At 52.1% G+C, this 115,343-nt stretch carries 84 protein-coding genes (2 of these 84 running past the window's edge); 36 read left to right on the top strand and 48 right to left on the bottom strand.

Translation table 11 applies throughout. The annotated features are described in order from the left end of the window. A protein-coding gene (locus tag AC2YIT_RS20350) for a hypothetical protein (protein WP_430849371.1) crosses the window boundary here: on the bottom strand, window positions 1–788 show its 5' portion. It extends 40 nt beyond the left edge of the window; the window shows 788 of its 828 coding nt (coding positions 1–788); the start codon lies at window positions 786–788; the stop codon falls past the left edge of the window. Between the two features lie 406 nt (window positions 789–1,194). Further along, the gene (locus AC2YIT_RS20345; RefSeq protein ID WP_487280387.1) at window positions 1,195–3,552 is read right to left on the bottom strand and encodes a T9SS type A sorting domain-containing protein; all 2,358 of its coding nucleotides are present in this window, start codon (window positions 3,550–3,552) and stop codon (window positions 1,195–1,197) included. 431 nt (window positions 3,553–3,983) lie between these two features. On the opposite strand from AC2YIT_RS20345, the gene AC2YIT_RS20340 reads away from it, so the two are divergent. The 9 genes from AC2YIT_RS20340 (at window position 3,984) to AC2YIT_RS20300 (ending at window position 17,394) form a co-directional block, all read left to right on the top strand. Beyond that, on the top strand, window positions 3,984–4,616 hold the full coding sequence (locus tag AC2YIT_RS20340) for a response regulator (RefSeq protein WP_430849375.1): 633 nt from the start codon (window positions 3,984–3,986) through the stop codon (window positions 4,614–4,616). A gap of 58 nt (window positions 4,617–4,674) precedes the next feature. Next, window positions 4,675–7,695, top strand: a complete 3,021-nt coding sequence (locus tag AC2YIT_RS20335) for a sensor histidine kinase (protein WP_487280386.1) — start codon at window positions 4,675–4,677, stop codon at window positions 7,693–7,695. A gap of 133 nt (window positions 7,696–7,828) precedes the next feature. Beyond that, the gene (locus AC2YIT_RS20330; protein ID WP_430849379.1) at window positions 7,829–8,497 is read left to right on the top strand and encodes a response regulator transcription factor; all 669 of its coding nucleotides are present in this window, start codon (window positions 7,829–7,831) and stop codon (window positions 8,495–8,497) included. A gap of 11 nt (window positions 8,498–8,508) precedes the next feature. Next, window positions 8,509–9,900: a sensor histidine kinase gene (locus AC2YIT_RS20325; RefSeq protein ID WP_487280385.1), complete on the top strand. Its 1,392-nt coding sequence runs from the start codon at window positions 8,509–8,511 to the stop codon at window positions 9,898–9,900. A gap of 84 nt (window positions 9,901–9,984) precedes the next feature. Continuing rightward, window positions 9,985–10,425, top strand: coding sequence for a Rieske 2Fe-2S domain-containing protein (locus AC2YIT_RS20320; protein WP_487280384.1), 441 nt, complete (start codon window positions 9,985–9,987; stop codon window positions 10,423–10,425). 3 nt (window positions 10,426–10,428) lie between these two features. Beyond that, window positions 10,429–11,349, top strand: a complete 921-nt coding sequence (locus AC2YIT_RS20315) for a DUF5777 family beta-barrel protein (protein ID WP_487280383.1) — start codon at window positions 10,429–10,431, stop codon at window positions 11,347–11,349. After that, on the top strand, window positions 11,339–11,902 hold the full coding sequence (locus AC2YIT_RS20310) for a YceI family protein (RefSeq protein ID WP_487280382.1): 564 nt from the start codon (window positions 11,339–11,341) through the stop codon (window positions 11,900–11,902). Before AC2YIT_RS20315 ends, AC2YIT_RS20310 begins: the two co-directional genes overlap by 11 nt. Window positions 11,903–11,909: 7 nt before the next feature. Continuing rightward, window positions 11,910–16,253, top strand: a complete 4,344-nt coding sequence (locus AC2YIT_RS20305) for a CusA/CzcA family heavy metal efflux RND transporter (protein ID WP_487280381.1) — start codon at window positions 11,910–11,912, stop codon at window positions 16,251–16,253. 4 nt (window positions 16,254–16,257) lie between these two features. Then, window positions 16,258–17,394 (top strand): efflux RND transporter periplasmic adaptor subunit, encoded by a 1,137-nt coding sequence (locus tag AC2YIT_RS20300; RefSeq protein ID WP_487280380.1) that lies wholly within the window; start codon window positions 16,258–16,260, stop codon window positions 17,392–17,394. Window positions 17,395–17,470: 76 nt separating this feature from the next. On the opposite strand, the gene AC2YIT_RS20295 is transcribed toward AC2YIT_RS20300, so the two are convergent. The 3 genes from AC2YIT_RS20295 to AC2YIT_RS20285 all read right to left on the bottom strand — a co-directional run bounded on the left by AC2YIT_RS20295 (window position 17,471) and on the right by AC2YIT_RS20285 (window position 20,932). Further along, complete coding sequence (locus AC2YIT_RS20295; RefSeq protein ID WP_430849393.1) at window positions 17,471–19,072, bottom strand: Na+/H+ antiporter; 1,602 nt, start codon at window positions 19,070–19,072, stop codon at window positions 17,471–17,473. Window positions 19,073–19,174: 102 nt separating this feature from the next. Then, complete coding sequence (locus tag AC2YIT_RS20290; RefSeq protein WP_430849395.1) at window positions 19,175–20,164, bottom strand: AraC family transcriptional regulator; 990 nt, start codon at window positions 20,162–20,164, stop codon at window positions 19,175–19,177. 114 nt (window positions 20,165–20,278) lie between these two features. Next, complete coding sequence (locus AC2YIT_RS20285; RefSeq protein WP_430849397.1) at window positions 20,279–20,932, bottom strand: DUF5683 domain-containing protein; 654 nt, start codon at window positions 20,930–20,932, stop codon at window positions 20,279–20,281. Between the two features lie 155 nt (window positions 20,933–21,087). Between AC2YIT_RS20285 and AC2YIT_RS20280 the strand changes: the two genes are divergently transcribed. The 9 genes from AC2YIT_RS20280 to AC2YIT_RS20240 all read left to right on the top strand — a co-directional run bounded on the left by AC2YIT_RS20280 (window position 21,088) and on the right by AC2YIT_RS20240 (window position 31,514). Continuing rightward, entirely contained in the window at window positions 21,088–22,011 is a 924-nt protein-coding gene (locus AC2YIT_RS20280) for a DUF6454 family protein (protein WP_487280379.1), read from the top strand. Window positions 22,012–22,250: 239 nt separating this feature from the next. After that, a complete protein-coding gene (locus AC2YIT_RS20275; protein ID WP_487280378.1) occupies window positions 22,251–22,631 on the top strand; it encodes a DoxX family membrane protein in 381 nt (126 codons plus the stop codon). A gap of 48 nt (window positions 22,632–22,679) precedes the next feature. After that, window positions 22,680–23,003 (top strand): ArsR/SmtB family transcription factor, encoded by a 324-nt coding sequence (locus AC2YIT_RS20270; RefSeq protein WP_430849403.1) that lies wholly within the window; start codon window positions 22,680–22,682, stop codon window positions 23,001–23,003. Continuing rightward, window positions 23,000–23,509: an SRPBCC family protein gene (locus tag AC2YIT_RS20265; protein WP_430849405.1), complete on the top strand. Its 510-nt coding sequence runs from the start codon at window positions 23,000–23,002 to the stop codon at window positions 23,507–23,509. The genes AC2YIT_RS20270 and AC2YIT_RS20265 overlap by 4 nt, the downstream gene beginning before the upstream one ends. A gap of 93 nt (window positions 23,510–23,602) precedes the next feature. Then, on the top strand, window positions 23,603–24,169 hold the full coding sequence (locus AC2YIT_RS20260; protein WP_430849407.1) for a dihydrofolate reductase family protein: 567 nt from the start codon (window positions 23,603–23,605) through the stop codon (window positions 24,167–24,169). A 208-nt stretch (window positions 24,170–24,377) separates the two neighbouring features. After that, complete coding sequence (locus tag AC2YIT_RS20255; protein ID WP_430849409.1) at window positions 24,378–24,941, top strand: RNA polymerase sigma factor; 564 nt, start codon at window positions 24,378–24,380, stop codon at window positions 24,939–24,941. A gap of 75 nt (window positions 24,942–25,016) precedes the next feature. Beyond that, window positions 25,017–25,988: a FecR family protein gene (locus AC2YIT_RS20250; RefSeq protein WP_487280377.1), complete on the top strand. Its 972-nt coding sequence runs from the start codon at window positions 25,017–25,019 to the stop codon at window positions 25,986–25,988. A gap of 569 nt (window positions 25,989–26,557) precedes the next feature. Then, window positions 26,558–29,713, top strand: coding sequence for a SusC/RagA family TonB-linked outer membrane protein (locus tag AC2YIT_RS20245; protein ID WP_487280540.1), 3,156 nt, complete (start codon window positions 26,558–26,560; stop codon window positions 29,711–29,713). A 22-nt stretch (window positions 29,714–29,735) separates the two neighbouring features. Then, window positions 29,736–31,514 carry a RagB/SusD family nutrient uptake outer membrane protein gene (locus tag AC2YIT_RS20240; protein ID WP_487280376.1) on the top strand — a complete coding sequence of 593 codons (1,779 nt, stop codon included), beginning with the start codon at window positions 29,736–29,738 and terminating at the stop codon, window positions 31,512–31,514. Window positions 31,515–31,635: 121 nt separating this feature from the next. Here AC2YIT_RS20240 and AC2YIT_RS20235 read toward each other — a convergent pair whose 3' ends face one another. From AC2YIT_RS20235 to AC2YIT_RS20200, 8 genes are all read right to left on the bottom strand, one after another. Next, on the bottom strand, window positions 31,636–33,006 hold the full coding sequence (locus tag AC2YIT_RS20235; protein ID WP_487280375.1) for a RagB/SusD family nutrient uptake outer membrane protein: 1,371 nt from the start codon (window positions 33,004–33,006) through the stop codon (window positions 31,636–31,638). A 15-nt stretch (window positions 33,007–33,021) separates the two neighbouring features. Beyond that, window positions 33,022–36,126, bottom strand: coding sequence for a SusC/RagA family TonB-linked outer membrane protein (locus AC2YIT_RS20230; RefSeq protein ID WP_487280374.1), 3,105 nt, complete (start codon window positions 36,124–36,126; stop codon window positions 33,022–33,024). A gap of 146 nt (window positions 36,127–36,272) precedes the next feature. Then, window positions 36,273–36,911: an NAD(P)H-binding protein gene (locus tag AC2YIT_RS20225; RefSeq protein ID WP_430849420.1), complete on the bottom strand. Its 639-nt coding sequence runs from the start codon at window positions 36,909–36,911 to the stop codon at window positions 36,273–36,275. A gap of 38 nt (window positions 36,912–36,949) precedes the next feature. Next, window positions 36,950–37,453 carry a DUF6691 family protein gene (locus AC2YIT_RS20220; RefSeq protein WP_487280373.1) on the bottom strand — a complete coding sequence of 168 codons (504 nt, stop codon included), beginning with the start codon at window positions 37,451–37,453 and terminating at the stop codon, window positions 36,950–36,952. A 3-nt stretch (window positions 37,454–37,456) separates the two neighbouring features. Further along, entirely contained in the window at window positions 37,457–38,020 is a 564-nt protein-coding gene (locus tag AC2YIT_RS20215) for a YeeE/YedE family protein (RefSeq protein WP_487280372.1), read from the bottom strand. Window positions 38,021–38,022: 2 nt separating this feature from the next. Further along, on the bottom strand, window positions 38,023–39,486 hold the full coding sequence (locus tag AC2YIT_RS20210) for an MBL fold metallo-hydrolase (protein ID WP_487280371.1): 1,464 nt from the start codon (window positions 39,484–39,486) through the stop codon (window positions 38,023–38,025). 101 nt (window positions 39,487–39,587) lie between these two features. Then, window positions 39,588–40,385, bottom strand: coding sequence for a sulfite exporter TauE/SafE family protein (locus AC2YIT_RS20205; RefSeq protein WP_487280370.1), 798 nt, complete (start codon window positions 40,383–40,385; stop codon window positions 39,588–39,590). A gap of 83 nt (window positions 40,386–40,468) precedes the next feature. Continuing rightward, a complete protein-coding gene (locus AC2YIT_RS20200; protein ID WP_487280369.1) occupies window positions 40,469–41,122 on the bottom strand; it encodes a Crp/Fnr family transcriptional regulator in 654 nt (217 codons plus the stop codon). A gap of 258 nt (window positions 41,123–41,380) precedes the next feature. Between AC2YIT_RS20200 and scpC the strand changes: the two genes are divergently transcribed. Together scpC and AC2YIT_RS20190 are read left to right on the top strand one after the other, a co-directional pair. Then, window positions 41,381–42,895 carry a succinyl-CoA:acetate CoA-transferase ScpC gene (scpC, locus tag AC2YIT_RS20195; protein ID WP_430849432.1) on the top strand — a complete coding sequence of 505 codons (1,515 nt, stop codon included), beginning with the start codon at window positions 41,381–41,383 and terminating at the stop codon, window positions 42,893–42,895. 9 nt (window positions 42,896–42,904) lie between these two features. Continuing rightward, window positions 42,905–43,744 carry a universal stress protein gene (locus AC2YIT_RS20190; RefSeq protein WP_430849434.1) on the top strand — a complete coding sequence of 280 codons (840 nt, stop codon included), beginning with the start codon at window positions 42,905–42,907 and terminating at the stop codon, window positions 43,742–43,744. Window positions 43,745–43,765: 21 nt separating this feature from the next. Here the strand turns inward: AC2YIT_RS20190 and AC2YIT_RS20185 are convergent, their stop codons facing one another. Further along, window positions 43,766–46,921 carry a GH92 family glycosyl hydrolase gene (locus AC2YIT_RS20185; RefSeq protein WP_487280368.1) on the bottom strand — a complete coding sequence of 1,052 codons (3,156 nt, stop codon included), beginning with the start codon at window positions 46,919–46,921 and terminating at the stop codon, window positions 43,766–43,768. A gap of 242 nt (window positions 46,922–47,163) precedes the next feature. On the opposite strand from AC2YIT_RS20185, the gene AC2YIT_RS20180 reads away from it, so the two are divergent. Together AC2YIT_RS20180 and AC2YIT_RS20175 are read left to right on the top strand one after the other, a co-directional pair. Further along, complete coding sequence (locus tag AC2YIT_RS20180) at window positions 47,164–47,976, top strand: AraC family transcriptional regulator (RefSeq protein ID WP_487280367.1); 813 nt, start codon at window positions 47,164–47,166, stop codon at window positions 47,974–47,976. 78 nt (window positions 47,977–48,054) lie between these two features. After that, complete coding sequence (locus AC2YIT_RS20175; protein ID WP_487280366.1) at window positions 48,055–48,921, top strand: SDR family oxidoreductase; 867 nt, start codon at window positions 48,055–48,057, stop codon at window positions 48,919–48,921. Window positions 48,922–49,016: 95 nt separating this feature from the next. Here the strand turns inward: AC2YIT_RS20175 and AC2YIT_RS20170 are convergent, their stop codons facing one another. The 7 genes from AC2YIT_RS20170 to AC2YIT_RS20140 all read right to left on the bottom strand — a co-directional run bounded on the left by AC2YIT_RS20170 (window position 49,017) and on the right by AC2YIT_RS20140 (window position 61,489). Then, window positions 49,017–49,712, bottom strand: a complete 696-nt coding sequence (locus tag AC2YIT_RS20170; RefSeq protein ID WP_430849442.1) for a DUF4998 domain-containing protein — start codon at window positions 49,710–49,712, stop codon at window positions 49,017–49,019. A 17-nt stretch (window positions 49,713–49,729) separates the two neighbouring features. Then, on the bottom strand, window positions 49,730–50,920 hold the full coding sequence (locus tag AC2YIT_RS20165) for a DUF5000 domain-containing lipoprotein (RefSeq protein WP_430849444.1): 1,191 nt from the start codon (window positions 50,918–50,920) through the stop codon (window positions 49,730–49,732). A 12-nt stretch (window positions 50,921–50,932) separates the two neighbouring features. Next, window positions 50,933–52,849 carry a RagB/SusD family nutrient uptake outer membrane protein gene (locus AC2YIT_RS20160; RefSeq protein WP_430849446.1) on the bottom strand — a complete coding sequence of 639 codons (1,917 nt, stop codon included), beginning with the start codon at window positions 52,847–52,849 and terminating at the stop codon, window positions 50,933–50,935. A gap of 10 nt (window positions 52,850–52,859) precedes the next feature. After that, window positions 52,860–56,417: a SusC/RagA family TonB-linked outer membrane protein gene (locus AC2YIT_RS20155; protein ID WP_487280365.1), complete on the bottom strand. Its 3,558-nt coding sequence runs from the start codon at window positions 56,415–56,417 to the stop codon at window positions 52,860–52,862. Between the two features lie 337 nt (window positions 56,418–56,754). After that, complete coding sequence (locus AC2YIT_RS20150) at window positions 56,755–57,840, bottom strand: FecR family protein (protein ID WP_487280364.1); 1,086 nt, start codon at window positions 57,838–57,840, stop codon at window positions 56,755–56,757. A gap of 77 nt (window positions 57,841–57,917) precedes the next feature. Continuing rightward, window positions 57,918–58,556 carry an RNA polymerase sigma factor gene (locus AC2YIT_RS20145; RefSeq protein ID WP_487280363.1) on the bottom strand — a complete coding sequence of 213 codons (639 nt, stop codon included), beginning with the start codon at window positions 58,554–58,556 and terminating at the stop codon, window positions 57,918–57,920. A 212-nt stretch (window positions 58,557–58,768) separates the two neighbouring features. Next, the gene (locus AC2YIT_RS20140; protein ID WP_487280362.1) at window positions 58,769–61,489 is read right to left on the bottom strand and encodes a GH116 family glycosyl-hydrolase; all 2,721 of its coding nucleotides are present in this window, start codon (window positions 61,487–61,489) and stop codon (window positions 58,769–58,771) included. 304 nt (window positions 61,490–61,793) lie between these two features. Here AC2YIT_RS20140 and AC2YIT_RS20135 point away from each other — a divergent pair, with 304 nt between their 5' ends. From AC2YIT_RS20135 to AC2YIT_RS20120, 4 genes are all read left to right on the top strand, one after another. Continuing rightward, window positions 61,794–62,648: a hypothetical protein gene (locus tag AC2YIT_RS20135; RefSeq protein WP_487280361.1), complete on the top strand. Its 855-nt coding sequence runs from the start codon at window positions 61,794–61,796 to the stop codon at window positions 62,646–62,648. Between the two features lie 65 nt (window positions 62,649–62,713). Next, window positions 62,714–63,913 (top strand): winged helix-turn-helix domain-containing protein, encoded by a 1,200-nt coding sequence (locus AC2YIT_RS20130; protein WP_487280360.1) that lies wholly within the window; start codon window positions 62,714–62,716, stop codon window positions 63,911–63,913. Window positions 63,914–64,462: 549 nt separating this feature from the next. Beyond that, complete coding sequence (locus AC2YIT_RS20125; RefSeq protein ID WP_487280359.1) at window positions 64,463–67,291, top strand: T9SS type A sorting domain-containing protein; 2,829 nt, start codon at window positions 64,463–64,465, stop codon at window positions 67,289–67,291. A 106-nt stretch (window positions 67,292–67,397) separates the two neighbouring features. After that, complete coding sequence (locus AC2YIT_RS20120; RefSeq protein WP_430849462.1) at window positions 67,398–68,315, top strand: bestrophin family protein; 918 nt, start codon at window positions 67,398–67,400, stop codon at window positions 68,313–68,315. 86 nt (window positions 68,316–68,401) lie between these two features. On the opposite strand, the gene AC2YIT_RS20115 is transcribed toward AC2YIT_RS20120, so the two are convergent. The 5 genes from AC2YIT_RS20115 to AC2YIT_RS20095 form a co-directional block, all read right to left on the bottom strand. Continuing rightward, window positions 68,402–69,250, bottom strand: coding sequence for an NHL repeat-containing protein (locus AC2YIT_RS20115; protein ID WP_487280358.1), 849 nt, complete (start codon window positions 69,248–69,250; stop codon window positions 68,402–68,404). Window positions 69,251–69,369: 119 nt separating this feature from the next. Beyond that, the gene (locus tag AC2YIT_RS20110) at window positions 69,370–70,575 is read right to left on the bottom strand and encodes a GTP-binding protein (RefSeq protein ID WP_487280357.1); all 1,206 of its coding nucleotides are present in this window, start codon (window positions 70,573–70,575) and stop codon (window positions 69,370–69,372) included. 168 nt (window positions 70,576–70,743) lie between these two features. Then, on the bottom strand, window positions 70,744–71,550 hold the full coding sequence (locus tag AC2YIT_RS20105) for a polysaccharide deacetylase family protein (RefSeq protein ID WP_487280356.1): 807 nt from the start codon (window positions 71,548–71,550) through the stop codon (window positions 70,744–70,746). After that, on the bottom strand, window positions 71,532–72,269 hold the full coding sequence (locus AC2YIT_RS20100; RefSeq protein WP_487280355.1) for a glycosyltransferase family 2 protein: 738 nt from the start codon (window positions 72,267–72,269) through the stop codon (window positions 71,532–71,534). Before AC2YIT_RS20100 ends, AC2YIT_RS20105 begins: the two co-directional genes overlap by 19 nt. Next, window positions 72,259–73,407, bottom strand: coding sequence for a glycosyltransferase family 87 protein (locus AC2YIT_RS20095; RefSeq protein WP_487280354.1), 1,149 nt, complete (start codon window positions 73,405–73,407; stop codon window positions 72,259–72,261). The genes AC2YIT_RS20100 and AC2YIT_RS20095 overlap by 11 nt, the downstream gene beginning before the upstream one ends. Before the next feature lie 588 nt (window positions 73,408–73,995). Between AC2YIT_RS20095 and AC2YIT_RS20090 the strand changes: the two genes are divergently transcribed. Together AC2YIT_RS20090 and AC2YIT_RS20085 are read left to right on the top strand one after the other, a co-directional pair. Beyond that, the gene (locus tag AC2YIT_RS20090; protein WP_487280353.1) at window positions 73,996–74,562 is read left to right on the top strand and encodes a Crp/Fnr family transcriptional regulator; all 567 of its coding nucleotides are present in this window, start codon (window positions 73,996–73,998) and stop codon (window positions 74,560–74,562) included. Between the two features lie 62 nt (window positions 74,563–74,624). Beyond that, the gene (locus AC2YIT_RS20085; protein ID WP_430849476.1) at window positions 74,625–74,993 is read left to right on the top strand and encodes a VOC family protein; all 369 of its coding nucleotides are present in this window, start codon (window positions 74,625–74,627) and stop codon (window positions 74,991–74,993) included. Window positions 74,994–75,061: 68 nt separating this feature from the next. Here AC2YIT_RS20085 and AC2YIT_RS20080 read toward each other — a convergent pair whose 3' ends face one another. From AC2YIT_RS20080 to AC2YIT_RS19985, 20 genes are all read right to left on the bottom strand, one after another. Continuing rightward, entirely contained in the window at window positions 75,062–76,618 is a 1,557-nt protein-coding gene (locus AC2YIT_RS20080) for an alpha-amylase family glycosyl hydrolase (RefSeq protein WP_487280352.1), read from the bottom strand. A gap of 14 nt (window positions 76,619–76,632) precedes the next feature. Further along, window positions 76,633–77,679 (bottom strand): SusE domain-containing protein, encoded by a 1,047-nt coding sequence (locus AC2YIT_RS20075; protein ID WP_430849479.1) that lies wholly within the window; start codon window positions 77,677–77,679, stop codon window positions 76,633–76,635. Next, entirely contained in the window at window positions 77,676–79,256 is a 1,581-nt protein-coding gene (locus AC2YIT_RS20070; protein WP_487280351.1) for a RagB/SusD family nutrient uptake outer membrane protein, read from the bottom strand. Before AC2YIT_RS20070 ends, AC2YIT_RS20075 begins: the two co-directional genes overlap by 4 nt. Before the next feature lie 18 nt (window positions 79,257–79,274). Then, a complete protein-coding gene (locus AC2YIT_RS20065; protein WP_487280350.1) occupies window positions 79,275–82,244 on the bottom strand; it encodes a SusC/RagA family TonB-linked outer membrane protein in 2,970 nt (989 codons plus the stop codon). A gap of 267 nt (window positions 82,245–82,511) precedes the next feature. Continuing rightward, entirely contained in the window at window positions 82,512–84,302 is a 1,791-nt protein-coding gene (locus AC2YIT_RS20060; protein WP_487280349.1) for a helix-turn-helix domain-containing protein, read from the bottom strand. A gap of 556 nt (window positions 84,303–84,858) precedes the next feature. Then, a complete protein-coding gene (locus AC2YIT_RS20055; RefSeq protein ID WP_487280348.1) occupies window positions 84,859–86,295 on the bottom strand; it encodes an NADH-quinone oxidoreductase subunit N in 1,437 nt (478 codons plus the stop codon). Beyond that, a complete protein-coding gene (locus AC2YIT_RS20050; RefSeq protein ID WP_487280347.1) occupies window positions 86,285–87,796 on the bottom strand; it encodes a complex I subunit 4 family protein in 1,512 nt (503 codons plus the stop codon). Before AC2YIT_RS20050 ends, AC2YIT_RS20055 begins: the two co-directional genes overlap by 11 nt. Next, window positions 87,793–89,682: an NADH-quinone oxidoreductase subunit L gene (gene nuoL / locus AC2YIT_RS20045; RefSeq protein ID WP_487280346.1), complete on the bottom strand. Its 1,890-nt coding sequence runs from the start codon at window positions 89,680–89,682 to the stop codon at window positions 87,793–87,795. Before nuoL ends, AC2YIT_RS20050 begins: the two co-directional genes overlap by 4 nt. Before the next feature lie 22 nt (window positions 89,683–89,704). After that, a complete protein-coding gene (gene nuoK / locus AC2YIT_RS20040) occupies window positions 89,705–90,016 on the bottom strand; it encodes an NADH-quinone oxidoreductase subunit NuoK (protein ID WP_487280345.1) in 312 nt (103 codons plus the stop codon). After that, window positions 90,013–90,573: an NADH-quinone oxidoreductase subunit J gene (gene nuoJ / locus AC2YIT_RS20035; protein WP_487280344.1), complete on the bottom strand. Its 561-nt coding sequence runs from the start codon at window positions 90,571–90,573 to the stop codon at window positions 90,013–90,015. Before nuoJ ends, nuoK begins: the two co-directional genes overlap by 4 nt. Before the next feature lie 4 nt (window positions 90,574–90,577). After that, a complete protein-coding gene (gene nuoI / locus AC2YIT_RS20030) occupies window positions 90,578–91,093 on the bottom strand; it encodes an NADH-quinone oxidoreductase subunit NuoI (protein WP_090383672.1) in 516 nt (171 codons plus the stop codon). An 18-nt stretch (window positions 91,094–91,111) separates the two neighbouring features. Next, a complete protein-coding gene (gene nuoH, locus AC2YIT_RS20025) occupies window positions 91,112–92,065 on the bottom strand; it encodes an NADH-quinone oxidoreductase subunit NuoH (protein WP_430849497.1) in 954 nt (317 codons plus the stop codon). Further along, a complete protein-coding gene (gene nuoG, locus AC2YIT_RS20020; protein WP_487280343.1) occupies window positions 92,062–94,758 on the bottom strand; it encodes an NADH-quinone oxidoreductase subunit NuoG in 2,697 nt (898 codons plus the stop codon). The genes nuoH and nuoG overlap by 4 nt, the downstream gene beginning before the upstream one ends. Before the next feature lie 6 nt (window positions 94,759–94,764). Further along, window positions 94,765–96,033: an NADH-quinone oxidoreductase subunit NuoF gene (gene nuoF / locus AC2YIT_RS20015; protein ID WP_487280342.1), complete on the bottom strand. Its 1,269-nt coding sequence runs from the start codon at window positions 96,031–96,033 to the stop codon at window positions 94,765–94,767. Between the two features lie 4 nt (window positions 96,034–96,037). Continuing rightward, window positions 96,038–96,517 (bottom strand): NADH-quinone oxidoreductase subunit NuoE, encoded by a 480-nt coding sequence (nuoE, locus tag AC2YIT_RS20010; protein ID WP_487280341.1) that lies wholly within the window; start codon window positions 96,515–96,517, stop codon window positions 96,038–96,040. 18 nt (window positions 96,518–96,535) lie between these two features. After that, window positions 96,536–98,293: an NADH-quinone oxidoreductase subunit C/D gene (gene nuoC, locus AC2YIT_RS20005; protein WP_487280340.1), complete on the bottom strand. Its 1,758-nt coding sequence runs from the start codon at window positions 98,291–98,293 to the stop codon at window positions 96,536–96,538. Between the two features lies 1 nt (window position 98,294). Beyond that, window positions 98,295–98,933 carry an NADH-quinone oxidoreductase subunit B gene (locus AC2YIT_RS20000; RefSeq protein WP_487280339.1) on the bottom strand — a complete coding sequence of 213 codons (639 nt, stop codon included), beginning with the start codon at window positions 98,931–98,933 and terminating at the stop codon, window positions 98,295–98,297. Then, the gene (locus AC2YIT_RS19995) at window positions 98,914–99,363 is read right to left on the bottom strand and encodes an NADH-quinone oxidoreductase subunit A (protein ID WP_430849509.1); all 450 of its coding nucleotides are present in this window, start codon (window positions 99,361–99,363) and stop codon (window positions 98,914–98,916) included. The genes AC2YIT_RS20000 and AC2YIT_RS19995 overlap by 20 nt, the downstream gene beginning before the upstream one ends. Before the next feature lie 95 nt (window positions 99,364–99,458). Beyond that, the gene (locus tag AC2YIT_RS19990) at window positions 99,459–99,890 is read right to left on the bottom strand and encodes a CBS domain-containing protein (RefSeq protein ID WP_223407401.1); all 432 of its coding nucleotides are present in this window, start codon (window positions 99,888–99,890) and stop codon (window positions 99,459–99,461) included. 117 nt (window positions 99,891–100,007) lie between these two features. After that, window positions 100,008–100,349: a VOC family protein gene (locus AC2YIT_RS19985; RefSeq protein ID WP_487280338.1), complete on the bottom strand. Its 342-nt coding sequence runs from the start codon at window positions 100,347–100,349 to the stop codon at window positions 100,008–100,010. A 135-nt stretch (window positions 100,350–100,484) separates the two neighbouring features. On the opposite strand from AC2YIT_RS19985, the gene AC2YIT_RS19980 reads away from it, so the two are divergent. From AC2YIT_RS19980 to AC2YIT_RS19960, 5 genes are all read left to right on the top strand, one after another. Further along, entirely contained in the window at window positions 100,485–101,051 is a 567-nt protein-coding gene (locus AC2YIT_RS19980) for a GNAT family N-acetyltransferase (RefSeq protein WP_487280337.1), read from the top strand. Window positions 101,052–101,148: 97 nt separating this feature from the next. Then, window positions 101,149–102,465: a hypothetical protein gene (locus AC2YIT_RS19975; RefSeq protein ID WP_487280336.1), complete on the top strand. Its 1,317-nt coding sequence runs from the start codon at window positions 101,149–101,151 to the stop codon at window positions 102,463–102,465. Window positions 102,466–102,769: 304 nt separating this feature from the next. Next, entirely contained in the window at window positions 102,770–103,030 is a 261-nt protein-coding gene (locus tag AC2YIT_RS19970; RefSeq protein ID WP_106594710.1) for a hypothetical protein, read from the top strand. Continuing rightward, window positions 103,027–103,302 carry a Txe/YoeB family addiction module toxin gene (locus tag AC2YIT_RS19965; protein ID WP_211302207.1) on the top strand — a complete coding sequence of 92 codons (276 nt, stop codon included), beginning with the start codon at window positions 103,027–103,029 and terminating at the stop codon, window positions 103,300–103,302. Before AC2YIT_RS19970 ends, AC2YIT_RS19965 begins: the two co-directional genes overlap by 4 nt. 59 nt (window positions 103,303–103,361) lie before the next feature. After that, window positions 103,362–104,612 (top strand): dipeptidase, encoded by a 1,251-nt coding sequence (locus AC2YIT_RS19960; RefSeq protein WP_487280335.1) that lies wholly within the window; start codon window positions 103,362–103,364, stop codon window positions 104,610–104,612. Window positions 104,613–104,629: 17 nt separating this feature from the next. Here the strand turns inward: AC2YIT_RS19960 and AC2YIT_RS19955 are convergent, their stop codons facing one another. Then, window positions 104,630–105,322 carry a DUF1345 domain-containing protein gene (locus AC2YIT_RS19955; RefSeq protein WP_487280334.1) on the bottom strand — a complete coding sequence of 231 codons (693 nt, stop codon included), beginning with the start codon at window positions 105,320–105,322 and terminating at the stop codon, window positions 104,630–104,632. A gap of 178 nt (window positions 105,323–105,500) precedes the next feature. On the opposite strand from AC2YIT_RS19955, the gene AC2YIT_RS19950 reads away from it, so the two are divergent. Continuing rightward, entirely contained in the window at window positions 105,501–107,333 is a 1,833-nt protein-coding gene (locus AC2YIT_RS19950; RefSeq protein ID WP_487280333.1) for a CHAT domain-containing protein, read from the top strand. 6 nt (window positions 107,334–107,339) lie between these two features. Further along, window positions 107,340–110,291 carry an nSTAND1 domain-containing NTPase gene (locus AC2YIT_RS19945; RefSeq protein ID WP_487280332.1) on the top strand — a complete coding sequence of 984 codons (2,952 nt, stop codon included), beginning with the start codon at window positions 107,340–107,342 and terminating at the stop codon, window positions 110,289–110,291. Here the strand turns inward: AC2YIT_RS19945 and AC2YIT_RS19940 are convergent. Beyond that, window positions 110,243–113,422: a DUF7379 domain-containing protein gene (locus AC2YIT_RS19940; protein WP_487280331.1), complete on the bottom strand. Its 3,180-nt coding sequence runs from the start codon at window positions 113,420–113,422 to the stop codon at window positions 110,243–110,245. The two genes, AC2YIT_RS19945 and AC2YIT_RS19940, sit on opposite strands and share 49 nt — an antisense overlap. 256 nt (window positions 113,423–113,678) lie before the next feature. Between AC2YIT_RS19940 and AC2YIT_RS19935 the strand changes: the two genes are divergently transcribed. Beyond that, window positions 113,679–115,343 carry the beginning of a caspase family protein gene (locus AC2YIT_RS19935; RefSeq protein ID WP_487280330.1) on the top strand. It continues 2,391 nt past the right edge of the window, so 1,665 of the gene's 4,056 nt are visible here — the first part of the coding sequence; its start codon is at window positions 113,679–113,681; the stop codon falls past the right edge of the window.

Raw genomic sequence — 115,343 nt, 5'->3', positions numbered from 1 at the left:
AAAAAGAAGAAATGCTGGCTCGCGCGATCTTGCGGGAAATTGGTCGTCAGGATGTCGGGCATATTGATATAGCCGCCTTTCATTTCGGCCTGGACAAAGAAATGTTTAAAAAACGTCACATTCAGTCCGCCCACCAGGTTCATACCGTACCCTGCTATATGCCACTGGTCATTCTCGTCGAAGTTCAGCAGCGTCACATCTGTTTTAGGATAAAGAATACCCACGCCCGCTCCTTCGAAGATATTGAGCTCAATATTTTTGACCCTCAGTTTTCTCTCATCCAGCAGGTTATGCATCCGGCGGAGCTCGATATTCAGGTAATTCAGGCCGTTGGTGTGCTCGAATTTCAGAAAATCGCCTGTCAGTTTGAGGGGCTCGTTCTGATAAATCCGGTCATATTCGGTGCCTGAACCCGAAATCCGGCCGGTAATGTCGACAGTCTGGTCCTGCTTCATCACGTATTTCATGTGATCGAAACCAAAGGAAAGGCTGAATTCGGGAGTGATAAAATAGCCGATCCGGAAGTTGTACTGTGGGATGGTCATTTTGGAAGGATTAAAATACCGCGGAGTGAAGCGGGTCGGCCGGTCTTTGGCGATCACGCTTTTTAAGGTAAAGTCATATTCCTGACCCTTGAAGTGAATGTTGGATTGCGTGTAAGAAGCTCGGTTCCAGCCCCAATAAACGAAAATCTTGCCTTTTTGATTGTGAGAACTCACGGGTGAATACTGCGCATACGCGACGCTACTACATGCAAGCAACGCGCTTGCAATAAAAAATCTGATCATCCGATAAAATCGGGTCTTTTAAAAAGCAGAGCAGCTTTTGATTTTCTTGCTGCAAGGCTCTAAAAAGGCAACTATGTAACTGTGTGAATAGTTCGCTGAGAGCGGCACGTTTTTTGCAAAATCATGCGACAGATGCCTCCTAAAAAACCTCGCCGATATCTTTCACCCCATTTTCGATCAGCCAGCGCCTGAACAATGCTACATCCGCAGGGCAAAAATGGACGACGCGCCCATTGGTTAGCATGCATGTGAACAGCTCCTTTGACTGAATAAACCGAACCACTTCGATTGCGCGGTGAGGGAAGTCTGGAAATATCTCATTGTTCACAGGCACTGTATCGATAGACGAATGATTGACGATAAGAAAACAAAAAGCTTCTCCCGGCGATGCCGGGAGAAGCTCAAATCAGCGTTTTACCACCTTGACTGTCTCGGCAGTCCCATCCTCATACAGGATTTTTAATATACTCACTCCTTTACCCAAAGCCGGGAGCCGGACAGTTTCCGATTTCGGGCGGCCCGTGTCGAACACTTTCCGCCCATTCATATCCACCGCGGTAATGTTTATGACCCGTTTCCAATCGGCAACCGTCAGCTGTACCGGCCCGTCGGCAGGATTCGGATATGCGACGACCAGCTCTTTGCCATCTATCCTGATACTTCTGAGGCTGCTGTATGCAAAAGTGCCGTCCCTATCCACCATTTTCAGGCGATAGACGTTGTTACCTGACCTGGGCTGCTGATCCAGGTAAGTGTAAACCTGTTTGATCGCACTTTCTCCTTTTGCATTAACCGATGCCAATGTTGCCCAGTTTTTCCCGTCGCCGCTGCGCTGGATTTCAAAACGGTCGCTATTGGTTTCCGCTGAGGTGTTCCAGTCCAGACGGACATTTTGTTCTTCGGCTGTCGCCGAAAAGGAGATCAGGATTACCGGCATCGGGTCTTCGATTGATATCGCAAAGTTGTTATCCAGGTAACTAACGTCTGCCGCAATACGTCCCGTTACGTACTGAATGCCAGCGCAGTCGGCGGTCAGGCCAATGACTCCATCCACAGTCCCATCACCCTCCCCGCTTCCCGTGCCAACGGCTCCGCCTTCACGGATCGCGAAATAACCCGCAGGCATCTGGCCTTCTGTCGAACCACCGGAAGTTGTACCCAACACCAGTTGGTGGCTACCAGCCGCAACGTTGCTGAACAAGAAAGTACCCGAAGCGCTGACCGGCACGACTGCTTGAGAAGGAGCGCCCGGCCCTGTCGTAATCAGGGTCACGTAAAGGCCTAATGCGGATCCGTTAGCCGGCGATCCGTTCACGCCATCGTTAATGCCCGTCGGATCGTCGAAAACGGTTCCGCCGATATCCATTAAACAACCTGTGACAGTGAGCGTCGCATCACGTTGCTCTGCGATACAGACATTATCAGGATGTGAAATCAATACGCGATAGGCATTACCATTTTTAGCCAGACCTACGCCGGTCAATGTGAGCGTAGCGGTAGTAGCCCCGCTGTAAATGCCGCCGTCAACAATATTGGTGAAACCGGAACCTGTGTTCTCCTGCCATTGATAATGGATCGTGGCAGACACATCGGTAGCACCGGGATCATTGTAATTTGGCGTCGATCCCGTATAGGCAGTGGTGGAAGTGGCATTGGCAGCAACTGTAAATGAGGTTGTACCACCGCTCTCCACTGACTGGTTTCCCGGACCCGTACTTACCTGCAAACGGGTCGCATTTTTTACATTCTGGAAGCTGCCCGTATACCCCCCTTGGCCGGTTACTCTCCCATTTTCATCCACCTGTACCGGTGAAATGCCCAGTACACCGTCTCCGTCAACATCTGTGCCGCCGGCTTCCACTGCATCGGGACAACCATCGTTATCACTGTCGGTGTCCAGGTTATTGGCAATTCCATCCCCGTCAAAATCTCCACAATTGGTATTTGTCAGCGAAATGTCATCTATCGAAAAGTCATTGCCCCCCGCCTGAACTGAGGTATTTACCAGGGTTGCCCTGAACGTTCCGCTATTCGGCGCAACGAAGTCGACGCCCAAGCTTCTCCACACAACGTCAGCGATAGGACCTGTTGCCGCGGATGCGACCAGGACATTGTCAGATATTCTTCTGATTTCAATTCTCAGATTGTATGCTCCTCCTGTTCCCTGATTCCAGGCACCCTTATGCCACATTTGGTAGCGATAGCCATTTCCACCTGTCAATTGAATGTCTTCTCTGAAAAAGGTCCCTACCGAAGTCGAGCCATTCACCAGAAGGTAACAGTCTGTATTTGACCCATCGGTGTGTCCCGGATACTCCCATATCGCCGCGGGATGGTTCACAATGGCACCTGCATAATTGGCTACCGTATATTTTCCTGCGGCATTATTACCGTTCACACCCGGACCGTATGAATATCCGGCACCGGGTGGGTTCTGTAAGTCCCGGAAAAACGCTGTCGCATCCGGTGAGGTTCCGAAAGTCCCCCGGAACTCGTTGGAGAACAGCGTTTCACAGCCTTCATCGCTGTCCAGGATGCCATCGTTATCATCATCGACGTCGCAATCATTTCCTACGCCATCCCCGTCGGTATCGACAAATGCAGGATCGCCGGGGTCGCAGGATGTCATGATGGCTATTGATTTCACCGTCGCACCGGGTGCGGCCGGTACCGCTGTGTCGTGCGCGGTTGGAACTGTAAACGCGGACGAAAATGCCACGAGTGCAGCCCAACTAAATGCTGAACAAAGTAGATTTCTGCTCATAAGAAAATGGTTTTGATAAACGATCAATTATCGAACACACGCAACAGCCACGTCAAGCGCTTTTGCGTGTCGAATTATAGCTACCGAGGAGGGCTATATTTTTAGAGTGAACGTAAGCTCAGCAGGCAAGTCGCTCAGAATCATTTCTGCCGGAATCGCCGGAAGAAGATCATATTACTCATTGTTGGAAAAATCACTCCGCATAATCCTTTACCATGGTCTGATATGCCTTCATCGACGTATCACTTCCTGCTAGGAGTCAGACAAAAGTATTACGTGTAACCAGTAGGGTCACTATCAAAAATTTAATCGTCTATTAAACAAATGCATGAATTATATTTAAAAAATTTAACAGCATGTCGAATAACTACTATCATTGATTTTCCCTATACTTGTCACAGGGTTCCGGCGACAGCTATTTCTTTTCACACATGAATATTCAGATCATCATTGCAGAAGATCATCCGTTGATTCTGGCGGGTATTCAATTTCTTTTGATGGCACATAAACCCGAGGCAGTAATTACTTGCACCAGCGATTTCAACAAGACCATCGCCATGCTCGAAAAACGAAAGTTTGATTTGCTGATCATGGACATCAATCTGCCCGGCGGTGATAAGGTTACCATGGTACATTCGGTCAGGCTCAGGCAGCCTGATCTCCCGATCCTGGTTTGTTCGAGTTACGATGAGCAGCTTTATGCAGTGCCGTTTTTAAAGGCAGGTGCAAATGGTTATATATCCAAAACGGCGATCAACGACGATTTTATCAAAGCCGTAGACCATGTGCTCAGCGGCCGGACTTACGCAAGTTCTGAAGTGATGCAACAGGCGTTTGCCAAATTGCTGGGTTCGAAAGCGACGCGCGAAAATGTAACCGAAAAACTGTCGGAACGGGAACTCGATGTTGCTCAACTTCTGGTAAAAGGACAGTCTACCAAAAATATCAGCGAGCAATTGAGCCTTTCTTCCTCTTCGATCAGTATTTATAAATCCAAGATTTTCGAAAAGCTTGGCGTAAACAATGTAATCGAGCTGACCAAGTATTTTCAGGTTAATGATTAAAATACGATTTAAGTGGTTATGTATTTCTAAAAATATACTGGCATTCACATTATCGGCAATGTGTTTGCTCGCGCCTCCGTATGTAAGCGCGCAGCAGGCGCCCGAGGGATACTCGTTGCAGCAATTTACTGACGAAAACGGCCTTCCTCAGAACAGTGTCAAAGCGATTGCCCAGGATCGTAATGGCTTTATCTGGCTGACTACCGAGGCTGGCCTGGTACGTTTCGACGGGCGCCGGTTTGTGACTTTCGAAAAATCCCTGATTCCTATTTCAAATAACCGGTTCAGAGGGTTTATTCCGTTTCCGGGCACCGTCACCGGTAGTGCTCCGGAATTTTATGCATTGTCTGATAAAAAAGAGTATGTGGGCATTCTGGCTAACGGACGAGTGTCAGTGGACAGCTCTTTTTACAAATACTACAAGAAGTTTAAGCCGCTAGCACAAAGCCCGCTCAGGTACAACAGCGCATTACCTAGTTTGCCCGCTCTACATGCTCTGTACCCTGATTCTGAACACTATTTTGTCACCTCCGGCAATGACACCTCATACATTTGGCGAAACCCAGCCATCACTTGTTACAAGGCTGGCAAGCGCGTTTTTGTATCGAACGGACCATTCACCCAGTTCCTGCTGATAGGTCCGGATCCCTACGCGATCGATTTAAAAGGAAATCTCAAAGCGATAGGCCTCAAGGCCCGTGAAGTTACCATCGAGGGAGAAATCCTGGATAACAACCTGTTTTCCAATAAAAAAAACAATTACCGGCTATTCTGGAACAACATCTCCCGCCAGGCATTTCTATACGTCGGCAATGTCCTGTACCTTGCAAAATCGACCGCGCCGGGAAGGCTCACCACGCACCTGGTCCTCCGGAATTTTGATCTGGAAAAATTCAAAATCCATTCGTTTTACTTCGACGAGGTCGCGGGCTCCCTGTTTCTCGGCAGCACCACAAACGGGTTATTTCAATTCAGAAAGCAGGACTTCTACGTCAATAAGCTACTGACCGACGATGCCGATAACGTATATTATGCACAGGTTGCCGGTACAGGACTTTCCGTGCTCACTTCCCAGGGGTATTCCTTCAAGGCGCAGCCGGGTACAATGAAAGCTCTCCCCGAACGACTGGCGCCTTTCCTCGAAAAGACCGGAAGCAGGTTCCACATGGCCCGCTGCAACGACGGCTCTTTCTGGATTCAGTATGAATTCGACATTTTCAAAATGGATCCGACCGGGCGGAAAATACTGGCCGATGTCAAGCTGCCCGAGAAAGCGAAATCGCTCAGTGTCGAGTCCGGCGGCAGGTTGTGGGTGGGTTGTGAAACCAATGCCGTATTTTCGGTGGAAGAAGTCCATGGCCAATATGTACCAAAGCTCAGGTTCAGGTTGAGCATTGACCACTACGAGATCATCGGCAGGGAAAGCGATGAAACAATGCTTCTGGCTACGGAAGGCGACACCTATCGGCTGAATACCCGAACAGGCGATTTTAAGGTGATCAAAGCGCTGAAAAACATGACCGCCCGAAGCTCCTGCACTACGCAGGAAGGCACCTGGCTCGCGACTTACGGCAATGGCTTTCTTCTTTTGAAAGGCGAAAAAGCAGTCCCGTTCCCGTTGGATGAGGACCGTTTTTTAGCCACAGCACATTGTATCATCGAGGACGCGAAAGGCTTTTTCTGGATAACCACCAACCGGGGGCTGTTTCAGGTTCCAAAACAGCAACTGGTCGACTACGCCGACCGTAAAAGAAACCTGATTTACTACCTATTTTACGACAAAAGCGACGGCTTCGGGAGTAATGAATTCAATGGAGGCTGCTACCCATGCGCCGTAACCCTCGCCAACGGGACCGTATCGCTCCCCTCTATCAATGGATTGGTTTGGTTTAAACCTCAGGATGTCAGACCCGCACTTCCCAGCCGCGGGATTTTCATTAGCTCCGCTCAGGAAGACGGGAAACCAATGCCGGTTGCGGACACACTCGAAATGTCGCACGGTTTCGAGCAGCTGCGACTGGAAGTTACGACCCCCTATTTGGGCCATCCCAAAAACATCCGGATGTACTACTCCCTTTCCGGCCCCGGCCGAACGGAGAGTTGGACATCTGTTAACCCGGATTTTGTAATATCCATACCCGGCCTCGAATATGGGAACTATGTCCTGAGAATCAGGAAAGTTACCGGCTTTGGGACATACGATTATACGTACAAAACCGTGCACCTGCGTGTTCCGCGCACATGGTATGAGACCTGGTGGTTCCGCTTACTGGCTGGATCGGCACTTCTTGCCTTGTTCGTCATATCAGTCAGGTCCCGGTCGGCATACCATATCAAAAAGGAACGCGAAGCCAACCTGATCCGGCATTACCGGGTAATCAGTCAGATCATCGCGGCAGTCAACCATGATATCCAGACGCCCCTGCTCTACATCGGTTTTTCGCTCAAACAATTCAATACGTATTTTCACAGGCAACCGTCCGTTGATCCGCTGATTACCCGGCTCAGCGACGAAACCCTCGATACCTCCCAGCGGCTGAATACCCTTACCAGGAGTATCCTGGATTATATAAAATTACAAAGCAAATCACCCGCCGACCGCTGGGAAATCACGCCTGTCAACATCGCCGGCCTTGTTGCCGCTACTTCCCGGCTGTTTGCCGGCATTGCCGCACACAGGGAAGTGGAGGTCAAAACAATGATCGATCCAAACCTCACTTTCGACAGCGACCCGAACCTGCTTTCTATCATCATTCACAACCTGATCGACAATGCGTTGAAAGTCGCCCAATCGACGATCACAATAGCTGCCGACGAAGATATGACAAGGCAAATCACTATCGAGGATGACGGAGGTGGCATGCCGGCTGAGCTTGTCGCCTGGCTTAACCAAAGGTACCAATCCTATGAAGACTGGCTGTACGCCTCTCAAAATCCCGGGCAGAAAGGCATCGGCCTGGTGATCGTCAAAGATCTCTGCGTGCTGCTGGGCATTCAAATCAACGCGAAGGTCGTTGACGGAAGCAAGACCACCATTGCTTTGCATTTCGGTATCATGCCTTTTCCGGCAAGCGCTTGATATCGTGGCAGGCAATACCTAAGGACAGCATTATCCAGCGCATTTTAAGAATATCTTAAGAGTAAATCTGATAATTATTCCATTGCTTCTTGTTTACTTCGTATACCCTGATTGTAGTATCCGGCCCAATAGTATGCGAATCCTGATCATTGAAGACGAACCCGGCATTTTAAACTTCCTCCGGCAGGGGCTTGCGGAAGAGTCGTATTCGGTAGATACGGCGACGAATGGCCTGGATGGGCTCGAAATGGCACTCGCCGAAGCGTACGATGTCATACTGCTCGATTGGATGCTGCCCGGTAAAAGTGGAGTCGAAGTCTGCCGGGAAATCAGAAAGGAAGGCATCAGAACGCCCATCATCTTTCTAACCGCCCGCGATACAGTGCAGGACACCGTGTTCGGTTTGCAGGCCGGCGCCAACGATTACATCAAAAAGCCGTTCAGTTTTGAGGAGCTTCTGGAACGGATCAAAGTACAATTGCGACCGCATTCGGGCGAACAGGTTGAATTTCGGCTGGGTCCGATTCTGGTCGATACCCAATCCCACCAGGTTTTCAGGGATTCACAGGAAATTAAGCTGACACAGAAAGAATTCGGCCTGCTGGAATTTCTGCTCCGCAACAAAGGAAAGGTTTGTCGCCGGACCCGGATCATCGAAAGCGTTTGGGACATTCATTTCGAGTATAACACCGGTGTGATCGACGTGTACATTAATTCGCTGCGCAAAAAGCTTGGACTCACCAAAGAAGAAGACTACATCCAGACGATTCGCGGCGTGGGTTACATTGCAAAGGAAATATGAACAATGCGCGAATGACCTCCTCCTACCGAAACCGGATCGCCCTCAATTTTACCCTCGGTACCGGGCTACTGGTGGCCCTGATTTTTTTGCTGATCTATTACATTGTCAGCGCCACGGTTTTCAACCGTCTGGAAAAAGACCTCGGCTACGAGTTGGAAAAGCATTTCTATGAAGTGGGCGTCCGGGAAGGGCGCCCCTACTTCGCCGACAAGGCCGAATGGCTGGAACGCGAGCACAGTGAACTGGAAATCAATCCGGTATTTGTTGTACTGACGAATCTTTCGGGAAACGTCATCGATAAGTCGCCCAACCTGAAAAATGATTCGTTGAAACTCCATTTCTCGACAGTGGATCGTGCTGTTTTCAAGACCACTTTGCAGGGACAGGCGATCGAGCAGGTACAGCTGACCATCAAGGAAAATAACCGGCCGGCTGGCTATATCGTCGTAGCGATGCCCATTGACGAGTCGGAAAGAGTGCTTTTTAATCTTAAGGTCGTGCTTTTAATCGCCTTCCCCGCGGCGCTGGCAATCCTGTTCGTTTTCACCCGGTACACCGCCGGCAGGAGTATACAACCCGTGCTGACCGTAATTGAAACGGCCAGCAAGATTTCCAATGACAATATGGGCAGCCGCATCCCGGTACCGGCCGTCCGCGATGAACTGCACCTGCTGGTCACCACCTTGAACGAGCTGATGACCCGCGTTGAAAATGCCATCGGGCGGGAAAAACGGTTTACTGCCGACGCCTCGCATGAGCTCCGTACGCCACTTGCCGTGATTAAGGGCACGCTGGAAGTGTTGATACGAAAGCCAAGGTCGGCAGATGAATACATCTCCAAAATTTCCTTCTGCATCGCAGAAATGGACCGTATCAACCACCTGGTTGATCAACTTCTGCTCCTAACCCGGTTCGAAAGCCAGCAAAAGGCCATGGACATGAGAGCCGTAGACCTTTCCGAACTTACTGGCAACGTGCTGGTACGCTACCAGCAGCAAATCGTCGAAAAGAAGCTTTCAGTTGATTTAGAAACCGACGGAAAGCATGTCGTATACAGTGATCCGTATATGACGGACATCATGCTGGACAACATTATTTCCAATGCAGTCAAATATTCCTCTGGCCCGGCCCGTATTGCCATCAGTATCTTAACTTCCGGTGAAACGACCCATTATACCGTAACTGACCACGGAATCGGCATTGACGCCAGCGACATCAATCGAATACGCGACGCCTTCTACCGTTCGGCGCCCCTGTCGCATCCCGAAGTGAAAGGGAGCGGCCTCGGCCTCTCGATCGTCAACCGCCTGTGCGAAATGCTCGGAGTAGATTTCAGCATTCATAGCCAACTTGGCAAAGGCACCGAAGTTACGCTCTCGTTTCCAATCTTAAGCCAATCTTAAGAATCCCTTGAGAATCCTTTAAGAAAGGCAGGGATACCTTTGATTCAGATAGAAATTAATCAAAGTCAATCCTGCTAATCGACCATGAACTTCAACAAACACGCTGAAAATCTGAGCCGCCATGCCTTTCTGCGCAAGCTAGGCTTTGGCGGAACGGCACTTGCCGCATTCTATTTTGGCAGTCACCTGCAATCATGTACCAACGACCGCGTCAATCCAGCGCCTACCAACATGACCCTCGACCTGAACGACCCTGCTTACGCGGCGCTGAAATCCAATGGCGGATACGTCGTAAAGGATGGCGTCGTCATCGCCCGAAGCAATACCGGCTCTTACATAGCGGCCACCCGTACGTGCAGCCATGAAGGCCGTAACGAGGTAATCTACCAAACCGATCATTTTTATTGCACGGCACACGGTGCCCAATACGACAATACTGGCAAAGGCCTCAATAGTGAAGGGAGGAAAGGAATAGCCGTTTACACGACCTCACTTACCGGCCAAATCCTGACTGTAACCGCCTAAGCCATGCTCAAAACGACATCCGTACTCTTTTTCAGCCTGATAGCCTCCATGGCAATGGCCCAAACAGACCTGATGAAGGAATTGGAACAAGCCGATGATTCGACCGTACATTATGCTGCGGCGACTTTCAAAGGGACCCGCATTATCAACGGGCATTCGATCGAAACCGTTGGTAAGAATAACATGGACTTCATTATTTCGCACCGCTTCGGGGCGATCAATTCCGGGGCCGGCAACTTTTTCGGGCTGGACGAGTCCCAGATCCGCCTCGCGCTGGAATATGGCCTCACCGACCGGCTGATGGTAGGTATCGGCCGCAGCAGCTATCAAAAAACGATCGACGTTTTTGTGAAATACCGTTTGCTTCGCCAGTCAAGCGGCCTGCGCAACGTGCCGGTGTCCGTTACGCTCTTCGCGAGCGACGCGCACAATGCGAGTACCTCCACGCCCGATCTTCCTTTTTACACCATTACCCAGCGCCAGACCTACACCTTCCAGGCGCTGGTTGCCCGGAAATTCAATGAAAAGCTCTCGCTGCAACTCACACCGACCGTGATGCACCGTAACCTGGCAGAAAAGCCACTGGATGCGAACAATGTGTATGCGCTGGGCATGGGCGGGCGCTACAAGCTTACGAAACGGACCTCGTTCAATGCCGAGTATTGGTATACGCCCAAGCGCATCGGAAACACCACCCAGCGGGACCCGCAATACACCAACACGCTCTCCCTGGGCTTCGACATCGAGACCGGCGGACACGTTTTCCAGCTTCACCTGACCAACTCGCGCGGCATGATCGAGAAGCAGTTCCTCGGCCAGACGACCGGCAAATGGAGCAACGGGGATATCTTCTACGGTTTCAATGTCGCCAGGACATTCAGTTTCGACAAAAGCAAAAAACGGAGCAACAGCAATGGATATTAAGCTTTTCAGGCTGGCATTTCTACTGATGGCCAGTCAGTTGCTGGCTATCTGCGCCAGTGGGCAGATTTACATGACCAAAACCGGGCAGACGAGCTTTTTCTCAGAAACACCCCTGGAAAACATCTCGGCTGTAAACCAGCACGTAGCGGTGCTGCTCAACAGCGCCAGCGGAGAAATCGCGGTTCGTATGCAGCACAGGGCGTTCAGTTTCCCAAACAAGCTCATGCAGGAGCATTACAATGAAAACTATATGGAAACCGAGAAATACCCGGCGGCCAGCTTTACGGGAAAGATCAGCGAGCCTATTGATTACGGCAGGGACGGTACTTACCCGGTGAGCGCAGAAGGCGTTCTCGATATCCACGGCGTGAAGCAAAAACGGGTGTTGAAAGGTCAGCTGGTAGTCGACCACGGGCAATGCACACTGGACTGCGAATTCAGCGTGAGACTTTCCGATCACAATATCCAGGTGCCTACCCTGGTGCTTGCCAAAATCGCCGAGTCCATTTCAGTCAAAAACAAGTTCGTCCTCACAGGGAAGAAAAACCCGTAGCGATTCAATGCTGAACAAAATCATTGCCTTTTCGGTCAAAAACAAGCTTATAGTAGGGCTGCTCGTCCTTGCGCTGATAGGTTATGGCAGCTATGAGCTCACCCGCCTGCCCATCGACGCCGTGCCTGACATCACCAACAATCAGGTGCAGGTAATCACCATCGCCCCATCTTTCGGCGCGACCGACATCGAAAGACTGGTTACGTTTCCCATTGAACAGGCCAACAACAATATTTCGGGGCTCAAAGAGATACGCAGTTTCTCGCGCTTCGGCCTTTCCCTCGTCACGATCGTTTTTGAGGACGATGTGGATGTGTACTGGGCACGGCAGCAGGTTTCCGAGCGGCTTGCAAAAGTGCAGTCGCAAATCCCCCAGGGCATCGGTACGCCCGAGCTTGGGCCTATCAGTACAGGGCTTGGCGAGATTTACCAGTATGTGGTACGTGCCAGGGAAGGCTACCAACACCGCTACGATGAAACCGAGCTGCGCACAATTCAGGATTGGATCGTCAGGAGGCAATTACTTGGCGTGAAAGGTGTTGCGGAAGTAAGTAGTTTCGGTGGTAAGCTCAAACAATACTCCATCGAGGTAGATCCTGCGAAACTGCTCTCCATGGGATTGAATATCAATGACCTATTCACAGCTCTACAGGAAAACAACGCCAATACCGGGGGAGCATACATCGAAAAGGGGCCGTCGGTACTCTACATCCGCAGCGAGGGGCTTGTGGAGAGCCTGGAAGATATCGGCAGCATCGCTGTCAGGAATCTGCCCGACGGACAGCCTGTTTTTATTCGCGACGTAGCCGAGGTTAAGACCGGATTCGCCACCCGTTACGGGGCTATGTGCTACAACGACCAGGGGGAAGTCTCCGGAGCCGTGGTAATGATGCTCAAAGGGGCTAACAGTAGCGAGGTGATCAGCGCGGTGAAGCAACGCGTGGCGCAAATCCAGAAGACGCTCCCGGAGGGGGTGGTGATAGAACCATTTCTGGACCGTACCAAGATGGTCAACAATGCTATCGGGACCGTGGAGAAAAACCTGCTGGAAGGCGCATTGATCGTCGTTTTTGTATTGGTCCTCTTTCTGGGAAATCTCAGGGCAGGCCTGCTGGTGGCATCGGTGATTCCATTGGCCATGCTTTTTGCCGTCATCATGATGAACACCTTCGGCGTCAGCGGCAACCTGATGAGCCTTGGCGCACTGGATTTCGGACTAATTGTCGACGGCGCTGTGATCATTGTCGAGGCGGTAATGCACCAGATCGCCCGGAGCACCCGATTTTCAGGCGCGGACCGGCTCACACAAACACAAATGGACGAGCAGGTCAACGAGTCGGCCGACCGCATGATGAACAGCGCTGTATTCGGGCAGATGATTATCTTGATCGTGTACCTGCCCATATTCACCCTGCAAGGTATCGAAGGGAAAATGTTTAAGCCGATGGCGCAAACCGTGGCATTTGCCTTGCTCGGCGCCTTCCTGCTCTCGGTAACCTACATTCCCATGATGAGCGCGGTGTTTTTGAGTAAAAAAGTGAACCACGAGCCCAATTGGTCGGACCGCGTCATGAGCAAAATTACAGCCGGTTACCTGATCGCTCTGAAAAAACTGCTGGGTTTTCCAAGGTTCGTCATGCTATCCGCGCTACTCCTTTTCTGCGCAGCAATATTTACGCTTACAACGCTGGGAGGCGAGTTCATACCCGCATTGGAAGAAGGGGATTTTGCGGTCGACACGCGTGTGCTCACGGGCAGCAGCCTCTCCACCACGATCGCCAATACGACCAAAGCGGCACGCATTCTCAAGACCCGGTTTCCCGAGGTGGAAAAGGTGGTTACCAAGATCGGCAGCGGCGAGGTACCTACCGATCCGATGCCCATGGAAGCGAGCGATATGATGGTGATCCTGAAAGACAAAAGTGAATGGACTTCGGCGAGCACGTTCCCGGAGCTTTCGGAGAAAATGGGCCGTGCATTGCAGGAAGTGCCAGGAGTGACGGCCGGGTTTCAATTTCCGGTGCAAATGCGCTTCAACGAGCTCATGACGGGTGCACGGCAGGATGTGGTTTGCAAAATATTCGGAGAAAACCTGGATACGCTGGCATTGTATGCGGCCAGGCTGGGGAAACTTGTCAATCGGGTCGATGGCGCCCGGAACCTGTACATCGAAGCGGTATCGGGTTTGCCGCAGATCGTGATACGGTACAACCGAAATACAATCGCGCAGTTCGGCCTTACTATCGGGGCCGTGAACCGCATCGTAAATACCGGACTGGCCGGCCAAAGCACCGGGATGGTTTTCGAAGGAGAAAAACGCTTTGACCTGGTCGTCCGGCTCGATCCGGCTCAAAAAAGGAATGTAGCCCAGATCCGCGACCTGCTGGTGCCTACCCCTAACGGGAATCAGGTCCCGCTTTCGCAGCTGGCCGATATCCGCATCGTCACCGGCCCCAACCAAATCCAGCGGGAGGACGCCAAGCGCCGCATTGTGGTAGGCTTTAACGTAGCGGGGCGCGATGTGCAGAGCATTGTAAGCGAACTACAAACCAAAGTTGGCCATAACCTGCAACTGCCGACTGGCTACTACGTCACCTACGGCGGAGCTTTCGAAAATCTGAATGCTGCCAAAGCGCGCCTGATGATCGCCGTTCCCGTGTCGCTCGTGCTGATCTTTGTACTGCTTTATTTCGCATTCAACTCAGTGCGCGACGGCCTGCTGATTTACTCGGCGATCCCGCTATCGGCCATAGGCGGGATTTTCTTGCTTGCCCTGCGTGGAATGCCGTTTAGTATCAGTGCCGGAATCGGCTTTATTGCCCTATTCGGCGTAGCGGTACTGAATGGAATTGTGCTCGTAGCCGAATTCAACCGGATTCGCAAAGCCGGTGAAAGCACTATTCAGAAGGCTATACTCGAAGGGTCCAGCCACCGGCTTCGCCCTGTTCTGATGACCGCCTTTGTCGCCTCCCTGGGCTTTTTGCCAATGGCGGTGAGCAATGGCGCCGGAGCCGAAGTGCAACGGCCGCTGGCCACGGTGGTGATCGGCGGTCTGTTGATCGCGACGGCGTTGACATTGTTCGTTTTACCGGTTCTGTATATGGTCTTCGAAAACCGGTTCCATCTCAAAGCAGGAGCAGGTGCCCTGGTGATCTCCGCTTGCTTGCTCGCACCCGGTCAGACCCGGGCCCAGAAAGAGATCAGTCTGGAAACGGCTATCAACCTCGCGCTGAAAGACAATAGTCAGTTAAAAAGCGAAAAGTTACAGGCGGAATACCGCCGGGCACTTGTAAAAACTGCCGTCAGCCTACCGCAAACCAACGTGGGTCTGGAGGCGGGGCAGATCAACAGCGCCTATACCGATACGCGGCTTGCATTATCCCAATCGGCGCTGCTTCCGGTAGTTTACCGGCGGCAGCGTTCGCTTCTGGAACAGGAGTTTGAGGCAGGCGCCCTGCAAGCGTCGGCCGCGGCGCTCGATCTGCGGCGTAATGTCACACATCAGTTTTATATACTGCTTTACCTCAGACAAAAAGCACGGCTTCTCGGCTCACTCGATAGCCTGTATAATACCGTCGTTACGCGCGCCACCGAACGCCTCGCCCGAGGTGAGACCAACGTCCTGGAAAAGACTAGCGCTGAAATGCAGCTGGGGCAGATCAGACAGCAACGCAGGCAACTGGACACCGATTACAAACTGGCGCTGATCACATTCAATTTGCTGTTGAACGGATCCGAACAATACGAACCGCATGACGGCGCGCTTATTTTCCCTTCACGCACGGGTGCCGACACGGCCAAACTGCGATCCCACCCCTTTGTACAGTTAGCCGGCCGGCAGCAGGACATCGCCGCCGCGGCTATTGCTGTCGAGAAAGCACGGCTCTTGCCCGAATTAAGCCTGGCCTACAACAACATGAGCATGCGAGGCACCGGCGCCGACAATAAACTGTACAATGGCTGGCCGCGCTTCCAGGCTGCACAGGTCGGAGTAGGCATTCCTGTTTTCGCGGGCGCACAAAAAGCGCGTATCCGTGCAGCTGAGCTCGCCCGTGAGGCCGCCAGGGAACAATATCAAGGTCAGTACCAGCAGTTTGCATCCCGCTATATGGCAACACTGACGGGTTACCGTCAGTTGCTTGAACGCGTCGGCTATTACCGGGATTCCGCCGTACCCAATGCCGAACTGGTTGTCCTCACGGCCACCCGCCAGCTTCGGGAAGGTGCTATCAACTACCTGGAATGGAGCCAGCTGATCGCTCAGGCCACATTGATCAGGAGCGAATATCTTGATACGATCGCCAATCTGAACCAGAATGCCATAGAACTGGACTATTTCCTTAGCCAATAAGCGAATGATGAATATTAAAATTCTGCTCTATACTACGATGGGTGTCATACTTGGCTCCTGCACAGCAAAAACGGCCGACCAGGAACCTGCCGTCGGATCGCCGGCACAAGAAAATGTCGCAAAACTGACACCGGCACAGGTCCGCAATGCGGGAATCGCCATGGAATTTCCGAAAATGACGCAAATTTCATCCGTACTGCGTCTGAGTGGGAGAATCGACGTGCCGCCGCAAAATATGGTATCGGTCAGCGCACCGCTGGGCGGATATCTGAAATCAACTAACCTGTTACCTGGAATGCCCGTGCAAAAAGGACAGGTGCTGGCCGTGCTGGAAGACCAGCAGTACATTCAGCTGCAACAGGACTACCTGGCCGGCAGCGCCCGCATGAAATACCTGCAGAGCGAGTATGAGCGGCAAAAAGCCCTTAATACCTCCAAGTCGGTGAGCGATAAAACCTACCAGCAGGCGGAATCCGACTTCCGGGCCCAGGAGGTGACCATGAGTGCTTTGGCTGAAAAACTCCGGCTTGCGGGGATCAATCCGCACCGGATCAGCACCGACCGGATCTCGCGCAGTATCAATGTTTATTCACCGATCTCCGGTTATGTATCGCGGGTCAATGTCAACATCGGCAAATACCTGGCCCCCACCGAGGTACTTTTTGATCTGATCAATCCATCGGATATCCATTTGGCCCTGAAAGTATTTGAAAAAGACCTCGATAAGATCCGCAAGGGCCAGCAGGTACTTGCCTTTACCAATTCCAGGCCTGAGCGCAAGCTGGCTTGTGAAGTAATACTGGTCAGCAAAGACCTGTCGCTCGAGCGCACCGCCGAAGTCCATTGCCACTTTCAAAAATATGAGCCTGACCTTTTGCCGGGCACATTTATGAATGCCGAGCTCGCATTGGAATCCCGCAATGCAACCGTCCTGCCCGATGACGCCATCGTCAGTTTTGAAGGAAAAGAATACATATTTATCCCTGGGAAGGACGGATTTACCATGACCGCCGTTCACACGGGCCATATCGAAAACGGTGTAACCGAAATCCTGAGTCCCGGTAATCTCCGAAACACGCGTTGCGTCACGAAAGGCGCTTATTCGCTATTGATGTTTTTGAAAAACAAATCCGACGAGTAAAAGCCATTTCATCGCCGGCCGGGCTTTTGAACAATCAGGTACCTGTGTCAAAAGGCGCCCGTGCGCATACGGGAGGCTACACATGCGAGCGAAGCCTGGCTTCGTCCAGATCAAGCTCCCGTTCCATTTTTTTAATCGCCGACTCGGAAAAGGAACCTTCCCGATGAAGCCGCAGCAGCAAATCGCGCTTGAATTGTGTGACAATCAGCTGGGCATCCACGACCTGACGGAGCAGATCTGCCGTCCCCGGCGCGTCTTGCTGTACACCATACTTTTTATCTTTGATCCAGTTGCTTCTCAGCTCATACAACTTGCGCACCTGATCGGCCACATCCGGGTTCATTTTGCTTTCGGAGAAATGATCGTGGATAAAATCGAGCGAGCTGTTGGTCAGCAGGAGGCGCAGCCTGGTTTCCTCTTCCGCCTCTTCCCGCCCCGAGCCGCGGAGCCCCAACCTGCGTATCAGATACGGTAGCGATAGCCCCTGGCCGATCAATGTGACAAGGATTACTACAAAGGACACAAAAAGAATCAACTTCCGGTACGGAAAGTGCTTTCCGTTTTCCATCACCAATGGAATGGCCATGGCAGTGGCGAGTGATACCACGCCACGCATACCGGTCCACGACAGGACAATGGCCACCTTCCAGTCAAAACCGGATTCACGCTCCCTGTATTCGCCTGTCGACAGCATATCCGTAAAATACACCGTCGGCACAATGAACAGCAGCCTGACGAGAATCACTACCGCACTGACAATAAACCCATAACCGATCAAATCCGCAAAGCTGTATTCCACCGTATCATGTACAATGGTAGAGAGTTGAAACCCGATAAGCACAAAAACCGCTCCGTTCAGCAAAAACTCTATCATGTCCCAGACAGACGTTACGAGCGTGCGTCCCTGGTGCGAAAACATTTCCTGAGAAAGCCAGGAGGTCACAAGGCCTGTGCTGACTACGGCCAGAACCCCTGACACGCCGACGGCCTCCGCAACCGGATAGGAAATAAACGGCACGAGCAGCGACAGCGTCCCTTCTAACATGGCATTGCTTCGGACACGCTTCATAATGTAGGCGAAGCCATAACCCACCACAGTGCCTACCAGAATACCACCTGCGGCTACCACCAGAAACTGAACACCTGCCTTCCAGAGCACAAAGGTGCTGCTCATCACCGCCGCTATCGCGTACTTGTAGGCGATCAGGGCAGAGGCGTCATTGACCAGGCTCTCTCCTTCCAGGATTGTGATCACACGCCTATCCAGCCCGGTCCCTTTCATAATGCTTGTCGCAGACACCGCATCCGGTGGCGAAACAATAGCACCCAGCACAAATGCAACCGGCCAGCGCATACCCGGGATGAAATAGTGGGCGGCCACGGCCACTGCGCAGGTCGTCAGAAAGACTAAGCCAATGGAAAGCCTCGAAATAGGTCGTATCGCGGCCCGGAAAGCCGGCCACGACGTATTCCAGCCGGCCCGGAAAAGAAGCGGCGGTAGGAAAAGCAGGAACACTACTTCCGGATCGAGTTCGACGAGGGGAAGGCCGGGTATAAAACCGATGACCAATCCCACCAAAACGAGCAGGATCGGATATGGTATTCGTACTTTGTCGGACAGCACAGAAACGACAGCGAGCGTCGCCACAATGAAAATAAACGGTACCAGGTCAATCATAAAAAGCCTCTCACAGTCGGTTTACCGTGAAAGTTGCCAAATTATTTCCGATCGGCAAGCCTCCTTTTAACAATTGTCTTTGCCATTAGCCAATACCGGCTTTCACGAACGGAAACTCGATGGCGGCGATCCGTGATAGCGCTTGAATGCCGTCGAGAAATGTTGGGGATGTTCGTAACCCAGCATGTCTGAAATATGATCGATACTTTTTGAAGAATCCAGGAGGAGGTTCACCGCAAAATCCATTCTTAGCTTACGCAAATAGGCAAACACCGTCGTTCCGAACAGTTCCCTGAATCCCTTTTTGAGTTTAAATTCATTCAGCAAACACAGCCGGCTCAGTTGCGGCAAGCTCAAATCTTCCAGAAAGTGAACATCCAGGTACGCTTTCAACTCGTTTAACCGCCCGATTTCCCCAACAGTCAAACCCGGCGCACAGGACGTGCCGGCCTGCAACTGCCCCAGATGCAGAGCGACCAGTTCCAATACCTTCGATTGGAGCATCAGCCTTTGCATTGCCCCCGCTTGCCCGCATTGCTTGATGTCCCCGATCAGTTTTTGCATGTAGGGCGTCATACCCGCATTCAATTCCGCTCCCGCAAAGGGCCTGTCTTTCAACAGCGACTCCTGCGCACGCTCGCTCCACCGGTCCTCACAGCCGATCAGCTCCGAAAAGTATTTTTTCCTCAAACTAATGTGAAACATTTCCACCTGTTCGCCCGCCCTGACGGTGTTCCGAAAGCTGCCTTCGGGCGAAAAAATCAGGTTATGCTGGTGAGGCTTCATACCCACTTCCCGGGCTATTCCCGTGAACCGGGTATTCATATGGCCTGACATCTGAAAATTAATATTAACAGTGTCGGCGCGACTCTCTTCAACAATGCTTACATCCCGGCCAACCTGCCAATGTAGGTTCATTACATGGATATCCGGAAAAAGCCAGCTTCTGAATTTAAGATTCCCCTCTTTTGCATCATGCCCGGCACCGGCTTCCCTACCAGTCCTTACCCCCATTTGCGGACGGAGCAATTGCGGGTTGGGAAAGGAATCTGCATGGATGAAATCGGCTGATTGGATGAGGGCTGCGGCCATGGATCATGTACTATTTTAATGAACGACGTAAAATAGCGGCAAAACGAGAGACTGCCATATTTTGTCGACGGAAAGCAGATTCCGTAGACAAACGGCTTCACCGGCAACCGCCCGCTACTTGAAGTTCAAAACAACCTGCAAACCAGGAACAAACGCCGGAAACGGCGTTCCTGCCGCACCGGGTCCGATCCTGACCGACAGATCATCGGAAACATCAAATGTTTTGAGGTGGGCAGCCACGTTGGCTTCAATGATGGTAAGCACGTAAATGAGTCCGGAAGTGAGAATGGACACATTTCGGTACCTGCGCCACACGTCTTTGTTCCTCACGATCTGATCCTTCGTAAGCAGTTTCACGGTACTTTTTGTGTTGAGGAGGTTCCTCACCCGGACCGGCATTTCGGTATCCTCGGTGATACCGTGCACAGGCGTACCGGTACTCTGATCATAGAACAACCAATATGCTTTCAGGTAATCATGGTATTTAAGGGAATTCAAATGGACCGTAAAAATGCTTCCTCCAAGCGCTGCATATGCGATCGGAAGTTTCCAAAAATCCCCATTGTAACCTTGCCCCAAGCCGGGTGCAATGGCGAGGAGCGTCGCCTTTCGGGGACTACGTGGTTTTACATCGCGTGTACCCGGTTTACGGAGGGTGTCAGTGGTAGCCGAGTTTTTAGGATATGCAGGGTTGGCGGATATCGTCGGCGCCGTTGTCAATGTAAGGCAAAATGCGGCGATGCACGAAAATTTCAGAATGAGAGTCATGGCTTGCTAAATGGTTAATGGTAGCAAGCAAACACGCTGAACTCTCTTCCGCAACATAAAAAATGTTAATTGCTTCGCTCCTTCCGCTGAATATTCTTTTCAGCAACATCCTATATTTGCCTGCCTGGACCCTAACCTGTTGAAACGTTCCGTTTATGAAATTTAAATACTTGGCTGTCCTGCTTGCCGTAGTTTCGGCGCTGGTGGCGCAAAAGACAGCCGCCCAGAACAATCACAGTGAAATTACCCGGAAGCTGCCTGGGTACACCTCAGAAAAGCAGTTCGTTTTGACCGACTCCATCGTTTTACCATTTCAAACTTTCCATACGCAAGGACTGGTAAAGGCCGGCGGGTATTATTTCCTGACGGCCGTGGATGTGAAACGCTGGCCCGAAAAGTATCCCGGCCCGGTGGGTGGTTTCGACCGCGACAACGGTGAAGGCATCGGGCGGGTCTTCAAATTCGACGAAAGGGGAAAACTGGTCGCCCAGGTAACTATCGGCGAAAAGAGTATTTATCACCCCGGCGGCATCGACTTTGATGGCAAGTATATCTGGATACCGGTTTGCGAGTACCGTCCCCACGGTAACTCAACCGTTTACAGGATGGACCCGCTGACGATGGAAGCCGAAAAGATGTGGGATGTCCGTGACGCGCTGGGGGCGGTGGTATGCGTGGGAAATGAAGAGGTCATCGGCATGAACTGGGACTCCGAACTATTCTATAAATGGGCCCGCAAGGATGATACGCGCCAGGGCTGGGAGCTGATTTCGAGGGAACCCAATAACATGCTCACTTTCAAAATCCAGGACGCAAAATATGTGGGAGACACGATGATGCTCTGCTCCGGGCTCAACCGGTGGAAGCAAGGCGACCAAAACTTTGCCCTGGGAGGTATCCAGCTCATGCGGACAGACGGGTATCAGACCCTTTACCAACTGCCGTTAACGATCAAAACGCCGCGGGGCGCCAATATTTGTAACAATCCCTTCTTCCCGGAAATAAAAAACGGCAGACTCCGGCTCTCCTTCGCACCGGACGACGACCAAACGGTTATCTACATTTACGAAGCCCGCTAGAATCCGGGGTGGTGATCGCCGGCTCCCAACAACACCTGACTACACCTAACTATTAATGACTACACCTGACTATTAATGACTTCGTCGTCATTTGTAGTCAGGTATTATCAGGTGTAGTAAAGTGTTGTCAGGTACAGCCGGGTGGCTTTCGTCAAAAATTTTTATAATTTATTTGCGCAACTGATTGGTTTCACATAAATTTGCAACCAATCAGTTTCTCATTTAAACAATCAACAGCTATGAAACAGAAAATTTTGTCCGTCCTTTGCCTTCTCACTGGGCTCAGTTTCGTCAACGCAGGTCTGGATAAGTTCCTGCACTACATGCCTATGCCGGCCGATCTGCCGGAAAAAATGATCAAAACCGGAATGGCGTTTGCACAGATCGGCTGGCTGATGCCCCTGGTAGGTGCCGCGGAAATAGCCGGGGGCCTGTTGCTGACAATTCCCCGGACCCGGGCACTTGGGGCTATCGTCCTCGTACCTGTCATAGTGGGCGTTCTGCTGACCAACATGACCGCTGCTCCGTCGGGCCTTCCCTTTGTTTCGGTATTGATCGCCGTGATCGCCTGGGTGATCGCGGATAACTGGAGAAAGTATTTGCCGATCGTATCCAGATAATGGGGTTCCGGTGAAGTTATCTTGCACAAAAATATCTGTGATAATCCCATGAGAAGAGACATTTTCCAGGCTATCGCCGACCCGACCCGCAGGGCTATTATCGTGCTGATCGCCGTGCAGGCTATGACCCCCAACGCCATCGCGGAGCATTTCGATACCACACGCCAGGCCGTTTCGAAGCATTTGAAGGTCCTGACCGAGTGCGAACTGGTCCAGCCGCAGCAACAAGGCCGCGAAATCTATTACAAACTTCAGATCGATAAAATGAAAGAGATCGATCACTGGCTGGAACAGTTCCGAAAGATCTGGGAAAACCGGTTCGATCAGCTCGACGACCTTTTAGAAACACTTAAAAAACAACAGCAACAATGAAACACAACCTTCAATTCGACTTCGTAGCAGACAAAACAAAAAACACATTGACCATACGCCGTGAGTTCCGTGCCGGCCGCCAGCTGGTCTGGGATTGTCATACCAAAAAAGAACTGCTGGACCAGTGGTTTGCCCCTAAGCCGCTGACTACCAAAACCAAGTCCATGGACTTCCGCGAAGGCGGCCACTGGCATTATGCGATGGTGGAACCAAACGGCAACGAATACTGGGGCTGGACGGATTATATCAAAATCCAGCCGATCGATTTTTACACCTCGACCGACGCTTTTTCAAATGCGGAAGGTGAAATCAACGAATCGCTGCCCCGCGCCGAATGGGTGGTTACGTTCACCGACAAAGGCGAAAACGCCGTAGTCGAAACGGTAGTGACCTACAAATCCCTGGAAGACCTCGAAACGACCATGCAGATGGGTATGGAAGAAGGCATGCTTGCAACACTGGAAAAACTGGACGAGTTGCTGGACAAACTCACCGGAAGAGCATAGAAAGCAAGGCTTATTGGCTGGGCAGCATAACTGTCCAGCCAATAGTTTTGTATATTGAAACGCTAATTCAAAAACAGACGAAACACGATCGAAATGAGAAAATTGGTCCTATTTGCACACATGTCCCTTGATGGTTTTGCCGGCGACAAAAACGGTGGTCTTGGCTTTTTGTCTTACGACAAGGAGCTGCAACAATTCGCGGACGAGCTCGTCAAAACAGTGGGCGCACCCGTGTACGGCAAAAATACTTACCATTTAATGGAAGGCTACTGGCCGACCGTGCTGAACGACCCTAATGCGGACGGTCATGCGCTCGCGCACGCGAAATGGGTGCAGGAAATTCCCAAGATCGTTTTCTCAACGACATTACCAAGTGCCGACTGGAACAATACCACGCTGATCAAAGACAACGTCGAGGCAGAAGTGAACAAACTGAAACAGCAGCCGGGCAAAGACCTCGTCATATTCGGCAGCCCCGGCCTTGCCAAAAGTTTAGCGAAACTCGGACTGATCGACGAGTACCAGCTAACCCTGCATCCGGTGATATTGGGAGAAGGAATCAGCCTGTTCGACAGCGACGCCCCCATGAACAATCTGGTTCTGCAGGAATCGAAAACGCTCGGCTCGGGCGTCGTTACGCTACATTACACGAAGCGATAACAGGGTATCGGACCATCTCATCGCAAATGTGTTCGCAAGACAATTTCAACAGAATAAAATGTTGAAATTCTATAATTTAAATACTCCAATACTCATTTTCACCTCAATTTCATAGTTTTAATTCTGCATTTTTAGCAGATCAAGCAATATTATGAATGCATTAATGTATATATTTGGTTAACAACAACTGGTTTGCTGCTAACCCGCCATGAGAACCCTGCCTCCCTCTTTATCTGACGATCAGCTCGCGGCGCTGCTGAGAGAGGGTGAGGAGCGGGCGTTCGATGAAATCTACACGCGGTATTGGGATAAGCTCTATTATACCGCCCATCGGATGGTCAAATCAGCGGCGGTTGCCGAAGAGATCACGCAGGATACATTCATGCTCCTCTGGATCAAGCGGGAAGCACTTGAAATACAATCACTCGGGCCCTATCTGGCTGCTATGCTCCGCTATGAAGTGTACCGTTATCTGGCCAAATCCAAACAGGCCGAGGAAGTTGAACAATCGATCCGGTACGAGGCTGCGCCGTCGGTATCGATTGATCAGGAGATTGAAAACCGCCTGCTGCTCGAAATCATTACCAACCTCACCAACCGCCTGCCCGAAAAATGCAGGCTCGTTTTCCAGTACAACAAATTACACGACCGCTCGCTGCCCGACGTCTGCGAAGAATTGAACATCTCACACAAAACTGCGGAAGCGCACCTGACCAAGGCATTGAAGATCGTCCGGTCGAGCCTGAATCATGTAGTGGCTTTGCTGCTGTAATTTTTTTTCCATCCAACTAAGGGGTTTTCCCAACATCTCCCCTCTATGTGTTGCAAAGGGCCAATCCGCTTTGCAATGACACAGGAATACATCAGATTGCTTGCCAGGAAATTCTTCGAAGGAACCGCTTCGGAAGAAGAAAAACAGCTGTTGCACGATTGGTACGACCGGCTCGCTGACGACCAAAGCCCGGAAACCGTCACTACCACGACGGCCGAAGGCGCCTCCGAAGTTCGCGACCGGATGCACGCCAATCTGCGAAGCCGGCAGGAGCAATACAAGCCTGTGAAAAGGTTTGGATGGATTCAAAGGTTCGCGGCCTGGTCTTCGGCCGCTGCGGCGGTCGTTCTCGTTGGATTTTTGCTCTGGACTAACGGGCATAAGCCAACGGGGAGCAACGTCAGACTCGTGACCGCGCCGCTTGGTAAAACCGTCAGGGTAAATCTGCCCGACGGCTCGCATATCTGGCTCAATGCGGGTTCGATACTCAGCTATCCGGCGGCATTCAAGGGGAAAACGCGCGAAGTGGTACTGCGCGAAGGACAGGCATTCTTTGACATCGCCCACGATACCGCCAAGCCTTTTATCGTACACGCCAAAACGCTGGACATTACCGTGCTGGGGACTTCATTCGACGTAAAAGCCTACAAAAACGACCGGGATATCAAGGTAACGGTCAAGACGGGCAAGGTAGGCGTGCAGATGCGCGACAAACCGGGGCAACCTGCTCTCATGCTGCTACCCGCCGAGCAGGCCGTCGTACCCGAAAAAACGCAGAAAATACTGGTAAACGAGATCAGCAAACCGGCCATTGCCCCCTGGAAGGACAACCGACTGGTGTTCGAGGATGAACTCCTGGTGGAAGTGCTGCACGCATTGGAAAGAAAGTACAACCAGCATATCGTAATCGAAAAACCGGGACTCTCTACCGAAAAAATATCGCTCACCCTCGACGACCAGCCTATGAACGACGTGCTGAAAGTCCTGGGGTTCTCCAAGAATTTCAATTATTCACAACTAAACGACAGCACGATAGTAATCAGATAGGAAGAACAAAAAATAGGGCTGGCTTTCCAGGAAGGCTGGTCTGGTGAATACCGGGAACACTGCGAATGTCCCCGGTATCGGTTGTCCCCTGCCAGGCAATGCTTGGAACCATGAATGGCGGGCGGACGCGGTTTAACAGCTTAACTATTAAACATCAGACAAATATGGTGAATTATTACCATAAGGGGCTCCCCTTATTCAAAAAATGTATGCGCATTTCTACGCTAATACTGGGTATTAATGTCCTGACAACCGCCTTGCTCATGGCCGGGCCTACGGAGGCCCAGCACGTGAGCATGGATATGCGGCAAACCCGGGTAAAGACAGTCTTGAGACAGATCGAGCAGCAAACCGGTCTCACTTTTGCTTTCGACGAGAAGCTGGTGCGCAAAGCACCCGAAATCACCATCTACGCGCTGGGACAGCCGGTCCCGGCAATCCTGAAAATGATCGAGAAGCAGACGGACCTGGAATTCAGGCAGGTAGGCAATATGATCGGGATCACCGAAAGGCCGAAAACGGAGATCCTCCGCGAAATCGTACCGGTAACGCAAACGCTGGCCCGGCCGGTGAAAGGAAAGGTGACCGACGAAAAAGGTGAAGCATTGCCCTCCGTGGCGATCCGTGTGAAAGGCACCAATGAAGGTACCATGACCGACGTCGACGGAAATTACACCATCGACGTTGCCGGCGACGAATCCATTCTGATATTCAGCTTCATTGGTTTTGTGGCGCAAGAGGTGATGGTAGGCGCGCGTACCAGTGTGGATGTTGCCTTAAAACCTGACGTTTCGACATTGACCGAACTCGTCGTGACCGGTTATGGCGCACAGCGCAAGAAGGATTTGATCGGTGCGGTGTCCGTCGTGGATGTGGAGCAGCTGAAACAAACGCCTGACGGACAGGTTGCCAACCAGTTGCAAGGCCGCGCCTCGGGGGTTACGATCCTTAGCTCGGGGCAGCCGGGCGAAACGCCGCAGGTACGCATTCGCGGTTTGAATACATTCGGCGACAACTCGCCCCTGTACGTGGTCGACGGTGTGCCTACCACCTCCATTTCCGACCTGAACACGAACGACATCGCCTCCATGCAGGTGTTGAAAGATGCCGGTTCGGCGTCCATTTACGGTTCGAGGGCGGCCAACGGGGTAATTATCATTACAACCAAAAAAGGGAAGGATAAGGTTAAAATCAATTACAGCGCCTGGTTTGGCATTCAGACACCTCCGGGAGGCAATGTATGGAACACCCTGACGCCGCAGGAACAGGCCCAGCTCAAATTCCAGGTGCAGAAAAACTCGGGACTCACCGTGGGCGACGACCAGTACGGCTATGGAACCTCTCCCGTCCTGCCCGACTACATTCTCCCTGCCGGCGCCAAGGAAGGCGATCCGCGGACCAATCCGGAGTTGTACTACGTGAACCCGAATTACACTTCGGTAGACGATTTTAATACTTTTAACCAGATTGTAAAGGCCAACAAAAACGGTACCGATTGGTTTCACGAAATATTCAAACCCGCACCTTCCACGAGCCATAATATCTCGCTCAGCGGCGGCAGCGACCAGGGCAACTACCTCTTTTCATTGAATTATTTCAACCAGCAGGGCGCGTTGACCAACACTTACCTGAAACGCTACACGCTCCGGTCGAACAGCCAGTACAACATCGGCAAGCACGTCCGCATTGGTGAGAACCTGGCCTATTCGATTTCCGACAACCCCAAAACCAGCCTGTCGGACGGCGGCTCGGCCATTGCATTCTCTTTCCGCATGCAGCCGATCGTACCTGTGCACGACATCATGGGCAACTACGCAGGCAGCCGCGCCTCAGGCATGGGCGATGCTTTCAATCCCGTAGCCATGCGCGACCGTACCCGCTACGATAAAGGGCTTGACAACCGCCTGTTCGGTAATATTTTCGCTGAATTCGACCTTTTCAACTATTTCACGCTCCGCACCAGCTTCGGCGGAGAGAACTATTCGGGCAGATGGAGCTCGTTTTCTTTCCCTACCTACGAAAACAAGGAAAACAGCAATACCAACACCTATTCGGAAGGCTCCTACTCTGGTTTCAACTGGACGTGGACTAATTTGCTGACCTTTCACAAAACAATGGGCAAACACGACCTGACCGTCGCGGCAGGAACCGAAGCATATAGCGGCAAATATTACGAACTCGGCGGCAGCACGCAGGGATATTTCTCTTTTGACCCCGACTATATGAACCTGAACACCGGCTCCGGCACGCGCAGCAATTCGAGCAGCCGCTCCGCAGATGCGCTGTACTCGCTCATCGGTCGCCTGGATTACATTTACAACGACAAATTCCTCTTCGGCGCGATCCTTCGCCGCGACGGATCTTCCAAGTTCATCAACGAGCGGTACGGTTTCTTCCCGGCCGTAAGCGCGGGCTGGCGCATTTCCCGCGAGGATTTCATGCGCAACCTGACGTGGATAGACGATCTGAAAATCAGGGCCAACTACGGGATTATGGGTAACCAGATCAACGTAAAATCCGGCAATGCGTTCACCACTTACAGCTCCAATCGCCGCAGCTCTTACTACGACCTCGGCGGCACCAGCGGCTCCGGCGCATTGGAAGGTTTTGAAAAAAGCCAGATCGGCAACCCGAATGCGGTTTGGGAGAAGAATATCAGTACCAACATCGGTATTGACGCTACTTTCTTCAAAGGCAGACTGGACGTGATCGCGGACTATTATATAAAGGAAATCAAGGACCTGCTGTTCAACCCGGCATTAATCGGCACGGCCGGCGGTGGTACGGTGCCTTTTGTGAACATCGGGCAGATGAAAAACAAGGGAATCGACCTGCAAATCGACTCCAAATTCGACCTCGCAAGCGACCTGAAACTGAATGCGACACTGACTTTAACTACCTATAACAACAAAATCAAAAAAGTTACCAACAGCACCAATTATTTCGATGTCGATGGCCGCGGTTTCGACGGGGCCTCCATTGTCCGCAACCAGGTAGGGAATTCCATCGGCCAGTTCTTCGGCTACAAAGTGATCGGCTTCTGGAACTCGCAGGAAGAAATTGCTGCCGCCAATGCCGAAGCGGTGAAACAAACCGGCGACAAGAATGCAGTCTACCAGGACGGTGCCTCGGTGGGGCGGTTCCGGTATGAGAATATCAACGGCGATGGCCAGATCACTTCCGCCGACCGCCAGATGCTCGGCAATCCGAACCCCGATTTCAGTTATGGATTAAATATTGGCTTGACCTACAAAAGCTTCGATTTCAGTTTGTTCTTGTACGGCGTTCAGGGCAACCAGCTCTGGAACCAAACCCTCTGGTGGAGTGACTTCAACTCGTCACGCTCGGGAGCGAAAAGCAAAACCGCCTTGTACGATTCCTGGACGCCGGAGAACCACAATGCCAAAGCCCCGATCCAGGAGAATTCCAGCTCTTTCAGTACCATCAATGTGCCCAATTCCTATTTTATAGAAGACGGCTCTTACCTGCGTGCGAAGAACCTGCAAATCGGGTATACATTCCCTGCTCCGCTGATGAAGAAGATCCGCGCACAGCAGTTCCGCGTGTACCTGCAGGCGACCAACCTGTTCACCATCACCGGTTATTCAGGGCTCGATCCCGAAGTGAGCCGGAATGCGAGCGGCAACCCTACCGTATTCGGCATTGACGAGGGCTCCTACCCTTCTTCGCGGCAATACACCATTGGCCTGAACCTCACTTTTTAACCCATCTTCAAGCAACGCGATTATGAAGAAGTTCATGAAATATATAGCCGTTCTTTGCTGGATCGGCGGTTTTACAATGTTACAGGCCTGTCAGGACGATTTTCTGGACAAACCTGTTCAAGGCGCATTGGGCGATGATGTGCTCGCCAATGCAAAAGGCGTCGACGGCCTGCTCACCGGCGCCTATGCCGCACTCGACGGCCAGGGCGATTTCACCGGCGGCAGCGGCTGGGAATCACCGCCCGACAACTGGGTGTACGGCGCCATTCCCGGCGGCGATGCGCACAAAGGCAGCGACGGCGGCGACCAGACGCCCATCAGCGCTATTGCGACATTCAGTACCGGGGCCGACAATGGCTTTTTCAACAGCAAATGGAAGGCATTGTACGAAGGCGTTTCACGGTCCAACACCGTGCTGAAAGTGCTCGCGCTGGCTACCGACGTTTCGGCCGAGAATAAGGCGAATATCGAAGGACAGGCACGGTTCCTGCGGGCACACTACTATTTCGAATTGAAGAAAATGTGGAACATGGTGCCCTGGATCGATGAAACTACCACCGATTTTAACCAGCCCAACGATAAGGATATCTGGCCACTGATCGAAGCGGATTTCAAAGCGGCCTATGAGCAGCTGCCAGCCACGCAAACCCTGGTAGGAAGGGCTAACAAATGGGCCGCCGGGGCTTATTTGGGCAAAACCTATTTGTATCAGAAAAAATACGCTGACGCTGTAAAGGTTTTTACCGATGTGATCAACAATGGCGTCACGACCAACGGCTTGAAATATGGCCTCGTTTCTTTCAAGGACAATTTCGATGCAGCCACTAAAAACAATGCGGAATCGGTGTTCGCGATACAAATGGTGGCTAACGACGGGACGCTCGATATCACCAATGCCAATCAAGGCAGCATGCTCAACTTCCCCTACGGAACAGGCGCGCCGTTCAGCTGCTGCGGTTTCTTCCAGCCCACGCAAATGCTCGTCAATATGTACCGCACCGATGCCGGCGGACTGCCCTACCTGACTGATTTCAACAGTCACGCCGTCAAGAACGATATGGGCATTGCCTCCGCCACCGCATTCACGCCCGATGCCGGTAACCTCGATCCGCGCCTGGACTGGACCGTCGGCCGCCGCGGCATTCCGTACCATGACTGGGGCATTTATCCGGGCATAAACTGGGTGCGGGACCAGCCCTATGGCGGCCCCTATGCTCCAAAAAAGAACATTCACCGGCAGAAAACGCAGGACCTCTACGCCGACCTCAGCTCCTGGGCGCCCGGTAATGCGATCAACGTGTTGGTGATCCGCTTTGCCGATGTGTTGTTGCTGGCAGCGGAAGCGGAAGCCAATGGAGGAAGTCTCGCCAAAGCGGAGGAATATGTTAACAAAGTGAGAAGCCGCGCGGCGGACAAAACCGGCTGGCTGTACAAATACACCAACGATTCCAACCCGCTGGGCGGCTTTTCGGGTACCCCGGCCGCTAACTATGTGATCAAACCCTACCCCGCCGGCACATTGGCGGCCAAAGGGAAGGATGGCTTGCTTGAAGCGATCTACTACGAACGCGGCATCGAGCTGGCGATGGAAGGTCACCGCTTTTTCGACCTCGTGCGTTGGGGTAAGGCCAATACGGCCATTAACGCCTATTTCGGCTACGAATCCAAGATCACCACCGACCTCGCCGGCGGCAAATACCTGGACGGCAAGAACAACTACTTCCCGATCCCGCAATATCAAATCGATATGAGCGTCGTGAACGGCACGCCGTTGCTTAAACAAAATCCGGGATATAACTAAGAAGGACTGCTCCTAAGAAACGCCAAAATGCCGAACGGTAGCAGAATAGATCTGTCACCGTTCGGCATTTGATTTGATTCAAGAAAAAGACCGCTTCTGATTCAGGAATCCGGTTAGTCTGTTAATTGTAACCCTGGTTTTGGACCAGCTGCTTGTTCACGTCCATTTCCCGCTGCGGAATGGGCATAATCAGCTTGGGAGAATTATACGGCAAAGCCCCCACATTTCGCCGCGTGCGTCTGAGGTCGTGCAACGTATGGCCCTCGAATGCCAGTTCCAGATGCCGCTCTTTAAGCACAGACTCGATCGTTGCCGCGGTAGCCGCATTCAGGCCTGCACGGGCCCGGATCAGGTTCAAGTCCGCGAGTGGCGTGGCACCTGTCTGGCTGTTGAGGCGCAGGTTTGCCTCGGCGCGGGTCAGATACATTTCTGCTAATCGGAATTGCAGCACATTACCGAATTGATCCAGGTGTTTCTGGGTGAACGTGTTGTTGGTAGTTACAAAAAATGCACCCCGTTTGTCACCGGCTTCGTACAGGCCCCGGTGCTTCGCCAGTACGCGGATGTCACCGCGGCCCGCGGTTCCCACGATGTCCGAAACGGTCGTTCCAAAGAAAGTATTCATATCATTGGTACCGTCCTGCTGAGTCACGATCATCGAGAATATGTATTCCTTCGGATTGGCCCCGCTATTTTTTAGAAATGTAAAAAACAACGATTCGAATGCGGCATTAAGCGAGAATTTATCCGATGCAATTACCTCGTTGGCTTCATCACGTGCAGCGGCGTAGTTGCCCTGCATCAGGTACACGCGCGAGAGCTGTGCCGACGCCGCATATTTGGTTGCGTAAATGGTATTGCTTTCAGGCAACAGTGATTTGGCTTTGGTAAGGTCTTCCAATACCTGCGCATATACTTCCGCCACGGGGTTCCGGGGTATTTTGTCGGCATCGGTAAGGACACGCGTCGGCTTTAATACCAAAGGCACGCCGGGGTTGGAGGCATTATCGCCGTCCCCCCAGGTTTTGGCATACAATCTTACCAGGTCAAAATAAATCGACCCGCGGATAAACCGGGCTTCGCCCTCGACACGGGCGCGCTTGTCTTCATCGACGATATCGAGCGCCGAAAGTACATTGTTGCAGCGGTTGATCGCCACGTACGAGTCGCGCCAGGTGGCGGTAGCGGTCGCATTGTTGGTAGTCATCTCCTTGTTGTACATTTCGAGCAGGTTCTGAAACGTACCTCCGAAGCCCAGCTCATCGGCATTACCGAGCAATTCGGACGCATACTGAAACGCCCCGCCGTACACATCCTCATCCTGCAAACCGTCGTAACATCCGATGAGGGTCACCTCAACGTCGCGGGAAGTACTCAGGGCTACATTTTCGTCGATACTTTGGGTCGGCTGAACATCCAGCCTGTTGTCACAGCCCGCAGCCATCAACATCGCTGATAGCAGGACCGGTAGGATATATCTGTTCTTTTTCATGATGAGAATGCAATGTTAAAATCCGACATTGATGCCCACCAGCAATGTCCGCGGCTGGGGAGCTGTGTAAAAGTCATTGCCCAGCGCGAACTTGGTGTCCTTCTCGCTCAGGTCATCGGTGTTAACCTCTGGGTCCCAACCTTTGTAGTTAGTGAAAGTAGCGAGGTTGAGCGCCGAGACATACACGCGCACTTTTTCCATTTTAATGCGGCGCACCAGTGCGGTAGGCAGGTTGTAGCCCAATGTCATCGACCGCAACCGGAGATACGAGCCATTGAAAATGTATCGTGTAGATGCCTGATTGCCGTTACCCCGGTAGAAACGGGCCTCCGGAACATCGGTATCGGGGTTCTCGGGCGTCCAGGCATTCATCTGATCGGCCGTCTGGTTATCTTCGTAGATCCCGTTGGCCGACGAGTACTGCCCTACCCCGTAGAAGTTGATCTTATTGCCGGAAACGCCATTGAAAAACACACTCAAATCGATTCCCTTATAGGAAAACGTGTTGGTAATACCACCCACAAATTTGGGGTTCGGATTACCGGCCACTACCCGTTGCGCGCTGTTGTATCCGCTATTCGTAACCGTAGACCTGTCGACCGTCCCATCGGGGTTCGGCGTATTTTTATAGAATAATGCATTCCCGTTCGCGCGGTCCACACCGGCGTATTCGACGGTGTAAAACACGCCCACAGGCTGGCCTTCCATAACACGGCTCATGCTGCGGATACCGCCTTCGATCACCTGGCCCTGGATGTCCGTCACTTTATTCTTATTGTTCGCCACGTTCAGGGAGGTTGTCCAGCGGAACGCCCCTACGGTATTTTGGGTATTCAATACAAATTCAAACCCTTTGTTTTCCAGCCTGCCTACGTTGCGGTACTGAACCGAAAAACCCGAGGTTGCCGGCACATTCACTTCGAGCAACAGCCCGTTCGTTTTTTTGACATAATAATCGATCTCCCCGCTGATCCGGTTGTTGAACAAACCGAAATCGACGCCGAAATCCGCCTGGCGGGTAGTCTCCCATTTCAGGTCCGGATTGGCGATCTGCGACGGGCGCTGCCCGGCGGACCCTGCATAGCCGGCATCCCCGGAAAAAAGCCCCAATTGCGGAAAATCCCCGATCTCGGAGTTCCCCGTCAACCCGTAACTGCCGCGCAGCTTCAGGAAGCTGAGCAGATGGTTGTTTTTAAGAAAACTTTCCTCGGTAACCACCCAGCCCAATGAGGCCGATGGGAAAAAACCATAACGCGAATTGACCCCGAAACGCGACGAGCCATCGATACGCGCGCTCGCAGACAACAGGTATTTATCGGCAAACTTGTAGTTCATCCGCAGGAAATAGGACAAGAAACGGAAATTGGTTTCCGAAGTACTCCCGTCTGACTTGGTAGCCGCGCTGGCAATCTTTTTGTAGGAATCGGACGGGAATTGCGTTCCTTCCACGAAGCTCAATTTCCGCTGCGATTGCTGGTAAGACATCCCCAGCGTAGCCCCGATGCCGTGCAGGCCGAGCATTTTGTCATACGAGAAGAAGTTGTTGGTATTGTAATTCGTCACAAATGTGGCATAGTTGTTACCCAGCCCGCTGGTGGCCTCGCTCACATTCCGCACGTTCTGGCTTTGGTAATACCCTTCCTCATTCTGGTTCAAAAGGTCGATACCCAGTTCACTGCGGAATTTCAGTTCCGGCAGGATGTTGAACTGCGCATAAGCGTTGGTCAGGTTGCGGAACGAGGTCGCTTCGAATTTCGCGTAGTTGATCGAGATCATCGGGTTGAAGTAGAGCGGCACATTCAAATCGCCGGGAGGCGTTCCGGTGGGCAGGCCCGTTTTGGGGTCGGTGAAAGGCGTCAGCGGGGTCAACGCAGCCATTTGAAGCGGGTTCGAGAATGCATTATCACCCGGCAAACGCTGGTTAACCGTACGCGCCAGGCCCATCGACAATCCTACCTGCAACCATTTATAAGCCTGATGATCGAGGTTCATGCGCCCGGAAATACGCTGGAGCTCGTTTCCCACCAAGGTACCCGTCTGATCCAGGTACTGCCCCGAAAGAAAGAACTTCGTTTTCTCGCTTCCACCGTTGACTTGCAAATCGAGCTGCTGCATCGGGCCTTTCTGAAACGCCTGATCCTGCCAGGAGTAATTCTGCTGCTGAGGTGTATTGTAAGTGCCCAGGCTGTAATATTCGAGGAAACCGCCCGCCCCGAGCATGTATTGCGTATAAGAATCGGGATCCTGGGTGTCGGTACCGTCTATACGATCTCGGTTGTTGGCTGCCATTGTATAGAACTTCACGTACTCATCCGCATTGAGGAATTTCACGCGACGTGTCGCTTCCGAGGAACCCAGCTGGTAGTTCACGCTCACGTTGGTCTTCCCGGCCTTTCCGCGCTTGGTCGTTATCAGCACGACGCCATTGGCCGCGCGGGAGCCGTAAATAGCCCCTGCCGAGGCGTCTTTCAGGATTTCAATGGATTCGATGTCGTTGGAGTTGATGTCCGACAGTGGGTTGGTGGCGCCGCCATTGTTGCTCAGATCGGCCGTGGTAACAGGCATTCCGTCGACCACATACAAAGGCTGGCTGCTCGCGCTAATGGAAGAATTGCCCCGCACGCGCACGTTAATCGCCTGCCCGAGCTTGCCCGTACCGCTGTTGACATACACCCCGGCTGCCCTCCCCTGAATGGCCGCATCGACGCTCGTGACGGGCATATTCTGGATTTCGGTGCCTTTCACCTGGGCGATATTGCCGGTAACGTCCCGTTTAATCTGCGAACCGTAGCCGGTTACGACCACTTCGCTGAGGCTTCGGACATCGCTTGATAGTTTAACATCGATGGTACTCTGATTCGCCACGGCAATTTCCTGGGCCACCATTCCCACAAAACTGAATACCAGCACAGAGTTGGACGACGGTACGTCGATTGCGTAAACGCCTTCCGCGTCAGTTTGGGTACCGATGTTGGTGCCTTTAAGTTGCACCGAAGCTCCGGGCAAGGGTGAGGCGTCATCACTGGTGGTCACCTTCCCGGTAATCCTGACGCCCTGCGCTGCCGCAGGCAGCCAGCAAACCAGCCATGCCAGAAGCATAAGCGGAAAAATTCTTCTCATAACAAGTTAGGTTTGGTTAATATTGGTTACTACAAACAAATATATTGCCGTAGACGAAATAACCAAATTTTGTTATGGTATTATCGAAATTTGCCCTGGTTTATTTTGTTATTATGCTCATAAAAAATATAATATTTTGAGGCGAGTTATATTTCAAAAATTCGGTCCAGCTCCATCACATGTACTCCGTTCGCACAAACCTTCGGCACTTTCGCGAGCTTTTCTGCCAGTATTTCCGTAGGCATGGGACGGAACTTTCGAACAATCCCGAGCCTGTTCAGGAAGCCTATCACGGAAGCGCTGATCTTTTCGCCCAGGCGGTCGGTGTCTTTGCGGAGCAGCAGGCCGGGCTTGAAAATAATCAGCTTTTCGAATCCCAGCCCTTTCATCTTTTCTTCCAGCTCCCCTTTCATTTTGGAATAAAACACCTTGCTTTTCGGAGTAGCGCCGTACGAGGACAGCAATACCATCTGGGCGACGCCATTCCGCCTGGCAATCCGGGCAAATTCGAGTGGGATCTCATAGTCAATATGCCATTGCTTTTCCTTCGAACCGGCTGTTTTTAATGTGGTTCCCAGGCACGAGAACCAGACGTCCCCTTTGATATGCTCCTGTATGGACTCCATTTTGTTGAAATCGGTGAGGATTTCGGTCAATTTAGGGTGATGAATGCCTGTCGATCGACGCACAAATGCTAACACGCCGGTATAATCCGGATCCCGCAGCAAGGTGTTCACCAGGTCTTTACCCGTGGCGCCGGTAGCGCCGATAATCAAAGCTCTCATAGCGATTGGTTGTTTGCCCGGGTAAATTTAATGATTAATCAATGCGGCAGCGAGTTGCGGAAGCGGCCGTACACCCAGGTACCGGCCACAGCGCTGGCCAGCACCACGGCCACCACGGTCGCGCCGGTCCCGATCTGGGCGAACAACGGTCCGGGGCAAGCCCCGGTAAGCGCCCAACCGAGGCCGAACAGGAGCCCGCCGTATATCTGCCCCTTGTTGAATTTCTTCGGCGTGAAGGTGATCGGTTCGCCGTACATGGTTTTAATCCCGAACCGCCTGATGAACCAAACCGAGATGATACCGGTCACTACTGCCGAGCCGATGATGCCGTACATATGAAACGATTGCAGGCGGAACATCTCCTGGATACGAAACCAGCTGATCACTTCGGCCTTCACGAAGCCGACACCGAACAGCACACCTACGACCAGGTATTTGAAATTGTGGTACCATTTATGCTGCAAATGCGACTCGTTGATGCAGATCGTGTCCTGCGCCCGGGCTTCGAACCCGGCGGTATCCTCAATGAAGGAAGATTGCATGGATTAGTTGTTTAAAATAACGGGTAAGATAAAATTGGCCATCATGAAGCCGCCGGCCATGAAGCAGATTGTCGCCACCAGCGACGGCCATTGCAGGGTACTTAGTCCCATGATCGAGTGTCCGCTCGTGCACCCCCCCGCATAACGCGAGCCGAATCCGACGAAAAAGCCTCCGCCCACCATCATAATCAACCCGCGGGCCGTGAACAGGCTGTCCCAGGAATAAAGCTGCACGGGCACCATCCCCGAAAAATCGTTGACTCCATAGGTCGCGAGTTCTTGCGCCAGCCGCGGATCGACCTGGATCGCCGCAGGATTTGCTAAAAAATAGGCCGCCAGTGCCCCACCTAAAACGATACCCGCCACAAAAAACAGGTTCCAGACCTCCCTTTTGTAATCATATTGAAAGAATGGCACTTTTGCCGGGAAGCAGCTCGCGCAGATGTGCCGCAAATTGGCCGAAATCCCAAAATGTTTATTTCCTAAAATCAGCAGGGCGGGTACTGTGAGGCCAATCAGCGGACCGGCCACATACCAGGGCCACGGTTGTTTGATCACTTCCAGCATCTTTATTTCGTCCCTCCGTTTGGTGAATGCAATACCTCGCCGCTCTCAGCCGCCTGCTTCGTTGGGCATACGTAGTCCGTGACTTTCACAAGCCCCGACTCACGGATCGCCTTAAAGCCTCCCGCCACGTCGATCAGATTATGGTAACCGCGCGCCCGGAGAATCGAGTTGAAGATCATCGACCGGTAACCTCCAGCGCAGTGCACGAGGTAGGTTTTGTTACTATCAATATCTTCCAAATGCTCGTTCAGGTAATCTAACGGCAGGTTTTCCGCTCCTTCCACGTGCTCTGCCAGGTATTCGCTCCGCTTCCTCACATCCAGGATCTGCCAGTCGGGATTGGCGTTCAGCAGGGCTGGCAATTCGCTAGCCTCCACCGAAGGAATGCTGTCTGTTTCTTTTCCGGCCTCTTCCCATGCCTGAAAACCGCCTGCTAAATGTCCGATGGCGTTGTCATAACCAACCCGCGCCAATCGCGTCACAACTTCTTCCTCCCTACCAGGCTCGGTCACCAGCAGGATCGGCTGGCGGATGTCTTCAATGAGAGCACCTACCCAGGGAGCGAAACTGCCATCAATGCCGATATTGATCGAATTGGGAATGAAGCCTTTCGCGAACACCTGCGCCGCGCGGGTATCCAATACGAGCGCGCCTGTCTCGTTGGCAGCCTCCTCGAATGCATCGGCCGTAAGGGCTTGCATTCCCCGGTTCAGCACCTCGTCGATGCTTTCGTACCCCTGGATATTCATCATCACATTTGCAGGGAAATAGGCAGGCGGCGGCGTAAGGCCATCGGTTACCTTTTGGATGAACGTCTGCTTGTCCATAGGTTGCAAAGCGTAGTTCGTGGCTTTTTGGTGCCCCAAGCTATCCGTGGTTTCCTTGCTCATATTCTTGCCGCAAGCCGAACCTGCCCCGTGCGCCGGATACACAACAATATCGTCGGCCAGCGGCAGGATTTTGTCATGAAGTGAATCGTAAAGCATGCCCGCGAGCTTATCCTGGGTAAGGTCCCGGACGACCTTCTGCGCAAGGTCCGGCCGGCCGACATCGCCGATAAACAGCGTATCACCGGTAAAGAGTCCGACCTGACGGCCGTTCTCGTCGGATACCAGGTAACAGGTACTTTCCAGCGTGTGCCCCGGGGTATGGATGATTTCAATGGAAATCTTGCCCAGTCTGAGCACTTCACGGTCCGCGGCAATATGCGCCTTGAAACCGGGGTTGGCCGTGGGGCCATACACGATCGTTGCGCCCGTTTTTTCGGCAAGGTCCAGATGCCCACTCACGAAGTCGGCATGAAAATGGGTTTCCAACACATACTTTATTTTTGCGCCATTCTTTTCCGCACGGGCCAGATAGGGGCCTGTTTCCCGGAGTGGGTCGATGACAGCCGCCTCGCCTTCGCTTTCAATATAATAGGCGCCCTGTGCCAGGCAACCTGTATAGATTTGTTCGAGTTTCATTGTTCTGTGAACTGTTTTGAGTGATAGGTGGGGGAACCATGTGACAAAGGTCGCAAGGCAGCCGGCCATTGTCTGTGACCTTTGTCACACAGGTCTGTTTCTTATTGGAGGATGAATTCTTTGAAGAGGATGAAGCATCCCATGGCGAGCACAAACCAGCCGAAGCTCTTTTTCAACTGGCTGCTATCCAGCTTCCGGGCAAGCAGACCGCCAATGAAGATGCCGGCCATGGCGACGAGCGTCACCGTCAGCAGAAAGTACCAGTCGATGGCAAAATGGCCCAAATCCCCGGCAAACCCTACCAGCGAATTCAGCGCGATAATCAGTAGGGAAGTCCCCACAGCCTCCCGCATGGGCATCCCCAGTACCAATACCAATGTGGGAATCAGTAAAAAGCCCCCGCCTGCGCCGAGCAGCCCCGTCGTAAGACCAATCCCGACCGCGCTGAGGCCCAGCTTTACAATGTTACGCCCCAGGTCGCATTCCAGGCAACCGGGCTGATTTTGCCTGCCTTTGATCATCCCGATCGCCGCCGCGAGCATTAATATGGCGAACAGGGCCATCGTCAGGACTGGCTCCGTTACCTGGAAATGACCGATATGGAAGAGGTTTTCAGGAATTAAGGGCACCAGGAGCTTCCGCGTCAGATAGACGGTAATCATGGAGCTCAGTCCGAAGAACAATGCCGTTTTAACGTTGACAAGCCCGCGCCGGTAATTACCGTAGGCACCCACGAGGCTGGTCGAGCCGACAATAAATAATGAATAGGAAGTGGATACGACCGGGCTGATCCCGAAAATATATACCAGAACCGGCACAGTCAGGATCGACCCTCCCCCGCCGACGAGCCCCAAAGAGATGCCGATCAACACCGACGCGATATAACCAATGGTTTCCATACTGCTTTGCGCTAATTAAGTACAAAATTGCAATGCGAAAACCGGCGGGTTTGTGACAAATGTTACATAGCCGGAAATGTCCTTTAAAAAAGGATAGTAATTGTGTTCCGGCCCAGTCGCACCATGCCCCGCTGTTCCATTTTTTTAAGCAATCTTGAAATCACTTCCCTTGAAGAATTCATATCGGTGGCGATTTGCTGGTGGGTCAGCGCCAGCTCATCGCTGTGCGAAAGCTTGCGCTGATTCTTAAGGTAAAATTCGATGCGTTCGTCCATGCTCTTGAACGCAATGCTATCCACCACTTCCAGCAACTCCTCGAACCTGGAACGATAGGTTTCCAGCACGAAATAGTACCAAGTTTTATAACTGGTCATCAACTCATCCATCAATGCGATCGGAACGAGTAACGCTTTGGAAGGCTCAATGGCTTTGGCGGAAATCTGGCTCTGTTCTTTCCGCGTGGCGCAAATCATCGACAGCGCGCACGCATCACCTGGACCGAGCTGGTACATAAAAAACTCGTTACCATCCTGATCTTCCCGGTATATTTTCACCCCGCCTTCAACGATCAGCATGGTCGATTTGAAGTATTGCCCCGGACGCATCAGCTGTTGATCCGCTTCGAAATCGCGGATCACGCAATGTCCTGCGAGTTTGCGGATTAACTCCGGTTCAAACTGCCCGAAATGTGATTCCAGCAGTTGCTGAACCCCGGAATGCTGTGTGGTAATGCTCATTAGTTGTTGATTTGAAAAAAGCTAAGTTAAGCATTTACGAACTTCTTCTTTGTGACATTGGTCACACACGGCCTCTGGTAACCCCGTATTACTGCCTGTCCGGCCCGCGCAACGCATGCGCACAGACATGACCAAAGTCAGTCTTTGAAGCACTATTGATCATCCTTAACCACTTGGGTCGTCCATAACTTGCATTCGATTTCAGTAATCAACAGAAACAAAACAGGTAGGAATACGTCACATTCAAATGCGATTGCCATGAACGACACATCCAGAATCAAACATACATCCCTCGCTGGCAGGGTAATGCCTGCCGGGCAAGCCGCCTCGCTCATCCAGGATGGCATGGTGGTGGGCGCCAGCGGGTTTACCCGCTCCGGTGACAGCAAAGCCGTATTGGCCGCCTTTGCCGAAAAAGCCGAGAACGACCACACCCGCATTACCCTCATGACCGGCGCTTCGCTCGGACAAGGGACAGACGGTGCCCTGGCCACTGCCGGCGCCATCGCCATGAGGTTGCCCTTTCAGTCGGACCCCGTGATGCGTACGATCATTAATGAAGGCAAACTATCGTATATCGATGAAAACCTGAGCGAAACCGCGGCCCATATCCGCAATGGCTTCCTGCCTCCTATCGACATTGCGATCGTCGAGGCGGCATCCATCGAAGCCGACGGCAGCATTGTACCCACCACTTCGGTGGGTAACTCGGCGATCTTCGTACAGCAGGCCAAACAGGTGATTGTTGAAATCAACCAGGCTATTCCACTCGAAATCCGCGGGATCCACGATGTGTTTCTGCCGGAAGACCCAACCGGACGCGCCATACTGCCCATAACGGACGTTTGGCAACGCATTGGCCAGGATGTGATTGCCTGTGACCCTGAAAAGATTGCGGCGATTGTATTCACCAGCCAGAAAGACAGCCCGGCTGAAACCGCTTCCGGCAACGCAGCGGCAGAAGCCATTGCCGGGCATTTACTGCGATTCTTCAACCGCGAAATCGCTGCCGGCCGGCTTACCCGCGCCCTCAGGCCCATTCAGGCGGGCATTGGCAAGATTGCCGACGCCGTGCTCGGTGGGCTCGCGCATGGCGACTTTCAGCACCTGACCATGTATTCAGAGGTGCTGCAAGACAGTACTTTCCGATTGATTGACAGCGGTAAAATGGATTTTGCCTCAGGCAGCTCCATGACATTGTCGACCGAATGCTACCAACGCGTATTCGCCGATTTCGAGAGCTACCGGCATAAGATCGTGCTCCGCCCGCAGGACATTACCAATGCCGCGGAAGTAATCCAACGGCTTGGCATTATTGCCATTAATACCGCCCTGGAATGCGACATTTACGGCAACGTCAATTCTTCGCATATTGCCGGCAGCCAGATCGTGAACGGCATCGGCGGTTCTGCCGACTTCGCCCAAAACAGCTACCTGAGCATTTTCGTAACAGAATCGGTCACGAAGGGAGGTAAAATATCTCGTATAGTACCCATGGTTACCCACGTGGACCATTCCGAACACGACGTCGATGTGATCGTGACCGAACAGGGGCTCGCCGATTTGAGAGGGCTTTCGCCCAGGCAAAAAGCCGAAATGATCCTCGAGCATTGCGTTCACCCGGATTACCACGAGGAGCTCTCCGGGTATTTCGAACGTGCCTGCCGCCGCGGGGGCCATACACCACACCTGTTGGAAGAGGCATTCAGGCTGCACGCCAACCTGGCCGAAACCGGTTCAATGAAAACACAGCTACTGGAATCCATCAAATAGCAGATTACTATGAAAAACATTCGCCTTGTGATCGACGCCGATCATTTCAACACCCATCATGTGCAGTTCGCTTGCTACGTGGCATCCCTGACCCAATCCCGGCTGACCGGCATTTTCATGCAAAATGCTCCATCCGAAGCATTTTCCGAATTGAAAATAGCACCCGGCACGCCCTTTGAAGAAACGCTTGCCTTGCATGAGCTCCCCGATTTCCGGAAAATGCAGGAGTCGCTTCAGGAAAGCGAAAGTACCTTCCGCGCGATGTGCGAGCGCCAGGGCGTACATGTGAGCGTGCATACCAACCCGCACGAGCCGCTTGAAGAAATTCTGGCAGAAAGCCGCTATGCTGACCTGATGATTATAGGCAGCGATCTGGCATTCGAGCCTTGGGATGAGAAGAAACCCAGTTCCTTTTTGAAAGAGGTGCTATGCAATATCGAATGCCCTGTGATGATCGCGCCCGACCATTTCGAAGGAGTAGAAGAAATCGTATTTGCCCATGACGGAAATGCCGCGGCCGCGCACGCAATCAAGCAGTTTTCCTACCTTCTTCCGGAATTGGGAGATACACGACTGACGATTGTTCAGGTACTTAACGAAGGCGGGCACGAGGACGCTAACGACGGAAAACTGGCCCGCCTGGTGAGCTCCCACTACTCCAATGCACATTTCAAGAAGCTTTACGGTCGTCCTAATTCGGAGCTGTTTGCCTTTTTAATGAACAAGAAAAAGACGCTGGTCGTTATGGGTTCTTACGGGCGCAGTACATTTTCGAATATGCTGACACCCAGTACCGCCGATCCGCTGATCCGCAACCTGAATCTGCCCATTTTTATCGCGCACCGGTAATGCGCCGCCGCTTTCCGCTCGTTACTCGTTGGAAGGAAGCCCTTCGATACCCCAGTTCACATTAGGCTCCGGCCCCATTTCGAGTACGAGCGATCCGCCTTTCAGCAGCTCTGATGCCCTGAACCAGAAACTGTTCAACGGCTGGCCGTTCAGCGTTGCACGCTGGACGTATATGTTCTTTCGAGACGTGTTTTTAGCCTCAATCGTAAACATTTTGCCTCTTCCGAATTGCGCTCCAAGGTCAATGATCGCTTTTTCAAACAGGGGGCTGCCAATCTCGTAGATCGGATCGACGCGCGTTCCTCCGTCGGTTTGGAAAAGGCCCAGCGCCGACATTACAAACCAGGCGCTCATTTGTCCCTGGTCCTCGTCGCCCAGATAGGCGTTGGATACCTCATGCCCATAGTACCTGTCCACCACCGACCGGCTCCACTTCTGGGTCAGCCACGGCTTTTTGACCCAATTGAACAAGAAGGCAAAATGCATGGATTGCTGGTTACCCTGTACCACGGGATAATCCCAGTACTGATCGTTCGGGCCGTTGTAGCGCCATTTGACGCTCTCGTTAAAACCCCAGTCGAGCCTTTTCACAAACTCATTCTCTCCGATCGTCTTCGCGAGTCCGGGAACGTCCTGCGGCACAAAAAAAGTGAGCTGCCAGGCATTTCCTTCTACGTAATGATGGTTGGCGCCGGATTTGAAAGGATCGAAATCGGCCAGCCAACGTCCCGTAGAGTCTTTCATCCGCGCAAAGCCGGTAGCCGGGTCAATGACATTTTTCCACCAGTTTCCCCGCTCTGCAAATGCCTGGTAATCGGCTTTTTTGTGAAGCGCTTTCGCAAACTGGGATACCGAATAATCATCAAAGCTGTATTCCAGGGTATTGGAAAACCGCCCCTGATCATACGGCACGTAATGGTGTTTCAGGTAAGTGAGTAAATCCTCGTTGCCGGCCCGGCCGCCGCCCACGGGCGCGGCGGGAACGGTCTGCATTTTCCGCACGGCCTCGTAGGCCTTGTCGACATCGAAGCCGCGGATGCCCATCTGATATGCGCCCACGATGAGCGGCACCTCATGCTCGGCCACCATCACCGGAATGTACTCCATCCCGGCAGGCCCTTTCGCCAGCCAGCCGCCGCGGTCGTACATCGCAAGCTGGGATTTCACCCACCGGTTCGACCACTCGGGGGTAACCAGGTTCCAAAACTGATTGAGGTTCCAGAATGTGTTCCAGAAAGCATCACAGCCCAGGGCAATGTCATCCTTATTCTGAAACTTATTGACGTTCTCATCCGCATCCCGCCAGCTGCCATCCACGTCGCTGAATGCATTCCGGCTCAACGACCGGTACATATTGGTATAAAAGCGTTCTTTTTCGCGTTTGTCATTGCTGAAAATCACCACACGACCCAGCAGGCCGTTCCATACGTTTTCCTGGTTGTTTCTCACTTTTTCAAAATCCCAGCCAAACGGGTCGGAGATCTCGGTTTTCAGATTCAGTGATGCATTCTCCACGCTCACATAAGAAATCCCCGAGCGCACCTGCACGACCTTGTTCGTTTTAGTGTCAAATTCCAGGAACAGCCCTGCATTCCGTGCGCTGTCCGCTGCGAGGTTCGTTTTCAGATGTACTTCGTCGTTCAGCCACGTGCCGTAATTCACGATGGGCTGGTCCATTTCGATCACAAAATGTACCGTGTACTGCTGGTCAATCCCGCCGGACCATACATCGCGCGAAAGTTGCTCGCTATACCCCTCGATCCGCCGGTCACTAACCTTATCGATCTTTACTTTCCGGATCTTATAGCCGTATTCGGTCGGAATTTGCAGGTCGACCATCACGCGGCCCTTTTCGCTTTTCTGCCAGGTATACTTCTGAAATGACGCACGGGTAGTCGCGGTCAGTTCGGCTGTGATGTTATTGTCAGTGAGATTTACTTTGTAGTAGCCCAAAGGCGCCTGTTCGGTACTTTTATCGAACCGGGAACGGTAGCCGCTATCCGGATCAGCCTGATCCCCGATCCTGGTTTGCAATGGCCCGGCAGTAGGGAAAATTCCCAGGCCGGTCATCGTCCATTCGTGAATGTGGCTGAATGTACCGATCGACTCAAACGTAGGGTCGTAACCCGCCTGCCAGCCGCTATTCTGGTTATCCGGGCTCAGCTTCACCATGCTGAACGGCATCCACGGCCCGGGCGCAATCATCCACCGGGAATGCCCTGCCCCCAGCATCGTATTCACGTATCCGGCCGGCGTTTTGAGCTTTTGCTTATCGCGTTTCACTTTCCCGGATTTCACCAGTTGCTTGTCCACAAAAACTTGAAATGCCCCCGAGCCCGGTTGGTCAACGGCGGGCATCGGCGCTTCCAGCAGGTAGCGTTCCCGCTCTATTTTTTGGGACAAAATCGTCTTTCCATCGAGCTTCACGTCGATCAAAGGCTCTCCCCGAAGCTGGGTAATATCGATCAGCAACGGCTGGATGGATTTGCCGTCCATATTGAGCTCGTAGTCCGCTGCTTCTACATTCCGGAGCAGTGCTTTGCCCGGCGTGGCGAGCGTTGTCTGCGCCGGACCTTCCAGCTTCACCTGGTCGAACATCAGCCAGCCGCCCTGCAAAGTGGTCATCACCACCTCATTCACGCCCTGTTTCACCAACATTGCAGGAATATCGATCACCACAAGCTGCTCTTTGGGACTCACTATAAGCCGGTCCGGGTCTTTGAAACCCGACCCCTTTCTCAGTTTGAATTTCCACGATTTACCATTCACAAGCACCTTCAAGAGCGGTGCGTGCAGGGAATCGGTTTCGAGCACATCCACCACAAGCCGCCATTTGCCCGAAGACGGTTTGCTTTTTATATCAAATATAACCGTAAGGAAATGCGACCTGATCCCCGAGGTTCCGCCCGTGCCACCCCAGCCGTTCACCGGCCCGGGCAGCACGTATGGCCAGTCCTTCTGCGCTTCTGAACGGCCGATGAGGAAAAAATTATCCTCGTAACCAAAGTCCTTTTCCAGAAACCGTTTGTACCCGTCGGGCGCAAGCGCCATCCCGGACGGCGAATTATCAGCCTCGCCGATCTTCCAGATCGTCTTTTGCTGCGCAAAACCCGATGCGATTACGAATACGGACAATAGCAGAACGGCAATCGCTCTTGCGAAAAGGCGGTTTTTCATGGGTCAGGAATGAGTCAGGTTTTTAACAGATATATGTTTATACAAACTATTAACCAGCAATGATCGCAATACAACTCAAAATCAATATTTTTAGCTAAAATATGTATTTCTAAAATCGCAGCACAAGTATAGCAGTTATAGTTTGTATATACAAAGTGACGTAAGTATTCTCCGATATTTTGCTTGAAAACGGCCCACGCTGACTATATTATCGGATCTTTCAGGCGACAGGGCCTTTCGGAATGAACCAGGAAAACAACATTTATACCGAACAGCGGGTAGCCGTTCCAACCGAATTCACGGACGTCTTCACACATTTTTACATTGCCCAAAACGATACCGGGCTGGACGTTACCAAGACGCTGATACCCAGTTTTCAAACGATAATGGTATTTGGGTTCGGTCCTGCGGTGAAGTTCAAATCCGGGGGAAACAGCCTTGAAGTCCATGAATGCGTGGTGCTGGGTCCTATTAAACAGCCTGTTGAATACACTTTGCCCTCGGGTGCCGATTTGCTGGTAGCCAATTTCAAAGACGATGCTTTTTACCGGTTTTTCGGGCTCGCAGTCCTTTCCGACCAGATCGCAACGCATCCCGATGAGCTGCTCGACGAGCATTGTTTTTCGGCACTCTGGCTCCGGTTGAAAAATGAAGCCGCAATGGATCGTATAAAGCTGATCCTCGACTTTTGCAGGCCTTATCTCCGGCCAAGGCATTTGTCGGCGACCAGCATTGCCGGAGAAAACGCCGACTATGCGGTAATCAACCCCATTAAGACCGTTGCTCAGAAGACGGGGCAAAGCGAACGCATCGTCCAGCTCAACCATAAGAAATACCTCGGATTTACGGCCAAAGAAAAAGGCCGTTATGAAAAATTCTCCAAAGCCATCCAGCTGTTACAAGCCTCTTCCGGCAAAGTGGATTGGCTTCAAATCGCGGAAACCTGCGGCTACTACGATCAAAGCCAGCTCATTCGCGACTTCAATCATTACCTCAATCTGAGCCCCCGCCGGTATATCCAATTCCAGGAAAACATTTGCAAAGCCGGCGGCTGACCGCGGCGCGATTTCGTTTTCTTACAATTTTAGCGATGCGGGATGTATGAATTTTGTGCTGTACAAAAAACAAACAGCATGAAACAGACCAGCATTTTTCTGACAGGCGCAACAGGCGCCGTAGGATCACAACTCGTTCAACAGCTCACATCACTGAATATCGGTTTCAAAGCGCTTGTGCGCACTCCCACACAAGCCGAACAATTTGCCAGGCTACCTGATGTTGAAGCCATCGTGGGCGACCTGGCGGACCCGGCTACTTTTGAATATGCCCTGCACGGCGTTGAAAAGGCCTTTCTGTTAACCAACTCGTCGGAACAGGCGGAATCATTACAGATGGGTTTCGCGGAAGCCGCACACAGGGCCGGGGTGCCGCATATTGTCAAACTCTCCCAATTTGCGGCGAGCGAATCCTCCCCGGTACGTTTCCTGCGCTACCATGCCAGGGTCGAAAACCGGATTAAGGAGCTGGGCTTTCGGTACACATTCCTTCGCCCCAATTTATACATGCAGGGACTGCTGGCGTTCAAAGACCAGATTAAACACCACGGCCAGTTTTTCGCTGCCATCGGGAAGGCCCGGGTGAGCCTGGTGGACGTGCGGGATATTGCAGCCATTGCCGCCGCGGCCCTGACCGAAGCCGGGCATGAAAACAAAACTTACGACATCACCGGCCCCGACGCGCTCAGCCATTATCACCTGGCCGAAATCCTCTCGAATGTGCTGGGCAAACCGGTGAATTTTATCGACGTTTCCCCCGAGCAGATGGAAAAGGCCCTAGGCGGCGCCGGATTTCCGGAATGGCAGATCGGCGGCCTGATCGAAGACTACGCGCATTATGCGCGCGAGGAGGCATCAGCCGTCTCCGATGCGATCACCCGCGTTACGCGTAAGAATCCCATTAACTTTACGCAGTTTGTGCAGGACCATCGCTTCCTGCTGTGACCTAAAAGAAAAGTGGGGCGACCGTCAACCGGCGCCCCACTTTTTAATGCGGAAAATTTGCAGCCCCGCCAAGCCTGCCCGTCGCGAACGACCGCTCATTCCGGCTTCTTCACTGACATCGTATCGTACCGGGTAACGGTAAAAATGTCGATGGCTTTTCTGTCCGGCTTAAATGAAGAGCGGTAGCTCAGCAACGTTCCGGGTTTCCAGTCGGGAATTTTACTTTCCTCAACGTCCGGGCCTACCAGCAACGATTTGGTTTTTGAGTCGGTTGATGTGTATTTAAGTTCTGTGTTAATGTTCACCGTGTCGGGGGCATTCCAGCTTATCTTCAACATTTTGAGCGTCGAATCGTAAGAGGCCTCGCTGATGGTACGGTTCAACAAGCCATTCTCATAATTTGCTCCAAATGTTCTCCCGTTGAAACGCAGCGGCACCGAGCGGTTACCTTTTGCATCCAGTGAGTACATTTCAAAATTGTAGGCTCCCTCCGGCAGCGGATCAATCAAGATTTTCACTGTGTCGCCGATCAGGTCGGAAGGGACGGCGGCTTCCATGGAATCGGCCTTGTTGTTCCAATACAATTTGTAGGCCGTAACGCGAGGATCCGCGCTCAGGACCCAGAGCAGCTGAGTCCGGTTTCTTCCCGAAGCTATCAGCATCGTATCGCCGCGTCCCGGGTATACGATTTCCCCGCCTGCCTGGTATTTTTTGAAATCGTCCCAATCGGTACACGACGCCAGCGCGCAAACAATCAGCAGCAGCCCAGTGATTTTATATTTGATAACCATAAAATGTCAGTTTAGAATTATTTGGTATCACCCCAGAAAGTGATCTCAGTAAAATGGACGAACTTGGTATCGGACCAGTTCTGATGGATCTGCATCCGGATGTATCGCACTTTCGGGGCCGAAAGCGGGAATACGAACTCCTCCCCGGCCGACATATAGGCAATATCCTCGCCGGTGTTCACGCCATAAGGGCTCCCCGACGGTTTGATCGACTCACAATCCATCAGCTTGGTCCAGCCATTGAAGCTACCATCCGGGTTGGGCGCCTTTTCGCTGCCCCACATGGTCCATTTACGCGGATTACCATGTTTGTAAAACCAGTCGCCCTGCCGCTGCCAGAGTCTGAAACGGCTTAGCTTGGCCACGGTCCCGAGGTCGAACGTGAAGTGGATCGGCATGTCGCGGTCGGAAAGCGGGATGGTATGGAAGCCGGGCTCGTTCGGCAGATCATCCCAAATGAAGGGTATGCGCCAGCCATAGCCGCTCTCCTCGTCGGTCGGCAATACGTATTCCCGGAACTTGGTTTTATCCAGTTTCTTTTCAAAAAACGGTTTTACTTCCTTAAAAACGGTGTCGGAATAATTGTTCCAGCGGTCGCGCACGTATACGCCGAATTTCCTGCTGAGCGTATCGAAACCCCTGGCGGCAAATGAGCCGCCTTTCATTTGCGTGTACAACGTTTCGGTAGGAATGAAATCGCCATTATTGTCGGTGGTAATGACCACGATGGCCAGCTTGGCTTCCGAAGGATTATTGAATGCGACGTTCAGCCCTCCGAAATCGACGCCCAGTTGGAGCGAATTGAAAACGGTCTGAACAGGCGGGGCCTGTGGTGCGATCTTCACAACCACCGGTTCCGATTTGTTATCGCTTTTGTCTACGGAATATAACTTTACTTCGTAGTCGCCGGCGGCAGAGAATCCCTCCACGGTCAGCTTGTTAGTATAATGCGATGCCTTTGCCTCGCTCACCTGTTTGGTTGTATTGTTAATGACGTATTCCGCCATGACATATTGCAGGTCTTCATCGGCCGGGAGCGAGTAAGAGATCGTAGCGCCCCCCGCAAAATTGACTACCGAAGTATTGGTCACCACGCCGGGCTTCGTCGCATCCGCGCCCAGGGGTTTGCGGATCTCGTCCGTGTCGGCGCAGGAGCAAAGCCAGGCCGACACCCATACCAGAGAGAATAATATCTTGATCTTTTTCATAGATAACAGCATTTACCAGCCTGGGTTTTGGACAAGGTTCGGGTTAACAATCAGGGAGTTTTCGGAAATCGGCCAGAAATAATCTTTCAGACTGAAACTACTCGTATAAATCGGCTTCACCCGGTAATAGTTGACAGCTTCGCGTTGGGCAATATCCCATCCATTCACCGACCTTTGGAGGTAGTTTTCGGCTACCCGCCATCTGCGGAGGTCCCAAAACCTTTTCCCTTCAAAAACCAGCTCGATGAGCCGCTCCCGCTGGATGATTTCACGCAGTCCTTCCTTGCTGCTGAATTTGGAAGGTTTATTGGAATGTTTGGTCCACGATTCCACCACCCCTTTCAGACCGGCCCGGGCCCGTACCTTATCGATCCAGCCATACACTTCCGCGGATGGCCCCTTCGATTCGTTCAACGCCTCCGCATATAACAGGTACAGGTCTGCGAGGCGCATGATCGGGAACGGGTAGCCTTCCACATTGTATTGCTGCGCCGGGTCGTTGATGGTATTGTTGTAATTAGCCAGTTTTTTGGGCCAATAGCCGGTCACGGAATACAGGGAAGCGCCCTGCCTGCCGCCGGTCTGCCCCAGCTTTCCTTCCAGTACCCAGGTATTGTCGTCGTCGTTTTTTCCCTGGCCGAACCATATTCCGCCGTCGAAACCGAGGTCTGCATAAAAACGCGGCTCGCGGTCGAAGTTGAGCTGGACGGTCGTATAGCCTTCCTTAATGTAATAGCGTTCACTTTTCAATGCTTTCCGCAGCGCGGTGAAGCGGGTACCATATGGGTAGGTTTTATCCTCTTCGATCGGCACGCCATTGTGGCTGTAAAACATCTCGGCGATGTGCAATGGCGGAGCCAGCATCGAACCAATGCTTTCGTTGGGTATCGTGCCGGTAAATGGGCTTAACCGTGCCTGTGACAGCGACTGAAACCCCCGGCTGCCGCCGCCCGTCGAATTGGAAGCCCCCCAGATGAGCTCCACATTCCATTTATCGGTTACCGCGGCGCGGATGGACATCAGGCGCTGCGTCGAATCCGAAACCTTGGTGGTTACCGAGCGGGGCACGAATTCGTAAAGCCGGTGCCCGTTGGCCTCGCAGGCCGTAATCGCCTCCCGGCAAGCCTGGGCCGCCCGCTCCCATTTCTCAGGGCTCGCCGTGCTGCTGAACAGGGGCTCGTTGTCCTTATTTCTGAAATTGGCGTAATTCTGGTTCCCGTTATAAAGCGGGCTGGCCGCGGTGGTGAGGATCTCCGCTTTGATCGCCAGCGCGATAGGCTTCGTAATCCTTCCCAGCTCGGAAAATTCATTGGGTAGAATCACCGGAAGGTCCGCAGCCGCTTCGTCAATCAGGCTTACGGTGTAGTTGAAAACCGAATCTACATGCTGCCTTTTAACCTTCACCTGTTCCGCCGAGGCCGAAATCGGCAGGTTGTTTTTGATGATCGGGACCGGGCCATACATCCTGACGAGGGTGTAATGGTAATAGGCTTTCAGGAACTTCACTTCCGCCACCCATCTTTTCTTCTCAAAATCGGTGAGGTCGCGGACCTTGTCGATGTTTTCCAAAAAGATATTGCATTCGCGGAGTGCCTGGAAATACTTGCCGTCCCAGTAGTTGGCGATGGGCGAAACGATGTTCTGCTCCCCTCTGGCGATCCGGTACAAGGTCCCGTTGATATTTCCGAGCACGGGATACACCGTCGCAAACTCATCGCCGGTGAGAAAGGCGGGATCCGCGCCCTCGTTGCCGAACTGCGGAAGATTATTATAGCAGGTAAAAAGGTACTTTTCCGCATCTGCACGCATTTTGAATGCATTGTCGATGGTCGCCACGTTATCCGGCACAATATCGAGGTACTTCCGGCAACCCGCGGTAGTCAGTACGAGCAAGGCGGTGAGGCAAAAACTGGTGTACAGTAATTTCATAGTATGATGCTTAGAAATTCATATTCAAACCGATGTTGAAGACTTTCTGGACCGGATAACCCAGGCCGTTCCCTCCCATTTCAGGATCCCACAGCTTGAACTTGCTGAATGTCAGCAAATTCGTCCCATTGAAATAGACCCTGAAATTGGTCACTTTGAGATTTTCCAGCACACGGCCCTTTACGGTATACCCTGCTTCGAGGGTTTTCAGTCGGATAAATGAGCCGTCGCGCATAAACCAGGTGCTTCGCTGGGAGTTATTCTGGTTTTCGACCGTCGACATTCTTGGCCAGACGGCGTAGATATTCCGGTTCTCTTCCGACCAGTGGCTGTCCGCAAATGCTTTCAGCAATGCATTCTCGCCGATCAGGTTGGCCGGAAAAAGATCGTTACCTCCATTATTATCTTTATTATAGTCGATAAAAGGGGCAGAAGCGACGGGATTGATAAAAAACGATTCGCGTCCCAGGCCCTGGAAAAATACCGAGAGATCGAACTGCCCGCTTCCGGCCGACAAGCCAAACCCGTAGGTAATCTCGGGCGTTTCGGGATGGCCGATCGCCACAAAATCCGCATTGGTAATCTGTCCGTCCCGGTTAATATCCCGGTACTTAATATCCCCGGCACCGTATACGCCGAAGTTCTGGCGGGGCGAATTCTTCACATCATTTTCATCGATAAAAAGTCGCTCGGCGATCAGGCCGCGGGGTTGGCTGATCGACTGTCCTACCCTGGACAAATAACGGTCTTTATAATCAGGCTCTTCAAAGATGGAATAGACCGAACGGGCCATCGTGAGGTTACCTCTTGCTACCAGCCAGGCGCCGTTTTTGAAGTTCTGGTTGAAATCAACTGCCAAATCAAAGCCCTTCGATTTGGCTTCCCCCACGTTGGCCGACGGCGTGACCGCCAGCCCCATTGTGCTCGGGATCGAAGCCCGCTCCATCAGGATGTTGGAACGCCGCTGCTTGTAGATTTCCGCGATCACATTCAGTTTTTGCAGGATTGAAAATTCCAGCCCGAGGTTTGTCTGATAGGACGTTTCCCAGGTAATGTCCTTGTTCTCATACCGGCTGATGGACACGCCATTCCGGGTATAATTGGAGTTGAAACCAAAAGAAGCTCCTCTTGATGAGTTATTCAGGTTAACTTCGGAGAGAAAGAAGAAGCGCTGGTCGGGCCTTCCGATGGCGTCGTTACCCACCAGGCCATACGAGCTGCGTACTTTCAACTTGTTCACAATGCGCTCCATGGGTTTCCAGAAATCTTCGTTCGATATCACCCATGCCCCGCCGATGGTCGGAAAAAAACCGAATTGCTTGCTCTTATGAAACCGCTCTGACCCATTATAACCAAAGTTGAATTCCGCAAAATACCGGTTATCGAACGAGTAGGACAACCGCCCCGAAACCCCGGTATTCCTGCTTGGAAGCGACTGCTGTAACGATTGGACCTGCCCCGCGCTCGAATTGTCTTTCAGGATCTGCTGCAAGGTGGTCACCACCGTAGCGTTCAATGAATGTACTTCCCTAAAAACACGTGAGTAGTCCAGTGTCCCCTGTAAATAGAGGAAGCTTTCCAGATTTTTAGCTCCGGGGTTGTAATTGAGATACTCGGTGGCGGGCTCGCTGAAAAACTCATTGCTTGCTTGCTGGTTCAGCCAGTTGAGCGTGTAAGTGTTGGTCTGCTTGTCGTACGACCCGGCGTGGTAAAAATAGGGGTTATAGGCCCTGGTAACGTCGAAATACGACGACCGGTTGATATTCGCCAGGCCCCGCACGCTTAGCCCTTTGGTGACGAAGTCGAGTTTCTGGGCCAGTTCCAGCTGCGTGAGCATTTTGGATCTTGAATACTGCTTGTATCCTTTCACCATGTCGGCGTAGGGATTGAGGTATTGTCCCTGGTCAAAATTTCCGAAAAGGATATGGTCTGTGGCCTCATTGGCTTTGTCGGGTGCGTAATAGGCCGGGTACGATGTCGGACTGGTTTTCAGCGCTTTCTGGTAAATGCCGGAACCGCCGTCGATCGGGCCGTTATAGTCATCAAAATTCCCGTACAACCGCACGATCAGCTGCGTTTGCGGGCTGAGATTGATGTTGACATTCGACCGGACCGAGTAGCTGTTCAGCTTGACGTTGTTGTTGAAGTTGTTCATCTTATCCACTTTCAGCATCCCATTATCGTTGCTGAACGACGTGGCTACATAGTATTGCGCCACTTCGCCCCCACCTGATACGCTCAGGTTCGCACGGCGGTTTTGCGTATATTTTTTAAAAAGCACATCACGCCAATCGGTCGATGGATAGATATAGGGATTATTGCCCTTGCCTGTGTTTTCGATCTGATTTTGCGGGTATTTGATGGCCGCGAGCGGGTCTCGCGTCAACTGCGCCTCGTTATACAGTTTCATGTATGTGATCGGGTCGGCCAGTTCCACGTTCTGGGTCGGCATCGAAACGGAGTTCTCCATCCGGAAGTTGATCTTCGCTTTGCCCGCCCGCCCTTGCTTGGTGGTCACATATACCACTCCGTTCGCACCGCGCGCGCCGTATAATGCGGTAGCACTTGCGTCTTTCAGGATCGAGAAGCTCTCGATGTCGTCGGGTTGCAGCCTCGCCAGGTCGGTAACTGTGAGCTCTACGTTGTCGACCAATATCAGCGGCGAGTTATTGTACCCGAAGGTCGTGATCCCACGGATAAAAAATGTGGCATTATCCACCCCTGGTTCACCGCTGCGCTGGTATCCGATCACGCCCGAAAGGCGCCCCGCAATGGCTGTCGTGAGGTTGCTGGCAGGGATTTTCAGTTCACCCGGGCGGATCGTCGTTACAGCCCCTACCACCGCTTCCTTGCGCTGTTTCTGCCCATAAGCGGTCACAACCACCTCATCCAGCGCTTTATTATCGACTTTCAGCACCACATTCATAATCGACAGCGCACCTACCTGCCGCTCCTCCGACACATAGCCGACGAAGGAAAAGATCAGAACCGCGTCGTTATCCGGTATGGCAAGCCGGTAGGTACCATCCGCTTCAGAGGTGGTCCCTTTTTGAGTTCCTTTCAACACGACGCTCACCCCCGGCAGGCCTTCCCCTTTTTCGTCCGTGATTTTTCCGGCAATCTGCTTTTCCATTAACGGTTCAATCGCAGTTCCAGGCAATGCGCCGGCTGGCCCCTTTCCCTCGTCGGGTGTTTTTGAAAGGATAATCTGATTGCTTTTCACCACCTGGTAGCTGATGTTCCTGGGCGAAAGCACACGTTTCAAAAGGTCTTCGAGCAGTTCGTTCCTGGCTTCGAGGCTGATCTTCTCGTCGGAAGCTATCACCTGCTTCTGGTACGAGAAGGAAAGATCCCCCTGCTCTTCGATATTTTTCAGAAGCGTCTTAAGTGATGCATTCTTAACGCTTATAGATATACGCTGTTTAAGCAGCTCCTGCGAATATGTCGGGGAGGCGTAACTCAGCCCGGTTGCCAACATGGCCATTAAAAGTTGTTTCGCTGTCATACACAGGAGCTGAAAAACCTCTTTTTTAATCGTAAAAATGCCCATACCTGTTTTGATTTTCATTTGTTGAATAAACATCCGGATCTTCCGGGGCATCCGGTCCGCTGCCGGTCGCGCATTCGTTCCTCAGGTAGCATGTTTGTTTTCCATAAGTGAATTAGGTTAGGTGGTGATCATAATGAGGCCATTGCAAAAAAGACATAGATATCCCGTGCCGGGTCGTCGGCATTGGCAATGAAACATGGTTTGCAAAAATGGCCTGGCCGGGAAACATCCGGCCGCTCTATTTATACAGGTACAGGACTCGGCAAAAACTAACCTCCCTTATTAAATTATTTTTCGATTTTTTATTAATAATTCCCCAACACGCTCTCCTCAGGCATCAGCATTCAATATTTAATCAAAAGCATCCTTTGGAATCAATCACGATCTGCGCGTCGATTTCCTTGTAAGTGCCGCCTATTGTTCGGCAAATCACGTCCAGGTTGTCGTACAACGATTCATTACGGACCGTGGTAGAGATGATGCATTGAGCCAGCAATTCATGATCACAGAGGATCTGAACACCGTATATCTTTTCAATTTCAGCAAATACCTCGGTAACGGGTACCTCGTCGAACCGAAACTTTTTCGCGTCCGTGATGGGAGCGATGGGCAGCGGCTCCTGCACCAGATTTTTCACGAGCGTCTCGCTGTCGCGGTTGAATGTCCCTTTCTGATTGGGCAGCAATAGCAATCCGGTAGTTTCCGGGTCATCCATCTGGATCCGGCTTTGCTTGTACACCGACACCCGCCCCGTCCTGACATGCACGGTCACAGCCTGGCTGTTTTCAAACGCCCTGATCTCGAAACTGGTACCCAGTACCTTTGTCACCGTCTCATTGGCATATACCAGGAATGGCCGGGCGGGGTCTTTGGTTACATCAAAAAAGGCCTCCCCGCTCAGGAATACCTCACGCTTATGTTTTTGAAAACGGGTCGGATAGCTCAGCCTGCTGTTTTTACCGAGGGTAATGACCGTTCCGTCTTCCAACCGGACTTCCATCGGCGCTGCGCCGCGATTCTCCTTTTCAAACAGTTGGTTCTCAACCTTCGCGTGGGTGAGCAATTCTTTATATGTAACCCGCTTTTGATCGGCATGCATAGCCTGAAAAATAGCAAATGCGGCCACCACCGCCACGCAAGCCGCGGCTAGAAACGTGATAAACCGTTTCCGGACCGGCCTGGGGCTAACCGGTTCCTCCCGGTTCTCAGCCGATGACTCGATCCTTTGCCAGAGTTTCTGCTCGTCAACGACGGGAATCACCTCCTGTTCTGCCTGGTGCAGTTCCAGCACTATTTTCGAGGCTTTTTCCACTACCTCCCGCTTGTCCGGATTCGACCGGATAAATTCCTCCCACCACAATGCGTCCTTATTTTGCAGGACCCAGCTTATGAAGGAGTCATTCCCCAAAAGATCCTCAATATTTAAACTTTCATCATTCATGGTCAGGGATAAATGGTATGCGCACAACTAACAGGTACAACAATGGCAGAAAACTAACCTATTGCCGGGCATTTTTCTCAAAATTCATTCAACGGAAGCCATCCGGGGAACTCGCCGAACGGTACCAGCAGCGACAGGATCGTCAGTTTGCTAAGCTTCGTGCGCAGCACCGCATAGGATTTATAAAGCAGATTGCTCACGCCCTGCTTGGACAATCCCATCAGTTCGGAAATTTGGTCCAGGCTCATTCCGTGGTAAAAACGCAGGTTAATCACCTCCTTCTGCCGGTCGGACAAGCTTTCGACCGCGCTGCGCACGCGTTGGGTACGTGCGTGAAGCTCCTCGGAAGCGATATGCTGCTGCTCGGTGGAAAGTGAAACCAGGTAGTCCAGAAAGCCGTCGATATCCTCGGCCTGCTCGAAAACGTCGTTTCTGCCATTGCGCAAAAGCCGGTTGCGTAATGCCCGGAACAGGTAAAATTTGACATTCTCCGCTTCGGTCAGGTACTCTCTCCGCCTCCAGAGATCAATGAAAAGATCGTGTATGGCATCTTCCAGAAGCTGCCTGTCGGCTGTGAGCCGGTGCCCATAGCTGGTCAGACTCTTAATATGACGCTGGTACAGCGCCTGGAAAGCCTGAATATCCCCTTGCTTGAAACGATGCCAGATAGGCAGCTCGCTGCCCGTATCTGATTCAACTCTGGTAAAAATAGACATCCCGGTTGGCTTCCGTTGAGTAAGTGATGTGACGTTTTTTGGCAAATAAAAGAAAATTCTTAAAAAACTATCTTTGTTTAGTTGCAAAAAAAATAAATAATATACAAAATCAAGTCAACCTTATAGCGTGCGCTCCTCAGCGAATAGGCAGAACCAAGGAAGAGGCGCACCACCTATCGATAACGATTATAGTTATACGCAACATAATAATCCTAACTCAATACAATCAACAGCTGCTGGCCTTTTTGAAAGGTTAGCTCGCGATGGAAGTGGACGCTGACCATACCATTTTGCCGCTCGAATGTGGCAGGTATCTTTTGTTCCCCCAACATCACGGAAATGGAAGATGAACTTCGCTTACCGGCCATTTCGAAGCGGCATTGCTGTAATCGCAATGAACCATATTTCAACGCCAGCCTGTGCTCCTGCCTGTCGCTAGTCACCTTCTGCGAATAAGTCCCCCAGCCTTCGGCAACGGTGAATGGTGCCCTGAAATTCTCCTTGTTCCACCGGGGAGCGAATTGTATGGTTCCCTTGGGGCCGTGGTATTCAAAACCACAGGCCGTAATGAAAGTACCGTAGCTGGCCATTGCCCTGGCATAATGGTCGCTGCATTCGATCTCGTTGTAGGGGTTACGCCGGGCACCGTGATACCTGTCATGGATAAAGCGGGTCAGGACAAGCGCTTCCTCCACCATTCCTTCGGCCATCATATGTGCGGCTACCTGATGCTCGAAACCGCTCATGCATTCATGAAAATATCCGAGCTGCCAGGTGACATCTTCGCCGAACGGCTTTTCCTCATTTAAGGGGTTGGTGTTCATCACCATACCTCCTTCACCAGCCACCGCGTAGGGTCGGCCGCCGAGATGTGTCTTAATGTAGGGGCCAACATCGGGCGTAAAATTGTACTTCCACAAGGCTTTAAGTGCCGACAAAGTCTTACCCTGATCCAGGATACGCGGCAAACCCACCTGATGTGCCCAGCTCTGGCCGTACACCTGGTCGATATGGCAAGTATTATAGGAGCCGAGCTTCTTCCGGCCCTGAACGGCGTCGGGCCGGTGAATGAAGTATTCGCCATTATAGAGGTGTTGCTCCATGTTGGCTCTTCCCTTCGACACATATTCGCTGCATATCCCTGCCATTTCTCCATCCCCGACTTCCTCTGCCATTGCCTGGGCCGCCCGTGCGGCCGCGATACACAGTCCGACGATCCAGGCTATTTCTCCTTCCCAAACAGCATCCAGCGTGTTTTCCATGGGCGTATCGGTCATACCGTCGCCATTTTTGTCCTGTGCGAGCATAAACTCCACTGCCTTTTTGATCCGCGGCCAGTTTTGCGAAAGAAAAGTGGCATCCGGCGACATCTGGTGCTCCCTGTAAAATCGCAGTATGGTACCTGCCTGCCCGTCGATGGCGGGACGGCTCTCATTTTCAGCGCGAAAAATGATGGCACCCGTGTCTTTCACAAACCCTGCGCCCAGATCTACCTCAGCCCGTAAACGCCGTTCAAGTTCTGGAAATATCCGCGCGACCGCCTGCGCGTACTGGTACACGTGCGTGCAAGTGCCTGCGCATGCGCCCACACCCTCCCATCCCCAGAACCTTCCGGAGGCAAAACGGTAGGTATTGGCCGTGGCCAGCGTGCCGATGTTCACAAATGTCCGCTCCATAAACCAATGGGGTAAAGAAGTATCATTCCAGGTCTGGTGCCACAGCTCTGTGTCCCTGGTCAGGGATTTGAAATTTTCGGCGACATAGCCCGCCACTCCACTGGCATCTTTGAAACGCTTTCCATAGTAATATCCATTTTGAGCATCTTTAACCAGTTCCCGCAGTTTCGGGTTCGGGTTGTTGAAGTGCCAGGCTATGATAAAATCTTCCTGCAAGACCGCCCGCGGCTTTAAGGTACCGTTAACGACCAGGGCGCCGGTAGATTTCTCGGATGCGTCGGTTTGGTTATTCTCCACATCGGGAAGATCAAACGAGGCGCTATCCACGGGCCAGGACGAGTAGCCGGCTAATGGTCTCGCACGCGCATTCATGACCGCCAACGCGGTGGTCCCGAAATCAATCGCCTGTTTAAACGATTCGTCTTTGGGTAACAGCTCGTAATGCAATTCGGTCCGGTCCTGATGCCGCCGCGCGACATTGATTTTAGTCCCGCTGCCTTCTTTCGCCGAAACCTTGCCAGCTGCATTTTCCATCCAGCCCAGCACCGAAACCTGCATAGGCTCTTCGGACTTGTTTCGAACAGACACCCGTAGTATCGTGGCCGGCAGCGACGAGCGCTCGGCATCCAGCGGAATGAAAGGGGAATAGCCCCTCAACGTCACCTCTACCGGCAGCGACCGTGATGTGTACGTCACAGTCGCAACCGGGTACTTTGCTTCAAAACTCACCTCATCCCAATCCTTTTCATTAAGCTCTTTCACGATTGTGCGGCCCCAGTATGTAATGCGTAAGGCGAACCCCTGGTCCAGCCGCCGCTTATTTTCAGCGATCGCGGGTTCCACATAGCTTGCGCCATCGCGCGAACGGATTTTCCTGGTGGACGTGCCGTCCTCCCACAAAACCGTCTTAGGATCGATCCCCTCATTCTTGCCTTCCTCCGACTCGTTATAAATCTGCCAAAGCCAAAGCCTGCCGTCCCCGCCCATATAGACCGTCCCTGCATGCAACCCTCCTACGGGCATCCCGATGAATGCCAATTCGTTCCTGGTTTTCAGGTAGGTAGCGGGCTCCCCTCTTAGGTACAACGATTTAACCCAGACCGGATCCAGCGCCTTGTTGACCGGGATATTGTGTACCGGGTACCCGGCAGGCTTTAATATACCCGATTTACCCAGCAGGGGCTTAGCGAAGAGCATCGTCGTTAGAAGACTGCCTTGTCTGATGAAGTTACGGCGTGATGCGTTTCTCGGTTCCATTCTCAATAAAATTTCGGTAAAGGGTAAAAACCGGCCTGGCTTGCAGCGTTTGCCCGGCCTCCGGCAGGACATGGCGGCGAACTTATATAAGTTCACCTTAATCCGGAAATTTTTCCATTTTTTTATTTTACCAAAGCGCGTGCACGAGCACTCACGCGCTTTGGCCGACTGTTCGTCTGTCCAAACGTGCCGTCTGTCGCCGGAAGTTGGTACGTCCGAGGCAAACCGGTAAACTTGCGGGTACTTTCAAGGGCATCTGCCGCGCATCCCCGCCCGTTCGTACTCCAGACCAACTTTATTAGCCATGAAAACCGTGCATGAACGCGCGCTCACCGCCATTTTGTGGGCAATACTGCTTTTCCTCACCGCTTGTTCGAAGGACAAAGTAGCGGTCCCTGAACCGTTACCGGACGAAACTGCCCCGCCAATCCGTCAGCTGATCCGGGAAATAGATTGGGAAACTTTCGAATACAAGGCTGCCGTAAGCTACCATGCCGACAGTAGCATTGACCATATCAACTACACAGGCTCCCATGGGCAGACCGAGCTCAAAACGTTTGCATATAAGGAAAAAAACGTTTCGGAAGTTAATGTGGCCGGCTCCATATCGAAAAAACTGTATGAATACGACGGGAAAGGCAGGCTCAAAACCATGCGGATGATGAAGAAAAATGCCGGCCCGTACGATAATTCTGTAAAGATTGTATTTGTGTATGACGACCAAGGCGTCGTACAGAAACTGGAACGCTATCAGATCACGCCCGCAGGTACTCGGATGGACGTCGTCCATCACTACGAATACGACAAGGCCGGTGAACTGCTGCGCATACGCTCCGAACAATCGGATGGCTATCAGACGCTAACGCACATTAAAGGCTTCTCGCCCCAATTCGACCATGATCCCTGGCTCTTTATCGAGGATTTCAGCAATCCCGATTACGCCGTTTTCAATTTTCCTGTACTGCATGCTATGAAGGGCCGGCTGCCCCTGCAAATTACCTATGAAATACCGGATAAGAACGGCGCATTCAAAGCCCAGCGCATCACCACGCAGCAATTCCAGGTAGCGGACAAAAAGATACAGCGCATGAAAGTAACTGTCCACTACCCAGGGCTTGTACAGGCAGACGATGAATCGGAAATCAGCTTCAAATACTGAAACACGCCCTATTGAACAGCACTATTTTGTACTTTCGAAGACATTTCTATCCGAAAGCAGCAAACATGGAACCTGTTACACTCAGCAAAACGCAAGCCAGAAAAATTATCCTGAACGCTGCCGGGCTCGCCCGGAGAGCGCAGTTCGGGACGGGGATCGAAGCGGTTTACCGGTTGATCGACCACCTGGGTTTTGTGCAGCTGGATACGAATTACGTTGTAGAGCGCGCACACCATCACGTCATGGCGGCCCGCATTCCCGACTATCAGACGGAATGGCTTGGCCAGCTCTGCGAGGATGGTAGTATTTTCGAATATTTTGCTTCCGATGCGGGCTATTTTCCCATGCGCGATTTCCGGTTTTCATTGCCCGTGAAAAGGGCTTTCAAAACACAACGCCCGCCCCTTACCCCTGCGGAAAACAATTTATTGAAACAGGTGCTCGACCGGGCAGAACGGGAAGAGTCGCTCATGGTTGGTGATTTTGAGAACGACCGGGTGGAAGCCAGCTCCGGCTGGTGGGATTGGCGACCAGCCAAGGTAGCACTCGAAAGACTTTACCTCGACGGCGAACTGATGATCAACCGGACGAAGGGCTTCCAGAAAGTTTATGTCCTGCCGGTTAATACCATTCCATCGGAAACCGACCTTACCATGCCCAATGACGTTGAATACGCCCGTTTCGTTATCCGGCGCACCTTGGGCGCATTGGGTATCGCCTATGCGAAGGAAATCGCCTGGCGCGCCCGCCGCGTGAAAGGCAATCTGGTAAAAAAGGAGTTGGAGCATATGGCACGCTCAGGGGAAATAAAGACGGTGGTAGTGGAAGATCTGAAAGGCCCGCTCTATATGCTTCCCGACCAGGAAATACACCCCGAAATATCCGGCGAGGTTTTCATCCTTTCTCCATTTGACATACTGAACGTCTTCCGCCACCGCTTGAAAGACTTCTTCCATTTCGACTATCAGATCGAATGCTTTGTGCCCGCGCCGAAGCGTCAATACGGTTATTTTTCATTGCCTGTTCTTGCCGGTGAAACATTCATCGCCAGAATGGATGCCAAAGCTGACCGTAAGCAAAAAGTATTGATCGTGCATAACCTGCATTTTGAACCCGTGGACCTGGACGAGGCTACTATTGAAAAGCTCGCGCAAAGCCTTAGAGCTTTTATCAGGTTCAATCAATGCAACGATATTGTCTTCAAAAAATCGAATAACCAGGCGTGGCTGGAGACAATTATCGAAAGTTTGTCCAGTGGATTTTGACACGAAACTTCACTGACTTCGTGCTCCACCGGGCAATCCGCCTACTCCGCAACGAACCATCTCGCAACCGCTGGTCGTAAATTCTGTAAAAGGCCCTTGGCTCGTTCCTGACAAGGTTTTGTAGTAAAAATTCAAGAGGCTCCGAAGCCATTTGATCGCCTGAAATCTTCGCCCCACGAAGCGGGCATTACACCCATGAAATACGCGGTGTCACCCCAAAACACAAAATGCGGCGGGCTGAAACGGCTATACTTGCGAAGTAAAACGAAGGATACTTATGAAGTAAAAAACACCTCTCATGAAGATCCTGCGCAATTATTCGAAAGAGATCACAGGCTTGTAGTAGTATCCGAACACGACAGCCTGATCCTCCCAAAGCACCCAGGCAAATGATCAGATAAAGTCCCTCCGTGAGCCCTGCTCCCGGCTGGCATTGCTTTGTATTTCCATAATCAAATACCCTCATAAACAGCTATGCGAATAGAATCTACGTTTAGGCAATTCACAAAACAATTTTACAGGCGATGGTCAGCGCTGCCAGGCCTTTTAATGCTCGCTGTCACCGTGCTCTCCGCCCTGAATCAGGCCTACGGAGAAGGTTCCGGCGCGTGGGGCGTTACTGACAACCGGCAGGCCAACCTGTTCGTCCCTTCCACATCTTCTTCGGGTGGCGGCAATACCGGCTATGTGACCAGGGGCTTCATGATGCTCGCTTCAAACACAGGTACGGCGAGCACCCCCTACAATCCGGCACATCGTATGTACGTATGGGTTAAGGCAAACGAAACCGTATTTTACGGTTTCAGAACCTCTTCCGGAAGTACTACGGTCCATTTCAACTGGTATTACGACGCTTCTTCAACAGGTTACTACCCAACAGCCACCGCTGCTCCGAACCGGGTTCAGGTGCAGGACCAGGATATCAGCCAAGGCTCCGGCGGTGCCACAGGCCGGCCCTCCAATGCCGCTGCCGCCAGTGCCGGACCTTCCCAGGTTACCGGAAACGGCTACACGGCTTATTCATTTAAAAACACCACCGGCGCCGACAGGGCTTTCTGGGTCGAAATCACATCGAGCAACCTGGAATTCAACTATTGGGATGTTACTGTGGCCTCAGGATCGGCGGGCAATTACACCCGGCAAAACGGCCGTCTTTATTGCAAATACTGGAGTATCGTGAACGACCTGCCGAACACGGCCGGCTCGTCCAGCTCCACTTCGTCCCCTGCCAACTTCGGGTTCTACATCCCGATCGATAATACCTATACGCCGGCCAACGATTTTTATGTAAAATATGCCAACTTCGGAGGTAGCAGCTCCGGTTATGCCATATTTTTTGCAAACCTCAATGGCCCGAAGAACAACCTCACATTCGAACAGAACCGACGTTCGATGAATGGCTCCTCATCGAACGCGCATTTCCCGCTGTTCCTGCGTAATCCGGACGCCAGTGTGTGGCCTTCTCCCCCATTGCCGATAGCGGATTTCCAGGCGGTATTTTCCAGAAGGCCGGGTTCTATTCCAGCCGCCGGCCAGGCGTCCTTCACGGTCGTTATCGATAACCCTTCCATCGTGGATATTCTGATCGACCTCAACGGCAATGGTTACTACGACGGGAAAGACGTGATACTTTCCAATGAATATCATGCTGCGGGCACCTACCAGATCTATTGGAACGGCAAGGACAATACCGGGGCGGACGTACCAGCCGGTACGGCGATTCACTTTGTATCCTCGCTGCTATTCTACCCGGTGCATTTCCCGATCTACGATATGGAGCAAAGCCTGGGTATCTCTATCAAACACGTGCGGCCGCTCCGGTCGGGCACCGAGCCGATCAACGACAAACTTTACTGGGACGACTCGGACATCGCACGGGCTAACATCCCGGGTACCAGCACGATGAGCCCGAGAAGCGTACCGGTGAATGTGACCGGCGTATTGGGGCCGGATCATAAATGGTGGGCTAACGGGGATAATGGTTTCAGCCAAAACAATACTATCAATACCTGGACCGGCGCCTACAACGACGAAATCGTACGTGAACTAATTTTCAACTATGCTTCGGATATCGATCTGGCAGTAACCAAAACAGTATCGCCGGAAACCACCAAAGTGGGAGAAACCGTCACGTTTACAATTCAGGCGACCAATTTGCCGCTTCCCGAGAATGCCGGAAACCCCATTACTGCAACGGGTGTAATCGTGACCGACGCACTTCCCGACGGTTATTCAGTCGAGAATGTGAGCGTTTCCAAAGGCTCCTGGAATGCGGGCAGCGATACTTGGATGATCGGCGACCTGGCAGAAAACGAGGTTGTTACCATGACAGTTACTGCCAAAGTGAATGCAACAGGGCCCTATTTGAATACGGCCATTGTACAGGGTAACGAAAACGACGATAATCAGGATAACAACAAAGACGATGCCGCTGTTACCGTGATATACCCCCAGCCGCCGAATTCGGATGACCATTCCACAGCTATCAGCAGGCCGGCTGTCGACCAGGTAATCCTGTTGAATGGCAGTGGCGGTAACCCTCCTTTGTTTTCTGGCAACGATCCGGAAGATGGTACTTATTCGGGCAATACGGGCTCCATTGCCAACCCGCGCGGGGTAATCATTACGTCGCTTCCTACCAATGGCGAGCTATATTATGACGGATCCCTGCTAACCGAAAACGAGGTAACGACCACCAGGGTATTTACTAATCCTGCATTGTTCAGCATCAAAATGACCGGTATCGGGTATTCCAAAACCTCATTTGAATATGCATACGTGGACGCCGACGGGCTCACCGACGCGAGCCCGGCCACCTACACGCTCACGTGGGAAGGTGCATTGCCGGTAACACTTATAGCTTTTGGAGCCGTTCCGGAAGAGAACCGGGTTCGCCTGTCATGGAAAACAGCAGAAGAAACCAATGCCTCCCACTTCGACGTGGAACGGAGCCGGGACGCTACAAACTGGCAAAAGATTGCAGAAACCGAGGCAGCAGGCGACAGCCGTGAGTTGAATAGTTACACAACGACCGATGAAGCACCGCTTGCCGGAATAAGTTACTATCGTCTTAAAATGATTGACCGCGACAATAGCTTCGCCTACTCGCGCACAGCGAGCGTGAACCTGGGGAATAGCGGGCTTGGAGTACGGGTGTATCCAAATCCGGCTTCCAGCGTCCTCCTTATTCAGGGCGTAAGTCCGAAATCGGTCAGCCATATTTCACTGACCAACGCCAGCGGGCGAATAGTCGCACAATATGGTTCCGTACCTGAAACCGGAATCGACCTTAGCAAGCTTGCCAACGGGATGTATCTCATCAAAATCGTCACAAATGACGGTTTGCAGACAGCCAGAAAAATCGTAGTCAGCAAGTAATCAGCTCCGTATCTTACGTAACGCCGTCCGGCTAACTTTTTACAGTTGACTGGGCGGCGTTTTTAGTCGGAAATTATCCGTTATTGCCAAAAAATTCGCCCCCGACATGATCCAACGAAAAAAACAGCACTGGTTTAAGATGCTTTTTGTCTGGCACGGATCCGTGCTTCCGCAGCTGGTACCGCGTCTCCTCGTGCTACTGGTCCTTTCGGTGCTGATCGTGTTCGTGAACGGCACCCTTTATCATTACAAAATACCTTTAAGCCCTGCCCCCTTCACCATTTTCGGGATTGCCCTGGCATTGTTTCTCGGGTTCCGCAACAATGCCAGTTACGACCGTTTTTGGGAAGGCAGGAAACTCTGGGGCGCCCTGTTGAACGACACGCGCTCGCTGGCACGGCAAGCATTGACGCTCACCGGCTATGATCCTAAAAGTAAAGAGACCGGAGATTTCGTCGATATGCTCATCGCATTCACCCATTGCCTCAAACATCAACTCAGGAAAACCGACGCCACCCATGACATTCAGGACAGATTGCCCGGGGAGCTTGCCGCTATATTGAAAGATGCCCGTTTTAAGCCAGTCATATTAATGCGTGAAATGGGTGTTTGGATAAAACAGGCCCGGGAAAAAGGCCTGATCGATCCCATTTGCCAGGTAGCGATGGACGAAAACCTGAACAAACTCTCCGATATTGTGGGAGGCTGCGAAAGGATTGCCTCCACGCCCATACCCTACACCTACCAGGTACTGCTTCACCGCACGGTCTATTTGTATTGCTTCCTGCTGCCTTTCGGGCTGGTCGACAGCCTGGGATGGATCACGCCTTTGATCACCGTTTTCATTGCCTATACATTTGTTGCATTTGAAGCCATTGCGGATGAACTGGAAGATCCGTTTGGCACCGAACCGAATGACTTGCCCTTGAACGCAATGAGCAGGATCATTGAAATAACCCTGCTCGAAATCGTTGATAAGCCGGTTCCTGACGCTGCGCTGCCCGATGGTTATATGCTCGATTAAGCCTGGGAATTGTATTTAAATAAAGAAGGCTGACGAGGTCCCCGGAATGGAGTATCTACCAGCCTTCTAGTCAATAGGGGAATTCTCTACTTAATCGAAACCGCCTTCACCGTATTATGGAAGAAGGTAGGAATATACAGTACCTTGGCCTTGGGATTATAGGCGAGGTCCGCCGAGTTTATTTTCTGCGGCGAGGTGTCGCTTTTGAGCTCGGTTGTTCCATCCGCTTTCACGTACCACACTTTTCCAGCCCATTCTGTTACTACATACGTCTTTTTACCCAGCCCAACGATACCATCAATGCCGCCGGAAACTTTGGCGATAGTGCTGAGTTTCTTCGTAGCCGGATCCAGGCTGAACAACGTACCGTCGCCGTTGCCTATCAATAACTGGTTGTTTTCAAACAGCAGCCCGTTGGTACCTTTCAGCGGGTCGCCTTCCAGCACGAGACTTATCTTGCCGCCGTTCAGCGCCCATACTTTCCCATGACCGGAATCGGTAATATATATAACACGCTTTTTGGTATCAATGGCAATGTCGTTGAGGAACTTGGCCCCCTCGACCGGGTAGCGGTTCAAAATCTTGCCTGATGCCAGGTCTATTTCAGCAACCTGCGTCATTTCAGTCACATACAGCTTATCTCCCAACACGCCCATACCTTTGGTGGAGTTGAGGTTTTCAGCAAATTTCAATTTAATCACCTTTCCATCCAGACCTACTTTGGCAATGAAGCTGTTTTTGTTGTCCATACTGGGGCCGCCGTTGATGCAGGCCACATACAGGACATTCTGGCCCGGCTCAAACAAAACGCTTTCGGGCGTCCGCAATGTAGTATCGCTTTCCCAAACCGGTGTCAGCTCGATCGTTTGAGCCTGACTGGTAGATAATGTACCTGCAAAAAGACCTGCAAGCACGAAAAGTAAGGATTTTGACATGAGTAAAATGTTAAGTGTTAATAATTGCTGGCCCGGCAATACAGCAAAACGGGCACATCGCAAATGTAGGCAGTTTCTTGAACGTGTTACAAAAAAGCGCGGTAAAGAACATTATTTTGTTACAAACCCGGGAATGGGTCGGCAAAGCGCATCCCATTTTCCATAAGCCCTATTTCGCGCTCCGTGCACAGGCAAGCATCCAATTCGCTCGTGATCTGGTACTGATCCAGGTCCTGCCCGATCAGCACGAGCTCGTTGATCCGGTCACCGAACTCGCCCCACCGTGCTTCGATCGCTTCCCGGTTATCCATATACGCCTGGTACCGCCTTCTTTGCTCGGCTGGCATGCTGGCCCACCATACCCCCGCCGATTCAGCCCGTACCGAACCGCCTGCCTGGCTCCAATTGAGTGCCTGGCTCGCCCGCGAGGCCAGCCAGAACAGACCTTTGCTCCGGATAATGCCCGCGGGCCAGTTTTGCTGGATGTAGTCCCAAAAGCGTTTCGGATGAAATGGCCGCGCGTCGCGGAATACGAATGAACTGATCCCGTACTCCTCCGCTTCCGATATGTGCCCCCCACTTTCAGCTTTTTCCAGTTCACGTATCCATCCTGCATTTTGTTCCGCCTGCCGGTAGTCGAACAAACCCGTATTCACGATTTGACTGATGTCAACTTTCGAAAAGCTGCTTTCGATGATCCGAGCACCGGGGTTGAGCGCCTTGATGATCGCGTGCAGCTCTTTCAGCTTCGGAAGCGCGACGAGGTCGGTTTTATTGAGAATAATGACATCGGCAAATTCGATCTGGTCGGTCAGCAGGTTCACGATCGTCCGGTGATCCGGGTCCTCGTTCAATTTGCGGCTCGCCACGGTGTCCATCGAACCAAAATCCCTGGCGAAATTGAATGCATCCACGACGGTCACCATACAGTCGATCGTCGCCCAGCGTGACAAGTCAATACCGCTTTGCTCGTCCACAAAGCTGAACGTTTGCGCAATGGGTACAGGCTCCGAAATGCCCGTGCTCTCGATCAGCAGGTAATCGAACCGGTTTTCCTTCGCGAGTTTCTCTACCTCGATCATCAGGTCTTCCCTGAGCGTGCAGCAAATGCAGCCATTTGACATTTCAACCAGCCGCTCGTTCGTACGGCTTAGCGTATGCTGCCCTTCCACCAGGCGGGCATCCACATTGATTTCGCTCATATCGTTCACGATAACAGCCACTTTCATCCCCTGCCTGTTATGGAGGATGTGGTTCAGCAAGGTTGTTTTTCCAGCCCCTAGAAATCCGCTCAGGACGGTGACGGGCATTTTGTTATGGTTCATAAGTAAGGTTTATAATTTGCAACATTGTTGCAAATTATAAACCTTAGCGCATAAATGCAACATTGTTGCATTTATTAAAATTATACTTCGGCCACACGAAAGGGTTCTGTTCCTGCTTACGGCCTTGTCCCCAATACAGATAATTTATTTAACAGTGTTAAAATTGCATCAGTCCCGGCCGGCAAGGCCCTTTTCCCATTGGTCGCAAAAAGTATTGCAGGTCACAAAATCCGCATTCCGCTTTTTCAAAGCACGTACCAGGCCATCCAGTTTTGCGGTCAGCTTATCGCCATTTACCTTTTTGACATAGCCCGGCAGCGTATAAGCGCTCAGGTCGGCAAACTCCCATGGATGGAAATAGAGCATCAGGTTACCGCGCTTTTTTAACGTGAAGCCGCACAGCGCGGCGTAGATATGGAGCGGCAAGTTCTTGAACGACAGCCAGAACAGGGGAAAACGCAGCCAGGGCGTGGTAGAGCAAGGCAGTTCGATCAACCCGTCGGTCTGGCTTGGCAGCGGGTTCTCTCCCAGGAGATTATAGCGTCCCGGCAGCCAGGTCGGGTTCAGGGACGAGTCGTAGCGGAAGTCGCCCCGGCGTAAGGCCGTCCGGTCGAATGGTTTCAGGCGCGGCATGCGGAAGCCATTCACGGTTTGTCCGCTAACCGCCTCCAATATGCTGCGGGATTCCATGATATCACTCTCGCGGAACACGTGTGCAGGCGAATGCACGAGTGCGTGCGAGGCGATCTCGTGTTTTTGGGCCAGGTGCCGGATCAATGCCGGGTTTTCGGCGGCAAAACGCCCGGTGGTGAAGAACGTCGCGTGTATATGATGTGCATCAAGCACGGAAAGCACATTCTCCATGCCCCTCAGCGTCACTTGCATTTGCTCTGTTTCAGGCACTTTCTGACCATATTCTTCCGGAATATCGAACTCTTCCAGGTCGAAAGTAAGCATCACGAAAGATCGTTCCATAGGCCTCCCAGGATAGTGATTTTTGCAAAATTAACCGCTTCGCGGAACAGTACTTTCATGCTGAAATCGCTGAAAACAATGGAAGAATTGGCCGATACCTCTACCTTTTCTATGCCGATGCCCTTCCGGATGAGCTTGCGGATCAGTTCTACTTCAAAAACAAAAGTATTGGTTTTGGTTCCCTGTACTTCCGGCAGTATTTCCCGGCGAAGACCTTTGATACCAGCCTGTGTGTCGGTAATATGTTTGTTCAGAAAAAGGCGGTTCATTAAATGCAGCCCTTTGGAAAACAACTTCCTTTTCAGCGGAAGATTTTTGAAATATTCGGCGCTGCGGTTACCATAAACGAACCAGCATTCCGGGTTTTCCTCAAATATCCGCACCATTTCGACGATCGGGTCCGTGCCGAAAGGGAAATCAATGTCGGTGTAGACGATGATATCGCCATCGGCGCGAAGCGTGCCTTTCCGGATCGCGGAGCCTTTGCCCTCATTGACGGCATTATCAAGAAAGATAACATTCGGGATCCGGTTCAACGTCGCAACGTGGGTCCGGTCGAGACGGGTGGAGCCGTCGTTGGAAATAATGTACTGCACGACGCTGCCGGGCAGTTTTGCATTCAGCTCCCGGATATGGCCTTCCAGCGTCCCGCACCAGCCTGGCAGGGGATTGTAGCAGGGCAGCACAACGCTGATACCCGGCCGATTTTCAGTTTTCATGTCGATGAAGTAGTAATTGTGTTTGCAAAACCACCCACACAAGCACGCAAGGGATCACCTTGATCAGGTAAGGCTCGAAAAAGTTGCGGCGCAGGGAAGGCGGATAAATGTCGGTAGGTGCCAGAATACAGAATACGAATACGAGTATCAGTAATATTTTAGACCAGGGCGCCAGCCGTTCGCCGTTGACAATGTGGAAGAGCACCACACCCGGAATGGCGATCACATAAGTCGGCGATTCGGCCGCATGGTTGAATACAATCACCCAAAGCGAGGCGTAGGCAAACAAAAGCAGCCGCTCTTCCAGCGTGAAATATTGCTTTCTGAAAAAACATAACAGCCAGGTAATACCGAACAACACCACGCCCGCCAGCTGCACTTTGGTCACATCCTCAGGCGAAAATACCGGAATCCACACTTTCAACAGGCCCATAATCGAGAATCCGTAATTCACCGCGTGGTCGGCGACCAGGATTCCGTACCAGTCTTTATAAACCTGCACGAAATGACCGATCCCCGTCACTGGCAGCGGCAAGAGCGCCAATACCAGCGCCCAAAGCACCGAATACCCAATAAACTGCCCCTTACGCGGATAAAACAGGAACATGCCGGCGTAAATCAGTCCGTACCCCTTGATACAGAAAGCCAGCAACGGGAACAATGCGGCCCAGCGGGTTTTGCCGTTTTCGAGAAAAGTAAAAGTCAGAAGTCCCGACGCTGCAATGAGCGGGTTGGTTTGCTGGCCATGCAGCGACGTCACCAGCTCGAACAGGATGAACCACCAGAAGAACACTTTCTTGTCATAATCGAGCGGCAGGCTGCGGATGGCATAAAAAAGTGCCAGTGAACAGCATATGAGCCAGAGGAGAAGGCTGACCGGCAATGGCAGGAACGAAAAAGGTGCGAAAAAAATACAAAAGGTGGGATTGTAGAGAAACAGATCGAAATACTCTCCCGGGTATTCCAGGTGCAGGTTCTGATGCCTGGCCAGGTGGCCGAGCGCCGCCCTGAAAATCTGAAAATTATTATACTTCAACGGCCCGCCTGCATAATGCTGAATGCCGATAATGATGCTCAGCAGCACGTAGACAGCCAAAATAACCTTCTCACGCGAGAAGAACTCCAATACTCTTTTCATTACTCAAACGAACTTGTTAGGGATGGGTTTTGCTCCAAAGATAGAGCGCGGCGGATCAACGAAAAACGGGAAATCACCATCTTAGCACATTTTAATTTTTTCCTAATATTCTATAATCATGGCCTGCCGACAGGGCCGGCAATCCTGGACATGACGCGAAAAAATGTGTAACGGTTGTAACCGGTAGTGAGAATTTGTAACGCCCGCAGACGAACGTCCGGTTGTTCGGAAGTGAACACGGCAGGATAAGAATCCTGCATTTGAAGCATTTCCGGTACTGGGCGCTTCCGTTGCCGGTGTATGGAGATTGATTGCAAAAGACTTTCTGTCCTTAACCGTTATCGCTGCCGCCATGGCCATTCCGGTGAGCTATTATTTGCTGCCCCAAATGCTGGAAAAGCATCATTATCGTTCGACGATCCCGTGGTGGATCTTTGGCGGGTCAGCGGCCGTGGCTCTTTTATTCTCGATGCTAACCGAGTTACCAGGCCATAAAAGCCGCATTGACAAATCCGACAAAAGTGCTCCGTTCGGAATAACGGGTAACAGCAAATCTCGTATTTTCGGTATCGCAAATAACGTATGCCTATGTATGGAAATATCCTGAGAGCGACAGGAACCTACCAGGACAGCGAAATTGAACTCTTTGAGAAAGAGATTAGATTGCGCGAGGTCAGGAAACACGAATTGCTGCTCCGAAAAGGGCAAATTGCAAGAACAGTCTCTTACTTGCTGGAAGGCGCTGTCCGGCAATACGACATCCTGTCCGAATCGGAACATAACGTAATCGATCTCCACCTTGCCGGCGAGTGGTTCTTCAATCATGAAAGCCTGGTCGGTCAACGTCCTTCCAGGTTCTTCATTGAAACATACACGGATTGCCGATTCATCGAAATCAACCTGGAAACAATTCATTATCTGACCGGCAAGTCACTCGCATTCTTACAACTCAACAAGGTTTTGGAAGGCGCTTTTCAAAGGATGCAGTTTTTCGATCAATCCATGACACCGGTGGAGAAGTATCGGCACCTGCTCGACAACCGCCCGAAGCTAATTCAGGCTTTTCCGCTCAAAATCATCGCGTCGTATCTTAAAATTACACCTGAGACCCTCAGCAGGGCGAGGAATGCGGTCGCGAACGGCACTATTTCTTGATTTCGATCAAGACGAGTACTCGCACCAATGCCCTAATTTTGGCTGATAATATCGCATACCCTATGGAACATAAAGCACTATCAATCCGCCCGTTCATCGGGGCTACCGATTTCGAAGTCTCCCGGGCTTTTTACCGTGACCTGGGTTTTCAGGAAGTCGTACTGACGCCTGTAATGTCGCTTTTCAAAACCGGCGACTACGGTTTCTATCTGCAAAATGCATTCAACAAAGACTGGATCGACAATACGATGGTCTTTCTGGAAGTGGAGAATGTTCAGACTTTCTGGGACGACCTTGTGCAGCTCGACCTTCCTGCGAAATACCCAAATGCGCGCCTGACCCCGATCCGGGTCGACTATTGGGGCCGCGAATGCTTCGTTCACGATCCGTCCGGGATATTGTGGCATTTCGGGGAGTTTTTCAAGAAATAACGGCAATCCCGGAACCAGTGTTACCACCCATTCCGGGATTGTCCAGGTTACTTTTAAGTCAGCGTGACTTATCGTAAAATTACCGACCCGTATGCCGGGATTTTGAGCACTCTGCCACTTACTTCAGTCTTTTCAGAAGATCCGAACAGTAGTTTCTTCCCCGAAGCAGATGCAGGCAGTTCTACGGTCTTTTCGGTGCCGCTTACATTGTGCACAATCAGCAGGTCCCCGCTTGTGTGCGGGCGCGTGAATGCGATGATGTGCTCCTGCCGGATCCCTGCGTCACCCAGGTTCACAGGGGCTACCTGGCGCAATGCAGGATACTCGTGGCGTAGTTTGAGCAGCTTTTTGTAATGATTGTAAATGGATGAAGGGTCTTTCATCTGGGCTTCGAGGTTCCGGACTTTGTCGTCGGTGGAATACGACGGTTTCATCCAGTGCGTACGCAGCTTATCTTCTGCCGAAGCCTTCCATAAAAACGGTTCCCGGATGTTCTCGTCGGGCTTGTTACCGAGCATACCTATTTCTTCGCCATAGTACAGGTATGGTTCACCCGGCAATGTGAGCAACAGGCTCGCGGCGAGCTTCATTTTGGAAATATCACCATTCACGGTGGTGCCGATACGGACGTGATCGTGGTTGTTATTGAAAACAGCGTCGATGAAATCAGGATTGGCGGCTTTGTAGACCGCGTGCGTTTGCCGCAATTGTCCGATCAGGTCGATTGATTTTCCGGTTTTGAGCATTTCGTGTATAGCAAGCGCCGCGTCGATGTTGAAATTGGCAGGCAGGCCTTTGAAATACGGCGCGACTTTTTCCGGTGTTGACCAAACCTCTCCTACCAGATAAATATCCGGCTTCATGCTTCTGACCTTTTCGCGGAACTCAATCCAGAATGCGTGGCTTTTTTCCGCCTCCCAATCGGGATAAATGTGCTTGGCGGCATCGAGCCTGAACCCGTCCACACCTACTTCGTTGAGCCAGAATGCGGCTACCGCGTAAATCTCCTCCCGCACTTTGGGATTGTCGAAGTTGAGGTCAGGCATACCGCTCCAGAAGAGGCCATAGTACTTTTCTTCACCACCGTCTTTCACGGCATGCCAGGGATTCACCTCCCATGAATCGCCTGATTTCTCGCGTGTCGCGATGCCCAGTGAATCGATCGTCTTTTGTGGGAGCCACACATAATAATCGCGGTAAGGATTCTGTTTTCCCTGCCGTGCCTGCTGAAACCAGGGATGCTGATTGCTGGTGTGGTTCACGACCAGGTCCTTGATAATCCGGATGCCCCGCTTGTGCGCTTCCGACAGCAGCCTTTTGAAATCGGCCATTGTACCATATTCGGGATCGATCTGCCGGTAATCCGTCACATCATACTTGTGATAGGTCGGCGATTTACAAATGGGTGTGAGCCAGAGCGCATCCACGCCCAGGTCTTTTAAATAATCCAGCCTGGAAGTGATCCCGTTGATATCCCCTATTCCATCCCCATTCGAATCGGCGAACGAGCGGACGAATATTTCGTAGCAAACAGCGGGAGGATTGGTTTGCTGCGCCCATGCTGTGGCTCCTGCGAGAAGCCATAGCACGGCCAAAAAGCATCTTTTGACCTGCTTAAAATCCATGAATCAACTAAAAGTTATTTTTTCGTGATAGAATAAGTATAGTTACCTGCATTGCTCAGGTTGAGGCTGATGATGTACGTACCGGCCGCATCTACTTTGATATTCCCGTTGTCGAGCGTATCGGGAACGCCGTCGGCATTGCCGTCGCCATATGCCAGCGTCCAGTCATCATTCGCCCGGAATTTGATTTCTCCCTGAGTGAGTGCCACCTCGGCTGTCCAGGCGCCGCTTTTCGCGTCGTACGTCAGGTCCTGGTCCTTATCCCAGCCGCCTTTGGTCGCCGACCCCAGCACGCCCCATATGGTTTTGAGTGACGACCACGTGCTATTATTCAGGTCCGCTTTGAGCAGGTAGTAGCCCGCGCCTTTCTGCGTCAGGTTGCCGTTCGTGCCCAGCTTGCCGGGGCCTCCGCTACCGTAGTCGCCCTCATTCCAGTTGGGGGCATTGGTAAATTTAAACTCGGTTGTTTCATCGGGAAAATACACATAACCCTCGAATCTTTTGTCGTCCTTCACCGAAACCAGCTTCGGTGCCTTGTCCGGCGCCCAGCCCTGGTGACTGCCCGGAACGTAAATCGCCGGATACACGATCACCACAAAGTACGGCTTCACCGACAGTCCCTGGATAGCCGAGACTGTATTCATGCGTTCGGCGGAGGTACCTAGTGACGATATCACCCGTGCCTCCACATCCGCGGCCTGTCCGGCCGTGAGTTTGAGTTTGTTGATCATCAACCCATTGAGCTCGCCGGTGGTAAAGCCCTTTTTCAATGCGCTGCCGGCATTGATCTCCACCGGTTTCTGAAAATTATTACCCTTCTTATCCAGCTGGATGGTGTAGCTGATCACGCTGGCAAAACCGTAATCTACGGGCGTCCAGGAGAAAACGACAGCCTCCTTTTCGGCATTGGCGCTGTTCAATTCCAGTACGGGCTGGTTCACCGAAAGCACGGCCGCCGCACCGGGCGCTGCAATGGTTTTAATTTCATCCTTTTCACAGGCCGACATCACGACGAACGCCATTAATGAGGCCAAAACTGATATGCTTCGATACTTTATCATGGGTTCTGTTGGAGATTAGGGTTTGCGATAAGGTCTGTGGCTGGGATCGGGAACAGGTTGAAACTTTCCGAAACCCCTCTCCCGTCTTTTACTCCCCCCTTCCACGGCCAGAGGTAACTGCCGGAAGTAAGTAATCCGTACCGGACCAGATCGGTGCGGCGGTGGGCCTCCCAGTAAAATTCCCGGCCACGTTCATCAAGCACGTCGTTCAGGGTAATCGCCGTCACATTGCCGCTCGCATTGCCGTAAGCACGCTCGCGAAGTTTATTGAAATAGGCAACAGCCGTAGCTTCGTTGCCCCCTGCTCCACCGCGTTTCACAGCTTCGGCGTAGGTCAAGTACATTTCTGCCAGGCGGAAAAGCGGGAAATCGACGGACGAAAACGAGTTGCCCGAGGACGGCACAATGGCACCCGACCGGGTAATGTTCCGGAATTTGGTAATCGCGAGACCATCGGTAAAAACGGAAGGGTCCTCCATTTCGATCTTCTGCCCGAAAAACATGGCGCGCTTGTCTTTATTGCCGCTGTAATCGCCGAAGCGCAACGGAAGGTTTTTGGTAGCGCGGTTGCCGCCCCAGCCGCCATTGGGAATGCCGAACGACGCCGGGTTCATCGCCGCATTGATACCTGCATTGATAATGAAGGTCGTACCGCCATTGTTCTGGGTTTTGATCCCGTCGTAATTGATAGACAGCAACACTTCCGGATTATCGACGTCATTATCGCCCAGGAACAGGTGCTTGTACTCGGGCATCAGCGAGTAACCCGACTTAATCACCTTTTCTGAATACGTAATCGCGTCGTTGTACCGTCCCTGGCCTTTACCCAGGTACACCTCTGCATTCAGGTACAGGCGCGCCAGCAAAGCCCAGGACGCCGCTTTATCTACGCGGCCATATTCGTTTTTACGGGGTTCTGCCAATGTCGCTTCCGCCGCTTTGAGCTCCGACTCTACGTAGGCAAACAAATCTGCCCGTTTAATTTGCGGTGGTATGTATTTTCCAATCGGGTCTTTCTCGGTCACAAAAGGAGGATTTCCGAAAAGGTCCATCAACACCCAGTATTGGAATGCCCTCAGAAACTGCGCTTCGGCACGGTAACGACGGATTTCCTCCGCATCCTGTCCGCCAATGCCCCGCCCGGCCAGCTTTTCATCCGACGACTCGCGGATAAACTCGTTACAAACCGTCACATGGAACAAGCTGCGGTTATAAAGCGCGCTCAGCAACACATTGCCGGCGGTCCAGTTCAGGTTATGGAAATCGGGAATACCCGGATCGTTCCATACGCAAGCCGCTTCGTCGGTCGTAAGCTCCTGAGCATTCCAGAAAAGCCTCAGAAAGTCGGCCTGGCCCGGGTCGATGCCCGCCAGGTCCGACGCATTGATACCGTTGTTACCGGCGAGCGCAAAGCTCCCGTACACCTTGGCCAGCACCTGTTTGTAGTCCGCAGGCGTTTTGTAGGCAATGTCGGCAGTAATAGAGTTCGTCGGCGAGAGGTCCAGGTCTTTCGTACAGGATACGGCCCCGCCGGCTAGCAGCGCAGAGCATAGCAATGTTTTATATAAGAATTTCATAATCAATATAATTAGCGATTAAAAGTCCAGATTCAGGCCCAGCACAAACGTTCTCGGCCGCGGGTAGAGGTTGTAATCGATACCGCCGTTGATCTCGGGATCGAGGCCTTTGTATTGGGTCACCACAAACACATTCTGGCAGGTCGCATTGATCCGCAGGTTCATCCGGTTGCCCAGCACACGGCCTGCGTTGTAGCCTATACCCACGTTGTCCATGCGCAGGAAGGACGCGTTCTGAACATAATAATCCGACTGGTAACGGTTGTTGAAGAAGTTGGTATTATAAATGTCCGTGGTGCTGTTGCCGAGGATGTTGTTCGGGTTCAGGATATTCCTTCTCACACCGAAGTTCGAAGCCACGTTGTTGTACATGTAGTTGCCAATGTTCGCACGCAGAATGGTGCTCAGACTCCATTTATCGTAGGTAAGCTGCGTATTGAAACCCAGCATCACTTTCGGGAAAGGCGATTTGTAGCGATACTGATCCTTTTGATTGATCGCGCCATCGCCGTTCAAATCTGCATAAACACCTTCCAGCGGTTTACCCTCCTGATCGTACACCTGCTTGAAAACGTAATACGAAAAGGTATTATAGTTGACCGAATGGATCTGAATACTCTGCCCGGTCCCTCCGGTAATGCCGCCGGTCTGGTTACCCGCAAATTCCGGATCGCTCACGGCCGTCAGGTTCGTAATCTTGTTATTGTTATAGGTAACATTGAACCCCGCATTCCAGCTCAACTTTCCGGTAGCGATCGGCGTGCCGTTGACGGCGAACTCGATCCCCTTGTTTTCGATGTTACCGACGTTGGTCAGGATCTGGTTGCTGAAATTCGAGCCGATGGGAATAGGCACTGTGTTCAGCAGGTTTTTCGTCTTTTTGTAATACACATCCAGACTACCCGAAAGGCGGTTGTTGAAGAACCCGAAATCCAGGCCCGCATTGGCCGTTGCCGTCTGTTCCCATTTGATATTCTGGTCGTACGCAGCCGGGGCGGTCATATTGTAGAAGGTATTTCCAAACTGGTACTGTGAAGCATTGGAGCTCACCGAGTAGATACCCAGGTAGGAATAATTGGCAATACCGTCCTGGTTACCGGTAATCCCGTAGCTAAGCCGGAGTTTAAGGTCGCTCATTGCGCTCACCGGCTTCATGAAGCCCTCCCGGTTGATGCGCCAGGTCAATGCCACCGACGGGAATACCCCCCAACGGTTTTCAGGCGAGAAGCGCGATGAACCGTCGGTCCGGATCGAGCCCGCGAGAATGTACTTGTCGTCGAACGTGTAAATCAGCCTTCCGTAGTACGAAATGAGTGTATTTTCAGGGATATCGTATGCAAATTTCGGCTGCGAACCTTCCACAATTTCGCCGTTTGCGCTGAAATTGGGATAAAAGTAATTTTTGGTCGCATTGTTGTAATAGCCATAACCAGCCGTAGCGCTCACGTTACTTTTAATACTTTTTAGATCCTTTGCGTAGCTGAGGTAAAACTCGGCGACCTTGTTATTTACCTTTTGCAAATACTTGTTATTCTGCCCTTTGGTCGTAAAATTCTGCGCAGCATACTCCGGCACGAATGTCGTTCCGCTGCCTTTTGAAATATCGTAGCCGAGGTTCAGGTTCGCATGCAGGTCGGGCAGGAAATGGAATTTGTAATCGAACTGTGCATTCCCGAAGCTTCGGTTCACGGTCCCGTTATTATCCTGCTGACGAATCAGCGCCACAGGGTTTCTCGGCGCATTCGGGTTGAGCGTCGCCTTGCCGGCGTCGTCTTTCGTCACCCATTCGAAATACCCGCCAAACGGGCTCGATTCGTCCATGACTGCCTGGGTAGGGTCAAACTGCACCGCATTGATGATCGCGCCCTGATTCGCAAAATGCGACTTCGTTTGCGCCCCTTTCAGGTTCAGGTCGATTTTGAGGTGTTTGTTGAAGAAGCGCGGGCTGATATTGATCGAAGCCGACGGCCGCTGCATTTTGTCGGTGATCAGGATCCCGTTTTGGAGCAAATACCCCAATGAAACCCGATAAGGCATGCTTTTCAATGCACCCGAAATGCTCAGGTTGTTGTCGGTACTGATGCCGGTACGGTAAATTTCATCCTGCCAGTCGGTTTTGGCCGAACCTAGCAATGCTTTCTGGGCATCGGTGCCGTTCGTTTCCACATAAGTCCTGAACTCGTCGGCGCTGAGAGCGTCCACCGTTTTGATAATTTTTGAAACAGCCAGTTGCGTATTGAAATTGATCACCGGCGTGCCGCTCTGGCCCTTTTTGGTGGTGATCAGGATAACGCCGTTGGATGCGCGCGAGCCGTAAATGGCCGTTGCCGAGGCGTCTTTAAGTACCGTAAAGGTTTCAATGTCGTTCGGGTTGATGAGGCTGAGCGGGTTTGGTGCACCGCTGAGGCTGCTTCCGCTCAATGGAACGCCGTCGATGACGATCAGCGGGTCGTTACTTGCATTCAGCGACGCCCCTCCGCGGATGCGGATCGTGCTGCCCGAGCCGGGCTGTCCGTTGTTGGACGTGATCGACACCCCCGCTACCTTTCCAACGATCAGCTGCTCGGGGCTCTGGATATTACCTTGCTGGAAATCCTTGGACGAAATGCTGGTGATCGAGCCTGTAAGCTCCTGCTTTTTCTGCGTACCGTACCCAATCACGACCACCTCCGACAGTTCTTTCGTGTTATCGGCCAGCGTAACGTTAATAACGGATTCGGTGCCGACGGCTACTTCCTTCACCAGCTTGCCCACAAAACTGAATACAAGCGTGGCATTAGCCGGCACATTGGAGAGGGAATACTTGCCTGTTTCGTCGGTCTGGGTACCGAGCGCGCTGTTCTTGACCACGACCGTAACACCGGGTAACACCGAGCCATCATGCGCGTCGGTCACTTTTCCGCTGACCGTGCCTTGCGCCATGAGCGCGACATTCCCGAGCAGAAGCAGAAGGGCAAAACAGACTGTCTTTTGATAAAGCTGTTTCATCGTAAAGGGATAAAATGTGATTGATTGCTTTCGAACACTTCGAGATGCCAATCGGATTAATCCAATTATTTATCGAAATATTTCCTGGCAAAACTATCCCCTTTCGAACCCGCTGTCGTTCCACTTCCCGTTTTCAGCGTTTTTTTTGAATACAGGGCTTCAATTCATTATAAACAATTCATTTACAATGAATTAAATACATTGTTACGAGCCCCACTTTATAAAATGGCACTTATTTTTCTGATAATTTAAACCCAAAAAAGTCAATTATTCCTCGGGACGGCTCGCATTGTAGTAGTCGCGCGGGGTCTGTCCGGTAATTTTTTTGAACGACCGGTTGAACGCCGTTTTGGAGTTGAAGCCCACCTCGTAGGCGATGCTCAGCAGGGTATAGTTTTTGAATTTAGGATTATCGACCCGCTTTTTGAAATCCTCGATCCGGTAGGAGTTGATGAAATCGAAGAAGTTCTTTTCAAAGCCGTCGTTGATCACCCGCGACAAGGTGTGCTGCGACAGTTTCAGCTTCCCTGCCAGCTCGCTCAGCGTCAGTTTCGGGTTGGTGAACGGCTTTTCTTTGGCCATATATTCCTCTACCTGCCGTTTCAGATCGGTAATATCCTCGGGCTGTTCCGGCTTCTTATCCGCAACGCTCTCCTGCCCTTCCGTTTCCTCCGTGCTCGCGCCGACATCGAAAATCGACCGCGGTTGGGGGGATATTTTAAAGATTTCGGGCTGGTGAATCGCAAAGTATCCTACGAAATAGGTAATGGTTGAAAATGCGAGCCAGATCGCATCCACACTACCCTCTACAATTTGCGTAACATCGAAGTCAAAGCAATAACCGAGGCCAAGCATCAGGAAAAGGAAATACCATAGTCCCAGGCAGAGCGCCTGGATAAACAGCACCGTATTGAGGTAATGCAGGTTCTGTTCGTACGAAAAATGGCTTTGGTACTGCTCGCGGTAAAAGCGGAAAGTCCTGCGGAAGAGGAACCAGAAATAGGTATTCCAGCCCAGGGCAAGCAGGCCCGTTCCGAGAAACACCCCGAACAGGCTCCGGTCGCGTACGAGAAATAACAAATGCAGCTCCCTGTCGCTGATCAGGAAAAACGGCAGATACACGAAGCATTGCAGCAGCACCGGCAAAAAGAGCACAACCTGCCGGAATGGCTTGACCGATTGATTGAAAAGCAGCCTTTGAAGGTAAAAATAGAACGCCGGCACATACAGGAAGAGAATGAAATCCGGCATGAGCAGGATTTTCCCGAACGCCTGCGCCGCCTCCCGATAACCGCCGATCGTCCGCAACAGGATCATCAGCGACGCCACGCCGATCGTGATCACCAGCCAGCGGTTGGCCGGCCGGTTGTAATTCTGCATAGAGGGGATCGCGATAATCAGCAGAATACCCTGAAAAACCGAGAATAGCAGCAGCAGATCATACAAAGAATAAAAATGGAACGACGCCGAAAGGTCTTCCCAACCGTCTATTTCAACATTGATCGACATGTGATCGACTTTCGAATCGCGGTAGATTGTCCGGTTCGGGCGCGCTTTACCGCTCTCCCGCCCTTCGATCGACTCCCAGCTCCCGCGCGTGAACTTATACTCGACCGGATCCTTGTCGGTGTAAATAGTAGTCCGGTAAGTCCCGTCGACATTCTTGTAAACCTTGTAAAGCGGATTCGCCGGCTCCCAGTCGTTGAAATTCCCCGAAATGAATATCTCCGCGTCGTGCGGGGTATTTTCGGGAAGTTTATTAATAATGAAGGTATATACGATTTTCTTTTCCCAGCCCGAAATACGGATCCTGATCAAATGCGGATCGGCTTCTTTCGATGCCTCATAAACCCGATCCGCAAGCGGGCTCCCTGAAGAATCGCCCTCGACCATCGTCCAGTTACCCTGCGTGATCTTGTATTCAAACCTTGCCGGAACTTTAGGAATATCGATGTAATACTTGCCGGCCTGGTCCTTCCTGAATTTGTAGTTCGGATCGCCCGGACTCCAGTTATTCAAATCCGAAGCGAGAAAAAGCGAGGAGGATGGGGAAATCAAGGGTGGAGACTCAATAATTTCAATCCGAAGCTGCGCAAAAGCAGCTCCGCACACCAGAGTCATGAGAGTGGCTAACAAAAGCTTATACATGCACAAATCAAAGCAAACATTCGCTAAAAAACTATCTGCCCCGATCTTGCCGGGCCCGATAGCCCCGCCACGCGTTTCGGGAACAGCTCGCGTCAGACTGCATTTGCAGGTATCCGCGTCCGCGAAGCCGGTGAAATATGCCCACTTCAGGGAAGAATCGGGAGACAGGATGAGGTCGGCACCTGAAAGTCCGTACCGTAAAGTATGTCGGGCATCCGTCCAGCTATGAAAATTCTTAAATTAAAGCCAATTCTTCCCGCGCCGTCCCTTTCCTTCCTACACTGTCGGACGGTCGTTTAACCCAATCGTAGAACCGGATTTATTTAACCTAAATTGAAAAATAAAATGAATGCGAACAAAGCAAGACGTCCATTCCTGCCACGTTCCTGAAAGCGACAATTCGCCGCTAGGATGGTAGGTTTCGAATGGCCTGTTCTCATTTGTGAAAACAATCTGAACAACAGGCCTATTTCAATTGCAGCCCCTGAACGACACCGATCACGCTGTCGGGATAGACGCCCAACCATATCAGCGCGAAAGTGAGAATGGAGAGGACGGCCATGCTGATTCCCAGAAAAACGGGATATTGGGCCGAAGGGTCCGGCAGCAGATCCCGAGTACCAGCGAACAGCGTTGTCACCACCCGGAGGTAGTAATACAGCCCGACCACACTGCTCAATACCAACACAACGGCAAGCAGCCAGAATCCCTGCCCGACACCGGTTGTGAGCACATAGAATTTCCCCGTAAAGCCCGCCGTGAGCGGAATGCCCGCCAGGGAAAACATGGCGATGCTTAGTATGCTCGCCAGTGCGGGGTGCTTCCAGAACAATGCCTTGTAACGTCCCAGGTCATCAGCATCGGATTCCGAATCGGACAGAATGGTAATGACGCCGAATGCGGCAAAAGTGGTGATAAAATAAGTAAGCAGATAAAAGCTGACCGCCTGCGGTACCACGGCGCTGCCCGGAATAAAGGCTACCAACAAATACCCCAGGTGTGCGATGGAGGAATAGGCGAGCAGCCGCTTGATATTTTTCTGCCTCAATCCCAGCAGGTTACCTGCCACCATCGACGCAATGGCAATGATAATTACGACCATCTGCAGCGGCTCGGAGCGGAAACCGTCGATGGCGATGAAAAAGCGCAGCATGGCCGCCACGACCCCGCCTTTGGAGGCGGTGGCAATAAATGCCGTAACAGGCACCGGCGCGCCCTGGTACACATCGGCCGTCCACATATGAAACGGCACTACGGCCAACTTGAAACCCAGCCCCACCAGCATCAGGCCCAGCCCGGTAATCAGCAACGGCGGTACGCTAACGGCAGCAACCACACCGGCCATCCCCGCAAACGACATCGTACCCGTTTGCAAATACACCAGGGCCATTCCGAAAAGCAGGAAAGCCGATGAAAACGCCGCCAGTACAAGGTATTTGATCCCCGCCTCAATGCTATGGTTCCGCGTGCGCAGATAGGCAATGAGCGCGTACAAGCCGATGGTGAGGATTTCGAGCCCGAGGAAAAGCGATACGAAATGCTCGCTCAGCGCCAGCACGCACGCGCCCAGCGTACACAGGAAAAGCAGCACATAATATTCTTTCGGCCCTTCCTCTTTTTCCTGAAAATAGATGTAGGAGAATACGTTGACCACCAATCCCGAAAAAATGATTAGCCCGGTCATGAAGGCGCCGAAACTATCAATCATAAACAGTGAACCTACCTCATAAGGAAACATTCCGCGGATATTGAGCAGGCAAAAAAATGCTACTACAAAAAGCAGCAGGCTCACCAGCTGGATGATCCGGTGGCTCAGCCGCGCTACGATCAGCAACATCACCAGAACCGATGCGCCAGCCAGCACCATGAGCGGCATCAGCGCGGAAAAATCGTTATTTGACATAAGACTGATGATGAGAAGCCGTACTATGAACATCCATAAACCGGATCAGCTCCGTGATCGCGGGCCGGGCCGTGTTGATCACCGGCTGCGGAAACAACCCGAGCCATACCACTGATACCGTGAGTGCCGCCATGATCAGCATTTCCCTGAATGAAAAATCGGGAACGGCTTCCATTGTCCTGCGCGGGCCCAGGAATATCTTGCCTACAATGCGCAATGAGTACACGGCTGAGAATATCAGCCCGGAGGCCGCGGCAACGGTGATCCACGGCTGCGCCTGGAAAACGCCGAGCAAGATCAGAAATTCGGCCACGAAGTTGCCCAGGCCCGGTAAACCGAGCGAGGCCATGGCAAATAACAGTCCGATCGTGCCCATTTGGGGCATAGGTCCCCAGAGCCCGCCCATTTGTCCGATATCGCGGGTATGCAGCCGCTCCTTAATCATCCCGGCCAACAAAAACAATGCACCCGTGCTCAGGGCGTGGGTTACCAACTGCATCACTACTCCTTGCAAGGCCAATTCGTTTAATGCGAAAATTCCTGTGATGACAAAACCCATATGACTCACGCTCGTAAATGCCACGAGCCGTTTTAAATCGGTCTGCGAATAGGCCATTACAGCCCCGTAAACAATACCCGCCACGCCCAGCACCATCGCCGGAACAGCCACGTCGGTCACTACTTCGGGGAATATGGGGACTACAAACCGCAGCATGCCGTAAGCCCCGGTTTTCAACAGCAATCCTGCCAGAATGAGACTTCCGGCAGTAGGTGCTTCCCCGTGCGCGTCGGGCAGCCAGGTATGGAATGGGAATACAGGCAGCTTGACTGCAAAGGCGATCATAAACCCCGACATCAGCCAGAAAGCGGTTTTGAATGGAATTACCGTTTCAACGAGCTCAAAATACCCGAACGTGTAAACACCTGTGTCGCGGCCGTGGATGAAATACAGGCCCAATATGGCCAGGAGCATCAGCAGCCCGCTCGCCTGCGTGAAAATGAAGAATTTATACGCGGCATACACCCTGTTTTCACTACCCCATATACCAATCAGAAAATACATCGGGATGAGCATTACCTCCCAGAAAAAGTAGAACAGGAACAGATCCATGGCCATGAATACCCCCGCCACACCGGCCAGGATCCAGAGCAGGTTGAAGTAGTAAAAGCCGGTCCTCTCCCGGATTTCATCCCACGAACAGAGAACGGCCAGCACACCCAGGAAAAAGGTTAATGCGAGTAAGAGCAAGCTCAGCCCGTCGACCGCCAGGTGAAAGGTTATGCCAAAAGAAGGGATCCATTCTTTGCGGAAATCCATGAGCCATTGGCCGTCCGTCACCGAATGCGGCAAGGTATTGGCCCAAAGGAACATGACCAGCAGCAGCCCTGCGGCACTGGCCAGCAATGCGATCCAGCGCGGTAGGTGCCTGTTCCACTCTCCCGCGATCACCGCCGCCACAGCGCCGGCCATTAAAACCGTGATCAAAAGTACCAGTGTCATAGCATTATCTGAATACCCAGGATGAGAATTGCACCAACCACCAGACCCATGATATACCACCGGAGTGATCCGGATTGCGTTCTTGAAAGCACCTTGTACATCTCCCCGGTCGCAGCAGCAATGCCAGTGTACAGCCGGTCGGTAACATCCGACTTATTGATTTTGGAAATGAAAATAAATGGCTTTACCAGCAAGCGGTCGTACAGGGCGTCAAAACCCCAGCCCGAGAACCAGAACCGGTAAAGGCTTGCCAGCAAGCCGTTCCTGCGAAGGCTTTCAATGCGTGCAGGCTGCTGGTAGTAATAGTGGTATCCGAGAAATACACCACCCAGTGTAGCCAGCGCCGCCAAAAGCTGAAACAACCATTCCGAAGGGATGTCGGCCTGCATAACCGTCTCCGGCAATACCGGGCGCAGTAAATCCGAGAAAAGGGTAAAATGCCCGAAATTATGCGGCAGCTCGATAAATCCGGCGAAAATCGAAAATACCGCTAGTATAACGAGAGGCATAGTCATGCGTTTGCCCGGCAGATGCCCGACCGGCGTGTGTGCTTCGCCCCAGAATGTCAGGATCATCATGCGTGTGGTGTAGGCAGCGGTGATCAATGCACCACACAGGGCAACCATCCAAAGCACCGGGCTCCCGCCGTTGGCCGTCCAGGAATACCAGAGAATCTGGTCCTTACTGTAAAACCCGGCACTAATGAGCGGCACCGCGGCCAGGGACAGCGCACCCGCCAGGAATGTCCAGAAAACCACCGGCATTTTGTCTTTCAATCCCCCCATTTTAAACATATTATGTTCGTGGTGAAGCGATTCTATAATGGCTCCCGCAGCGAGAAAGAGTAATGCTTTAAAAAATGCATGGACCATAAAATGGAATATCGCCGCCGTCCAGGCGCCTACACCCAGTGCGAGGAACATATAGCCGATCTGACTGATGGTCGAATAAGCCAGTACCCGCTTGATGTCGTACTGGGTAAGGGCCGTGAGTCCGGCGAGCAACAGGGTCGCCGCTCCGACGACGGCAATCACCAGACGGGCGGTTTCCGAGAGGGCGAATATCGCATGCATACGCGCTACCAGGTACACCCCCGCGGTCACCATCGTGGCCGCGTGAATGAGCGCGCTCACGGGAGAGGGCCCCGCCATCGCGTCTGGCAGCCAGGTTTGCAGCGGCAGCTGGGCCGATTTGCCAAGTCCGCCGGCCAACAGCAACAGCGCAGTAACCGTTATGACGGTACTATTGGGTTGCCAGATTGTGGCAGCATTGGCATCAATGTCGGAAATAACCAGGGTACCGGCCTGTTGGAAGATCATGAATAGTCCAATCGCCATGGCTGCATCGCCGATGCGGGTAACGGTGAATGCCTTACGTGCCGCATTCCCGTTGGAAGGCTGTTCATACCAGAAGCCGATCAGCAGGTAGCTGCAAAGCCCCACCCCTTCCCAGCCCAGGTACATCAGCAAAAGATTGTCGGCCAGCACCAGTACCAGCATCGAAAACACAAACAGATTCATGCTGGCGAAGAAACGGGCGTAATCCCGGTCCGCTTCCATGAATGCCGTGGAATAGATGTGGATCAGCGCGCCGATAAAGGTGATGACAAATACAAAAACCAGGGACAGGACATCGAGCGTGAGGGTAATCTTCGCGCTGAACGCTCCCACCTCGAACCACGTCCACAAAGTTTGTGTGTATACAGCGCTTGCCGGCATACCGGCCATAAATGCCCCCCCGACAATGAAGGTCACCAAAGCGGAAAGGCAGATGCTGCCCGCTCCAACCAGCGCCACCGACGAGCGCGAAAACCGTTTTCCTGCCAATGCGAGGATCAGAAATCCGCCGAGCGGAAGGGCGGGTATGAGCCACAGATACTTGTCCATGAGCTTTCAGTTTGCGGGCTGCTCACCCATTCATTTCTTTTAGATTGTCGATATCCAGCGATTTGTGCTGATGGTAGATTTGCAGGATCAGCGCCAGGCCGATGGACACCTCGGCGGCCGCCATGGCCAGAATGAACACGAACATCACCTGGCCATCGGGCTGCCCCCACCGGGAACCTGCGGCCACAAATGCCAGCCCCGATGCATTAAGCATGATCTCGACCGACAGGAGCATGAAAATGATATTCTTCCGGATGATCACCCCGACGATCCCCAATGCAAATAGCAAGCCCGCCAGCAATACTACCACTTCGGCTGAAACAGTTGTTTTCATAGCACAGCTTCTTCGTGTTTCTCTTCTTCTTTTTCCTTTTCCTCCTGCAAAAACCGGTGCAGCACCAGTTTCTTGTGGCGGCCGATATGCGCGGCGCCCACCACCGCGGCCATGAGCAGCATCGCTGCCAGTTCCACGCCGATCAGGTATTCGCGGTACAATGACACCGCCAGTTCACGCGGACTTACCACCGCCGGGCTGTAAGTATCCTGTCCGGACGATAAAACGAGCGCCAGAAATTCGGCGAACAATACGGCAGCCAACACCGTAGGTCCCATCCATATTTTGGGTTTCAGCCACTTTCGCTCCTGCCCGGCCGTCTCCTCTCCCAGGTTCAGCAGCATGACTACGAAAATAAATAGCACCATGATCGCCCCCGCGTAAATGATGATTTCCAGCAATGCCGCAAACGATGCACCGAGTAGGTAAAAAAGCATAGCATGCGCCAGCAGCGACACATTCAGGTATAAGAGCGCGTGAACGGGGTTATGCCGCGTGATGACCATCAGTGTGGCTACCAGGGCAACGGTACCGGCGATATAGAAAGCGATTTCCATAGTTTTACGGGATTAAACTGCGTATATCCACCGGCGGCTCTTCGTTCGCGCCTTCCCCTTTGCCCTTCACACCTGCGGCAAGGCCTGCCACTTTGTAGTAGTTGTAACCCGGGTATTTCCCCTGGCTGTCGATCAGCAAGTCCTCTTTTTCATACACCAGGTTCTGCCGGTTGTATTCGCCCATTTCAAAATCAGGCGTGAGCTGAATCGCGTACGTGGGGCAGGCTTCCTCGCAGTAGCCGCAGAAAATACATCTCGAAAAATTGATCCTGAAAAATGCGGGATACCTTCTGCCATTCTCGTCCTCGGTGGCCTGCAACGAGATGCAGTCGACCGGGCAGGCCGCCGCGCAAAGGTAGCAGCCTACGCAGCGCTCGCCCCCGTCGGGATCCCGCGTGAGCACGATCCGCCCCCGCCAGCGCGGGTGCAGCACCACTTTTTCTTCCGGATATTGGATAGTCTCGCGCTTCCTGAACATGTGCAGGAAAATGAGACCGATCGATCTGAGTAAGCTGATCATGACGCATTGGGTTAATGGTTAGTTTTTCAGCAAGGTAATTCCACCGGTGACGAGTAGATTGAGCAGGGCAATGGGCAGGATGATTTTCCAGCCGTATTCCATCAGCTGATCATACCGGGGACGTGGAAGCGAAGCCCGCAGCAGAATAAAGAAAATGATAAAAACGAACGTTTTGAGCGTAAACCATACCACCGGCGGCAAAACCGGCCCAAGCCATCCTCCGAAGAAAACAGTGACTACCATCGCGGAAATCAGGATGATACCCAGGTATTCCCCGATGAAAAACATGCCGAATTTCATACCTGAATACTCCGAGTGAAAGCCCGCCACCAGCTCGCTTTCCGCTTCGGGAATATCAAAAGGCAGCCTGTGCGTTTCGGCTATTCCGGCTGTTAGAAAAAGCACAAATGCCACTGGCTGCGTTACCACAAACCAAAGGTCCTTTTGCGCCATCACAATGTCTGTCAGCCGGAATGAACCCGAAAGCATCACCACACCCATCAGAGAAAGTCCCATGAAAACTTCATAGCTGATCATCTGCGAAGCCCCGCGCAAGGCGCCCAGCAGCGAGTATTTGTTGTTGGAAGCCCAGCCGCCGAGTACAATGCTGTACACGCCCAGCGACGACATCGCGAGGAAGAACAACAATCCGATGTCCAGGTCGGCCACCAGAATGTCCGGCGCAAATGGAACTACCACAAAACTCAGCAATACAGCCGCGGCCACAATGGCCGGGGCAAAAACAAAAACGGCTTTTTCGGCAAACGGCGGTATCCAGTCTTCCTTGAAAAACAGCTTGATCGTGTCGGCTACGACAATAAACAAACCGAATGGCCCTGCCCGGTTCGGACCATAACGGTCCTGCCAGAGCGCCAGCATCCGGCGCTCCAACCAGATCAGCCAGGCTGCGATCGTCGTCAGCGTGAACAGGATGATGACGATCATCAAAGTATATTTCAGGATCTCGTTCATAAGGCTGTGTTGGTTAGGACGCCTTTCGCAGGCCATGTGATACCCGATAGCGACGGCAGATTGTACGGCAGCCCCGCCAGTCCTTCCGGCAACTCATTTTTCAGGATTACCGGCAGATCAAAAACCTGGTCGCCGATACGCATTCTTAAAATAGCTCCCTCGGCGGTATGGAGGCGTTCGGCATCCAGGCTGTTCAGGGCAAGGTAGGGGCGCGGAGCCCGACCTTCCACCGACGGTGAGAGTACGCTAAGCTCGTCGGAACCGAAAATGTGCGCTAGCGGTACCAATGCCATTTCATTCTCCCGCCGCTCAAACGCAGGCGGAATAGTGCTTTGAAAACCATTTGAAAAGTGAATTCCTCCACCTAACAATCGGACGCCCGGATCCCCCCCGCGTAATGGTCCGCCGGCTTCGCTCTGGTACTTGTGGACCGATTGGCCCGAGTTCCAGCCCGGTGACCAGTAAAAGGGTGTCAAAGGGGCGGGCGGCATCCCGCGGTAGCCTTCCATGGTAAATGAGAGCGGCGAATCGGTATCCTCCGGCGGCTTGGGCTCACTCACCGCCACATGGGCCAGCATGGCCGTGCGGCCGCTGAACCGGTGCGGTTCCCGGGGAATGCGCTGGCCATTAATCCGGAAATCGGACAGCGGCGCTGCCGTTTCCGCTCCCTTGAATTGCGGCATGGCGTGCACGAGTTCTTCCAGCAGACTATCCAGTTCCCGCAGCTCGTCGGGTTTCGTGCCATCCCGGAATTGCCGGAACTCGTCGAGCCAGCGCCAGCTTTCCCGGATATGTTCGTTTTTAGGCATAAAAACTTGAAAAAACCGCTGCGCACGCTCCTCATTATTGACGAGCGTGCCCTCTCCTTCCGCAAAAGTGGCCGTCGGGATCAGCACCGTTGCCATACGGGCGGTGTCGTTTTCCAGGTGGTCGAGTACAATCGTGTTTTTAAATGCATTCAAAAACCGGTCGACCTCAGACCGTTCCGCCCGGCGGTACAAATCATTTTCCAGAATGACCGCCGTGGCGAAATTGCCGGTCTCCGCAGCTTTCATCGCCATGGCCAGCGACGGTGCCTGCATCATCGCAAGCCCCGCGGAATTGCATTCGGGCATTACAAAACACAATGCGGCTTTCTTCTCCCCTTTTTCCAATGCCTGCCCGATCTGATAGGCGGCCTGAATAATGTCTTCATTAAAAAGCGATGTACCTGAAACGATCAGCGGCCTTGCCGCCCTTTTCAGCAGATCCGCCATGCGCCTGGCCGATTCCAGTGCCCAGGCATTCATTCCTTGCGGCTCGGGCGCGCTGTCATCCATGTAATGGGCAATAGCAAAACCCAAACGTGCAATATCTTCCGGCGCGGCATGAAGCGTACCCGACGCTACTTCGTCAAGTTTGGTATTGACAGGATATGCCATGAAAAGTTCTCCCTTTTCATCCTGAATCATCTCCCGCACCGCCGCGTCGTTCCAAAGCGGGATGTTGGCCCCGGTTATTTTTTCGAGCGGTTTGGTACGCACAGCCTGCCTTAATGCCAGTGCAAGCCGCGGAGCTGAATTGGTTGGATCTTCACCCAGTACCAGCGTCACGTCGGCATATTCGGTTTCTTTCAGCGAGGGCGTATAAACGTGCCCGCTGTGCTGGATCGCCAGTATTTTACGGAGCAGCCTGGCTTCGTTTTCGGGAATGCCCTGGTAAAAATTGGCTTCTCCCACCAGCTGCCGCAATGCGTAATTCGCTTCCAGTGAGGCCCGCGGCGAGCCTATGCCGATCAGCCGGCCTTCGGTCAGAATGCTGCTCAGAGTTTCGAACAGGTTTCGGCCTTCCTTTTCCGAGCGGATAACCGGCTGCCTTACCCTCCCAGGATCATTGACAAACTCGTAGCCGTACCGGCCGCGGTCACAAATAAAATAACCGTTGACAGCGCCGTTGAACCGGTTGGTTATCTGCCGGAGTGCGCCATACCGTTCACCGGCGATGATATTGCACCCCAGGCTGCAATGCTGGCAGATGGACGGAGCCATGGTCATGTCCCATTTGCGGGTATAATGCTCCCGCAGGGTCTTATCGGTAAAAACGCCCGTGGGACAAACTTCCGCCAAGTTACCGCTGAATTCATTTTCAAGCACACCATCTTTTTCCCTTCCAAAATAGATATGGTTATGCGCTGCAAATACGTCCAGGTCTTTTCCTCCTGCATAATCCTTGTAAAACCGCACGCAGCGGTAGCACTGGATGCAGCGGTTCATTTCGTGGTGCAGGAATGGCCCCAAGTACTGGTTCTGGTAAGTCCTTTTCGGGAATCTGAAACGCCGGTAAGCATGGCCCGTCATAACCGTCATATCCTGCAAATGGCACGAACCGCCCTCGTCGCATACCGCGCAGTCGTGCGGGTGATTGCTCATGAGCCATTCGATATTTTGTGACCGGAAATCGTGCGCGACGGTGTCATTTACGGACACGTACATATTATCCCGCACACCTTCCATACAGGCCATCATGAGGCGGCCGGTCTTGTCATTTTCGTCCTTGAAAAGCTTGACGGCGCACTGGCGGCACGCTCCTACCGAGCCCATTGCGGGGTGCCAGCAGAAATACGGCAGGTCAAGGCCTAGCGTGAGGCACGTTTCGAGCAGGTTTTTACCCGGCTTTACGTCATAAGGCTTCTGATCGATGTAAATGCGTACCATGATAGTTTACCGCCAGGGGCATTTTTTTTGATCGATATGCTTTTCAAAATCCTCTCTGAAATATTTCAATGCGCTTTGCAGCGGCTCCATCGCACCGGGTGCCAGCGCGCAGAACGTATTGCCTGGCCCCAAAAACCTTGTGTGTGTTTCAAGCAGTTGCAAGTCTTCATGCCTGCCTTCGCCGCGTTCGATAGAGAGCAGAATCTTCTCCGTCCACGGTAATCCCTCCCGGCAGGGCGTACACCACCCGCACGATTCCTGTGCGAAGAAATGTTCGAGGTTATGGACAAATCCCACCGGACAGGTGTGGTCGTCGAGGATGATCATTGTGCCGGTCCCCAGTCTGCTTCCGGCCGCGGCTACGGATTTATAGTCGAGGTTGATATCCAGATGCTCCTCCACCAGAAAGTCCGTGGAAGCGCCTCCCGGCAATGCGCCTCTGAAACGATATCCATTAGCCATTCCGCCGGCGCAGTCCTCGATCAGCTCCCGCATGGAAACGCCCATCGGCAGCTCCCAGAGGCCGGGTCTTTTGACACGTCCGCTCACGCCGTAGATTTTCGTCCCGGCATCATTGCCTTTTCCCAGGCTTTTGAACCAATCCGGCCCATTATTGATGATGTGCGGGATATTGCAGAGCGTTTCGACATTGTTGACGATCGTCGGCTTGCCAAATAGCCCGCTTACCTGCGGGAAAGGCGGTTTGGCCCTCGGTGTGGCCCTTTTGCCTTCCAATGCATTAAGCAATGCGGTTTCCTCCCCGCAGATGTAGCGACCGACGCCCGTATGCAGGTGCATTTCCAGGTTGTAGCCCGTTCCCAGGATGTTTTTGCCCAGATAACCTGCCGCATAGGCTTCCCCAATAGCGTGCGTGAGCAGCCGGCCGGCCTTTTTGTAGGCCCAGCGCAGGAATATGTACGAAATGTTGGCCTGGATCGCGAAGGCCGAAATGATCATACCTTCGATGAGCTGGTGCGGGTTTCCCTCCATCAGCATCCGGTCTTTGAATGTACCGGGCTCCATTTCATCGGCATTCGCGATCAGGTATTTAACCGGATAATGCCCGTTCATCGGCACAAAGCTCCATTTCATACCTGTGTTGAAACCCGCTCCACCCCTGCCTTTCAGATCCGACGCCTGCACCGTGTTCGTAATCGACTCCGGCGACAGTGAAAGTGCCTTCCTCAATGCCTGATAGCCCCCGTTCTTTTCATAATCGCGGAGATTGTAACAGGGGCGATCGAAGCTGATATGCTGGGTGAGAGGCGTTTCCATGGCATCAGTGATATCGGTCCAGTATTTCGTCCAGGTTTTCTTCCGTCAAGTCGCGGAACAGCTCGTTGTTGATCATCAGCGCGGGCGCGTGGTCGCAGGTACCCAGGCAGGCATTAGGCAGGAGCGTGAACCGGCCGTCGGGGGTCGTTTGCCCGAAGCTAATGCCCAGCCTGGCTCGTATTTGCCCGTATATTTTTTCATAACCCATCACATAACAACTAATGCTGTCGCAAAGCAGAATGATATTTCTGCCGACGGGCCTTCTGAAAACGAGGTTGTAAAAAGTAGCCACGCTGTCGAGCTCTTCCGACGATATTTCCAGGTAACCGGCAATGGCTTGCAGGCTGTTGTCGGAGATCCATCCGCGGTGGTGCTGCACGATTTTGAGCGCTTCAATAGCCGCCGCACGCCGCATAGGTACGAGCGCGATCTCATGGTCAATCTCCGCCATTTCTTCGGGTGTGAGTGTCTCCTGGGCGATCATGACAAAATAGTTTGTTGATTATCGGTCTATATCAGCCAAAACATAATCGATACTGCCGAGAATGGACAGCAGGTCGGCTACCGTGTAACCCTTACTGATATACGGAAGCATTTGCATGTGCGGAAACGACGGAGTCCGGATCCTGACGCGGTATGCCGACGTGCTTCCGTCGCTGGTCAGGTAATAACTGTTGGCGCCTTTGGTGGCCTCGATACAGCTCATGGCTTCGCCGGCGGGGATCACTGGTCCCCAGCTCACATTGAGGAAATGCGTAATGAGCGTCTCGATGTCCTGCATCGTGTTTTTCTTAATGGGCGGCGTCGTGAGCGGGTGGTCCGACTTGTAGGGCCCTTCCGGCATGTTGTTCAGGCACTGTTCGACGATTTTCAGGCTCTGCCACATTTCCTGCACCCGCACCAGTGCGCGGTCGTAACAGTCGCCGTTTTGGGCGGTAGGAATGTCGAAATCAAAGTTTTCGTAGCCCGAATAGGGTTGTTTTTTCCTAAAATCCCATTCAAATCCGCACGCGCGCAATCCCGGGCCGGTCACGCCCCATTCAATCGCTTCTTCGAGCGTGTAGATGCCAATGCCCACGGTGCGGGCCTGGAAAATGCTGTTACGCATCACCATCTGGTCGTATTCGCGGAGCCGTTTGGGAAAGTAATTCACAAAATCGCGTACCAGCTTATCCCAGCCCACTGGCAGATCCTGGGCCACGCCGCCGATGCGAAACCAGTTGGGGTGCATTCTCGCGCCGCAAATGGCTTCAATTATATCGAATATCTTTTCCCGGTCGGTAAACATGTAAAATACCGGCGAGAGCTGCCCGAGGTCCTGGGCAAATGTACCGTACCACACCAGGTGGCTGGCAATGCGGAACAATTCACAGAGCATTACCCGTATCACTTCGACGCGCGGCGGTACCCGGATGCCCGCCAGCTTTTCCACTGCGAGCAGATAGGCCAGGTTGTTCATCACGCCACCCAGGTAGTCCACCCGGTCGGTATAGGGTATGTAGGTGTGCCAGGACTGTCGTTCACCCATTTTCTCGGCCCCGCGGTGATGGAAGCCGATATCAGGTACAGCGTCGACGATGTCCTCGCCGTCGAGCTGCAAAATAATGCGGAGCACGCCGTGCGTGCCGGGGTGCTGCGGCCCGAGGTTCAGGAACATGAAGTCGGCATCTTCACTATGCCTTTTCAAACCCCATTCTTCGGGATTGAATTGCAATGCTTCCTGCTCCCGGTCCTGCTTTTCCTCCCATAGCCGGAAGGGGCCCATTTCGGTCGCGCGGGCGGGATGTTCTTTTCTCAAAGGGTGCCCGTTCCAGGTTAACGGCATCAATATACGTCGCAGGTGCGGATGGCCTTCAAACCGTATTCCGAACATATCGAAGACCTCCCTTTCGTACCAGTTCGCATTTTTCCAAAGGGCGCAAACCGACGGCAGGGACGGGTACTCGCCGTGCAAGGCTACTTTGATGCGGATAAACCGGTTCCTGCCGAATGAGAGCAGATGGTAAATAACTGTAAAATCCGGCGGTACAGACCCATTCAGCGCCGCCTTTGCCCTGCTGCGCTCGTCAATGGCGCTGAGGTCGAAAAGCATGCTGAATGGCTGGGGTATCCCCGTTTTCAGGTGCATCAGCATGGCTACTACCTGCTCTTTTTTGACGCGCAGCGTAGTAACCCCGTCCGTGTTTATTTCAATTTTAAAAGCTGATTCGCCCAATGCGGCCCTCAGCGCATCTTCAAGACCGGAATCGATATCTTCCATGTCAAACAGTGTCAGGCGTACGAAAATCAACGACCTTTTTTCTCTCCTCTTGCTTTTCCACGCGCATTACAGGCTTTTCGGGCCTGATAACGCCCTGAGGACCAATCGCCCAGCTCAATGGCCTCTGCTCCTTCCCTACCGATTCGGATAGCAGCATCAGTCCTTGCATAAACGCGTCCGGCCGCGGTGGGCAGCCCGGTACATACACGTCCACGGGAAGGAATTTATCTACACCCTGTACCACACTGTAGATATCGTACATCCCGCCCGAATTGGCGCACGAACCCATGGAAATCACCCATTTGGGCTCCATCATCTGCTCGTGCAGCCGCTTGATAATCGGCGCCATTTTCACGAAAACGGTGCCGGCGATCACCATCACATCGGCTTCCCGGGGCGTTCCCCGGATTACCTCCGCGCCGAATCTCGCCACGTCATATTTGCTCGTAATGCTGGTGGCCATCTCCACGAAACAGCATGACAGGCCGAAATGGAACGGCCACATGGAGTTTCGCCGGCCCCACGCCAGCAGGTCCTGGACAGTCGTGAGCATGACGCTCTGCCCCACAGCCTCTTCGAATGAACCCGTTCCCTGCGTCGCCGCCGTAGGATCGGACGGTTTACTTAGCCACCAGTTCATGGTATGCCTGCCCTTTGGGCATTTTGCGGTAAGCTTTGAGGATTTTCTTCCCGTCGGGCCCGAAGTTCAATGCACCGATGCTCCATTCGTAGATCAGCACGGCGAACAGTAACCCTATAAAAACACAAATGCCGAGGTACCCTGGCCACCCGAGTTCACGGAATGCCAGGGCCCACAGCACGATAAATACCACCTCGATATCGAAAATGACAAACATCATCGCGATCAGATAGAACTGCGCCGAGAAGCGCAGCCGCGCGGAGCCCGTTTCGAGAATCCCCGATTCATAGGGCTGCCCGGACGCCGCTGTACGATGCCGTTGACCGAGAAAGTAAGAAAGCGAAATAATCAATGTCAGTAATGCAAAAACCAGTAAAGTATATAGCCAAAATGGCCATCCTGGCGTGCCAGACGCATTAAAACGATCCATAAGCAATCCAATTTAGAAAACGTGAACAGCAGAAGAACTGTATTCTCTCAGATTGGCGTGATAAAATGGGTAAGATGTTGGAAGTGAAGAAATGCTCAGATGCCCGTGATGTAATGTTTCAGGTTGTCGATCACGTATTCCTGATCCTCGATGATGAATTTGACTACGTCTCCAATGGAAATGATACCTGTGAGTTGTTCGTCGTCGATAACCGGGAGATGCCTGATAAATTTGTCGGTCATGCAAGCCATGCAGTCTTCAATAGTTGTATCCGAGGATACCGTCAGGGGATTACTTGTCATGATTTCCCCTACCAATAAATCTTTAGAGGCCTTACCTCTCAGGATAACTTTACGTGCGTAATCCCTTTCTGTGAAGATTCCAACGACCCGTTGCTGCTCCATTACCAGCAACGCGCCGATGTTTTTTTCAGCCATCAGTTCCAGAGCTTCGAAAACAGTGTTGTCCGGCCGAATAGACACTGGTCCTGTCTTCTTTGTTTCGAGAATATTTCTGACTTTCCCCATAATTAACTCCCGCCTCCTAACGGATTCAGCGATAAATTTTGGTTAACATAAATATATTTACCAAATCATTAAAAAGCTAATATTCAAGCATTTTTTTATATTTTTTCACGAATACGCTTACTCGCTCCAGACGGCCAGCACGTTACCGTCCGGATCGGCAAAATGGAACCTTCTGCCGCCCGGGAAGGAGAAAATATCGACGGTAATGGTGCCTCCGGCAGCAATGACTTTGCCTTTTACCCGTTCCAGATCTTTGGTGTGCAGTACCACCAGCGGGTTCCCTCCGGCCGCCTCCTCCTCATTCCGGTGAAAGCCGCCGGATAGCGCGCCGTCTTCGAAAGCAGTGTAATCGTCACCGTAGTCGGTAAAGGTCCAGCCGAAAGCATTGGCGTAGAACGCCTTGATGACTTCAATTCGCTTGCAGTAAAATTCGATGTAATTGATGGATATCTGGCTCATGGTTTTTGGAATTTTGGTGAAGACCTGTTTTTACAAATGTATCATAGTGATCCGCTTCGATAAACAAATTGGGATTGGTTGTTAATTTGCACGCCAAGACTTCAATATGTTAGCAGACAGAACATTCATCCAACAATGAGAGTAGCGAACTGGAAAGACAAAAATCTGGTGGTAAGCATCCTCACCGATGCATTTTTGGATAACAAGAGCGTCAACTATCTGATCCCTGGCGACCGCAAGCACAAAAACAGGGTTAGAGCTCTGATGGATTACTCTTTCAAGGTTTGTTATTCCTCCGGCAAAGTCCTGATATCCGACGACGACAGTGCCGTAGCCCTGGTCAGCTTCCCTGAAAACAAGAAGACCACCTTGAGGGGATTGCTATGGGAAGCCGGTCTGGTATGGAATGGGATCGGGTTGGCGAATGTTTCAAAGGCTATGGACCGCGAGAAAAAGATTGCCGCGAACTATCCGGAACACCCCATCTATTACCTCTGGTTTCTGGCCGTTGACAAGAACCGTCAGGGACGCGGCATCGGAACCGGCTTTCTGAATGAGATCAGGGCCGACGCCGCTAAAATGGACCGCCCGATTTATCTGGAAACCTCTACCGTCAGGAACCTTCCGTTTTACGAACGTGTGGGACTGGTCGAATACGGCCAACTGGACTTTGGGTACACGCTGTATCTGATAGCTGGCTGATTGCAGTCAGTAATCCATATTTTTCGCTTCAAAAGGGTATTCAGGAGTGCTTTTCAGCTCTTTAAGGTAATTCCTAAACATTACAACCTTAAAAATCATGGAAAAGAAGCAAGCCGATCCTTCACGCCTGACCAGGCGCGAGATGCTCGGCATTACCGGTATGGCGGGTTTGACCGCTTTTACGGGCCTCAAATCCGAAGCTGCTCCGCGTTCCGTGCAGGCCAAACCCCGCATCGCCTGCCTCGTCACCTATTGGGGCGCTACCAGGTCCCACGCAGACTGGATCATCGCGAAGCTCATGGACGGTTACTGGTGGCAGGGCGCCCACACGCCTTCGGGAATCGAGGTGGTGTCGGTTTACATTCACCAGTTCGACACCAGCCTGCTGGGCCGGAAAGTGTGTAAATCCAAAAACATCCCGATCTTCAAAACCGTCGGTGAGGCCGTTACCCTGGGCGGGAAGGATCTCGCGGTCGATGGCGTGGTGATCGTCGGTGAACATGGTGATTACGCGACCACGCTCAAAGGCCAGTGGATGCTGCCGCGCTGGTGGATTTACCAGCAGGTGATCCGGGTTTTCGAGCAGAGCAAGCGTTCGGTACCTGTTTTTAATGACAAACACCTTTCATACAGCTGGGATGAAGCCAAATGGATGTTCGACAAATCCCGCGAGCTGAATTTCCCGCTGACCGGCGGCTCATCCATTCCGGTCCACTACCGCAAACCCGACATCGAAATCGATATCGACACCCCTATCAAAGCGTCGGTGATGCTCGGCGGCGCGCCGGACGAGGGTGCACTCTTCCATTGCGTCGACGTATTGCAGGCTTTTGTAGAACGCCGGAAGGGCGGCGAGACAGGCGTAAAATCGGTGCAATGCATCCGCGGGCCGGAAACCTGGAAATGGACGGAAAAGAATCCCTGGGCGGCGAAGCTCCTTGAATCCGTTCGCGCCAATATGAACCTCAAACCCGGACATTTTCAGGCTATCGAAAAACCGAATGTCTGCATCGTCGAATATAACGATGGCACGAAAGCAGCCATTTATAATGCCAGGGATGTCGGCTGGACCTACGCTGCCGCGATCCAGGGGCATAAAGAGCCCACGATCATTTCGATGCTCGAATGGCCGGGGCCGTTTTCCCAATACCACGCCTCCAACTCACAACCTCATTGGATCGTGCAAACAATGGTTACCAAAAAGGAACCTTTCAATGCGGAGCGGTTGCTGTTGTCGACGGGTATTACCGCATTCAATATGGAATCCAACTGGCAGAACGGCGTCTACTCGCCTGTCGGCCGCCGCATCGAAACGCCATTCATGAACATGACCTATCGCTCGACGCGCGGCGCCCAGTTCAACAAAGGCGAGCGGCCACCGAACGTACCGTATATGCGGGGGTTTGCGGAATAATTTTGAATGAGCCGGCGTGGAACGGGGAATGATCGAATAAAATGCCGTTAGGCATGTAATGTCGGTAGCAAATGCATGTTTAAGTTCCATTGAAAATGCCCCTGGGCATGTAACAACCGGGCATATGGCTAGCGCTAATACTTTGCTGTTGCATCCCTGACGGGATTTTTTAACAATTAACCTGTCAATCGCCACTAATGTTATATTTATATCGCTACGCGATTTGTCCTTCAAGAATATGGTCGCTCATTATCCAATAAATCAACCATAAAAACTTATATTTGTGTACCAAAAAAAGTACACAATGGCAATTATAGAAACGACTAGCAGGCAGTTCAGGGAAAGACAAAAAGACTTCTTTGAGATGGCCGACAAAGGAGAGAAAATAGTCATCAGAAGAGGGCGCAAGCAAACTTATGTGCTTACCCCTGTCTCCGAAGATGATCTCTATTTCTCCCCTGAAATGATCCAACGCATAAAAGACGCGCAACAAGAGATCCGGGAAGGCAAGTCTACCGTAATCAAGACTAAAGAAGAACTTGACGCATTTTTTGAAAATCTGTGATATACACCATTGTTTTTTCAGACAAAGCAAAAGAAGATTTGCAGTTCCTGAAAAGATCTGAACCACAGGCCTATAAAAAAGCAAAACTGTTAATAGAAGAACTAGCGGAGCATCCTAAGACAGGACGTGGAAAACCGCAACTCAAAAAGCATAACCTCGCAGGATTGTATGCAAGGAAGATAACCGATAAGCATAGACTCCTGTATTCAGTTGACGACCATACCGTCACAGTAGACATTATTTCATCCAGAGGTCATTACGACGATAAATAGTGCATGATGTTTTTGTACTTTCTTGCAATTCGACCCTGAGAAGACGAAAACGACATCAAATGAAACGCAGAGAAGCCCTTAAAAGCCTGAGCCTTTTCCCGGTAACCAGTAGTATTTTAGCAAGACAATCCTTTTTAGCCAATCAATTCATTGAGAATAACTCCATGCCGGACCTGCACCGCAGCGCGTTCGTCATGGACGGGCATACGCACGTCATGAGCCGCGAACTCGTGTTGAAAACCGACATTGGTCAGCGGTATGCCGACGGGACCGTCGACTTGCCAAGGGCAAAAGAAGGCGGGCTGGACGCGATGTTTTTCTCCGTTTACACGCCAGAGAACTATTACCCCGGCAGGTTTGAAACCAAGAATACATTCCGGGTAGTGAACCTGGCATTGGATCAGATTAAAAAGAACAATGCGATGATCGAGCTGGCCCTCACGGCCTCCGACATTGAGCGCATCAACAAAAAGGGCAAAATGGCCGCTTTCCTGGATCTGGAAGGCGGTTATGACCTGTATGGCGATCTGGATCTGCTTCGCGCGCTGTATAAGCTCGGTCTGCGCTCGATGCAGCTCACGGCCCACAGCACCACCAATGCATTTATCGATGCGTGTAACGATGTGTATACCTGGGGAGGCATTAACGAGCACGGGAAAGCGGTGATCAGGGAAATGAACAATCTTGGCATGGTGATCAACGTGGCGCACGCGTCCAACGACGCCATCCTGCAATCGGTAGCGGCCAGCCGCCACCCGGTGATTTACAGCCACGGCGGTTTTTACAAAATAGTGGACCATCCCCGCTGCATTTCCGATGAAGCTGCCAAAGCTATTGCGGCAAAAGGCGGCGTGATCGGGGTGCATTTCGGCAGCCTTTTCAACAATCCGAAATACTGGGCGTGGCAGCGGGCGAACAATCCGGTCAAAGTCCAGCCAAACCCGCAGCCTAAAACACCTCGGATCCTGAGCACCCAGGTTACGACGCAAACCATCGAGGACGTCGATAAGGAGTTTGCGCGCGAGCTGCCGTTTACCTACAATGGCACCATTCCCGATGAATACTGGATGCACGTTGACCAGCTCGCCAGGGTGATAGACTACGGCGTAAACCTGGTCGGGGAAGACCACATTGCCCTCGGCTCCGACCTGGATGGCGGCCCCGAGCTACCCCGCGAGATCAAGGATATCAGTGATTATCCGCAGATTACCATGGCCATGCAAAAGCTGGGTTACAGCGATCAACGGATCAAAAAAATCCTGGGCTTAAACTGGCTCCGGGTGATCAGGCAGGTTACAGAGGGGAAGTAATGTTTTGGCGCGGGATTTCATGGCCTGTCCTGGATCAATCCGGACACGACATTGATGGTCAGGGCTACCAGGAGCGTATTAAAGACGAAAGACAATAGCGCATGGACAAGCGCGAGCCTCCTGATTTCCCGGGAAGAAATAGTGACGTCAGAAACCTGAAAGGTCATCCCGATTACAAACGAGAAATAGGTAAAATCCAGATAGTCGGGCGCTGTGTCTCCGGGGAAGTCCAACCCTTTCTTATTCTGCTTCTGCCCTCCCCGCTCACCTTCCGTGGTGCGATAGTAGAGATGGGCATAATGCAATGTGAATATGGTATGCACCAGAATCCACGAGCAAACGATGCAGGAAAACGAAAGGACTAAATGCAGTGTCAGATCCGACCAGGAGGCGGTTTTACCCGCGGCGTGCAGCAGGTATAAAATGGCAAACAAACTTACAAATGAAGCGACCACAACAAAGAGGGAAATCGCGACCCGGCTCGAATCCTGGCCATCCACTTCCCTCCGGACCTCCGCGGGGTGCGAGCTGAGGATCGTCACCCAGGCCAGACCCAGGTGTACCGCGCCGTACACCAGCCAGCCGATCATCCAGCTGACGGGTCTATCCACAAAAGGAAAGGTCGACACGACTGCCAGCGAACCCAAAATAAGCGCTATAACAAGCTTGTGATGGGCGTCCAGCCGGTTAATAGATGTGGTGACTCGCATAGAATATCGGGGAGAGGCTTTTCAAAAAAGGGAATATAGTGTATTGTCAACATAATTGCTCAAAATACGAAAGCCTGCAAAAACCGCTTAATAACATTTCCCGGAAAAAGTAGAACTACTTTGGCATTGTTGTTTACCTTATAGTTTTGTAGCTGATAAGCCTAACCCTTCCCGATCAATGCGACCTCCCGTTATACTCTGCGCGTTTTCGAATTCCAGCGACGCATACCTGTCACAGCTCGAAAAGGAAAAAGAAGCCATTTCGGATGCATTGCGTGAGCGACAGGGAAAGGGCCATCTGTTGCTCGATACCGATCCCCGGACGATCAAGAAACTACGGGACCGCCTGCTGTTGTACCAGCCCCAGGTCGAGATCATCCATTATGCCGGGCACGCCAACGGCAGCCAATTGCTGATGGAAGACGCCACCGTATACGGGGCAGGGTTGCTGCAATCTATCCGGCTGCAAAAGAACTTGCAACTGGTCTTTCTCAATGGCTGCTCCACCCAGGAACAGGTAAACCACCTCCTCGACGCAGGCGTGCGGGCGGTCATAGCGACCAGTGTCGACATCGGCGATGATACCGCCACCCGGTTTGCCGAAGATTTTTACCAGAAGCTGGCCGGCGGGCATACCATCGACGAAGCATTCAGGCTGGCAACCGAGGTGGTTACCGCCAAAAACAATGCGACATTAAATACCGAAGAGCATCAGGAGCGCGGCATTGCACGGACGATCAAAGCACCCAATGCAGGACCCGTGTGGGGGCTTTATCTTCACAAAAACCACCACGACGCCGCCAGTCACCGGTTATCGGAAAAGAGCTTCTATGAGCTCCATATCAAAAGCCAGATCGACTCAAATTTCAATACTTCCGAAGATGCCATCCTCGCCTCGCTCTACAATGTCCTGATGACGTTCAGCGACGAACTACCGATGTTCGAAGACCTCGAAAAGAAATACGGCGAACAATGGGACCCGAAGCGATTCGACGTCAGGGAGGTCAAAAACGCGATTATCAACAGCCTGCCCTCGCCTATTGCCGAACAGGTGCGCAAGTTGCTCGTCACCGAAGACGAGCCCCTGGCCAGCGAGCGCCTGCGTTTTCTGATCAATACCTATTCCGTGATGGCCGATCTGCTGCTGTTTATCATGTTTTCCCAACTTTGGGAGGCGCTGGTACAGGGAAAGGTACCCGTTCTGGAAGACCGGCTCAAAGAACAGATCAATGCTTTCTTCCTGCTCGACCAGCAAGACAGGCAGGCCTACGACGTGATTCCGCTCGTGCGGCTGATCCATGACAAGCTGAAAGCCCACGACGTACCTTTATTCGTGAGCGAGATGTCGCACCTGGCCGACCTCATGGACGAGCGCGACAGCGAATTTTTCGGGGGGTACCTGAATATTACGCGCATTAAAAGTAAGTACCGTGACCTGACCAGCATGGATGAACTCGACGACCGCGAGTGCCGGGAGGATTGCCAGAAAGCCGAGGCCAGCCTCTGCATTATGTTTAAAGAGCTAGGCTTCTGCGCGAGGTACAAGTTTGCGACAATCAAGAATATCTACATTAATAAAAAGAAGAACCAACCGGCTGTGTACCAACACAAAATGGTAAAACTGGATTACGTGCTCGTAGGATTTACCGACAAAATGGAGGATTTCGAGAATTTCACGGACTCCAATTCGGTCGTGATCTACAAAATCGAGGACAAAAAGCTCTCCGCATTCAATTTGTACCCGTTCGTGATCGACATGAATGCATTGATCAGCGAGAAGCTTTCCAAGATCTACTTCTTCTATAATTATGACAAGAACGCTACCGCCACTACCTGCACCTATAATTTCATCAAGAACATCAATGAAAAGAAAGACCGCCTGCAAATTCCGGCATTACCCGTTTTTTTAAAGACCAAAACCGATCTGAAAATATCCCAGGAGGAACTGGAAACGATCGGGCCGGATATTCTTCAGAGTGTGGAAGGTTTCATCTCCTATTTCAAATCCTGACAGATCATGGCCCACTCACCATTCAAACTGCTCGATTCATTCGAAAAAAGCGAACGCAGCGCATTTTTTGAAAGGGAAGATGAAATCAGGATCATCTACAACTACATCCATGAATCGAACATCGTGCTGGTGAACGGTCCGCTGGGAACCGGAAAGTCGAGTATCATCAAATGCGGGCTGGCCAACTGCTTCGAAAAAACCGACTGGCTCGAAATATTTGTCAGGCGTTACGACGACATCAACATTTCGCTGCGAAAAGAAATTAACCTCAAAAACAAGCAGGATTTCCCGCTCGATTCGGATATTCTCGACTGCCTGCGATCGCTGTACCTCGATTTTTTCAAGCCCGTGTACCTGATCTTCGACCAGTTCGAGGAAATATTCATTTTGGGAAGTACCGAGGAGCAAGAGACGTTTTTCAACGAACTCAGGAGGATTCTCGACGCGAAGGACATCCCTTGCAAGGTGATCTTCATCATGCGTGAGCGCTACATCGCGCAGTTGCAGAAGTACGAGGGCATTGTACCGGAGATATTCGATAAACGGGTGCTTGTCGAGCGAATGACCGACAATGATATTAAAAACGTCATCCGGAAATCCTGTGCGCATTTCGATATTGAAACCGACGAAGCCACCATTGATGCGATCGTCAGGAATCTCAAAATCGACGATAACCTGATCGAACTGCCGCACCTTCAAATTTATCTCGACCGGCTTTGGCATAAGGCGCCCGGCTCTCGCAAAAGTTTTAAAACGAGTCTGCTGGCCGAAGTAGGCGATATCCGGAATGTGCTCAAACAATTCCTGGAAGAAAGAATAGAAAGCACAATCTCGGAAATCTCGACCGTGCATGGGTCGGTTAATTACAACACGATCCGGGATGTGCTTTACTGCTTCGTTACCGACGAGGGTACGAAACGCCCGCAAAAAATTGGGGACATTATTTCGCCGACCGCCCCGCTGGACGTCGCCTCGGCGATTGTCAGCTCATTGGCGACCAAAAACATTCTCAGGCTCGACAAATACGGCGGTAACGGGATCGACAGCATTTATGAAATTGCCCACGACAGCCTGGCCAAAATCATTCATGACAAGTTCAGTCTGGAAAATTCGCATATCGCCCGCACCATCAAGACCATTAAAAATGCTTACCTGAAATACGAGCAATCCAACAAAATATGGTTCCTGAGGTCGTACCTCGACCGCAACGATTTGCGGGATATCAGGCGCTCGACCAAAGACATCAAGGAAAGTGTAGCCCTGAGCAAACAGCCTACCGCGGAAGAATGGAAATTCGTGGCAGACAGCAAACGCCGGCTTACGACTATTTATGTGCTCACCTATGGCGCCGGCGTCCTGTTTCTGATCACCATATTGACCTTTCTGGCGGTATGGAGCTCGGAAACCAGCACGCGTTACCGGCTACTCATTAACCTTGCGCGATCGAAAACGCAGCAATACATTCTCTATAAAAAATACGAGGAGAACAGTATGCTCGCCGGTTTTTTCGGGGACGGCATGTTTAATGAAATCAAGCGTTATCCCGAACACGAAAACCTCTATTTCGCTTCCATATTCAATGTCGAACCGATTACGGATATGGCCTTTGCCCATGTTGGCAAGGACAAAAAACTGTTGATTATCGCAGGCCCTAACACTGTAAGCTTGTATAACGAGCGTTTAGGCACGCTAGAAAACAGGTACAACGTGATCAAAGGCCGTTGGAGCAGGGACCGCTACAACCACGGCATCAGCGTAGTGCTCAACAGCCACGACACCACGCTGGTACGAATTTCCTACGCCGGCGGAAAGATGCTGCTGATGAAAAGAGTGGTCGATACCACGCATATCGGGGAGTCGTTCAGGCTGACTTCGGAAGGGATCCTGAGCGATAGCACGCAGTCGCTGTTCGATATTGACAACGAATATAACTACAACTCGCTGAGGCGCTTCCCGCACGATTCGATCATTGCGATTTCCGATACGCGAATGGGTATCACGCGGTTGTTCTGGACCGGTGCCAAAAAGATCGAACCGAGCACGCGCCTGCTGCCCGAAACCAAAGTGCGTTTCCTGCTGCCATTAGAAGCCGAAGACCTCGAATACCTGAAAAGAAATTCGAGCATCGGCGCCAAGCAGGATTTATGGACGTACCTGGAAAATGAATATCTCACCTCGATCGACCGGCTCTCGAGCCATTTCTTCTCCTCCGAAAACGCGGGTTCGCTGGTTAATCTGAAAGGCGTACTGAGCGCATTGACGCGGCAGGTAGAGGGGCAGGACCACTATGGTCTTTGGATGGCATTGTCGAGAAAAATAAATGCTGATGGTAACCGGCGCCTGAACGAAATATTCTGGAACGCACGCATTGAACTCGAAACCAAAATCCAGAAAATGAGGGAGGACGAGCGCAATGCACTTTTCACGTTCGTGCGCATGCAGTCCCGGCGTTACGCGAGCAACGACCACATTCTGTTCCTGGAAGATATGCGCGAAAGGCTCCCGAATGATCCCTGCCTGAATCACGACCTGTCGATCGTATACAACAATGCGTCGTGGTACCGACTTTTCGACGGAGATTTTAAAAAGTCGATTGAATATGCCCAAAAAGGCACGGCGGTGGCTATCACACCCAGGTCGCACCTGGATTATATTTATGTAAACCTGGCACATGCCTACCTGCTTTCGGGTAACGCGGCAGAAGCCAGGAAATATTACCGCCAATATGCGGCCAGTAAAAATTTCAGCGAAAAAAATTGCGCTTATACCAATGCTGTCATTTACAACCGCGAAGTAATGATTACTGATTTACAATCATTTATCAGCAAGAATATGATTCCCGACACCCTTCGGGATGACGCGGCATCGATCATCAGCATGCTCAACGACATTGAAATACCCGGCTCCGGCTATAACAGCTTGGCCAGCGCATTGACCGACTCATCGACCACGAAATAGTTGAGGTGGTGGCACGATACTTTTTGCGGCACGGCGGCAGTCTTCGCCTCGAAGATACTCTCCGTACTGACAGCGATATCGTTGACCGTGTTTCTGTAAACCCAGGAGCCTATTTGCGTAACCACCTTTTCCATCAAAGGCAGTCCGCCGCTGGCCTGCAAATAGGCGTCAAGATCGCCGCCAACGATGAAATAGGGAATCGGCGCCGTATTTTTTTGGGTTAGTTTCTGGATAAAATCGCTGCCGCTGTCCATTTGCGCCAAAGTGTGCAGCACCTGCTTATTCCCCACTTTCAGCACGGACGACAAAAAGCCCGCGACCGCGCCTACCTGCGGAGGGAACAGCTTCGTACCCAGCGCCAGGGCCACAGATGCCCAGCTGACATAACCAGGAATTTCCCCAAACTTGCTGCCGCCATTCGGTGTGCCCGCCATAATCAGCTTGTCGACGAACTTGTCGCCGCCCAGTTCCTCGATCATATACCTCGAAACCAGCCCGCCCATTGAATGCGCCACCAGCACCAACTCCTTTCCGTCATTTTCGTTAAATCCGAGGGTGTTCAGCTTGCCTTTCAGGATCGCCGCAATTTCCTCGATCGGCGTGTTGAGATTTTCGTAATCGTAGGTCATTACGAGGTCGTAACCTCCATCAATCGCCATTTTGAACGTCTTGGCCATCTCTTCGGTATCTCCGATAATGCCGTGCACCAATAGTAATACCGATTTTGCCTGATCAACCTTCCCTTTCAACCCTTCGCTTTCACGGACTGCATTATTGGCATAATCCACCCAGCGCAAACAGTTCGGGTCGGTTTGTATGCCCAGCTTGCCCGCGAATTTCAGGAAAACCATCCGGAAGGCCCCACCCAGGCTGCGTGTCTTTTCCACCATTTCTTCAGGGATGGTATCGACGCTCACCTGCATGACTCCCGGCCCGGTGATGGCCAGCGCGCCCATGGGCAGGAAGTCCTCACCGTCGAAAAAGAATGGTAATACCAGTTCACCTTCCCGCTCGGGCCGGATGTCGATGATCAGCGGATCCGTTTTGAGAGCAGCCGCATTACGCAATTCGACTACCTCGGCGATGCTGCGATCCTCTCCTCTCGTACCTTCGTCGAAGTTCACGATTTCGAACCATGGATTGCCCGGCGCATAGGCCTCGTTGATAACCGGCTTCTCGACGCTCCTGGTCCTGGAAACGAGCGGTGCCCAGCCCAGCTTTCCTCTAAATGAATCGTGTGGACGGATTGTAATGCCTTTCCCGATAGTCATTTCCTGCGCCCCAAGTTCCTGTTCAGCCTTTTTGACCAGTCTGATACTGACCGCTTTCGTGATCCAGTCGGACTTTTCGCCGCCTATCGCTTTCAACTGCCCCAGGCCCCTGCTGCCCGACGGCGCGACGGTGGCCCCTATTTGCAGCGGCTCCTGCACGAACAGGCTGCTATCAATGGTTTCCGTAGAAACGATCAGTTTCAGAGTGTCAATTTCCTCCTCGCTATTGAGCGTAAAGACGTCGCTCGTAAGCACGACGGAGCTGTTGGGAGGTACCGGCTGCGAGTCATTGAAAATGACCGTTACGCCATAATCCGGCGAGAGGTAAAGCAGGGAAGCATACAACGCCCGGGCTGTACCGTTCCGAAAATTGACTTTGAATGGAATATCCGCTCCATCATGATCGAGCGTGATGAGTGTGTCCGAAAAAACGCCGGTAGTTCCGCCCTGCTCCACTTCCACATTGAATGTAATTTGTCCTGATTGAATGGCGGATTGCGCGTTTTGCAAATCGAGCAGGCGTTGCCAGCGGACGAGCGATTGCAGGAGGTTCAGTACATGGGTTGCCGCGTATTTGTCGGTTCCGAGCACAGTTTGTATCGTCGCGGCACTGCCGGCGTGGTAAACTGCTATATTCCCGTTTTCGATTTTCAGTTCGAACAGGGCGGCAGCTGGGACGTCCGTCAAAACTATTCCCGATTCGGTGGCACTGGCCATTGTTTCCTGCATCACTTGTGCTACCGCGCCATCGCCGTAAACAAAGAATGGCTCCAAGCGGAGCGATTTGGGCTCTCCCCAATATACGCTGTCAGCATCCAGGGACAATGTGCCGATCTGCAAGGTACTTTCCGTCACATTCATCACATCCAGCACGGCATCGCCCACAGGCTGCCCTTCCGCTACCGAGTCATATATTTTAATTTGAACCGGCTCTCCTATCCGCTGTTCGATACCCATCGCCGCGCCCAGGTCGATCGTCCACTTACCCGCCTTCATGTATACGCGGTAGCGCATGAGGCGTCCGCTGTCGACATTTCTTCCGAGGAAACCCTTGCCCACATTGAAAACACCGATCGGTTCCATTTGTGGCGTCTGGTTTTTCAGAGCATTGCGGATGAATGCCCTCACCTGCACGAAAAGGTCCGCGTACGTGATCTGTCCCCCACTTTTGCCCAATACGGAGATCAGCGATTGCGTGAACTGCCCGTGGCCGTTGCTCTCCCACGCGCGCTCTACGCGGTCGCATGCGGCCAGCAGCAGGTGGTCGGAAGACGGAATGCTGGCATTGCCCCGCTGCACATAAGCGCCATCCAGATAGCTTTCCAGAGGCCGGACATCGGAGGTACCTTTTTCAAACCGCGGCTGCATTTGCAGAAACTGTTCGAGCTCCCTTGTGACCGACCCGGAATGACAGGAATCCGCAATCACCACGATCCGCGGGTTACGTGCGCCTACTTCTTCCAGCAACAGTGCGATTTCCTTGTCGGCCAGATCATACTTTCCCGGTTCGCGGCTATCGTGCAAAACCCAGGTCTGCTCCTGCCGGTCGGAAGTTGCGGCCTGAAATTCGGGCGCGGTAATGCCGGTCGAACCGTGTCCTGAGTAATAAATCACCGCAATATCCTCCGGCCCCGCCTGGGTAAGGTGCTCCCGGAAGCCGCTGATGACCTTCTCACGCGATGCATTCGCATCTGTAAGCACGAGGATCTGCCGTTCGTCTGGAATGAGGTCATGATAATTTTCCTTCAAAAACGTCCTGAAATCGGAGACATCGTTTACACAGCCGTTCAGTGGTCTGATCGGCGGGCTCGAGGTAGTACTGTACTCATTAATGCCGATCAGCAATGCGAAGATTTTCATAAGGTTAAGGTTGGGTTGGGAAGACGGCGGTGTTGCAAGAATGAGCCTGTAATCACCAAACAAGGGCTCGGATTGCCTGAAATTACCTTCCCGATGAATTAAAATCAACACACTCTATGCTTTATTATTGAACGGAAAAATGGTGCGTCGCAAATGGCCTGGCGCTGACAGGCCCGGTAAATAATTTCTTTGACACCCGCCCCCAACACCCCGGAAAAATACCGAAATTGAAGGTCTAGTAAGCGAATTTACCAACATGGGCATCGGGACTATTACCCCTCGACAGCATAAAACAAGACGGAACCGGCTGTTTTTCGTCGCGATCGACAAGTACGATCATTGGACGCCGCTCCAATACCCAGTCTCCGATTGCCAGCGATTTTTTGGCGTACTCAAAGAGTTTTACGGCTTCTCAGACGAAAACTTCGTGATCCAGCCGCTTTTCGACGACAATGCCAAAACCGATATTGTTTTCGACGAGATCTGTTACCTGGCCGACAAAGACGAAAACGGCGAGCTGCGCATTCGCCCGGACGAAAACCTGATCATTTATTTTTCGGGCCACGGCCATTTTGATAAGAACAAAGAAGGCTACTGGGTGCCGTCCGATGCACCGGTACTTTCGGAAAGACCAAGCGATTTGAAAAAGCTGATTTCGGTCAGCGAGGTAATCCGGATCCTCTCCAATATCAAAGCCCACCACATTGTCCTCATCGTCGATGCCTGCTTCTCGGAAGCTTTTGCAACGATGGAAATCGCTGTAACACAGCAAAGCCTGTCGGCCGAAGCGGAGGAAGTGCCATCACGGTGGGTACTTACGGCCGGGCGCAATGGTATGGTACCCGACAAAAGCCCGTTTGCGGATGCGCTGATCGACATTCTCCATACTAATGTGGATGAAAGCGTATCCATCAACTGGCTGGGCGCGCAAATCACAAAACGGGTCCGCGACAACGGGTTTGAGCTGGAACCACTTTGCAAAAGCCTCGTCAACCAGAAATACAAGCTGGGTGAGTTTTTTTTCCATCGCACCGCCAAAGCAGTGGAACCTGCCGCGCCGTTCGACCATGCGAACCTGCAAAATACATTGCGGGCAGGCTCCAAAGCACAGTTTGAGCGGCTTCAAAAAGGGCGCTATAAATACCTGAATATCGAGAGTATCCTGGTTTCGGAAATCAATCTGGGTAAATACCTCGATGTGCAAGTCAAAACAGACACGCAGGTTGCTTCGCTGGAACTGGCCGTGCAGGCTTTATGGCAAAACAAAAAAACGCAGGCGCTGCTGGTGGGCGACGGCGGTATGGGTAAAACGGTATCGCTGCTGCTCCTATGGCGGGACATGCTTTTTGAAGAAAACGGCCCCGTTCCCGTATTCATTCCCCTGAACGAGTACAACTCCGCGTCCGAAGCCGACCGCAGCGACTTCGTGGTCAGGTATATTTGTAAAAACCTGCTCAATGTCCCTGAGCCGCCCTCGGAAACGGTAAATGCCCTTTGGAAGCTGTTCGAAACATCGCAGGAAGGGAAACCAACGATGATCCTGCTGCTGGACGGTCTCAACGAAGTAACCGTTCCGAAAGGGCGGTTGATGGCTACCGTGAACGACCTGGCAGCCCGGGCCGGCGGCACGCAAATGGTGATATCGTCCAGAAACAAGCAAATTGAGAAACTGGACCTTTCCAGCGAGAGTGCCGCGTTAATGCAAATTCTGCCCCTTACGCAGAAAACCGTCGTGGCTTACCTGAAAGAAAAGGGCCAGGAAATACCTGCCAACAAGGATCTGCTGGGGCTGTTCGCGAACCCGATGATGCTCACGCTGTATTCCGGTGCCAACAACATTGCCTTGAGATTCAAAGACGACGACCGCTTTCATTTCAAAAAAGTGACAACCTATGGCGAGCTGCTTTGGAATTTCAATGAA

This window comes from Dyadobacter sp. SRI_021 (assembly GCF_057586235.1).
The sequence above is the reverse complement of the archived record's forward strand: the minus strand, read 5'-3'. Positions and strand labels throughout refer to the sequence as shown.

Excerpts from the sequence above, each read along its gene's own strand:
- AC2YIT_RS20100 (WP_487280355.1), bottom strand. The coding sequence starts at position 72,269 with ATGAAAACTGAAAATCGGCCGGGTATCAGCGTTGTGCTGCCCTGCTAC.
- AC2YIT_RS19950 (WP_487280333.1), top strand. The coding sequence starts at position 105,501 with ATGCGACCTCCCGTTATACTCTGCGCGTTTTCGAATTCCAGCGACGCA.
- AC2YIT_RS20115 (WP_487280358.1), bottom strand. The coding sequence starts at position 69,250 with ATGTCAAAATCCTTACTTTTCGTGCTTGCAGGTCTTTTTGCAGGTACA.
- AC2YIT_RS19955 (WP_487280334.1), bottom strand. The coding sequence starts at position 105,322 with ATGCGAGTCACCACATCTATTAACCGGCTGGACGCCCATCACAAGCTT.
- nuoL (WP_487280346.1), bottom strand. The coding sequence starts at position 89,682 with ATGGACAAGTATCTGTGGCTCATACCCGCCCTTCCGCTCGGCGGATTT.
- AC2YIT_RS20190 (WP_430849434.1), top strand. The coding sequence starts at position 42,905 with ATGAAAAACATTCGCCTTGTGATCGACGCCGATCATTTCAACACCCAT.
- AC2YIT_RS20215 (WP_487280372.1), bottom strand. The coding sequence starts at position 38,020 with ATGCTGGAAGTGATCAAACAACCGTGGCCCTGGTATGTGGCCGGTCCG.
- AC2YIT_RS19970 (WP_106594710.1), top strand. The coding sequence starts at position 102,770 with ATGGCAATTATAGAAACGACTAGCAGGCAGTTCAGGGAAAGACAAAAA.
- AC2YIT_RS20180 (WP_487280367.1), top strand. The coding sequence starts at position 47,164 with ATGAACCAGGAAAACAACATTTATACCGAACAGCGGGTAGCCGTTCCA.
- AC2YIT_RS20110 (WP_487280357.1), bottom strand. The coding sequence starts at position 70,575 with ATGAACCATAACAAAATGCCCGTCACCGTCCTGAGCGGATTTCTAGGG.
- AC2YIT_RS20290 (WP_430849395.1), bottom strand. The coding sequence starts at position 20,164 with ATGGCCGCAGCCCTCATCCAATCAGCCGATTTCATCCATGCAGATTCC.
- AC2YIT_RS20285 (WP_430849397.1), bottom strand. The coding sequence starts at position 20,932 with ATGACTCTCATTCTGAAATTTTCGTGCATCGCCGCATTTTGCCTTACA.
- AC2YIT_RS20050 (WP_487280347.1), bottom strand. The coding sequence starts at position 87,796 with ATGACACTGGTACTTTTGATCACGGTTTTAATGGCCGGCGCTGTGGCG.
- AC2YIT_RS20330 (WP_430849379.1), top strand. The coding sequence starts at position 7,829 with ATGCGAATCCTGATCATTGAAGACGAACCCGGCATTTTAAACTTCCTC.
- nuoG (WP_487280343.1), bottom strand. The coding sequence starts at position 94,758 with ATGGTACGCATTTACATCGATCAGAAGCCTTATGACGTAAAGCCGGGT.
- nuoK (WP_487280345.1), bottom strand. The coding sequence starts at position 90,016 with ATGAAAACAACTGTTTCAGCCGAAGTGGTAGTATTGCTGGCGGGCTTG.
- AC2YIT_RS20335 (WP_487280386.1), top strand. The coding sequence starts at position 4,675 with ATGTGTTTGCTCGCGCCTCCGTATGTAAGCGCGCAGCAGGCGCCCGAG.
- AC2YIT_RS20220 (WP_487280373.1), bottom strand. The coding sequence starts at position 37,453 with ATGCAATCTTCCTTCATTGAGGATACCGCCGGGTTCGAAGCCCGGGCG.
- AC2YIT_RS20150 (WP_487280364.1), bottom strand. The coding sequence starts at position 57,840 with ATGAATGATGAAAGTTTAAATATTGAGGATCTTTTGGGGAATGACTCC.
- AC2YIT_RS20325 (WP_487280385.1), top strand. The coding sequence starts at position 8,509 with ATGACCTCCTCCTACCGAAACCGGATCGCCCTCAATTTTACCCTCGGT.
- AC2YIT_RS20305 (WP_487280381.1), top strand. The coding sequence starts at position 11,910 with ATGCTGAACAAAATCATTGCCTTTTCGGTCAAAAACAAGCTTATAGTA.
- AC2YIT_RS19995 (WP_430849509.1), bottom strand. The coding sequence starts at position 99,363 with ATGGATCGTTTTAATGCGTCTGGCACGCCAGGATGGCCATTTTGGCTA.
- AC2YIT_RS20210 (WP_487280371.1), bottom strand. The coding sequence starts at position 39,486 with ATGAAACTCGAACAAATCTATACAGGTTGCCTGGCACAGGGCGCCTAT.
- nuoE (WP_487280341.1), bottom strand. The coding sequence starts at position 96,517 with ATGATCGCCCAGGAGACACTCACACCCGAAGAAATGGCGGAGATTGAC.
- AC2YIT_RS19985 (WP_487280338.1), bottom strand. The coding sequence starts at position 100,349 with ATGAGCCAGATATCCATCAATTACATCGAATTTTACTGCAAGCGAATT.
- nuoH (WP_430849497.1), bottom strand. The coding sequence starts at position 92,065 with ATGAACGAGATCCTGAAATATACTTTGATGATCGTCATCATCCTGTTC.
- AC2YIT_RS20130 (WP_487280360.1), top strand. The coding sequence starts at position 62,714 with ATGGAACCTGTTACACTCAGCAAAACGCAAGCCAGAAAAATTATCCTG.
- AC2YIT_RS20240 (WP_487280376.1), top strand. The coding sequence starts at position 29,736 with ATGAAGAAGTTCATGAAATATATAGCCGTTCTTTGCTGGATCGGCGGT.
- AC2YIT_RS20295 (WP_430849393.1), bottom strand. The coding sequence starts at position 19,072 with ATGATTGACCTGGTACCGTTTATTTTCATTGTGGCGACGCTCGCTGTC.
- nuoJ (WP_487280344.1), bottom strand. The coding sequence starts at position 90,573 with ATGGAAATCGCTTTCTATATCGCCGGTACCGTTGCCCTGGTAGCCACA.
- AC2YIT_RS20170 (WP_430849442.1), bottom strand. The coding sequence starts at position 49,712 with ATGGTTATCAAATATAAAATCACTGGGCTGCTGCTGATTGTTTGCGCG.
- AC2YIT_RS20160 (WP_430849446.1), bottom strand. The coding sequence starts at position 52,849 with ATGAAATTACTGTACACCAGTTTTTGCCTCACCGCCTTGCTCGTACTG.
- AC2YIT_RS20300 (WP_487280380.1), top strand. The coding sequence starts at position 16,258 with ATGATGAATATTAAAATTCTGCTCTATACTACGATGGGTGTCATACTT.
- AC2YIT_RS19960 (WP_487280335.1), top strand. The coding sequence starts at position 103,362 with ATGAAACGCAGAGAAGCCCTTAAAAGCCTGAGCCTTTTCCCGGTAACC.
- AC2YIT_RS19945 (WP_487280332.1), top strand. The coding sequence starts at position 107,340 with ATGGCCCACTCACCATTCAAACTGCTCGATTCATTCGAAAAAAGCGAA.
- AC2YIT_RS20200 (WP_487280369.1), bottom strand. The coding sequence starts at position 41,122 with ATGAGCATTACCACACAGCATTCCGGGGTTCAGCAACTGCTGGAATCA.
- AC2YIT_RS20320 (WP_487280384.1), top strand. The coding sequence starts at position 9,985 with ATGAACTTCAACAAACACGCTGAAAATCTGAGCCGCCATGCCTTTCTG.
- AC2YIT_RS20090 (WP_487280353.1), top strand. The coding sequence starts at position 73,996 with ATGTATGGAAATATCCTGAGAGCGACAGGAACCTACCAGGACAGCGAA.
- scpC (WP_430849432.1), top strand. The coding sequence starts at position 41,381 with ATGAACGACACATCCAGAATCAAACATACATCCCTCGCTGGCAGGGTA.
- AC2YIT_RS19975 (WP_487280336.1), top strand. The coding sequence starts at position 101,149 with ATGGAAAAGAAGCAAGCCGATCCTTCACGCCTGACCAGGCGCGAGATG.
- AC2YIT_RS20135 (WP_487280361.1), top strand. The coding sequence starts at position 61,794 with ATGAAAACCGTGCATGAACGCGCGCTCACCGCCATTTTGTGGGCAATA.
- nuoF (WP_487280342.1), bottom strand. The coding sequence starts at position 96,033 with ATGGAAACGCCTCTCACCCAGCATATCAGCTTCGATCGCCCCTGTTAC.
- AC2YIT_RS20165 (WP_430849444.1), bottom strand. The coding sequence starts at position 50,920 with ATGAAAAAGATCAAGATATTATTCTCTCTGGTATGGGTGTCGGCCTGG.
- AC2YIT_RS20260 (WP_430849407.1), top strand. The coding sequence starts at position 23,603 with ATGAGAAAATTGGTCCTATTTGCACACATGTCCCTTGATGGTTTTGCC.
- AC2YIT_RS20175 (WP_487280366.1), top strand. The coding sequence starts at position 48,055 with ATGAAACAGACCAGCATTTTTCTGACAGGCGCAACAGGCGCCGTAGGA.
- AC2YIT_RS19990 (WP_223407401.1), bottom strand. The coding sequence starts at position 99,890 with ATGGGGAAAGTCAGAAATATTCTCGAAACAAAGAAGACAGGACCAGTG.
- AC2YIT_RS19940 (WP_487280331.1), bottom strand. The coding sequence starts at position 113,422 with ATGAAAATCTTCGCATTGCTGATCGGCATTAATGAGTACAGTACTACC.
- AC2YIT_RS19980 (WP_487280337.1), top strand. The coding sequence starts at position 100,485 with ATGAGAGTAGCGAACTGGAAAGACAAAAATCTGGTGGTAAGCATCCTC.
- AC2YIT_RS20065 (WP_487280350.1), bottom strand. The coding sequence starts at position 82,244 with ATGAAACAGCTTTATCAAAAGACAGTCTGTTTTGCCCTTCTGCTTCTG.
- AC2YIT_RS20070 (WP_487280351.1), bottom strand. The coding sequence starts at position 79,256 with ATGAAATTCTTATATAAAACATTGCTATGCTCTGCGCTGCTAGCCGGC.
- AC2YIT_RS20055 (WP_487280348.1), bottom strand. The coding sequence starts at position 86,295 with ATGTCAAATAACGATTTTTCCGCGCTGATGCCGCTCATGGTGCTGGCT.
- AC2YIT_RS20075 (WP_430849479.1), bottom strand. The coding sequence starts at position 77,679 with ATGATAAAGTATCGAAGCATATCAGTTTTGGCCTCATTAATGGCGTTC.
- AC2YIT_RS20120 (WP_430849462.1), top strand. The coding sequence starts at position 67,398 with ATGATCCAACGAAAAAAACAGCACTGGTTTAAGATGCTTTTTGTCTGG.
- AC2YIT_RS20145 (WP_487280363.1), bottom strand. The coding sequence starts at position 58,556 with ATGTCTATTTTTACCAGAGTTGAATCAGATACGGGCAGCGAGCTGCCT.
- AC2YIT_RS20280 (WP_487280379.1), top strand. The coding sequence starts at position 21,088 with ATGAAATTTAAATACTTGGCTGTCCTGCTTGCCGTAGTTTCGGCGCTG.
- AC2YIT_RS20270 (WP_430849403.1), top strand. The coding sequence starts at position 22,680 with ATGAGAAGAGACATTTTCCAGGCTATCGCCGACCCGACCCGCAGGGCT.
- AC2YIT_RS20265 (WP_430849405.1), top strand. The coding sequence starts at position 23,000 with ATGAAACACAACCTTCAATTCGACTTCGTAGCAGACAAAACAAAAAAC.
- AC2YIT_RS20225 (WP_430849420.1), bottom strand. The coding sequence starts at position 36,911 with ATGAGAGCTTTGATTATCGGCGCTACCGGCGCCACGGGTAAAGACCTG.
- AC2YIT_RS20235 (WP_487280375.1), bottom strand. The coding sequence starts at position 33,006 with ATGAAAAAGAACAGATATATCCTACCGGTCCTGCTATCAGCGATGTTG.
- AC2YIT_RS20250 (WP_487280377.1), top strand. The coding sequence starts at position 25,017 with ATGACACAGGAATACATCAGATTGCTTGCCAGGAAATTCTTCGAAGGA.
- AC2YIT_RS20205 (WP_487280370.1), bottom strand. The coding sequence starts at position 40,385 with ATGGAAACCATTGGTTATATCGCGTCGGTGTTGATCGGCATCTCTTTG.
- nuoC (WP_487280340.1), bottom strand. The coding sequence starts at position 98,293 with ATGGAAGATATCGATTCCGGTCTTGAAGATGCGCTGAGGGCCGCATTG.
- AC2YIT_RS20185 (WP_487280368.1), bottom strand. The coding sequence starts at position 46,921 with ATGAAAAACCGCCTTTTCGCAAGAGCGATTGCCGTTCTGCTATTGTCC.
- AC2YIT_RS20340 (WP_430849375.1), top strand. The coding sequence starts at position 3,984 with ATGAATATTCAGATCATCATTGCAGAAGATCATCCGTTGATTCTGGCG.
- AC2YIT_RS20085 (WP_430849476.1), top strand. The coding sequence starts at position 74,625 with ATGGAACATAAAGCACTATCAATCCGCCCGTTCATCGGGGCTACCGAT.
- AC2YIT_RS20345 (WP_487280387.1), bottom strand. The coding sequence starts at position 3,552 with ATGAGCAGAAATCTACTTTGTTCAGCATTTAGTTGGGCTGCACTCGTG.
- AC2YIT_RS20255 (WP_430849409.1), top strand. The coding sequence starts at position 24,378 with ATGAGAACCCTGCCTCCCTCTTTATCTGACGATCAGCTCGCGGCGCTG.
- AC2YIT_RS20095 (WP_487280354.1), bottom strand. The coding sequence starts at position 73,407 with ATGAAAAGAGTATTGGAGTTCTTCTCGCGTGAGAAGGTTATTTTGGCT.
- AC2YIT_RS20315 (WP_487280383.1), top strand. The coding sequence starts at position 10,429 with ATGCTCAAAACGACATCCGTACTCTTTTTCAGCCTGATAGCCTCCATG.
- AC2YIT_RS20155 (WP_487280365.1), bottom strand. The coding sequence starts at position 56,417 with ATGAAAATCAAAACAGGTATGGGCATTTTTACGATTAAAAAAGAGGTT.
- AC2YIT_RS20080 (WP_487280352.1), bottom strand. The coding sequence starts at position 76,618 with ATGGATTTTAAGCAGGTCAAAAGATGCTTTTTGGCCGTGCTATGGCTT.
- AC2YIT_RS20140 (WP_487280362.1), bottom strand. The coding sequence starts at position 61,489 with ATGGAACCGAGAAACGCATCACGCCGTAACTTCATCAGACAAGGCAGT.
- AC2YIT_RS20105 (WP_487280356.1), bottom strand. The coding sequence starts at position 71,550 with ATGGAACGATCTTTCGTGATGCTTACTTTCGACCTGGAAGAGTTCGAT.
- AC2YIT_RS20000 (WP_487280339.1), bottom strand. The coding sequence starts at position 98,933 with ATGAACTGGTGGCTAAGTAAACCGTCCGATCCTACGGCGGCGACGCAG.
- AC2YIT_RS20275 (WP_487280378.1), top strand. The coding sequence starts at position 22,251 with ATGAAACAGAAAATTTTGTCCGTCCTTTGCCTTCTCACTGGGCTCAGT.
- AC2YIT_RS20230 (WP_487280374.1), bottom strand. The coding sequence starts at position 36,126 with ATGAGAAGAATTTTTCCGCTTATGCTTCTGGCATGGCTGGTTTGCTGG.
- nuoI (WP_090383672.1), bottom strand. The coding sequence starts at position 91,093 with ATGATCAGCTTACTCAGATCGATCGGTCTCATTTTCCTGCACATGTTC.
- AC2YIT_RS20125 (WP_487280359.1), top strand. The coding sequence starts at position 64,463 with ATGCTCGCTGTCACCGTGCTCTCCGCCCTGAATCAGGCCTACGGAGAA.
- AC2YIT_RS20310 (WP_487280382.1), top strand. The coding sequence starts at position 11,339 with ATGGATATTAAGCTTTTCAGGCTGGCATTTCTACTGATGGCCAGTCAG.